General features: G+C 56.8%; 108 protein-coding genes and 1 tRNA gene (1 of these 109 running past the window's edge). 54 read left to right on the top strand and 55 right to left on the bottom strand.

The genetic code is table 11. The features are described from left to right. Both leuC and C0U40_RS00540 read right to left on the bottom strand, forming a co-directional pair. A protein-coding gene (gene leuC / locus C0U40_RS00545; RefSeq protein WP_101653816.1) for a 3-isopropylmalate dehydratase large subunit crosses the window boundary here: on the bottom strand, positions 1–1,332 show its 5' portion. The gene continues 78 nt to the left of window position 1, outside the view; the window shows 1,332 of its 1,410 coding nt (coding positions 1–1,332); it begins with the start codon at positions 1,330–1,332; its stop codon lies beyond the left edge, outside the window. 231 nt (positions 1,333–1,563) lie between these two features. Continuing rightward, positions 1,564–2,706: a DUF1176 domain-containing protein gene (locus tag C0U40_RS00540; protein ID WP_101653815.1), complete on the bottom strand. Its 1,143-nt coding sequence runs from the start codon at positions 2,704–2,706 to the stop codon at positions 1,564–1,566. A 138-nt stretch (positions 2,707–2,844) separates the two neighbouring features. Between C0U40_RS00540 and C0U40_RS00535 the strand changes: the two genes are divergently transcribed. The 3 genes from C0U40_RS00535 (at position 2,845) to C0U40_RS00525 (ending at position 6,505) form a co-directional block, all read left to right on the top strand. Next, positions 2,845–4,215 carry a mechanosensitive ion channel family protein gene (locus C0U40_RS00535; RefSeq protein WP_286134716.1) on the top strand — a complete coding sequence of 457 codons (1,371 nt, stop codon included), beginning with the start codon at positions 2,845–2,847 and terminating at the stop codon, positions 4,213–4,215. An 86-nt stretch (positions 4,216–4,301) separates the two neighbouring features. Continuing rightward, positions 4,302–5,687 (top strand): leucyl aminopeptidase family protein, encoded by a 1,386-nt coding sequence (locus C0U40_RS00530; protein WP_101653814.1) that lies wholly within the window; start codon positions 4,302–4,304, stop codon positions 5,685–5,687. Further along, entirely contained in the window at positions 5,684–6,505 is an 822-nt protein-coding gene (locus C0U40_RS00525) for a C40 family peptidase (protein WP_101653813.1), read from the top strand. The genes C0U40_RS00530 and C0U40_RS00525 overlap by 4 nt, the downstream gene beginning before the upstream one ends. Positions 6,506–6,510: 5 nt before the next feature. Here C0U40_RS00525 and C0U40_RS00520 read toward each other — a convergent pair whose 3' ends face one another. Then, positions 6,511–6,852, bottom strand: coding sequence for a DUF2794 domain-containing protein (locus C0U40_RS00520; protein ID WP_435673782.1), 342 nt, complete (start codon positions 6,850–6,852; stop codon positions 6,511–6,513). A 581-nt stretch (positions 6,853–7,433) separates the two neighbouring features. Between C0U40_RS00520 and C0U40_RS00515 the strand changes: the two genes are divergently transcribed. After that, positions 7,434–9,014 carry a gamma-glutamyltransferase family protein gene (locus C0U40_RS00515; RefSeq protein WP_101653811.1) on the top strand — a complete coding sequence of 527 codons (1,581 nt, stop codon included), beginning with the start codon at positions 7,434–7,436 and terminating at the stop codon, positions 9,012–9,014. A gap of 384 nt (positions 9,015–9,398) precedes the next feature. Here C0U40_RS00515 and hspQ read toward each other — a convergent pair whose 3' ends face one another. Further along, positions 9,399–9,725 (bottom strand): heat shock protein HspQ, encoded by a 327-nt coding sequence (gene hspQ / locus C0U40_RS00510; RefSeq protein ID WP_101653810.1) that lies wholly within the window; start codon positions 9,723–9,725, stop codon positions 9,399–9,401. 107 nt (positions 9,726–9,832) lie between these two features. On the opposite strand from hspQ, the gene C0U40_RS00505 reads away from it, so the two are divergent. Together C0U40_RS00505 and C0U40_RS00500 are read left to right on the top strand one after the other, a co-directional pair. After that, complete coding sequence (locus C0U40_RS00505; protein WP_101654751.1) at positions 9,833–10,714, top strand: AEC family transporter; 882 nt, start codon at positions 9,833–9,835, stop codon at positions 10,712–10,714. A gap of 87 nt (positions 10,715–10,801) precedes the next feature. After that, entirely contained in the window at positions 10,802–11,377 is a 576-nt protein-coding gene (locus C0U40_RS00500; protein WP_101653809.1) for a transglycosylase SLT domain-containing protein, read from the top strand. Positions 11,378–11,428: 51 nt separating this feature from the next. Here the strand turns inward: C0U40_RS00500 and C0U40_RS00495 are convergent, their stop codons facing one another. The 4 genes from C0U40_RS00495 to C0U40_RS00480 all read right to left on the bottom strand — a co-directional run bounded on the left by C0U40_RS00495 (position 11,429) and on the right by C0U40_RS00480 (position 17,667). Beyond that, positions 11,429–12,037 (bottom strand): LolA family protein, encoded by a 609-nt coding sequence (locus C0U40_RS00495; protein WP_101653808.1) that lies wholly within the window; start codon positions 12,035–12,037, stop codon positions 11,429–11,431. A gap of 103 nt (positions 12,038–12,140) precedes the next feature. Next, the gene (locus C0U40_RS00490; protein ID WP_101653807.1) at positions 12,141–14,984 is read right to left on the bottom strand and encodes a DNA translocase FtsK; all 2,844 of its coding nucleotides are present in this window, start codon (positions 14,982–14,984) and stop codon (positions 12,141–12,143) included. 11 nt (positions 14,985–14,995) lie between these two features. Further along, entirely contained in the window at positions 14,996–16,174 is a 1,179-nt protein-coding gene (locus C0U40_RS00485; RefSeq protein ID WP_101653806.1) for an aminotransferase class I/II-fold pyridoxal phosphate-dependent enzyme, read from the bottom strand. Between the two features lie 155 nt (positions 16,175–16,329). Further along, complete coding sequence (locus C0U40_RS00480) at positions 16,330–17,667, bottom strand: amidase (protein WP_101653805.1); 1,338 nt, start codon at positions 17,665–17,667, stop codon at positions 16,330–16,332. An 83-nt stretch (positions 17,668–17,750) separates the two neighbouring features. On the opposite strand from C0U40_RS00480, the gene C0U40_RS00475 reads away from it, so the two are divergent. Next, a complete protein-coding gene (locus C0U40_RS00475; RefSeq protein WP_101653804.1) occupies positions 17,751–18,977 on the top strand; it encodes an FAD-dependent monooxygenase in 1,227 nt (408 codons plus the stop codon). On the opposite strand, the gene C0U40_RS00470 is transcribed toward C0U40_RS00475, so the two are convergent. The 5 genes from C0U40_RS00470 to C0U40_RS00450 form a co-directional block, all read right to left on the bottom strand. After that, on the bottom strand, positions 18,974–19,156 hold the full coding sequence (locus C0U40_RS00470; RefSeq protein ID WP_101653803.1) for a Trm112 family protein: 183 nt from the start codon (positions 19,154–19,156) through the stop codon (positions 18,974–18,976). The genes C0U40_RS00475 and C0U40_RS00470 overlap by 4 nt on opposite strands. Next, positions 19,153–19,800 (bottom strand): LON peptidase substrate-binding domain-containing protein, encoded by a 648-nt coding sequence (locus C0U40_RS00465; RefSeq protein ID WP_101653802.1) that lies wholly within the window; start codon positions 19,798–19,800, stop codon positions 19,153–19,155. Before C0U40_RS00465 ends, C0U40_RS00470 begins: the two co-directional genes overlap by 4 nt. A 26-nt stretch (positions 19,801–19,826) precedes the next feature. Beyond that, a complete protein-coding gene (gene trxA / locus C0U40_RS00460) occupies positions 19,827–20,741 on the bottom strand; it encodes a thioredoxin (RefSeq protein WP_101653801.1) in 915 nt (304 codons plus the stop codon). 83 nt (positions 20,742–20,824) lie between these two features. Continuing rightward, positions 20,825–21,616, bottom strand: coding sequence for an exodeoxyribonuclease III (gene xth, locus C0U40_RS00455; protein ID WP_101653800.1), 792 nt, complete (start codon positions 21,614–21,616; stop codon positions 20,825–20,827). A gap of 120 nt (positions 21,617–21,736) precedes the next feature. Continuing rightward, the gene (locus C0U40_RS00450) at positions 21,737–22,423 is read right to left on the bottom strand and encodes a response regulator transcription factor (protein WP_101653799.1); all 687 of its coding nucleotides are present in this window, start codon (positions 22,421–22,423) and stop codon (positions 21,737–21,739) included. A 153-nt stretch (positions 22,424–22,576) separates the two neighbouring features. Between C0U40_RS00450 and ribA the strand changes: the two genes are divergently transcribed. Both ribA and C0U40_RS00440 read left to right on the top strand, forming a co-directional pair. Beyond that, complete coding sequence (gene ribA / locus C0U40_RS00445) at positions 22,577–23,653, top strand: GTP cyclohydrolase II (protein ID WP_101653798.1); 1,077 nt, start codon at positions 22,577–22,579, stop codon at positions 23,651–23,653. Further along, the gene (locus C0U40_RS00440; protein WP_101653797.1) at positions 23,650–24,159 is read left to right on the top strand and encodes a L,D-transpeptidase family protein; all 510 of its coding nucleotides are present in this window, start codon (positions 23,650–23,652) and stop codon (positions 24,157–24,159) included. The genes ribA and C0U40_RS00440 overlap by 4 nt, the downstream gene beginning before the upstream one ends. A 2-nt stretch (positions 24,160–24,161) precedes the next feature. Here the strand turns inward: C0U40_RS00440 and C0U40_RS00435 are convergent, their stop codons facing one another. The 3 genes from C0U40_RS00435 to C0U40_RS00425 all read right to left on the bottom strand — a co-directional run bounded on the left by C0U40_RS00435 (position 24,162) and on the right by C0U40_RS00425 (position 27,113). After that, entirely contained in the window at positions 24,162–24,818 is a 657-nt protein-coding gene (locus C0U40_RS00435) for a YggS family pyridoxal phosphate-dependent enzyme (RefSeq protein ID WP_101653796.1), read from the bottom strand. A gap of 103 nt (positions 24,819–24,921) precedes the next feature. Then, positions 24,922–25,872 (bottom strand): porin, encoded by a 951-nt coding sequence (locus C0U40_RS00430; RefSeq protein ID WP_101653795.1) that lies wholly within the window; start codon positions 25,870–25,872, stop codon positions 24,922–24,924. A gap of 287 nt (positions 25,873–26,159) precedes the next feature. Further along, positions 26,160–27,113, bottom strand: coding sequence for a porin (locus C0U40_RS00425; RefSeq protein ID WP_101653794.1), 954 nt, complete (start codon positions 27,111–27,113; stop codon positions 26,160–26,162). Between the two features lie 275 nt (positions 27,114–27,388). Between C0U40_RS00425 and C0U40_RS00420 the strand changes: the two genes are divergently transcribed. The 5 genes from C0U40_RS00420 (at position 27,389) to C0U40_RS00400 (ending at position 32,652) form a co-directional block, all read left to right on the top strand. After that, positions 27,389–27,925: a DUF3576 domain-containing protein gene (locus C0U40_RS00420; protein ID WP_286134715.1), complete on the top strand. Its 537-nt coding sequence runs from the start codon at positions 27,389–27,391 to the stop codon at positions 27,923–27,925. A 75-nt stretch (positions 27,926–28,000) separates the two neighbouring features. Beyond that, the gene (gene leuS / locus C0U40_RS00415; protein WP_101653793.1) at positions 28,001–30,538 is read left to right on the top strand and encodes a leucine--tRNA ligase; all 2,538 of its coding nucleotides are present in this window, start codon (positions 28,001–28,003) and stop codon (positions 30,536–30,538) included. Then, complete coding sequence (gene lptE / locus C0U40_RS00410) at positions 30,525–31,022, top strand: LPS assembly lipoprotein LptE (protein WP_101653792.1); 498 nt, start codon at positions 30,525–30,527, stop codon at positions 31,020–31,022. The genes leuS and lptE overlap by 14 nt, the downstream gene beginning before the upstream one ends. Next, the gene (gene holA / locus C0U40_RS00405) at positions 31,019–32,041 is read left to right on the top strand and encodes a DNA polymerase III subunit delta (RefSeq protein ID WP_101653791.1); all 1,023 of its coding nucleotides are present in this window, start codon (positions 31,019–31,021) and stop codon (positions 32,039–32,041) included. The genes lptE and holA overlap by 4 nt, the downstream gene beginning before the upstream one ends. A gap of 11 nt (positions 32,042–32,052) precedes the next feature. Beyond that, a complete protein-coding gene (locus C0U40_RS00400) occupies positions 32,053–32,652 on the top strand; it encodes a glutathione S-transferase family protein (RefSeq protein WP_101653790.1) in 600 nt (199 codons plus the stop codon). 4 nt (positions 32,653–32,656) lie between these two features. On the opposite strand, the gene C0U40_RS00395 is transcribed toward C0U40_RS00400, so the two are convergent. The 5 genes from C0U40_RS00395 to C0U40_RS00375 are packed head-to-tail and all read right to left on the bottom strand — an operon-like array spanning position 32,657 to position 38,550. Further along, entirely contained in the window at positions 32,657–33,853 is a 1,197-nt protein-coding gene (locus C0U40_RS00395; RefSeq protein ID WP_101653789.1) for a TIGR03862 family flavoprotein, read from the bottom strand. An 8-nt stretch (positions 33,854–33,861) separates the two neighbouring features. After that, positions 33,862–34,593, bottom strand: coding sequence for an enoyl-CoA hydratase/isomerase family protein (locus C0U40_RS00390; RefSeq protein WP_101653788.1), 732 nt, complete (start codon positions 34,591–34,593; stop codon positions 33,862–33,864). Beyond that, positions 34,590–35,351, bottom strand: coding sequence for an SDR family oxidoreductase (locus tag C0U40_RS00385; protein ID WP_101653787.1), 762 nt, complete (start codon positions 35,349–35,351; stop codon positions 34,590–34,592). The genes C0U40_RS00390 and C0U40_RS00385 overlap by 4 nt, the downstream gene beginning before the upstream one ends. Before the next feature lie 4 nt (positions 35,352–35,355). Continuing rightward, positions 35,356–36,180 carry an MBL fold metallo-hydrolase gene (locus C0U40_RS00380; protein ID WP_101653786.1) on the bottom strand — a complete coding sequence of 275 codons (825 nt, stop codon included), beginning with the start codon at positions 36,178–36,180 and terminating at the stop codon, positions 35,356–35,358. Positions 36,181–36,210: 30 nt separating this feature from the next. Next, complete coding sequence (locus tag C0U40_RS00375) at positions 36,211–38,550, bottom strand: mechanosensitive ion channel family protein (protein WP_101653785.1); 2,340 nt, start codon at positions 38,548–38,550, stop codon at positions 36,211–36,213. Between the two features lie 366 nt (positions 38,551–38,916). Here C0U40_RS00375 and C0U40_RS00370 point away from each other — a divergent pair, with 366 nt between their 5' ends. Genes C0U40_RS00370 through C0U40_RS00340 form a run of 7 tightly spaced genes read left to right on the top strand, consistent with a single transcriptional unit; the run spans position 38,917 to position 45,419 of the window. Beyond that, entirely contained in the window at positions 38,917–40,140 is a 1,224-nt protein-coding gene (locus tag C0U40_RS00370; RefSeq protein WP_101653784.1) for a glycosyltransferase family protein, read from the top strand. Continuing rightward, entirely contained in the window at positions 40,137–41,369 is a 1,233-nt protein-coding gene (locus C0U40_RS00365; protein ID WP_101653783.1) for a glycosyltransferase family 4 protein, read from the top strand. The genes C0U40_RS00370 and C0U40_RS00365 overlap by 4 nt, the downstream gene beginning before the upstream one ends. Continuing rightward, entirely contained in the window at positions 41,366–42,442 is a 1,077-nt protein-coding gene (locus C0U40_RS00360; protein ID WP_101653782.1) for a glycosyltransferase, read from the top strand. Before C0U40_RS00365 ends, C0U40_RS00360 begins: the two co-directional genes overlap by 4 nt. Next, the gene (locus C0U40_RS00355) at positions 42,439–43,017 is read left to right on the top strand and encodes a histidine phosphatase family protein (protein WP_101653781.1); all 579 of its coding nucleotides are present in this window, start codon (positions 42,439–42,441) and stop codon (positions 43,015–43,017) included. Before C0U40_RS00360 ends, C0U40_RS00355 begins: the two co-directional genes overlap by 4 nt. Positions 43,018–43,019: 2 nt before the next feature. Then, positions 43,020–44,180 (top strand): glycosyltransferase family protein, encoded by a 1,161-nt coding sequence (locus tag C0U40_RS00350; protein WP_101653780.1) that lies wholly within the window; start codon positions 43,020–43,022, stop codon positions 44,178–44,180. Continuing rightward, on the top strand, positions 44,177–44,938 hold the full coding sequence (locus C0U40_RS00345; protein ID WP_101653779.1) for a polysaccharide deacetylase family protein: 762 nt from the start codon (positions 44,177–44,179) through the stop codon (positions 44,936–44,938). Before C0U40_RS00350 ends, C0U40_RS00345 begins: the two co-directional genes overlap by 4 nt. 4 nt (positions 44,939–44,942) lie before the next feature. Beyond that, positions 44,943–45,419 (top strand): class I SAM-dependent methyltransferase, encoded by a 477-nt coding sequence (locus tag C0U40_RS00340; protein ID WP_101653778.1) that lies wholly within the window; start codon positions 44,943–44,945, stop codon positions 45,417–45,419. 5 nt (positions 45,420–45,424) lie between these two features. On the opposite strand, the gene chrA is transcribed toward C0U40_RS00340, so the two are convergent. Continuing rightward, entirely contained in the window at positions 45,425–46,639 is a 1,215-nt protein-coding gene (chrA, locus tag C0U40_RS00335) for a chromate efflux transporter (protein ID WP_101653777.1), read from the bottom strand. An 89-nt stretch (positions 46,640–46,728) separates the two neighbouring features. Further along, complete coding sequence (locus tag C0U40_RS00330) at positions 46,729–48,030, bottom strand: UDP-glucose dehydrogenase family protein (RefSeq protein ID WP_101653776.1); 1,302 nt, start codon at positions 48,028–48,030, stop codon at positions 46,729–46,731. Positions 48,031–48,171: 141 nt separating this feature from the next. On the opposite strand from C0U40_RS00330, the gene C0U40_RS00325 reads away from it, so the two are divergent. The 6 genes from C0U40_RS00325 to C0U40_RS00300 all read left to right on the top strand — a co-directional run bounded on the left by C0U40_RS00325 (position 48,172) and on the right by C0U40_RS00300 (position 56,472). Next, the gene (locus tag C0U40_RS00325) at positions 48,172–49,191 is read left to right on the top strand and encodes an SDR family NAD(P)-dependent oxidoreductase (RefSeq protein ID WP_101653775.1); all 1,020 of its coding nucleotides are present in this window, start codon (positions 48,172–48,174) and stop codon (positions 49,189–49,191) included. 21 nt (positions 49,192–49,212) lie between these two features. Further along, entirely contained in the window at positions 49,213–50,490 is a 1,278-nt protein-coding gene (locus tag C0U40_RS00320; protein WP_435673775.1) for a nucleotide sugar dehydrogenase, read from the top strand. A gap of 87 nt (positions 50,491–50,577) precedes the next feature. Further along, positions 50,578–52,365 carry an ABC transporter ATP-binding protein gene (locus tag C0U40_RS00315; protein WP_101653774.1) on the top strand — a complete coding sequence of 596 codons (1,788 nt, stop codon included), beginning with the start codon at positions 50,578–50,580 and terminating at the stop codon, positions 52,363–52,365. Continuing rightward, positions 52,365–54,290, top strand: a complete 1,926-nt coding sequence (locus C0U40_RS00310) for an ABC transporter substrate-binding protein (protein WP_101654748.1) — start codon at positions 52,365–52,367, stop codon at positions 54,288–54,290. Before C0U40_RS00315 ends, C0U40_RS00310 begins: the two co-directional genes overlap by 1 nt. After that, positions 54,290–55,318 (top strand): ABC transporter permease, encoded by a 1,029-nt coding sequence (locus C0U40_RS00305; RefSeq protein WP_101653773.1) that lies wholly within the window; start codon positions 54,290–54,292, stop codon positions 55,316–55,318. The genes C0U40_RS00310 and C0U40_RS00305 overlap by 1 nt, the downstream gene beginning before the upstream one ends. Then, complete coding sequence (locus C0U40_RS00300; protein ID WP_101653772.1) at positions 55,315–56,472, top strand: ABC transporter permease; 1,158 nt, start codon at positions 55,315–55,317, stop codon at positions 56,470–56,472. Before C0U40_RS00305 ends, C0U40_RS00300 begins: the two co-directional genes overlap by 4 nt. Before the next feature lie 63 nt (positions 56,473–56,535). On the opposite strand, the gene C0U40_RS00295 is transcribed toward C0U40_RS00300, so the two are convergent. Next, positions 56,536–57,681, bottom strand: coding sequence for a HupE/UreJ family protein (locus tag C0U40_RS00295; RefSeq protein ID WP_180957578.1), 1,146 nt, complete (start codon positions 57,679–57,681; stop codon positions 56,536–56,538). A 45-nt stretch (positions 57,682–57,726) separates the two neighbouring features. On the opposite strand from C0U40_RS00295, the gene C0U40_RS00290 reads away from it, so the two are divergent. Beyond that, the gene (locus tag C0U40_RS00290; protein ID WP_219619758.1) at positions 57,727–58,485 is read left to right on the top strand and encodes a DUF4198 domain-containing protein; all 759 of its coding nucleotides are present in this window, start codon (positions 57,727–57,729) and stop codon (positions 58,483–58,485) included. Here C0U40_RS00290 and C0U40_RS00285 read toward each other — a convergent pair whose 3' ends face one another. From C0U40_RS00285 to C0U40_RS00270, 4 genes are all read right to left on the bottom strand, one after another. Beyond that, positions 58,486–58,743, bottom strand: a complete 258-nt coding sequence (locus tag C0U40_RS00285; RefSeq protein ID WP_101653770.1) for a GlsB/YeaQ/YmgE family stress response membrane protein — start codon at positions 58,741–58,743, stop codon at positions 58,486–58,488. It abuts the gene before it with no gap. Between the two features lie 100 nt (positions 58,744–58,843). Continuing rightward, entirely contained in the window at positions 58,844–60,196 is a 1,353-nt protein-coding gene (locus C0U40_RS00280) for a sensor histidine kinase (RefSeq protein ID WP_101653769.1), read from the bottom strand. Then, positions 60,193–60,999 (bottom strand): alpha/beta fold hydrolase, encoded by an 807-nt coding sequence (locus C0U40_RS00275; RefSeq protein ID WP_101653768.1) that lies wholly within the window; start codon positions 60,997–60,999, stop codon positions 60,193–60,195. The genes C0U40_RS00280 and C0U40_RS00275 overlap by 4 nt, the downstream gene beginning before the upstream one ends. Positions 61,000–61,236: 237 nt before the next feature. Continuing rightward, positions 61,237–62,106 (bottom strand): LysR family transcriptional regulator, encoded by an 870-nt coding sequence (locus C0U40_RS00270; protein WP_101653767.1) that lies wholly within the window; start codon positions 62,104–62,106, stop codon positions 61,237–61,239. A gap of 90 nt (positions 62,107–62,196) precedes the next feature. Here C0U40_RS00270 and C0U40_RS00265 point away from each other — a divergent pair, with 90 nt between their 5' ends. From C0U40_RS00265 to C0U40_RS00240, 6 genes are all read left to right on the top strand, one after another. Beyond that, the gene (locus C0U40_RS00265) at positions 62,197–63,648 is read left to right on the top strand and encodes an aldehyde dehydrogenase family protein (protein ID WP_101653766.1); all 1,452 of its coding nucleotides are present in this window, start codon (positions 62,197–62,199) and stop codon (positions 63,646–63,648) included. After that, a complete protein-coding gene (locus C0U40_RS00260) occupies positions 63,645–64,631 on the top strand; it encodes a membrane dipeptidase (RefSeq protein ID WP_101653765.1) in 987 nt (328 codons plus the stop codon). The genes C0U40_RS00265 and C0U40_RS00260 overlap by 4 nt, the downstream gene beginning before the upstream one ends. A gap of 54 nt (positions 64,632–64,685) precedes the next feature. Next, the gene (locus tag C0U40_RS00255; protein WP_101653764.1) at positions 64,686–66,251 is read left to right on the top strand and encodes a BCCT family transporter; all 1,566 of its coding nucleotides are present in this window, start codon (positions 64,686–64,688) and stop codon (positions 66,249–66,251) included. Between the two features lie 66 nt (positions 66,252–66,317). Next, positions 66,318–67,994, top strand: coding sequence for a hypothetical protein (locus C0U40_RS00250; RefSeq protein WP_101653763.1), 1,677 nt, complete (start codon positions 66,318–66,320; stop codon positions 67,992–67,994). Then, entirely contained in the window at positions 67,991–68,716 is a 726-nt protein-coding gene (locus C0U40_RS00245) for a DUF3726 domain-containing protein (protein ID WP_101653762.1), read from the top strand. The genes C0U40_RS00250 and C0U40_RS00245 overlap by 4 nt, the downstream gene beginning before the upstream one ends. Before the next feature lie 13 nt (positions 68,717–68,729). Beyond that, positions 68,730–69,095 (top strand): RidA family protein, encoded by a 366-nt coding sequence (locus C0U40_RS00240; protein WP_101653761.1) that lies wholly within the window; start codon positions 68,730–68,732, stop codon positions 69,093–69,095. 45 nt (positions 69,096–69,140) lie between these two features. Here the strand turns inward: C0U40_RS00240 and C0U40_RS00235 are convergent. Continuing rightward, a tRNA-Arg gene (locus C0U40_RS00235) sits at positions 69,141–69,217 on the bottom strand. Between the two features lie 453 nt (positions 69,218–69,670). Here C0U40_RS00235 and C0U40_RS00230 point away from each other — a divergent pair. The 4 genes from C0U40_RS00230 to C0U40_RS00215 all read left to right on the top strand — a co-directional run bounded on the left by C0U40_RS00230 (position 69,671) and on the right by C0U40_RS00215 (position 73,295). Beyond that, the gene (locus C0U40_RS00230) at positions 69,671–71,332 is read left to right on the top strand and encodes a VWA domain-containing protein (RefSeq protein ID WP_101653760.1); all 1,662 of its coding nucleotides are present in this window, start codon (positions 69,671–69,673) and stop codon (positions 71,330–71,332) included. 24 nt (positions 71,333–71,356) lie between these two features. Then, on the top strand, positions 71,357–71,878 hold the full coding sequence (locus C0U40_RS00225; RefSeq protein ID WP_101653759.1) for a TadE/TadG family type IV pilus assembly protein: 522 nt from the start codon (positions 71,357–71,359) through the stop codon (positions 71,876–71,878). Then, the gene (locus tag C0U40_RS00220; protein ID WP_101653758.1) at positions 71,878–72,438 is read left to right on the top strand and encodes a TadE/TadG family type IV pilus assembly protein; all 561 of its coding nucleotides are present in this window, start codon (positions 71,878–71,880) and stop codon (positions 72,436–72,438) included. The genes C0U40_RS00225 and C0U40_RS00220 overlap by 1 nt, the downstream gene beginning before the upstream one ends. A gap of 245 nt (positions 72,439–72,683) precedes the next feature. Continuing rightward, the gene (locus tag C0U40_RS00215) at positions 72,684–73,295 is read left to right on the top strand and encodes a hypothetical protein (protein WP_101653757.1); all 612 of its coding nucleotides are present in this window, start codon (positions 72,684–72,686) and stop codon (positions 73,293–73,295) included. Between the two features lie 43 nt (positions 73,296–73,338). Here the strand turns inward: C0U40_RS00215 and puuE are convergent, their stop codons facing one another. Next, entirely contained in the window at positions 73,339–74,757 is a 1,419-nt protein-coding gene (gene puuE, locus C0U40_RS00210; RefSeq protein ID WP_101653756.1) for an allantoinase PuuE, read from the bottom strand. 175 nt (positions 74,758–74,932) lie between these two features. Here puuE and uraH point away from each other — a divergent pair, with 175 nt between their 5' ends. Further along, a complete protein-coding gene (gene uraH, locus C0U40_RS00205) occupies positions 74,933–75,289 on the top strand; it encodes a hydroxyisourate hydrolase (RefSeq protein ID WP_101654746.1) in 357 nt (118 codons plus the stop codon). 85 nt (positions 75,290–75,374) lie between these two features. After that, complete coding sequence (locus C0U40_RS00200; protein WP_145991869.1) at positions 75,375–76,421, top strand: oxidoreductase family protein; 1,047 nt, start codon at positions 75,375–75,377, stop codon at positions 76,419–76,421. Positions 76,422–76,606: 185 nt separating this feature from the next. On the opposite strand, the gene C0U40_RS00195 is transcribed toward C0U40_RS00200, so the two are convergent. The 5 genes from C0U40_RS00195 to dctP form a co-directional block, all read right to left on the bottom strand. After that, a complete protein-coding gene (locus C0U40_RS00195) occupies positions 76,607–78,124 on the bottom strand; it encodes a malonate--CoA ligase (RefSeq protein WP_101653754.1) in 1,518 nt (505 codons plus the stop codon). Continuing rightward, positions 78,121–79,377, bottom strand: a complete 1,257-nt coding sequence (locus C0U40_RS00190) for a malonyl-CoA decarboxylase (protein ID WP_101653753.1) — start codon at positions 79,375–79,377, stop codon at positions 78,121–78,123. The genes C0U40_RS00195 and C0U40_RS00190 overlap by 4 nt, the downstream gene beginning before the upstream one ends. Then, positions 79,374–80,690, bottom strand: coding sequence for a TRAP transporter large permease (locus C0U40_RS00185; protein ID WP_101653752.1), 1,317 nt, complete (start codon positions 80,688–80,690; stop codon positions 79,374–79,376). Before C0U40_RS00185 ends, C0U40_RS00190 begins: the two co-directional genes overlap by 4 nt. After that, entirely contained in the window at positions 80,691–81,242 is a 552-nt protein-coding gene (locus C0U40_RS00180; RefSeq protein WP_101653751.1) for a TRAP transporter small permease, read from the bottom strand. A gap of 81 nt (positions 81,243–81,323) precedes the next feature. Continuing rightward, on the bottom strand, positions 81,324–82,310 hold the full coding sequence (dctP, locus tag C0U40_RS00175) for a TRAP transporter substrate-binding protein DctP (protein ID WP_101654745.1): 987 nt from the start codon (positions 82,308–82,310) through the stop codon (positions 81,324–81,326). 161 nt (positions 82,311–82,471) lie between these two features. Between dctP and C0U40_RS00170 the strand changes: the two genes are divergently transcribed. The 3 genes from C0U40_RS00170 (at position 82,472) to C0U40_RS00160 (ending at position 84,285) form a co-directional block, all read left to right on the top strand. Beyond that, positions 82,472–83,125, top strand: a complete 654-nt coding sequence (locus C0U40_RS00170) for a GntR family transcriptional regulator (RefSeq protein ID WP_101653750.1) — start codon at positions 82,472–82,474, stop codon at positions 83,123–83,125. 98 nt (positions 83,126–83,223) lie between these two features. After that, positions 83,224–83,661, top strand: a complete 438-nt coding sequence (locus tag C0U40_RS00165) for a hypothetical protein (protein ID WP_101653749.1) — start codon at positions 83,224–83,226, stop codon at positions 83,659–83,661. A 153-nt stretch (positions 83,662–83,814) separates the two neighbouring features. Further along, positions 83,815–84,285 carry a Dps family protein gene (locus C0U40_RS00160; RefSeq protein ID WP_101653748.1) on the top strand — a complete coding sequence of 157 codons (471 nt, stop codon included), beginning with the start codon at positions 83,815–83,817 and terminating at the stop codon, positions 84,283–84,285. Here the strand turns inward: C0U40_RS00160 and C0U40_RS00155 are convergent. From C0U40_RS00155 to C0U40_RS00070, 18 genes are all read right to left on the bottom strand, one after another. After that, positions 84,271–84,534, bottom strand: a complete 264-nt coding sequence (locus C0U40_RS00155) for a DUF1289 domain-containing protein (RefSeq protein ID WP_101653747.1) — start codon at positions 84,532–84,534, stop codon at positions 84,271–84,273. The genes C0U40_RS00160 and C0U40_RS00155 overlap by 15 nt on opposite strands. Positions 84,535–84,586: 52 nt before the next feature. Further along, complete coding sequence (gene hemP, locus C0U40_RS00150) at positions 84,587–84,763, bottom strand: hemin uptake protein HemP (protein ID WP_101653746.1); 177 nt, start codon at positions 84,761–84,763, stop codon at positions 84,587–84,589. A 97-nt stretch (positions 84,764–84,860) separates the two neighbouring features. Then, entirely contained in the window at positions 84,861–85,646 is a 786-nt protein-coding gene (locus tag C0U40_RS00145) for a heme ABC transporter ATP-binding protein (protein WP_101653745.1), read from the bottom strand. Further along, the gene (locus C0U40_RS00140) at positions 85,643–86,692 is read right to left on the bottom strand and encodes a FecCD family ABC transporter permease (RefSeq protein ID WP_101653744.1); all 1,050 of its coding nucleotides are present in this window, start codon (positions 86,690–86,692) and stop codon (positions 85,643–85,645) included. Before C0U40_RS00140 ends, C0U40_RS00145 begins: the two co-directional genes overlap by 4 nt. 3 nt (positions 86,693–86,695) lie before the next feature. Further along, positions 86,696–87,544 (bottom strand): heme/hemin ABC transporter substrate-binding protein, encoded by an 849-nt coding sequence (locus tag C0U40_RS00135; RefSeq protein WP_101653743.1) that lies wholly within the window; start codon positions 87,542–87,544, stop codon positions 86,696–86,698. A 1-nt stretch (position 87,545) separates the two neighbouring features. Continuing rightward, positions 87,546–88,601 carry a hemin-degrading factor gene (locus tag C0U40_RS00130; RefSeq protein ID WP_180957575.1) on the bottom strand — a complete coding sequence of 352 codons (1,056 nt, stop codon included), beginning with the start codon at positions 88,599–88,601 and terminating at the stop codon, positions 87,546–87,548. Between the two features lie 13 nt (positions 88,602–88,614). Then, on the bottom strand, positions 88,615–90,624 hold the full coding sequence (locus tag C0U40_RS00125; protein ID WP_101653741.1) for a TonB-dependent receptor domain-containing protein: 2,010 nt from the start codon (positions 90,622–90,624) through the stop codon (positions 88,615–88,617). A gap of 107 nt (positions 90,625–90,731) precedes the next feature. Further along, positions 90,732–91,634, bottom strand: a complete 903-nt coding sequence (locus tag C0U40_RS00120; RefSeq protein ID WP_101653740.1) for a TonB family protein — start codon at positions 91,632–91,634, stop codon at positions 90,732–90,734. After that, positions 91,631–92,014: an ExbD/TolR family protein gene (locus C0U40_RS00115; RefSeq protein ID WP_101653739.1), complete on the bottom strand. Its 384-nt coding sequence runs from the start codon at positions 92,012–92,014 to the stop codon at positions 91,631–91,633. Before C0U40_RS00115 ends, C0U40_RS00120 begins: the two co-directional genes overlap by 4 nt. Before the next feature lie 4 nt (positions 92,015–92,018). Continuing rightward, positions 92,019–92,405, bottom strand: a complete 387-nt coding sequence (locus C0U40_RS00110; RefSeq protein WP_101653738.1) for an ExbD/TolR family protein — start codon at positions 92,403–92,405, stop codon at positions 92,019–92,021. Next, complete coding sequence (locus tag C0U40_RS00105) at positions 92,405–93,106, bottom strand: MotA/TolQ/ExbB proton channel family protein (protein WP_101653737.1); 702 nt, start codon at positions 93,104–93,106, stop codon at positions 92,405–92,407. The genes C0U40_RS00110 and C0U40_RS00105 overlap by 1 nt, the downstream gene beginning before the upstream one ends. A 163-nt stretch (positions 93,107–93,269) precedes the next feature. Further along, a complete protein-coding gene (locus C0U40_RS00100) occupies positions 93,270–94,823 on the bottom strand; it encodes an alanine/glycine:cation symporter family protein (RefSeq protein WP_101653736.1) in 1,554 nt (517 codons plus the stop codon). Positions 94,824–94,832: 9 nt separating this feature from the next. Further along, a complete protein-coding gene (locus C0U40_RS00095) occupies positions 94,833–95,270 on the bottom strand; it encodes a universal stress protein (protein WP_101653735.1) in 438 nt (145 codons plus the stop codon). 328 nt (positions 95,271–95,598) lie between these two features. Next, entirely contained in the window at positions 95,599–95,988 is a 390-nt protein-coding gene (locus C0U40_RS00090) for a rhodanese-like domain-containing protein (protein WP_219619757.1), read from the bottom strand. Positions 95,989–96,000: 12 nt separating this feature from the next. Next, a complete protein-coding gene (locus C0U40_RS00085) occupies positions 96,001–96,921 on the bottom strand; it encodes an MBL fold metallo-hydrolase (RefSeq protein WP_101653734.1) in 921 nt (306 codons plus the stop codon). A 90-nt stretch (positions 96,922–97,011) separates the two neighbouring features. Continuing rightward, entirely contained in the window at positions 97,012–97,944 is a 933-nt protein-coding gene (locus tag C0U40_RS00080; RefSeq protein ID WP_101653733.1) for a phosphate acyltransferase, read from the bottom strand. Continuing rightward, entirely contained in the window at positions 97,941–99,053 is a 1,113-nt protein-coding gene (gene buk / locus C0U40_RS00075) for a butyrate kinase (RefSeq protein WP_101653732.1), read from the bottom strand. The genes C0U40_RS00080 and buk overlap by 4 nt, the downstream gene beginning before the upstream one ends. 66 nt (positions 99,054–99,119) lie before the next feature. Continuing rightward, entirely contained in the window at positions 99,120–100,328 is a 1,209-nt protein-coding gene (locus C0U40_RS00070; RefSeq protein WP_101653731.1) for an acyl-CoA dehydrogenase, read from the bottom strand. A 92-nt stretch (positions 100,329–100,420) separates the two neighbouring features. On the opposite strand from C0U40_RS00070, the gene C0U40_RS00065 reads away from it, so the two are divergent. Next, positions 100,421–101,320, top strand: coding sequence for a LysR family transcriptional regulator (locus C0U40_RS00065; RefSeq protein WP_101654743.1), 900 nt, complete (start codon positions 100,421–100,423; stop codon positions 101,318–101,320). Here the strand turns inward: C0U40_RS00065 and C0U40_RS00060 are convergent. Next, entirely contained in the window at positions 101,317–102,822 is a 1,506-nt protein-coding gene (locus C0U40_RS00060; protein WP_101653730.1) for an aldehyde dehydrogenase, read from the bottom strand. The genes C0U40_RS00065 and C0U40_RS00060 overlap by 4 nt on opposite strands. Positions 102,823–102,968: 146 nt before the next feature. After that, positions 102,969–103,661, bottom strand: coding sequence for a GntR family transcriptional regulator (locus C0U40_RS00055; protein WP_101653729.1), 693 nt, complete (start codon positions 103,659–103,661; stop codon positions 102,969–102,971). 128 nt (positions 103,662–103,789) lie between these two features. Between C0U40_RS00055 and C0U40_RS00050 the strand changes: the two genes are divergently transcribed. The 10 genes from C0U40_RS00050 to C0U40_RS00005 all read left to right on the top strand — a co-directional run bounded on the left by C0U40_RS00050 (position 103,790) and on the right by C0U40_RS00005 (position 115,026). After that, a complete protein-coding gene (locus C0U40_RS00050; protein ID WP_101653728.1) occupies positions 103,790–105,139 on the top strand; it encodes a glutamine synthetase family protein in 1,350 nt (449 codons plus the stop codon). Then, a complete protein-coding gene (locus C0U40_RS00045; RefSeq protein ID WP_101653727.1) occupies positions 105,139–106,449 on the top strand; it encodes an NAD(P)/FAD-dependent oxidoreductase in 1,311 nt (436 codons plus the stop codon). The genes C0U40_RS00050 and C0U40_RS00045 overlap by 1 nt, the downstream gene beginning before the upstream one ends. A gap of 32 nt (positions 106,450–106,481) precedes the next feature. Further along, on the top strand, positions 106,482–107,564 hold the full coding sequence (locus C0U40_RS00040) for a polyamine ABC transporter substrate-binding protein (RefSeq protein ID WP_101653726.1): 1,083 nt from the start codon (positions 106,482–106,484) through the stop codon (positions 107,562–107,564). A 63-nt stretch (positions 107,565–107,627) separates the two neighbouring features. After that, complete coding sequence (locus tag C0U40_RS00035) at positions 107,628–108,767, top strand: ABC transporter ATP-binding protein (protein WP_101653725.1); 1,140 nt, start codon at positions 107,628–107,630, stop codon at positions 108,765–108,767. Positions 108,768–108,838: 71 nt separating this feature from the next. Then, positions 108,839–109,714, top strand: a complete 876-nt coding sequence (locus C0U40_RS00030) for an ABC transporter permease subunit (protein ID WP_435673781.1) — start codon at positions 108,839–108,841, stop codon at positions 109,712–109,714. Beyond that, positions 109,714–110,526: an ABC transporter permease subunit gene (locus tag C0U40_RS00025; RefSeq protein ID WP_101653723.1), complete on the top strand. Its 813-nt coding sequence runs from the start codon at positions 109,714–109,716 to the stop codon at positions 110,524–110,526. The genes C0U40_RS00030 and C0U40_RS00025 overlap by 1 nt, the downstream gene beginning before the upstream one ends. Further along, on the top strand, positions 110,510–111,481 hold the full coding sequence (speB, locus tag C0U40_RS00020; protein ID WP_101653722.1) for an agmatinase: 972 nt from the start codon (positions 110,510–110,512) through the stop codon (positions 111,479–111,481). The genes C0U40_RS00025 and speB overlap by 17 nt, the downstream gene beginning before the upstream one ends. Before the next feature lie 10 nt (positions 111,482–111,491). Further along, positions 111,492–112,178, top strand: coding sequence for a type 1 glutamine amidotransferase (locus C0U40_RS00015; RefSeq protein ID WP_101653721.1), 687 nt, complete (start codon positions 111,492–111,494; stop codon positions 112,176–112,178). Positions 112,179–112,290: 112 nt separating this feature from the next. Further along, a complete protein-coding gene (locus C0U40_RS00010) occupies positions 112,291–113,568 on the top strand; it encodes a 4-aminobutyrate--2-oxoglutarate transaminase (protein WP_101653720.1) in 1,278 nt (425 codons plus the stop codon). A 3-nt stretch (positions 113,569–113,571) separates the two neighbouring features. Then, positions 113,572–115,026, top strand: a complete 1,455-nt coding sequence (locus C0U40_RS00005; protein WP_101653719.1) for an NAD-dependent succinate-semialdehyde dehydrogenase — start codon at positions 113,572–113,574, stop codon at positions 115,024–115,026. Positions 115,027–115,343: the final 317 nt, after the last annotated feature.

The raw sequence follows: 115,343 nt of genomic DNA, 5'->3' as shown, positions 1-115,343 counted from the left end.
GCGGCCTTTGTAGCCCTGACGGCCTTCAAAGTTGCGGTTGGAGGTAGACGCACAGCGTTCGCCTTCTGACAACTGGTCAGGGTTCATCGCCAGACACATGGAACAACCGGCCATACGCCATTCAAAGCCCGCGTCGATAAAGATTTGTGCGAGACCTTCTTCTTCGGCTTGCGCGCGCACCAGACCGGAGCCGGGCACAACCATCGCCCGCATCCCGTCTTTGATCTTCTTGCCTTTCAGAACCTCTGCTGCAGCGCGCAGATCCTCGATCCGCCCGTTGGTGCAAGACCCGATGAAGACGGTGTCAATTTCCACATCCGACAGTTTCATGCCGGGTTTCAGACCCATGTAGTCCAGCGAGCGGCGAACCGCTTCTACCTTGCCACCCTGAAAATCTTCGGGGTTTGGAACAGTGGCCGTGATCGGCAGGACATCTTCGGGGGATGTGCCCCAAGTGACGGAGGGCGCAATATCTTCACCTTTGATGGTGATGATCTTGTCGAAATGTGCGCCTTCATCTGTGTAGAGCTCTTTCCAGGACTCCACAGCCATTTCCCATTGCGCGCCTTTCGGGGCGTGGGGGCGGCCTTTGCAGTATTCGAATGTGGTTTCATCCGGTGCGATCAGACCGGCGCGTGCGCCGCCTTCAATGGCCATGTTACAGACGGTCATCCGTCCTTCCATGGACAGTTCGCGGATCGCCTGACCACAATATTCGATCACATAACCGGTGCCACCAGCGGTGCCGGTTTCCCCGATCACGCACATGGTGATGTCTTTGGCTGTGACGCCCGGGCGAAGGGAGCCGGTGATTTCCACCTTCATATTCTTGGATTTCTTCTGGATCAGCGTTTGTGTTGCCAGAACGTGTTCAACTTCCGAGGTGCCGATGCCGTGGGCCAGCGCACCGAAGGCGCCATGCGTGGCTGTGTGGCTGTCGCCGCAAACCACGGTCATGCCGGGCAGGGTCCAGCCCTGTTCCGGTCCGACGATATGCACGATACCCTGACGAACATCAGACACAGGGTAATAGTGCAGACCAAATTCCTTGGCGTTGGTGTCCAGCGCTTCAACCTGAATGCGGCTGTCCTCGGTCATGGTTTCCGCATTGGCGCGGTCCAGCGTGGTTGGCACGTTGTGATCGGGCACGGCGATGGTTTTCTCCGGTGCGCGAACGGTACGGCCCGCCATGCGCAGGCCTTCAAACGCTTGAGGGGACGTCACTTCGTGGACAAGGTGACGGTCGATATACAGCAAGCAAGTGCCGTCTTCGGCTTCATGGGCGACGTGGGCATCCCAGATTTTATCGTAGAGTGTTTTAGGTGCGGACATTTGATCCTCCCGCTATGTAGATTGGCTATTGGAGTTGGCGAGCGTAGAAATTTACGCGGATAGCCCCTGGATACGCAGAACAACCTGTCCGTGGAAACGCCACGGCAGGCGGGAGCGGTCATCCATTGTGAATCTGTGTGTCATACTGCGTTGGAATAGACCGAAGCGCGTAGTCTCGCAAGTGCTGAGTCGTTTGTGGGCGGGTCATGTGAGGTGCACCTGCATGTCCTGTCAGTCGCCCATCTCGGCAAGTGTCCATTCCAGCGGGAACCTCTGGGGTTCAACATGGGGGCCGGTGCAATCTTCTTTTGCCCTGTAAACCGACAGTTCAAACCGTTGTTGTTCAGCAATCCAGTTATGAATTTCATAGGCCCCGCAATTCAGGTTCATATTGGCATAGCGGGTTGAGACAAGCTGGTTTTGACCGGCCAGCCATTGCGGGTTCATAATTGTTGCGCGGTCCGGTGCGTTGTGTGCAGGAGGCAGTTCGAAACGTTGCATCGCATATTCGATCCCGTTGGCCGGATCATGCACGACGATGTAATAGCTGACGTTGGCCTGTCCGATCCGGCAGGGGACCAGATAGGTGGTCCGGCCGGAGGCATCCTTGTTCACAATGGCCCCCATTTCATTCAGGGGGCCGGTTAGATCACCGCAAGCGGCGTCATTCAGTGCAAAATCCACCACGGCAGCGGGCAGTTCAGCCGGAGTGTACAGGACTTCAACGTAAGATCCGTCCGGATCTTCCAGTGCAGGGGCGTCACCTGAATCTTCTGTCCATTGCCCTGCATCCTCGTCCCCGGTTTCCCTGCTCTGGCGCGGGAAAACATCCGAAGGGCTGTCCGCAGGGGCGGCGCCACGGGCCACGATGGCATCCCTGCGGCCCAAACGCCGCTGGGTGATGTCCATGACAGTCAGGGAATCGATTGCTCCGGCCAGTGGAACTTCAAAGACCTGTGCGCCACGTTCGCTTTGGAAATCAATCGTCACAAACAGGGTCTCTCCTGTCATGATCGCCTGTAGCAGCGGGCTGTCGTATGGCTCTGACAAGGTAAAGCTGTTGTCTGAAACAGTATCTACCTTACGGGTGATGCCTTCTTCTGCCCCCGGAATGTCAAACCGGACTGCAGCACCCTCACCAAGCAGGGTTTCCGGTGTAAGTTCCAGCAGGATCGGACTGTTCGCTGCCTCACTGCGCTCTATGCGCAGGGTGAGCGTTTCGTAATCTCCGGTAAGCCCTTCGATATCTGCGGTGCAATACCCCCGCCTGTCACATTCAACCCACCACTGCCGCATGGACTGGCCCATATCCTGCGCAAGGGACATTTGGCCAAGCACAACAAGTAGGACCATTAGGCGTAGGATATTGATCATGAAGGTTCCTTTTTGATGGGTCTCGGGGACGCACAGAGCCCGTCGTGGTCAGTGCTAACAGATCGACAATCATTTCCCTTATAAAATTTCGCAATATGTATATTCTGAAAGCAGAAGGATCAAAGCGGGGGAAATTGTTTGGCAGAAGAAGCAGGGACCGAGCCGGGCGAAGTTGTAAGCGAAGCGATCAAGGCTTTGCCAACGGTGGCAGAACAATCTGCCCTGTTTCTGGATATGGCCGAGCGGTTAACCAACCGGTTGACCCAGCCGTGGAGCGGGTATCAACTTGCGATCATACTGGTGTTGGCGGCCCTCTCCTACGGACTTTACCGCTTCTATCGTCCCCGTGTGCGGGAGTTTTTAGGCGAATCCCACGGTCTGCCAAAGTGGTTCCTGCGGATATGCGCTGTCCTGAACCAGCGGCTGTGGCTTCTGCTGTTTGTGGTGATGTCATGGGCCACTGTCTTTGTGATGCGCGAAGTGACTTGGCCGAGCCGGTCCTATTTCATCGGACTTGCAGCAACACTGGCGCTCTGGTGGCTCATTCTGGTCGTGACAACGCGGCTGATCCGCTCGCGTACTGTCCGCAAGCTGGTGCGCTGGGCGGCGGGCATCTTTGTTGTTCTTACCATATTCGGCCTGCGTGAAAATGCGGCCAACGCGCTGGATACTGTCGCACTTGATCTGGGGGGCACGCGGGTGTCCCTGCTAACGGTGCTGATCGCGGTCGTGTCGCTGGCAACGCTGTTTGTTGTGGCCAGTTTCCTGTCCAAGGCCGGTTCGCAACGGATCAACAAGGTCGAGGATATGTCCCCTTCGATCCGTGTGCTTTTGAACAAGGCGCTGCAACTGACCCTTTACACCATCGCCTTTATGATCGGGCTGCGGGTGGTCGGATTTGACATCGGCAACCTTGCGCTTCTCTCCGGTGCGATTGGTCTGGGCATCGGGTTCGGCCTGCAAAAGATCGTTTCCAACCTTGTGTCCGGTGTGATCATCCTGTTGGACAAATCCATCAAACCGGGGGATGTGATCTCGCTCGACGGGACATTCGGCTGGATCACCCAGCTGGGTGCCCGCTATGCCAGCGTGCTGACACGGGACGGGCGCGAATATCTGATCCCGAATGAGGACTTCATCACCAGTCAGGTGATCAACTGGTCCCATTCCTCTGATCTGGTGCGGCTGGAGATCAATTTCGGTGTGTCCTATGACAGCAACCCCCATGAGGTGAAAAAGCTCGCCTCCGAAGCCCCCCTGTCGGTATCCCGTGTGGTGCCGATCCCCAAACCGGTCTGTCATATCGTGAACTTCGGGGACAGTTCGATTGATTTCACGCTGCGTTTCTGGATCAGGGACAGTACGGCCGGTCTGACCAATGTACGCGGGGATGTGTTTCTGGCCCTTTGGGATGTGCTGGATGAAAACAACATCGAAATTCCCTTCCCGCGCCGCGATGTCAGTATTCTATCGGGGGCCGCGCCGGCCAATCCGTTGCCAAACGACTAAAGCTTTCTCAGGTGACGCCCCCGATTATCCCATTTCAAAGCGCTTCGTTTTGGGTGTAGGCTGCGCGGGAATCTGAAGGAGTTCCCATGTCACCCAAATTCGCCGAAGCCTCTGAAACCGCAATTCCGGTTGATGTGATTTCAACAGACGGGCTCGCCCATTTCTTCGAACACGCACCAGCGGAGACAGTCACATGGGCCAAAGCAAACGGATTTGCAGGGAAGCTCGGGCAGGTTTTGACAGTTGCCGGACCAAAGGGACTCGGCCGTGTTCTGGTGGGCTGGGGGACAGAGGCTCAACGCAAGCGGGACCGCCTGCACATTGGTGCCGTTGCAGCACAGCTGCCCGAAGGGATCTATAAATTTGCATCCGGGCTGAGCGGAGCAGAAAAAACCCAAGCTGCGCTGGCATGGTTGCTGGGCGGATATGTGTTTGACCGCTACAAGGCGAAACCCGCCCCGAAGGCCGCGCTGGTTGCCCCCGAAGGCGTGGATGCGGTGCGGCTGGAAGCCATTGCCGCCGGAGACTTCCTGACACGGGACCTGATCAATACACCCGCGTCGGACATGGGACCGGACGGTTTGGAAGCTGCATTTCTTGAACTGGCGCAAGCCTACAAAGCGAAAACCGCAGTCATTCGCGGCGATGACCTGCTGGCGCAGAATTTCCCCATGATCCATACGGTAGGGCGCGCTTCGGATCAGGCGCCCCGCCTGCTGGATATGATCTGGGGCGATGAAAATGCGCCGAAAATTACGCTGGTGGGAAAAGGGGTCTGTTTTGATACGGGCGGTCTGAACATCAAACCGGCTGGATCAATGGGGTTGATGAAAAAGGATATGGGCGGCGCGGCGACGGTTCTGGGGCTTGCCAAAATGATCATGGCGCTGAACCTGCCTGTGCGCCTTCGGGTGCTGGTGCCAGCAGTGGAAAACTCCATCTCGGCAGAGGCGTATCGCCCGCAGGATATTCTGATGTCGCGCAAGGGGCTGAGTGTCGAAATCAACAACACCGATGCCGAAGGTCGTCTGGTACTGGCGGATGCCCTGACCCTTGCCGATGAGGAAGAACCCGATCTGCTGGTGTGTAAGGCAACCCTGACAGGGGCTGCGCGCGTGGCTCTCGGGCCGGATCTGATGCCGTTTTATACCGAGGACGATACGCTGGCCGCCCAAATGTCCGATTGCGGAGCCAAAGTCGAAGACCCGCTGTGGCGGATGCCGTTTTGGGATGCTTACGAACCGATGATCGAACCGGATGTGGCGGACCTAGATAATGCACCCAAAGGCGGATTCGGTGGGTCGATCACCGCGGCCCTGTTCCTGCGCCGGTTCGTGGAGCACACCGACCGTTTCGTTCATCTGGACATTTACGGCTGGACCCCTGCGCCCAAAGCGGGGCGCACGCTTGGCGGGGCGTGCCAGTCTGCCCGCGCCATGCTGGAAGTCATCGAGCAGCGGATCACGAAATGAACGATCGACGCCTCTGGCGCAGCAACGGGCGGGTGGCCCATAGCAGTCTCTCCGGTCAGGTAGGGGAAATTCCCCTGACTGACGGTGAACTGTTGACCGTTCAGGTGCCAGTGGCCGATCTGTTGGCTGCCCCGCAAGGGGCGCTGGACCGGCAGCTCGTTTTCGGAGAACGTTTCTGCGTGCTGGAGATTCGAGACGGCTACGCTTTCGGATTCGCGGAACCGTCGGGCTATACGGGGTATATAAACGCCGCCCATTTGCGTGCTTTGGATGCACCGACCCACCGTGTCCGGACCTTCGGTGCGCATCTTTATCCGACACGGTCGATAAAGACGGTTCCGGCGCTGACGCTGCCGTTTGACAGTTTCCTGACTTGCTCGGACCAGCAAGAGGGTTTCTGGAAGACGCCGCACGGTTTTGTGCCGGAACAGCAGGTTAGCGCGATCGGGACTGTAACCACCGACGCGGCCGAAACCGCGCTGCGCTTTCTGGGCGTGCCCTACTTATGGGGCGGTGACAGCAGCCTCGGGATTGATTGTTCCGGTCTGGTCCATGCCGCGCTGCGTGCTGCCGGTCGGGACTGTCCCCGCGACAGTGACCAGCAGGAGGCATTTTTTGATGCTGTTCCTGCAGGGGCGGATTTGCAGCGGGGAGATCTTGTTTTCTGGAAAGGGCACGTCGGGATGATGCTGGATCGTGACCGGATTATCCACGCGAACGGGCATCACATGTGTACCACGGCAGAACCGCTTGCACGGGTGGCCGAACGGATCAGGGACGTGGAAGGCCGGGAGATCAGTGCCTATCGCCGGCCCTGAGCAGCTTATTCAACACTCCGGATCAATTTGCGTTCCAGCACGCGCAGCACAGCTTTCAGATCGTGCCCACGTTTTAAAACGCGGCCATCCATCCCTATAATCGCATACATACCCTGTTTTCCTGCCAACTTGGGCCGTTTTTCAATCCGGTAGAGCGCATGTTCCGCACTGCGGCGGAAAACGCAAAAGACGGCAACATCCTTCAGCGCCGAAATCCCGTAGTCCCGCCATTCGCCTGCGGCGACCATTCGTCCGTAAAGAGACATGATCGGGCCCAGTTCGGTCCGGTGGAAATGGGTCTTTTCCCCGTCGGGCCTGCGGGAGGAGAGCGGTGTTACAGTGTGCATGTTCATGTATTTATTTTGGTTCGCACAACCATGAATGGCAAGGGTTAACCTTGTCGAAAATGCGGCTCGAAATCACCGCTAAATCGCCCCAATCTGAGCACAGAATCGTCGGGTTGGAGCATCATAAAAGCCCTACGCGTATAGTGAGTAACGAGTAACAACCCCGACGAGACCGCCGTGTACTGGCGCCTCGGTCGGGGTTTTTCATTTCGGCAGTGCGGGCTGCATTCCTGCCCGCGAGCCTGGCACGCTGCTTGAGAAGCGTTTTTTTTAAAAACCTTATTCTTGCCGCAATCCCTCCCTTTCTTCGCCCAGATCACAGGTGAAACTTTCCTCATAGCTGAAACAATGCTTGCCTCTGACGCGGCACTCAAAACAGCCCCCACCCTTGGGTGCTGCGTCGGGGCTCTATCTCATTTCCCCACTCCTGACAGACAGACGCGCAAGATCGTAATTTTACGTTTGCCCTTTCAGCGTGGCTGTAGTTCTTTGGGCGCGGACCATCCTCTGTAATTTGCGGGGGACAGATTTATTTGCGCCTTGCTCTCGCAAAAGGAGCGGCGCCAGAGGGGGAATACACCATGCGCGACTTTCATCTGCCCGGACGCTCTCCGGTATTTGCGGCAAACGGTATGTGTGCCACCTCGTCGCCTCTGGCGGCGAAGGTTGCAGTTCAAATGCTGGAGGCGGGCGGCAATGCGGTAGATGCGGCCATCGCCGCAGGTGTTTTGTTGGGATTGTGTGAACCCCAAATGACAGGCATCGGCGGGGACTGTTTTGTGCTGGTGAAGCCTGCGGGTAGCGAAGACGTTGTGGCGCTGAACGGATCGGGGCGTGCACCGGCGGCGCTTGATGCGGAAAAGCTGCGGGCAGCGGGACATAAAACCATGCCGCTGCATGATGCGGCTGCGGTGACTGTGCCCGGTGCGATTGATGCGTTTTGCCGCCTGTCCAAGGATTACGGCAAGCTGGGACTGAAAGCAGCGCTGGCCCCTGCGATCCATTACGCCCGTGCGGGGGTGCCTGTGGCGCCGCGCACCTGTTTTGACTGGGAGCGTGCGGCAGAGTCGCTGCAAGGCGCTGCACGGGATTTCTACCTTCTGGATGGAAAAGTTCCCGCACCGGGCCAGATTTTCCGCGCGCCCAATCAGGCCGAGGTGCTGGAACGTGTCGCCATGGAAGGGCGCGCCGGTTTTTATGAAGGTGAAGTGGCCGAGGATATGGTCAATTCGCTGAACGCGCTTGGCGGAGTCCATACACTTGATGATTTTGCGGCGACGGCTTGTGAATATACGGATCCGATCACGGGCAGTTATAAAGACGTGGAACTGGTCGAGCATCGTCCGAACGGGCAGGGGGCCACGGCGATCCTGCTGGCGAATATTCTTTCCCACTTTGACATGGCTGCCTATGGTGCGCTTAGCACGCAGCGTGTGCATATCGAAGCGGAGGCCACAAAACTGGCTTATGACACGCGCAACCGGTTCCTTGCCGATCCGGACTATATGAGCCGACTGGACTATATGACCTCTGCGGAAACGGCGGTGAAGCTTGCGGGGCTGATTGATCCCCACAAGGCCATGGCCTCTGCGACCACGATCAGTGAAAGTGTGCACAAGGAAACGGTCTATCTGACCGTGGTGGATCGGGACCGGATGGCGGTTTCGCTGATCTATTCTGTGTTCCATTCCTTTGGGGCAGGGCTGGCTTCGGATAAATTCGGGATCAATTTCCAAAACCGCGGTGCGGGGTTCTCGCTTGAGGCGGGACATCCCAATGAAGCAGGCGGTGGCAAGCGGCCGATGCACACAATCATTCCGGCGATGCTGCGCAAGGGTGGCAAGGTCATCATGCCGTTCGGTGTGATGGGCGGACAGTACCAGTCTACGGGTCACGCGCGTCTTGTGTCGAATGTGGTAGATTACGATATGCCGGTGCAGGAAGCAATTGACGCACCGCGCAGCTTTGCGGCGGACGGGAAGCTACAATTGGAACGGGGCTACAGCGCAAATGTGCGCAATGACCTGATGACGATGGGGCATGACATTACTATCCCCGATGTCGCCATCGGTGGTGCGCAAGCGATTGTGATAAATCACGAAACCGGCGTTCTGGAAGGCGGGTCCGATCCCCGCAAGGACGGTTGTGCTCTCGGTTACTAAGATCACCGGATCCGGTAGGAAACAGGCCCGTCAGTATGCTGGCGGGCCTTTCTGCATTTCGGGCGTATAACGGCCGCGTGTGCCGGTGTTTCAAGACCCTGCATTTATGAAGCTTCATATAAGACGCTTCATATTTGCAGGGTCTTGATTGGATTTTGTAAGTTTATCAGAAGGTTGAAGCCAAGCGGGGCACAGGCACCGTGGACACAACGGCAAAAGCCGCCTGACCTGCCATGAAACTGGAAGGCGCGGCGGTTTTGCAGCATGTGGAATTTGACATTTATACCGCGCTGGCACGATGCCCTGCGGTTTCCGGCATCCAGAGAGAGAGGAAGGTGATGATGTGTCAGCCTGAACAAGCTGCCAGTCCTTCCGGCAGGTGCCTTAGTTCATCTGAACTTCGAGCCGGTACTGGCCGTCATTCAACTCGCCAAACATGGCAATCACTTCAGGATGGTCTACCGGCGCACCGGTCGGATCCGTTTCGAGATTTTGTTCGGACACGTAAGCCACGTAATAGGAAGAGTCATTTTCCGCCAGCAAGTGGTAGAAAGGCTGTTCCTTTTTCGGACGTGTTTCCTCTGGAATACTCTCCCACCATTCCTCGGTATTGGAGAATGTGGGATCGACGTCAAAAATGACACCCCGGAAGGGATGTTTACGATGGCGGACGACTTGTCCGATGGTGAATTTAGCTTCCGCTTCAAACATGGTTACTCCTGATTCCCCACAACCCGTGTAACAAGAATCTTACGATTCCATTGACATTCTGTCCGATATTGGGGGATTGAATGCAAGGAATTTCAGGGAAACAGTTCGTGGCGCTATTCATAACAGTATTGCAAGTTGTCGCACCTGTGTTCCTTCTGGCGCTCATCGGCGTTGTCTGGGTCCGGCTCGGATACGAGTACCGAGTACAGTTCGTCACAAGGCTCTCTATGACGCTTGGTGTACCCGCCCTGATTTTCACTTCGCTTATGAAAACAGACATAGACCGGGCAACACTTTTCGATACGATCTGGGCCGCCTGTTCTGCCTATCTTGCTGTCACTGTTGTGTTTTTTGTAATTGTTCGGGTTTTCAAGCTGGACATGCAAACCTATCTTGCGCCGCTGATCTTCGGGAATACCGGAAACCTTGGCCTGCCGCTGGCGCTCTTTGCCTTCGGAGAGGCGGGAATGGGCTATGCCGTGGTGGTGTTTGCCTTAATGGGGATTTACTCGTTCACCTTCGGGATCTGGCTGGTTTCGGGTGGCGGATCGCCGCTTAAGGTACTGAAAGAGCCGATGGTCTGGGCCACGCTTCTCGGTGGTCTCTTTCTGTTACAAGGCTGGAGCACGCCGGTCTGGATGACCAACACCCTAAGTCTGATCGGGCAGATGGCCATTCCATTGATGCTGATTACTCTGGGTGTGGCGCTGGCTCGCTTGACCCCGCAAAACATCTTGCGGGCGGTGGCTCTGTCGCTGGTAAAGATCGTTGTGTGCGGTCTGGTGGCTTATGGCGTGGGGCGGTTTTTCCAGCTTGAACCAGTCGCGCTTGCGGTGCTGGTCTTGCAGGTCTCGACGCCCGTAGCGGTTACATCCTATCTGCTGGCAGAAAAATATGGTGCCGCAGCCGGAGAAGTTGCGGGCCTTGTGGTCGTTTCAACACTGCTTTCGGTGATGGCAATTCCGCTCACATTGGCGTTATTCCTGTAACGCTGCGCAGCCGCCTCTTTTTTCCAACAGCATTTTAGTGTAAGATCGGTCAAAATCCGGCGTTCAGAGACCGGCATCGAGGCAGATATGAAATACAGCACGATCCTTATCGCGATCCTGATCCTGACCGCTTGTTCGGGTGGTCGCTCCGATCCCCCCCGAAATCTGGACAACGCCTGCTCCATCCTTGACGAAAAACGTGGGTGGTCCCGTGACCTGAAAAAGGTTGAACGGAAATATGGCGTTCCCGGCGAAGTGATCCTCGCCACGATTTATCACGAAAGCCATTTCAAATCCCACGCGCGCACACCGCGGAAATTCACTTTGGGTGTTATTCCGATGGGGCGTCAGTCTTCGGCTTACGGTTTTGCCCAAGCGATTGACGGAACATGGGACTGGTACAAACGGGCTACCGGAAACCGTGGTGCCAAACGTCACAACTTTGACGATGCGGTTGATTTTATGGGTTGGTATATGAACGAAAGTACCAAGCGTAACGGTATCGCCAAAACAGATGCCTATAATCAGTATCTCGCCTATCATCAGGGTCACACCGGATATAAACGGGGCAGCTATCGCAATCAGCAATGGCTTCTGAATGTGGCGGCCAAGGTGCAGGCCCGCGCGATCCTCTATGGTGCACAGCTTAACACCTGCCGTTAATGCAGATAATAAAGTCAGGCGGTACCGGATCGGCCCCGCCTGTTCCAAAAGCTAGCGGATATCGCCTTCCTTGGCGATGCGGTCTACGTTGAACAGCCGCGCTTGCAGACGCTTGTTTCTTTCCAACTTGCCTAAAACCACTGTGGTTTTCTGACCGCTTTCATCCGTGACGATCCATTGGCGCAGCTCTGTCGGGTTGTCCGTAAACACCAGCTTCACATTGCCATAGTTCGGATGTTCCGGGTCTTGTGCGGTTACAGTGGTGGCTGTTCCATCATGCTGGTGCGCAACGACCATGCCGCTGGCGTTCAGGTTTACCTTGTCTTTGAGTATGATGTGCAAGGGCGTGCGGTGCAGAGGATATTGTTGCCCGCCGCTGTTAGATCTTTTGTCAAAGATCGCCAATTTGCCCTGCCCTGCCACAACAAGCGCGTCGTTGGGAGGTTCGTATTCAAACCGCATCCGGCCCGGACGTTTCAGATAGAAAGTCCCTTTTGACAGGGTGCCGTCAGGATTCACCTGCGTAAACGCACCCTGTGCACTGGTCAGCGTATTTAGATAAGCGGAAAGCTCGTTCAGCGACAGCGGCTCGGATTGGGCCAGAGCCGGTGCGGCAATGCTAAGGGCGGACAAAGCGCCGAGGAAAAATCTACGTTTCATAAATCTAATATAGGGCTCCTGCGGGAATGGCAAAAGCCACATAGCTACACAGGGCTGTGAAAAGAACAGTCAAAGGCGGAAAACCGCCTTTGACAAGATTGGATCAGTGCTGTTCGGGTACCAGAATTTCCCGTTTACCAACATGGTTGGCCTGACTGACGACGCCTTGGTCTTCCATCTGCTCTACCAGTTTGGCGGCTTTGTTGTAGCCGATGGACAGTTTGCGCTGGATGTAGCTGGTGGAACATTTGCGATCCTTGATCACAATCGCCACTGCCTGATCGTAAAGCGCATCCTCGCCGTTGGTATTGCCGCCAAGACCAAGAACCGCGTCAATGTCACTTTCCTTGTCGTCCGCCGGACCTTCAACAACACCGGATACATATTCCGGCGCGCCAAGCGCCTTGAGGTGGTTTACAACCTCTTCGACTTCCTCGTCGCTTGCAAAAGGGGCGTGGACCCGCGTGACCTTACCGCCACCGGCCATATAGAGCATGTCGCCCATGCCAAGCAGCTGCTCTGCGCCCATTTCCCCGAGGATCGTGCGGCTGTCGATTTTCGACGTCACCTGAAACGAAATCCGTGTCGGGAAGTTTGCCTTGATGGTGCCGGTGATCACGTCAACAGACGGGCGCTGCGTGGCCATGATCAGGTGGATACCAGATGCACGGGCCATTTGTGCCAGACGTTGGATGCAGGCTTCGATTTCTTTACCGGCCACCATCATAAGGTCGGCCATCTCGTCCACGATCACCACGATGTAAGGCATTTTCTCGGGTGTGAAGGTCTCGGTTTCAAACACCGGTTCGCCGGTATCATCATCAAAGCCGGTCTGGACAGTGCGGGTGAAATCCTCACCTTTTTTCAGGGCGGCTTCGACACGGGCGTTATAGCCGCCGATGTTGCGCACACCCATCTTGGACATCTTGCGATAACGCTCTTCCATTTCACCCACGACCCATTTCAGCGCCACGACCGCTTTCTTCGGGTCGGTCACAACAGGGGAGAGCAGGTGCGGAATGCCGTCATAGACCGACAGTTCGAGCATCTTCGGGTCAATCATGATCATCCGGCATTCATCCGGTGACAGCTTGTACAACAGGCTGAGGATCATGGTGTTGATCGCCACGGATTTACCGGAACCTGTGGTCCCTGCGATCAACAGGTGAGGCATTTTCGCAAGGTTGGCGATCATAGATTTGCCGCCGATGTCCTTGCCAAGCGCAAGTGGCAGGCTTTGTTCGCCATCACCGTAATCCTGCGAGGCCAAAAGCTCGCGCAGCAGAACGGTTTCCCGTTTCTCGTTTGGCAGTTCGATCCCGATCACGGATTTGCCCGGAACAGTGGACACACGGGCAGAGAGGGCAGACATGGAACGGGCGATGTCATCGGCCAGACCGATCACGCGGCTGGCTTTCAAACCGGGGGCCGGTTCCAGTTCGTACATGGTGACAACCGGACCGGGACGCACGGAAACGATTTCGCCTTTAACGCCGTAATCATCCAGAACGTTTTCCAGCATACGGGCATTTTCTTCCAGCGCCTCATCGGACAGGTGATGCCGCACAATGCTTGACGGGTGGGCCAGCAGGTCCAGCGGTGGTGTCTCGTATTCTTCTTCGGCGCCTTTGAACAGGCTTGGCTGTGCCTCTTGTTGTGCCCGTTTGCTTTGCTTTTCCGCAGTGCGCGGGGCGCGGGGCTGAACAACCTGTTTTACTTCAGGCTGAGGCGGTCGCGGGCGGGCCGGAGCGATTGGTTCTGCTACCTGTGCCGGTGCAACGGGGGCCGCAACCTCGGCACGGGCACGCACCGATTGGAAGCTGACGGGCGGTTCGGCCACGTCGTCGGCATATCCGCGGGATGCTCCGCCAAGGGCTGGCATCACGGCGTAACCGTCATCTGCTGCATCGCGGAAGATGTTTTCGGTCACAACAGGCTCTGGCGGTGTGTTCTGGACACGCAGGGTGCGGGCGCGCAGCACTTTGGTCTTGATCGCATCATTGATCCGGTTGCGCACACGGTCCTCGTCGTGGACGTGTTCTTCCGGTGCTACAGGGGTGATCGGTTCAATAAGTTCTTCATCATCCTCAACCACGGCCTCTGCCTTGCGCAGGGTCGGCAGTTTCAGTTTGGGCAGGGTGATCCCGCGCAAAGGCTTGATTTTCTCAACGGCAGCAGGTTCTGCTTCGGTTTTTGCCTTTTCCACAACAGGCGCTTTTTGCGCGGCGGATTCCTTGCGGCTGGCGCGGCGGGTTTCGATGCCGGCCTTTGCTGCGACGGCACCTTTGGCACCGCCTTGCACCACAAGATTCAGGAAGGATACGATAGAGGCATAGGTCAGGATCACGGCAACCAGCGCGTATTGGCTGATGTAGGACAGTTCCTGTTTGGAAAAGCCGAGCGCGAAAAGCGATGTTACAACGAACAGAAATGCCAGCGCGAGCGTGATGACGATCAGCCGCAGGGTCAGTTGCAACGGCACCAGATCCATGAGGATTCCGACAGCAGCGTCGCCGGACAGACCACCAAGACCAAACCCGTGCTGCCAGCTTTCCAGCGGCACATGGGTCGCAAGAAACACGGCTGTAAAGGCAACAAATACCGGGATGCTGACGGCGCGGCTGAGCAGCCGGTTGTCACCGAGGTGCAGGACAAAGCGCGATCCCCAGACAAAAAACAATACGGGCAGACACCAGGAGGCCCAGCCGATTGTCAGCATCAGACGAGAGGAAATCGATGCGCCAAAAGTCCCCAGAATATTCTGGGCCGGCGCAGAGGTGGCGGACAGCCAGCTCGGATCTTCGGGGGAATAGGTCCACAGCATCGCACCCATCAGAATGGCAAAGCCGACCATCGCAAGACCGATCAGTTCGGTGCCGCGTTTTCGGATCGCCTCTTGCATATGGGTTTCCAAAAGTGGATCGCGCGTGCGCGTCTGATACGCCATGTCCCTACCTCTCAGTACAAATGGCGGCGGATGTCATGCAATCCGCGCGTCATTTCATCTATCGGAGCAACCAGAGCGACACGGATATATCCGTGGCCCGGGTTCGTCCCGTCTACGTCTCTTCCCAAAAATGCACCCGGCAGCACCCGTACTCCGGACGCCTGCCACAGCTTCAATGCAGCCGCTGCGCCATCTTCCACAGGCAGCCACAGGAAAAATCCGGCTTGTGGTGCAACATAGCCGTTGATGCCGTGGAAAATTTCATCGGCCAGCTCAAATTTCGCGCGGTACAGGGCGCGGTTTTCGATCACGTGCTCCTCATCCGCCCAGACTCTTGTCGCCGCCCGCTGGATCGGCAGGGGCAGCGGTGCTCCGGCGTAATTACGCAGCTGTTTCAGCTGCGCCATCGTTGCCGGTCCACCGGCAGCAAAACCGGACCGCAATCCGGGCAGGTTGGAACGTTTGGACAGCGAATGGAAAATTACGACCCGTTCAGGATCAGCGCCCAGCTTGTGCGCTGCCTCCAGCGCCCCCGTGGGCGGCGTGTCGCGGTAGATTTCAGAATAGCATTCATCCGCAAAAATGCGGAAATCGTATTTCTCGGCCAGAGCCAGCAGATCACGCCAGTAGTCAAAATCTGCCACGGCCCCTTGCGGGTTGGACGGCGAACAGACGTAGACAACGGCTGTATCGTTCAGGATGTCTTCGGATACGCTTGCATAATCCGGCAGAAAGCCGGTTTCGGCAGTGGCATTCACAAAAACAGGTGTCGCACCCACAGCGGCTGTGGCCACGGCGTACACCTGATAGAACGGGTTCGGCATCAAAACATAGGGCGTTTTGCCGGACTTCTTTTCGGGGCAGGTGGCAACGCAGGCGTTGAACAGCCCTTCGCGGGTCCCATTCAAAGAAAGCACCTGTGTGGCTGGATCAACCGCGACATCAAAACGCCGCTTTATCCAGTCCGCAATTGCGCCCAGCAACTCGGGGGCGCCGTCATTGGGCGGGTATTTCGCGAACTCGTGCGCGTGTTTCGTGATCTCTTCTTCCACGAATCGCGGGAAGGCGTGCTTCGGTTCGCCAATGGACATATGCAACACGTCGCCGCCTGCGGGATGGTGATCCAACAGGGCACGGAGACGCGGAAACGCGTATTCTGGCAGGTTCGAGAACCGCTCTGGAAATTTCATGTCTGCCTCAGGGTATGGGGTCTAAGCGCCCCGTTTCCCCCACATTAGACAAAAATTCCGAGCGGGCCAAACCTCTTTTGGTCAAGGCGGGGCGATTGTGGCTTTTTTGCCCTGCGCCCCGCTCTGCTGATCCTAGGGTTGATAGATTAACAGTTTCAGGCGTTTAGGGCTGCTTCCAGTGCAGCGCCTACCCGCAAGAGTTTCCGTTCGCCAAAGGGTGTGCCCATCGCCATCAGCCCGACGCTTGGTGCGCCTGTTGGAAGGGTCAGGCTGCTAAGCCCCAGAAGGTTGGCCACCCGTGTGTTGCGCAGGGCCATCAGGTTGGCGTGCTGGTAATAGGCGCTTTCGGTTTTCAGACGTTCCAGATCGGGGGGCAGAATCGGGGAAGCGGGCAGCAGCACGGCATCAAAGCCTGCAACATGGGCAAGGTATTCCTGCCGCAGTTGCATCATCCGCTTTTGTGCAGCGACATATTCGATACCACTGAAGTTCAGCCCGCCGCGGAACCGTTCCAGAATTTGCGGGAACATCGCATCGGGATTCGCTTCGAGTTCGGATTGCCACTGTGCATAAGCCTCTACCGTGAAGACGACAGGGGACAGGGACAACAGTTCGGGCAACAGCGGAATGTCGATCTCGGTGATTTTCGCGCCCTGTTTAGCCAGACGGTCGATGGCATCCTGAAACCCTGTAGCGATGCCTTCGTCCAGATCGTCTAGAACCGAAGTTTTGCACAGGGCAAAGTGACGGCCTGACAGGCTCGCCCCGGTCAGATCGGGTACTTTGGCCGTTCCGGTCAGGGCTGCAAGCAGATGGGCGCTGTCCTCTACCGAACGGCATAGCGGGCCGATGGTGTCAAAACTGGCAGCAAGGGGAACAACCCCTTTCAGCGAAACCAGATCGGAGGTGGTTTTCAACCCGACGAGATCATTCCACGCAGCAGGAATCCGCACCGAACCCCCTGTATCCGAACCGATCGCCGCTGCGGACAGGTTGAAGGCAACCGAGGCTGCCGCTCCCGAGGATGATCCCCCCGGAACGGCGGCGTGATTGTTCACACAGGGCGGTGTCTGGGTAATGGGATTGTACCCCAAACCGGAAAACGCCAGTTCCGACATATGGGTTTTGCCCATACAAACCAGTCCGGCACGGGTGGCATGTTGCAGGCATTCGCCGTCCTGTGCGGGAACGCGCCCCTTAAGCAGATCACTGCCCGATACAGTTTCAATTCCGGCGGTGTCCACAAGATCCTTCCAGGACACCGGAACCCCGTCCAGCAGGCTGTTGCGCAATCCGGCATCCGCACGGGATTTGGCGGCCTTCGCTTCGGACAGGGCGCGATCACGGGTGACATGGGTGAAGATCCGCTGGCTGAAGTCGTGGGACTCAGCGGCGTCCAGATAGGTTTCGGTCAAGTCCACAGGGTCGATCTTGCCTGCGGCAATGCCCCGTCCCAGATCGGATGCGGTTGCGCTTAGCCAGGGGTGTGCCATCACGGGTCTCCTTCGTATTTGGACCGAACCCTAGCGGCGGAATGACCGATGGACAATCCCGCAGAAGCGCCCATATTCAGCCTATGACTATGGATACGGATATTCTGATTGCAGGGGGCGGGCTGAACGGTTCTGCCCTTGCACTGGCGCTGGCACAGGCCGGTTTTCGCTGCACCATCATTGATGCGCTGCCTGTGGATGCCCGCAAGGAAGCGGATTTTGACGGGCGGGGCTATGCGCTGGCGCTGACTTCGCAGCGGATGCTCGCGGCTTTGGGGGTGTGGGACGGTTTGCGCGAACACGCCCAACCAATTCTGGATATCAAAGTGTCTGACGGGCGCCCCGGCGAGGGCGCATCACCCTATTTCCTGCATTTCGATCATAACGAGATCGAAGAAGGCCCGATGGGGCAGATGATCGAGGACCGTTACCTGCGACGTGCGCTGCTGGATCATGTGGCGCAAAGCGATAGTATCACCCATCTGGCAGAGCGTTCGGTGACCGGACAGGCGGTGGATGCGGCTGGTGTGACCATCACGCTCGATAGCGGTGATACCTTGCGCGGTCGCGTGCTGGTGGGCAGTGACGGACGCCAGAGCGGCGTTGCCCTGCGCAGTGGCATCCGGCGCACCGGCTGGCAGTACGAACAGGCCTCTCTGGTATGTGCCGTTGAGCATGAGCAGCCGCATCAGGGCTGTGCACACCAGTTGTTCCTCCCATCCGGCCCCTTGGCGATCCTGCCTCTGCCGGGCAATCGCAGTTCCATTGTCTGGACAGAATCCACAGTTCGCGCCGAGGCGATACAGGCGATGGATGATGCGGATTATCTGGCTTGTCTGCGTCCTGCTTTTGGCGAGTTTCTGGGTGACATTAAACTGGCTGGAACACGGTTCATGTATCCACTTGGTCTGTCGCTGGCACAATCTTTCGTAGCGGACCGTGTGGCGCTGGTGGGCGATGCGGCCCACGGCATTCATCCGCTTGCAGGGCAGGGGTTGAACCTCGGCCTTCGGGATGTGGCAGCACTGGCGCAGGTTCTTGCAGATGCGGCACGGCGCGGGCAGGACATCGGCAGCCCCGTTGCATTGCAACCCTACCAGCAGTGGCGGCGTTTCGATGCGGCCAGCCTTGCGGTGGCAACGGATGGTCTGAACCGGCTTTTCTCCAACGACAACCCTGTGCTACGTGGGGTGCGGGATCTTGGTCTCGGGGCGGTGAATGCAGTGCCTTCGGCGCGGCGGAACCTGATCCGGCAGGCCGCCGGTCTGACCGGCGAGTTACCCCGCCTGATGCAGGGCCGCGCGGTTTAGTCCAGCGGACGCGCCTCATCGATCAGCATCACAGGAATGCCATTGCGGATCGGGAAGGCCAGACGGGCTTTTTTAGACACCAGTTCCTGCGCGTCTGCATCGTATCGCAATTGCGTATGCGTCACCGGACAGATCAGTGCTTCGAGCATTTTGGGATCGGTTTTGGGTGTGTCGCTCATTGGATAGAGTCCTCTCCGGGATCACCAGCCAGTGCAAACTCCATCAGCGTCACCAGCGTTTCGCGGCGGTTCGCCAGATTGGGGGCTTCCAGCAGGGCTTGTTTTTCTGCCGGATCAAACGGGCAGAGCATCGACAACGAATTGATCAACAGTTCCTCATCCGCTTCTTTCAGGCTGTCCCAATCTGTAGAGAGAGAGGTCGCGGTGAAATAGCGGGACAGGATTTTAAGGAATTTCGGGCGGTCAAACCCGTGATCTACATCCTGCGCGCCCTTGTCAGCCGTAAAGCTGGTCCAGTCCACAGCGGCGTTAATATAGGGGGAAAACCCGTTTTCAACCGCGCGCAGCCTGAAACGGCTGATGCCAGACAGGGTGATCAGATACCGCCCGTCTTCGGTTTCGGAAAAGGACGTGACCCGCCCGGCACAGCCGATTTGCTGCAAGGTTGTTTCGTCCTTGTTGCCGGGGATCTCACGGGGCTGAACCATACCGATCATCCGGTGATCGGTTTTCAGCGCATCATCCAGCATGGCCAGATAGCGGGGTTCAAACACATTTAACGGCAAGCGGGTGCGTGGCAGAAGCAAAACACCTGACAAGGGGAAAATGGGAATTTTCGGGGGCAGGTCGATGACGTTTATCATGTATCAAACATAGCCCCCGAAGCGCTTTAGGCAAAGATCATTGATGACAATTTGCGACGTCCGTTTTGCGCGACAGGGTCGGTCGGGCCGAGACTGTCGAAAACCTTGAACAATTGCGCCTTGGCCGCGCCGTCATTCCACTCCCGGTCGCGCCGGAAAATATCCAGCAGTTCGGCGACCGCTTCTTCGGTTTTGCCTTCTCCCAACAGCGCCATCGCCAGATCGAGACGCGCCTGATGATCGTTTTCATCCGCATCAAGCTTGGCCCGCAGTTCGGCAGTTTCCCCTGCATCCGCGGCGGTGGCGGCCAGTTCAGCTTGTGCCTTTACGGCAAGGATCGCTGTATCCTGTGCAATTGCTGCAGGCACATTTTCCAGCAACTCGTTTGCCTGATCGGCCGCACCGAGCGCGAGATAGGATTTGACCAGTCCGGCATAGGCGGCAGCGTGGCTCGGGTCTTCTTCAACGATGGCGGCAAAGGTCTGCGCGGCATCTTCAAATTCGCCCAGTTCAAACATTTCTTCGGCAGCGGCCACCGCATCGTCAAGCCCGTTGTCCGGCTCACCTGCCAGCGAAGCGATTTTTTCGACGAAGGTTTTCACTTCGCTCGGGGGCAACGCGCCCTGAAACGCATCAACGGGTTTACCTTCGTGAAAGGCAAACACTGTCGGGATGGATTGCACCCGCAACTGACCCGCAAGCATCTGGTTTTCGTCGACGTTGATCTTGACCATCTTCACGCGACCGCCTGCCGCTGATACGGCATCTTCCAAGGCAGGGCCTAGCGTTTTGCACGGTCCGCACCATGGCGCCCAGAAATCAACGATCACGGGGGTGGTTTGCGAAGTTTCGATCACGTCCTGCATAAAGGTCGCTTCAGAGCCGTCTGTGATCAGATCACCGGCAGGGGCGGTGGCGTCAGCGCCATTCAATTCCAACATATGTCTCTCTTGCAATTAGACTTGGGTTGTTTGTGATGTAGGCGAACAGGGCCGCTGGAACAAGGTCTGCGGCCTGTTGCGGATCAGTCCAGGTCGAAGGTAGCAAATAGCGGAGCGTGGTCGCTCGGCTTTTCCCAGCCGCGGGCATCGCGCAAAACACGGCTGGAATGGCCGCTTGAGGAAATATCGGGCGTGGCCCAGATGTGATCCAGACGGCGACCCTTATCCGCTGCATCCCAGTCCCGCGCGCGGTAGGACCACCACGTATAAAGCAGACCTTCGGGAATATCCTGACGGGTGATGTCTACCCATTTACCGGCGTCTTGTGTTTCGGCAAGGGCCTCTACCTCGACCGGTGTATGGGACACCACTTTCAACAGTTTCTTGTGATCCCAGACATCATCTTCACGAGGGGCAATGTTCAGATCGCCTACCATAACGGATTTCTGAGGCGCTTCGCCGTGGAACCAGTCCCGCATTTCTGACAGGAAATCCATCTTGTGGCCGAATTTTTCGTTCACTTCACGGTCGGCCACATCGCCACCGGCCGGCACATAGAAATTGTGCACGATCATCCCGTTGTCTAATTGGGCAGCTACATGGCGGGCATCGCCTTTTTCGCAGAAATCGCGATGACCTGCGTCTACGATGGGACGTTTTGACAGGATCGCGACGCCATTGTAGCCCTTCTGACCGCGGGCAACCATGTGGGAATATCCAAGGGCGGCGAAGTTTTCGGTCGGGATTTTTTCGACAGGGCTTTTACATTCCTGAAGACACAACACGTCCGGTTGCTCTTCTGCCAGAAGTTTCATGACGATGGGTTCGCGCAGGCGCACGGAATTGATGTTCCATGTGCAGATTTTAATGGGCATTGGGCAGACCTTTGTTAATTTCGCCGCACCTTAGTGCAATGTCACAGGCAAAAAAAGACCCGCCGGTCCGGCGGGTCAGTGCAGGGAAAAACTATGAAAAGCCCTGCGATTTTTTATTTACTACGCGTTCAGACGATAGCCGCCTGATTCCGTCACCAGTAGCCGCGCGTTGCTGGGATCGGGTTCGATCTTTTGACGCAGCCGGTAGATGTGGGTTTCCAACGTATGAGTCGTCACACCCGCATTATAGCCCCAAACCTCGTGCAAAAGAACCTCTCTCGGCACGACACCATCCTGCGAGCGGTAGAGGAACTTGAGAATATTGGTTTCTTTTTCCGTAAGGCGGACCTTCTTGTCCGCTTCGTCCACCAGCAGTTTCGATGACGGTTTGAAGGTATAAGGCCCCAGATTGAACACCGCATCTTCGGATTGCTCGTGCTGGCGCAACTGGGCACGGATACGGGCCAGAAGCACAGGGAATTTGAAGGGTTTTGAAACGTAATCATTCGCGCCTGCATCCAGACCCAGAATCGTATCTGCGTCGGTGTCATGGCCCGTCAGCATCACAATGGGGCATTTCACCCCCTGTTTGCGCATCAGGCGGCACAACTCGCGCCCGTCCATGTCCGGCAGGCCGACATCCAGCAGCACCAGATCGTATAGTGCCTGTTTGGCCTTCTCCAGACCATTGGCACCGTTTTCAGCTTCAAAAACATCGAATTCTTCGGTGAGGACCAGTTGATCGGCCAGCGCTTCGCGCAGGTCGTCATCATCATCCACCATCAGAATTTTCTTAACATTATTCATGGATTATCTCCTCGTCTCGGGATGAAGTTGCGCGTCTCGGGAGCATTTATCAATCCGCCTCACAGGGACGTGTTTAATTTCGTTATAATGTTTCACTTTTACGTCATGGGAGATATAGAAGGCAGGCAAATTGTTTCAAGCAACAGGATCGTAATGCCGTTTTCTGTAACACTGGATGAGAAAATCGCACGGGCCCGTGCCGATCTGCGCATGGGTGTACCGGTTGTGCTGCGCGAAGGTGCGGCGCGTGTCGTTGTGGCCGCGATCGAGACCCTCAGTTCCGAAAGACTTGCCCAGATGCGCGATGTGGGTGATGCGCTTCATATTGCAGTTACGAACCGGCGGGCGGAAACCCTGTCGGCTCCGGCCTATGATGGCGATCTTGTGCGAATCGCGGTCCCTTTTGATGCGCCGGCGACTTGGGTTCATGCGATGGCCGATCCCTCGCTGGATCTGGTGATGCCCATGAAGGGGCCGTTCCTGTATTTGCGGGACGGTTCTGCGCTGGTGGATCGCACGATCATCCGGCTGTGTAAGACAGCCGGCCTGCTTCCCGGTGCGATCCTTGCCCCTGTCGCAGAAGAGCCTGAGGGCTTGCTGGTGCTTGAAGTGGCCGAGATAGAGGCCGGCGCCGCACTGCGAATGCCACTGGATCAAATTGCCCACGCGCGGGTGCCGTTGCATGTTTCCCAGAAATCACGGGTCCACGTCTATCGCAAGCGGGACGGCGGAGAAGAACACTACGCGATTGAGGTCGGACGTCCAGCGCGGGACAAGCCCGTGTTGTCACGCCTCCATTCTGCCTGTTTTACCGGCGATGTTATCGGCTCTCTCAAATGCGATTGCGGGCCGCAGTTGCAAGCCGCACTGGCGCAAATCGGGATAGAGGGAGAGGGCGTGCTGCTCTACCTCAATCAGGAAGGGCGCGGCATCGGACTTGCGAATAAGATGCGGGCGTATTCGTTGCAGGATCAGGGATTTGATACTGTTGAAGCGAACCATAGATTGGGATTTGAGGATGACGAACGGGATTTCAGACTCGGCGCTGAAATCCTGCAAAGCCTCGGCTTTAAATCCACGCGCCTGATGACAAACAATCCCGCCAAGGTGGCCCGTATGGAAGAAGCCGGAATTGCCGTGTCAGAGCGCGTGCCTTTGCACGTGGGACGCACAGCACAGAATACCGGATACCTTGATACCAAAGCGAAAAAGAGCGGGCATTTGCTATGATAGCGGGTTTTGATGATCTGGTTGTCACCAAATGGGGCGCACGGTTTCAGGGGCGGCGGTTTTGCTGTGCTGTGGGACGTGGCGGGATTGGTGTGAAACAGGGCGAAGGCGACGGGATCACGCCGCTCGGCACCTATCGTCTTGGCGGGGTTGGCTATCGCAGCGATAGGGTTAGCTTTGATGCACCGGCACTTGATTGCTGGCCGATTAATCTGGTGGATGTCTGGTCAGACGATCCCCGCGATCCGCAGTACAATCAGGAAATCCGCGCGCGCAGTCACCGGTTCAGCCACGAAAAACTGCGCCGTGCTGATCCGCTTTACGATATTTTTGCAATCGTTGATTACAACTGGCCGGATGCTGAAGCCGGTGCTGGCAGCGCAATCTTCCTACACAAATGGCGCAAACCGCGTCACCCGACCGAAGGCTGTATCGCTTTTGACGAGTTGGATCTGGTCGAAATCCTGTCCGGTTGGACCGAACGCTCGCGGCTGATTATCCGCTAGGGTCAGACCTCGTAAGCCCGTTCACCGAAAATGGCCGAGCCAACGCGGACATGGGTCGCACCAAGGGCCACGGCGCGTTCGAAATCACTGCTCATACCCATCGACAAACCGGACAGCCCGTTGCGTTCGGCAATTTTGCGCAACAAAGAGAAATGCAGGGCCGGTTCTTCGTCGACCGGGGGAATCAACATCAGTCCGTTGATGGTCAGATCCATCCCGCGGCATTCTGCAATGAACGCATCCGCATCGGCGGGAAGGACACCTGCCTTTTGCGGTTCCTCGCCGGTATTGACCTGAATGAACAGTTCGGGCGATTTACCTTGTGTTTGTATTTCACTGGCAATCTTGCGGGCCAGTTTGCTGCGGTCCAGCGTATGGATCGCGTCAAATAGTTCTACCGCCGGTTTGACCTTATTGCTTTGCAGCGGGCCGATCAAATGAACCTCTACAGGTCCGAATTCCTCGCGGAAGCGTGGCCATTTGCCTTGTGCTTCCTGCACCTTGTTTTCCCCGAACAGCCGATGGCCGGATTCAAGTACGGCACGCACCCGTTCATCGGGTTGGACCTTGGATACGGCGATCAGACGGGTGCTGCCCGCGGGGCGGTTGGCCTCGGATTCGGCAGCGGTGATGCGGGATGTGATATCGGTAAGGGACATGGCGAATGAATGCCTGTCTGTCGGGCTTTGGGCAAGCCCAAAAAAAGAGAAAGAGTAGACCCTGCGGGTCTACCCTTCCTGTGCACCTAATATTCAGCCTAACTTAGAAGGCAAAGCGAACGCCGAGGTCCGCCATTGTTTCTTCTGTGTAGTTGCGGGAAACACCGCCTGCCAGAACTGCACCACCGAGATCGTGGGTGAAGCCGATGCCGTATTCTGTTTCGTCACCTGCAGCGCCGATACCTGCGGAACCGAGAGTGTCTTCATCAGTGTGTGCAACGAATGCAGTCACAGTTGTCGCGTCAAAGGCGTAAGAACCGGACAGAACCGCTTTGGAACCTACGGATTCCAGATCGGAGTAGCCCAGGTTCACACCAAAGTCAGAGATCTGACCTGCAACAGAAACAGACCACAGGTCTTGCTCACCAGCTGCGGTGGCAGAGTTGTTCGCGTTTTTCGCGTAACCACCGGCAACAGTCCAGTCACCGAAGTTGTAGGATGCCGCAATGGAATCCTCGGAACCGTTGGACAGGTGATCGCCTGTGGAGTCTGTGGACAGGGATACGCCAAAGCCACCAACGTTGAAGTCCAGACGAACAACATCACCTGCGTTACCGCGGGAAGAATATGTGTTCAGCAGGAACTGGGAAGAACCGATGTTGAAGGAGTTGTCAGCGTCGTGCAGACCGGTCAGACCAACAGAACCGTCGAAGTAGGCGATACGGTTAACCAGAGCGCCGTCTGTGTTACCAACAGTGATGCGGAACATGTCGTTGCCCATCCAGATGTTGGCGGAACCGGCAGCACCGGAAGTGTCGCCCTCATCGGAGCGCAGACGGATGCGACCACCGAATTCCAGACCTGTGTCTGTGGAACCTGTGCCATCAACGTTGATGGTCATACGACGTTCGATTTTTGTTTTGGACTGGCCGGCAGCGTCTTGGGAGCTGTCGTATACGATACCGAAGCGGCCGGAACCGGACAGTGTTACGTCAGCGGCTGCGGCAGAAGCCGAAGCGATAATCGCTGTCGAAGCAAGGAGAACTTTTTTCATTTTGTTTCTCTTTTGATAGTGGGAGGGATGGCGCAAGCGCCAATAGGAGAAAAGGCCACAATATGTCGCCAGCCTTATAAATATCCAAAGTTGTAGGGGGGCAAAAGTCGCTTTTCGACAAATTCCGTCAAGTAATTATCACAAGGTCGTGAAAGACCCGAAATCGCGTAATTTCAAGGGGATAGGCGTATGGCGATTCAGGGTGACGACTGAAAAAGTTTGGTAATACGCACAAAAAAAGAGCAGACCCGAAGGCCTGCTCTTCTCGAAACGACTTCTAAGAAAACTTAGAAGTTGAAGCGGACACCCAGGTCAGCCATTGTTTCGTCTTGCCAGTTGCGGGAGATACCGCCGGCCAGAACTGCGCCACCCAGGGAGTGGGTGAAGCCGATGCCGTATTCGGTTTCTTCGCCAGCAGCGCCGATACCTGCGGAACCAACAGTGTCTTCGTCTGTGTGAGCAACGAATGCAGCTACGGTTGTTTCACCGAAGTCGTATTCACCGTTCAGAACAACTTTAGAAGCTACGTCTTCCAGATCGGAGTACTGAATGCCAACACCGAAGTCACCGATGTTACCAGCAGCGGACAGGGAGAACATGTCACGCTCGGTTGCGCTTACAGCAGAGTTGTTTGCGTTTTTAGCAAAACCAGCTGCAACGTTCCAGTCACCGAAGTTGTAGGAAACAGCGATCGCATCTTCGGAACCGTTGGACAGGTGGTCACCTGTGGAGTCGGAAGACAGGGATACGCCGAAGCCGCCTACGTTGAAGTCCAGACGTACAACATCGCCAGCGTTACCGCGGGAGCTGTATGTGTTCAGGATGAAGCGGGAAACGCTACCCATGTTGAAGGAAACGTTGGCCCAGTGCAGACCTGTCAGGCCGATGGAACCTTGGAAGTAACCAAGACGGTTAACCATAGCGCCTTCAGTGTTGCCCACTGTGATGCGGAACATGTCGTTGCCCATCCACACGTTTGCGGAAGCAGCAGCGGCAGCAGCGTCGTTCTCGTCGGAACGCAGACGGATGCGACCACCGAAGTCCAGACCTGTGTCTGTGGAGCCGGAGCCATCAACGTTGATGGTCATACGCTTTTCGATTTTTGTTTTGGACTGGCCAGCGCCGTCCATTGCGGAGTTGTATACAATGCCGAAGCGGCCGGAACCGGACAGTGTTACGTCAGCAGCAGCCATACCGGCAGTTGCGACGAGTGCTGTGGTTGCAAAGAGAACTTTTTTCATAGTTTTCCCTCGTTAGGTTAAAAGGTGCACCTCTATCCGAGGTATCCGGAAAGAGTGTGTATGCTTTTCACTCTCTGGCCCCCGAATATCAAGCGTCTGTGCTGTGCTTCCGATGATAAGCCTTAAGTTGGTGCAATGATGCCACAGTCATTTTCGGGTGCTTTGCACTTCTTTATATATAACAGCCCGTTCCCCCGCCTGAAGAATAAGAACTTGTCCGTATTCCCAACTAACGGTACATGAAAGAAACAGCTGTAAAGCTTGAGGCGTAGAGCATGATGAATAATGGTTTTAAAGCAGGTCTGATCGCACTTCTTTGCGGTGCGCTTGTTGGATGTGGCAGTTTCGGCAATTCGGGACGCAGCAGTGGCGGCTTTCTGAACCGGCCTGTTACAGTACGGCCGGACCCGTCCCGAGAGGATCCGTCCTCCGGTGCGATGGAACGGGCCCTGGGTGAGGCAGGTGGTGATACGGTCTCTATCTTTGATGCCCTGCGCTCTCCTGACGAAAATACAAACGTACGTGTAAACAAATACCTTTGGAGTGCGGCTCTCGAAACGCTGAACTTCCTGCCGGTAGAATCGGCTGATCCATTTACGGGTGTGCTTGTGATGGGGTGGGGGCGTGCGCCTGGCAGTGCCCGTCAGTACCGCGCCACTGTACTGGTGCAGGATCCTGCCCTTGATGCACGTTCGCTGAAGCTGTCAATCCAGACCCGCAGCGGCCCCGCAAGTGCAGAGACCGTGCGCCGTGTGGAAGATGCGATCCTGACCCGCGCCCGTCAGTTGCGTGTGCGCGATAAAAACCTATAACGCGGGTGATACCGCCCGTTGAAGATAATGACGCCGGGCATATTGTCCGGCGTTTTGCTGTGTAAGGAAGAAAACATGTCTCGTTATAATGCCCGTGTGGTGGAACCGAAGTGGCAACAAGCCTGGGACGACGCATCCGTGTTCAAAGCAGAGCGGGATGAGTCCCGCGAGAAATATTACGTGCTGGAAATGTTCCCCTATCCTTCGGGCCGCATCCACATGGGGCACGTACGCAACTATACCATGGGCGATGTGGTCGCGCGGTATAAGGCAGTGAACGGCTTTAATGTCCTGCACCCGATGGGCTGGGATGCTTTTGGTCTGCCTGCAGAAAATGCCGCTATGGAAAAAGGTGTTCATCCCGGTGAATGGACCTATCAGAATATCGCGGACATGCGCGAGCAGATGAAGCCGATGGGCCTGTCGATCGACTGGTCGCGAGAGCTCGCCACTTGTGATCCCGAATACTACGGCCAGCAGCAGGCCATGTTCATCGACATGATGGATAAGGGGCTGGTCTATCGTAAAAAGGCCGTGGTGAACTGGGATCCGGTGGATATGACCGTTCTGGCCAACGAACAGGTGGAAGCCGGTCGCGGCTGGCGCTCCGGCGCATTGGTCGAACGCAAGGAACTGACTCAATGGTTCTTCAAGATCAGCGCCTTTTCTGAAGACCTGCTAAGCGCGATTGATAAACTTGACGGCTGGCCGGATAAAGTGCGCCTGATGCAGCAGAACTGGATCGGCAAGTCCCGCGGGCTGGAGTTTTCGTTCGAACGTGTAGATGGCGGCGACCGGATCGAGGTTTATACCACGCGGCCCGATACGCTGAACGGGGCGTCTTTTGTGGGGATTTCGCCGGATCACCCGATTGCCAAACAGTTGGAAGCCGACAACCCCGAATTTGCTGATTTCATTGCAGAATGTCGCAAGGGCGGCACCACGGAAGAAGCGATAGAAACTGCGCCCAAGCTGGGCATGGACACTGGCATCCGCGTCAAACATCCGATCTACGAAGACCGTGAACTGCCAGTCTGGATCGCCAATTTCATCCTGATGGACTATGGCACCGGTGCGATTTTCGGTTGTCCGGCCCACGACCAGCGCGATCTGGATTTCTGCCGCAAGTATGATCTGCCGGTCATCGACACTTTCTTTGCACTGGATAACGAAACCCCTGTAGCAAACGAGGCCTTCGTGCCGCCAAAGACCGAGACAGTGAAATGGGTCGACCATTTCGCTGGTCTGGACGAGGCCACAGGTCAGGAGGCTATCGATGCCACCATCGCCTATGCTGAAAAGGCAGGCTGGGGCAAAGGCACTACGAACTATCGCCTGCGGGACTGGGGCGCATCGCGCCAGCGGTTCTGGGGCTGTCCAATCCCTGTAGTGCACTGTGAAAAATGCGGTGTCGTGCCCGAGAAGAAAGAAAACCTGCCGGTGGAACTGCCCAAGGACGCCACGTTTGATCGTCCAGGCAATCCGCTGAACTGGCACCCGACGTGGCGCGATGTGCCTTGCCCGGAATGTGGCGCACCCGCACAGCGCGAAACCGACACGATGGATACTTTCGTGGATTCCAGCTGGTATTTCGCCCGCTTCACAGCCCCCCGTGCCGATACGCCGACCGTGGATGCCGATCTGTCCTACTGGATGAATGTGGACCAGTATATCGGCGGCGTGGAACACGCGATCCTGCATCTGCTTTATGCGCGTTTCTTTGCGCGGGCGATGAACCTGACCGGACATATGCCCGACAGCGCGACAGAACCGTTTAATGCTTTGTTCACACAAGGCATGGTATGCCATGAAACCTACAAAGATCCTGACGGCAAATGGTTGAATCCGGATGAGATCAAACCGGTCAAGGGCGGGTACGAGACATTGGACGGGCGTCCTGTGACGGTTGGTCCGTCGATCAAAATGTCCAAATCCAAAAAGAACGTGGTCGATCCCGAAGATATTATCGACCAATACGGCGCAGATACAGCCCGTTGGTTCGTCATGTCCGACAGCCCGCCCGAACGGGATGTTGAATGGACAGCCTCCGGCGCAGAGGCTGCCTGGAAACACTTGCAACGGGTCTGGCGTCTTGCCGACGAACTGGATTCTGCAAGTGGCGAAGGTTCCGATGCTGATAACCTCGCACTGGAAAAAGCCTGCCACCGTGCCATCGAGGAAGTGACCAAGGGGATTGAAGGTTTTGCCTTCAACAAATCCGTGGCCAAGCTCTATGAACTCACCAATGCGCTCGCAAAGTCCAAAGCGGACAAGGCGACTCGCACCCGTGTTCTGAAAGTCATGGCGCAGCTGATGCAGCCTATGACGCCCCATCTGGCCGAGGAACTCTGGGCGCATCTGGGTGGCGAAGGTCTGGTGGCTCAGGCGGATTGGCCCAAGGCAGATCCTGCAATGCTTGTGGATGACGAAGTTACACTTCCGATCCAGATCAACGGCAAACGGCGCGATGAAATCACTGTGCCGAAATCCATGCCCAAAGAAGAGGTTGAAAAACTGGTTCTGGCCAACGAGACTGTGATTAAGATGCTGGACGGCGCTACGCCGAAAAAGCTGATCGTGGTTCCGGGGCGGATTGTGAATGTTGTTGTATAACAGACGAAACTTTCTGGCGCTCGCCCTGTCGGGCGGCGTCGCGGCCTGCGGGTTCGAGCCTGTTTACAAACAGGGCACAACTGCAGCCAACCTGCGCGGCCAGATTGCGATTGATCTGGTTAAAGGGCGCAACGGGTTTGAATTGCGCCAGCAACTGGAAGACCGTTTGGGCTATGCTGGAGACAGTGCGCCTTATGTTCTGAATTTTTCCCTGAAGCTGAGCGAGAGCGCCCTTGCCGTGACCGAAGACGAAGGCACGACCCGTACCAGTTTGACCGGTACCGCGAAGTTCACAGTAAGGGACCGTGCCACGCAGCGGGTGGTGTTTGAGGATAGCGTGAAGAACGTGACCTCTTACGGCTCCACCTCGGAAACCTATCCATCCAGTGTAGCAGAACGGGATGCAAATACCCGCCTTGCCAAAGCGCTCGCCAACCAGATCGCGCAGCGCATCGCTATTACGTCAAACGGCTGGGCGGGATGAAACTTTCCGGTGCGCAGGCGTCAGCCTTCATCGCCAAACCCGAAGGCGCCCGTGCCGGTATCTTGCTTTATGGCATGGATGCAATGCGGGTGTCCCTGAAGCGGCAGCAGTTGATCAAGGCGCTGGTCGGGCCGAAGGCAGAAGAGGAAATGCGGCTGGAGCGGATCAATGGCGCTGATCTGCGAAAGGAACCGTCCCGTGTTCTGGACAGCCTGAAGGCACAGGGCTTTTTTCCCGGTCCGCGTGTGGTTTTTGTCGAAGGCGCGACCGACGGGTTGGCGGATGTGCTGGCCATAGCCTTGAAAGAATGGACCAAGGAAGACGCAACTCTTGTGGCGACGGCCGGCAGCCTGAACGCCCGTTCCAAACTGCGCAAGGCTTTCGAGGGTGACCAGAGATCGCTTGCGATCGGGATTTACGATGATCCGCCCGGGCGTGCGGATATTGAGAGGATGGCGAAAGAGGCCAATCTTTCGCAACTCTCCCAGTCTTCAATGGATGATCTGCTGACTTTGGCCCGAACGCTTGATCCGGGTGAAATGGCGCAGACGATTGAAAAGCTGGGACTTTACAAATTCGGTGATGACACCCCAATAACTGGTGATGATATTGACGCCTGTATGCCTGCGACGGCGGATGCAAATCTTGACGATGCGGTGCATGCCGCTGCCGAAGGGCGCAGTGCGGATGTCGTCCCAACGCTTAAACGGCTGGCAGGGCAGGGCGTTAACCCGACAGCCCTATGTATTGCAGCCACCCGCCATTTCCGCACGCTTCACGCCGCAGCGACCCATCCCCAAGGCCCCGATACCGCCCTGTCGCGCGCCCGTCCGCCTGTGTTCGGGCCGCGCAAGGACCGTTTGGTACGACAGGCCCAGCGGCTTGGCGCAGCACGGTTGGAAAAGGCGCTCGACGATCTGATGAACACGGATCTGACGCTACGTTCCGCACGAAAGCCGCCTGAAATGGCGCTGGTCGAAAGGGCTTTTATTCGCATATCAATGTTAAGACGGTCTTAGGGAGAGAGCAGATGTACACATTGGTCGGTTCACCGAAAACGCGGGCCTTCCGCGTGCTTTGGGCTTTGGAGGAACTGGGGCTGGAATATGATCTGGTGCCGGATAACCCGCGCGGGGAAACAGCCTCGACACTGAATCCGACGGGCAAGATTCCCAGCCTGAAAGTGGGCGAGGCCACGATTATCGATTCCGTGGCGATCCTCCAGTATCTTGCGGACAAACATGGCGCGCTAACCTATGAAGCAGGCACGCTGGAACGGGCTGCGCAGGACAGTTTTACACAGTTCATCTGTGACGAAATCGACGGTGCGCTCTGGACGGCGGCACGCAACAAGTTCGTCAACCCCGAAGAAAAGCGCGTGCCAGCGATCAAGGATATCCTGATCTGGGAGATGGAACGTTCTTTGAAGGCGCTGGAGCAGCGTCTGGGCGATAACGAGTTCCTTATGGGTGACAAGTTCACAGTGCCCGATATCCTGCTGACCCATTGTGCGGGCTGGATGCGCGGCACGGGGTTCCCGCTGGAAAGTGACACGCTGCGGGCCTATGTGAGGCGCAATATCAATCGGGATGCCTACAAAAAGGCCGATGCGATCCGCAATCCTGCCTAGAACACTACGGCTCTTGTGATCTGGCAGCGTGGGCCGCTGCCAGACCTGCGGCCCGTCCCGTGGCAAGGCAGGCGGTGATCAGATAGCCGCCTGTCGGCGCTTCCCAGTCGAGCATTTCACCGGCGCAAAAGACGCCTTTGGCACAGGTAAGTTCAAAACCTTCAGAGAGCGACTCCCAGCAAAGCCCACCGGCCACCGAGATTGCCTGATCCAGAGGCGCGGTGCCAGTGTAGGGAATTGTTAAGGCTTTCAGTGCAGACCCGAGCGTATCGCGGGGTGTCTGGCGGGCAAACTCCAGAAACAACGCGGCCTTGGCTTGGTCCATGCGCAGGGTCTTGCGCAGGATGTTGGTCAGGGATGTTTTTGCCCCCGCCTTGTCAATCCGTTCCTGAAGTTGCGTTTCTGTTCGGTCCGGGAAGAGGTCAATCTGCAATTCTGCGCCTGCGCGCAAGGCGGCGGAGAACTGGTAGATCAGCGATCCTTCCAGCCCTGCGCGGGATATTACGGCCTCTCCCACGGCGGTTTTGCCACCGCTGCTCAGGGCGATTGATTTCAGCGGGCTGCCGAAAGCAGGCGCCATATGGGTCGACCATTCAACGGTTATCCCCATGTTGGACGGGGCAAATGCGCTGAGTTTTGCGCCTTTTTCTGCCAGCAGTGTGGTCCACGCCCCGTCAGAGCCGAGCCGCGCCCAACTTGCCCCGCCAAGCGCAAGAACAGTAACCTTCGGGCGAACGGTTTGAACCCCGTCAGGTGTGTCGAACTGAAAGCCCTGCTTGTCCCATCCTGTCCAGCGCCAGCGGGTTTTAAGGGTGACGCCCTTCCGATCCAATCGCGCAAGCCAGTTGCGCAGCAGGGGAGAGGCTTTCATGACTTTCGGGAACACCCGACCGGACGATCCGGTAAAGATGGTTTGTCCCAAATCTTCGGCCCAGCGTTTTACCTGTTCCGGACCGAACTCCGACAGTGCCGTGTCCAAAGGTCCAGCCATTGAACCGAACGCCGTCAGGAACGGGGCTTCGGGTTCGTCTTTGGTCAGGTTCAGACCGGATTTCCCCGCCATCAGAAACTTGCGCCCGACAGAGGGTTTCGCCTCGGCCAGCAGGACTGCTAGCCCCGAATCCGCAAGCATTTCTGCTGCCATCAGTCCCGTAGGACCAGCGCCAATCACCAGCGCATCGGGTGTTTGATCTGCCGTCATTGCCAGCCTTAAACCGTTTCCGCGTCCTGCGAACGGCCTGTGATCCGCGCAATGGCTGCGGGATCATTTTCGTAGGCGGCCTTGTAACAATCCTGTAGTTGCGCGGCGTCCAGATCATCAAACAGCCGGTTTATAGCAGCGATGCTTTGGGGCTTCGCCGCGGCAGCATCGCTTGTCAGGGCCGTCAGAAGACTGTCAAACTCTGCCAGTGGCAGCACCCGTTCAACCAGCCCGATTTGCAAGGCCTCGGCCGCGTCGAGCTTTTGTCCGCCCATCAGGATCAGCTTTGCACGGGCTGAGCCAATCAATGCGGCCAGTCGTTTTACGTCATCGGGCTGGGGCAGAAAGCCACGTTTGAGGACCGGATAAAAGAACTTTGCTTCCGGCGTGGCAATCCGCAGATCGCAAGCCAAGGCCAGCGCGAAACCACCCCCCGCCAGCGTACCATTCAGGGCTGCGATGGTCAGGCAGGGCAGGGCGGCAATCGCGCCCGAGGCGTCCGACCACAGGGGGCTCTGGGTGAAGGCATACATATCTTCACCGCCGCCCACATCGGCACCGGCGCAAAACACACGTTCGCCTGCGCCAGTGATGATAAAGCTGTGCAGTTCGGGGTCTGCATGGGCCTGTCGGGCCACAGCAGCCACGTCCCGCAGCATATCGGGGGACAGGGCGTTGGCTTTGTCCGGCCGGTTCAACGTGACACGCCACAGCCCGTTCTGAGTGTCTACGTCGATCAAATCAGGCCCACCCGTTTACGGATATTTTCATCACGCAGAGAGACAACGGCGCCGCGGTAATCATCGCTGTCACCCGTGGCCATCCAGACCAGCGTATCGGCCACCCATTCCGGCGGAATGTGATCTTCCCAGTCAAGCTGGCTGACAGGGTTAACACCGGATTTCTTGATCACCCGCTGCATTTCCGTCGCCACGGTTCCGGGCGACAGGACCAGTGCGCGGATGTTGTTTGCGTTTTCCTCTTCGTGAAGGCAGGCGTTCAGATGGTGTACTGCCGCTTTGGAACTGCAATAGTGGGACCAGCCTTCAAGCGCGCCGGTAGCAGCGCCGGAGCCGATGGTGATAATGCTGCCGCCACCTGCCGGTTTTATCACCGGAAGGGCTGCGCGGATGCCGTAGAATACACCTTTGACGTTCACGTCGATGATGTTGTCCCACGCAGCAACAGTTGCATTTTCCAGCCGTTCCACAGGGTCCAGTGCACCGGCATTGTTGATCAGGATATCGAGCCCGCCGAACTCTGAACTGGCGCGCTCTACGGCAGCCTGCACCTGATCAAAATCCGCAACGTCGGTTTTCTGTGCAATTGCCGTTCCGCCGTTCCTGGTGATTTCGCTGGCGATTTCTTCGATTTCTCCGCCGGAGCGGGCACAAAGCATCACCTTCGCCCCGAGTTCTGCAAACTTGCGCGCCGCAGCTGCACCGATGCCACGACTTGCCCCTGTGATAATCACAGATTTATTCTTCACATCCGTCACTGTCTTAATCCTCTTTAAAAATATAGCCTGTGCCAGCCCGTTCGAGCCTGCCGATATTCGGGCGCAACATATGCCCGCCCGACAATTTCATCCCGTCTGTTGTCACCATATCCAGCGTGCGCTTTCTTGTGGCGCGGGCCTGATCCATATCGATGTCAAAGGCAATGCCGATTTCGGGATCGGCAAACTGCAATACCTGCGCATGGGCAATGTCCCCCACATGGGCGAAACTGTCAGATCCGCTGTCCACGCGAAACCCCATATGACCGGGTGTATGGCCGGGCAGGTTCAGCGCCGTTACGTCACGAACCAGCGTATCGCCGTCTTTGATCTGTTCCGTGCGAGGGGCATATGCACCAAGGGTCGCTTGGGCCAGTTGTTGCCATTGCGCCAGTGTTTCGTCCGTAAAGACCTGTGACGACCAGAACTTGTGATCCGCTTCGGACACCAGCATTTTTGCTTTTTCAAACACCGGCTGGCCTTCTTTGGTCAATGCACCTGCGATATGATCGGGGTGCAGGTGGGTGAAATACAGGTGGGTGATTTCATCCGGCCCTATTCCGGCTTCTTCCAGAGCATCTCCCAGATAGCCACACGTCGGCCCGAAGAGATCGCGCGGTCCGGCATCTACCAACATGGTGTCGCCGCCTGATTTCACGATGAAGGCGTTAAAGTTGGTGTCGATGGCTTCCGCCTTTGCCGCTTCCAGCAGGGCGTCGATCTTTGCTTCCTCGGTTCCGGGAAACAGTTCTGCGCCGAATTGTGTTTCGCCGTCTGTCAGGGCGATGATTTCCACATCGCCTACGGTGGTTCTGTTGATACGAGACATGGTTTCCTCCTCTTGCGTGTTTCGTTCGGCCTAGCGGTCGTCGTCAGTGTTGCCTTCGGGCTGGCCTTGCATTTCGTCTTCCTCGATCGCCGCCAGTGCAGCGGCGCCCACGGCCTCTTTCTGTTTCTTTGTCAGATCATCCGGATCTACATCGGCCAGTCGTACAGTTACTTCTTTGTGCGCAAAGCGGATACCCTCGCGCTCGAACAGGTCGCGGATTTCCTGATAGACACGTTTGCGCAGAATCCACTGGTCGCCGGGTTTGGTCATGAACTTCACGCGGATGATCATGGCACTGTCCTGCATTTCGATCACGCCTTGGGACTTCAGCGGTTGCAGGAACTGGTGCCCGACCACTTCGTCTTCCAGAAGTTCCTGCCCCAGTTTCTTGACCAATTTGCGGACCTTTTCAACGTCCGTATCGTAAGTCACACGCAGTTTCAGCTTCATCATCACCCAGTCGCGGGAGAAGTTCGTCAGGTGCTGGATTTCCCCGAACGGGACTGTGTGAAGCGGGCCGAGGTGGTGTCGCAACTGGAAAGAACGGACAGAGATTTTTTCAACCGTACCTTTGACAGAACCGATGTCGATGTATTCGCCCTTGCGAAACGCATCATCAAACAGAAAGAACGCTCCCGAAAAAATATCCCGCACCAGCGCCTGCGCACCAAAGCCGATGGCCAGACCCACCACACCGGCACCGGCAAACAGGGCCGAGACATTGATCCCGATGTTCGTCAGGGCAATCAGGGCGAAGGCGACAAAGATGATCGCCAGCAGGAAGTTGCGAAAGAGCGGTAGAAGGGTGGCAAGCCGCGATGCCCCGCCGGCACCGCCTTCATCGCCGGGCGCTACTTCAACGGCATCACCGCCTTCTTCGGCAATTTTCTGGTCAATCCAGATGCGCACGAAATGGTAGATGACATAACCGATAAACAGGATCGTTACGATGTCGTAAATCCGGTCGAATTGCGTGGTGGCAATCATGTCGATGTCGATCTGCCAGATTTCCGAGATCGCCCAGAACGCCGCGACAACTGCCAGTATATTGGCGATGCGGCGGGAGAGATCCTCATACGTGTGCATTTTGTGGTTGGTCAGGAAGGGGGCAAGCTCTTCTTCGGCTTCCTCATCGTCTTTGGTTATGTCCGAGCTGGCATCCGGGCCGTGGCTATCCTCTGCGGCTTTGGCACGCCATTGTTCCAGCAGGCGCTGACGGTGGAAGAAGCGTTCGATCAGATAGCCTACGATCCCGTAAACCACGGTCACCGTCAGCAACACCAGATAAAAGCCGGTGATCAGTGGCAGGCCGAGAGGCTGGGCCTCGATCAGGCGATAGGTCATTTCCGCCCATGCGATAAAGAAATAGGCGATCACCAGCGGTGCCCAGGCCTGCGATGCGATCCGCGTCGGTAGGGAGGCTTCCTCGTAACGCTCCCCGTTCAGGATTGCTTCGGACACGGCCCTGCGATTGACCAGCACCATCGCCACGTTCAGAAACACCACGAACAGCGTCAGCGTAGAGGTTAACAGCGCGTGGATGTCATAACTCAGTCCAAGCTCTTTCATCCAGGCGCAAAAGTTGACCACGATGGCCGAGATCGTCGCCACAGTCCAAAGCCAGTAAAACAGTTTATGCGCGTCTTTGTCCGAAAAATGCGGAATGCGGTATTTTTCAAGATAGGGGGACAGGATCATCCGCCATAAAAACACGACACTGCGGGTCACAATATAGGTGAGGTAGATGTAAGCCACAGTCAGACGCACGGTTCCGTCTTCGGATTCTCCGAATATGGCGATGCCCACCCCGTATGAGAGCATTACCACCAGCGCGAGCCCGATCATGGCAAGCACGGTGCGCAACAGAAGGATTGGCAGCTTGTCGGTATAGCCGATCGGGTCCGGTTTCTGCAAACTTATGAACCACGGTCCTACCAGACGTTTCCCGTAGGTTTCCCGCACGATTAATTCGGCGAGGATCAGGCTGGCAAGTGTGGTCATCACAATAAAGAAATAGATGGAATAATGCCCTGTCGGGCTTTGCCCGTTCAGGATGAAAATGATCTCTTCCAGCGCTTCGGGGGCACGGGCCACGCGATTGCGCAGGGTCGTGCGAAAGGTATAGGCCCGTTCCTGCGTCTTCATCAGCAAGGAACCGTGGTATTGTTCTTCCTCTGTCTGCTCTGCGGATTCGGACGGACCATCAGGATTGATCACAATGACCTGCATTCCGGAATCTGTCGCGGATTTAATGATGTCGTCCATAGGGTTGGATGACGAACTTCCGGTGGATTGGGCCAGCGCAAATCCGGCGATCAAGGCAAAGAGCGCGGTAATCAGGCACAAACGGAGAGAGCGGATGATGGTCATATGTGACCCTTTGTTGATAGCGTAACTGACCTTAGTGCGGTTTAACGCAACGGGAAAGGGCGGAACAGGTTTCGTCGGGGACGTTCCCTATTTTCCGCAGGACGAACAGGGCAACTGTAGCAGCGGAGGTTGTAACAGTGTCTCAAGTCACTGTGAGTCTCTGGGTTTGTGACTGTTTTTTGCCGCAGCGGTTGTTATGTGCGCTTGTGTGCCGCGGGGATCGGGGTGCATTGGGCCTCTTGCCCTGTGTGCACAGGGCCTTTTACATGAAAAACGTGGCGGAAGCCGGAAAAGGCGCGTAAATGTGTTTTTGCAGGCTGAATTCGGGAGCCACATGCAACAGTTAGACGCAAAGGTCGGGTTAATATGAGTTCTGATGGATCGCGGCCTGCGGAGTTGGGTCGGCGTGCGCCGCGCGTATTGTTGTATAGTCATGACACCTTTGGTCTTGGCCATTTACGTCGCTCGCGCACCATTGCGGGTGCTTTGACCGGACTTGATCCCAATCTTTCTGCGCTGATCCTAACCGGATCGCCGGTAGCAGGCCGGTTTACCTTTCCCGACAGGGTAGACCACATCCGCCTGCCCGGTGTGACAAAGCTGACCGACGGGTCTTATGCCTCCGAAGCGCTTGGTCTTGATATTGACGAAACCACTGCTTTGCGTGCCGGCCTGATCCGCGCGGCGGCAGAAAATTTCGAACCCGATCTGGTGATTGTCGACAAGGAACCCAACGGCTTTCGCGGCGAGCTGATGGAGACGCTGGCGTGGTTGCGGGCCAATACCAACGCGAAACTCGTGCTTGGGCTGCGGGACGTGCTGGACGAGGGAGAGACCCTTGCAGCAGAATGGGAACGCAAAGGCGCTGTTGCCGCAATGCGGGATTTTTACCACGACATCTGGGTTTACGGGCTCGAGTCAATCTATAACCCGCTGCAAGGTGTGTCTTACCCCGAAGAAGTTAACCACCGGATGCATTACACCGGATACCTGCGCCGCGAGACATGGGATCACGGTCCGGATGTAGATGTAGACCCTTATATCCTCGTCACGCCGGGGGGGGGTGGTGATGGTGCAAGACTGGTGGATCAGGTGCTGCGCGCCTATGAGGCCGATCCGACCCTTTCCCCAAAAGCCCACATAATCTACGGGCCTTTCCTTTCAGGTGATACCCGCACGCAGTTCGAGGATCGGGTCGCCAAACTGGACGGGCGGGTGATTTCGCTCGGGTTTGACAGCAAGATGGAAAACCTGATCGATAATGCGGTGGGCGTCATCGCTATGGGCGGGTATAACACCTTCTGTGAGATTCTTTCCTTTGACAAACGGGCGATCATCATGCCGCGCAAGGTTCCCCGTCTGGAACAGTACATCCGTGCTGCGCGGGCGGAACAATTGGGTTTGGTACGTATGCTTGACCCGGACCGCGACGGGCCGGGGACGGATGTGATGATAAACGCCATTCGCGCCCTGCCGGACCAGCCGCTGCCCTCAACAGGGGAGTATCCGGACCTTCTGGAAGGCTTGGATCATATCGTTGCGCGGGTCCGTGACCTGCTGGATACTCCGGATGTAAAGGCCGCAGAATGAGCGCTGAAGACCCGAAACTGGCGGTGGTCGTCAAAGGCTGGCCGCGCCTGTCCGAAACATTTATTGCACAGGAACTCGTTGCACTGGAACGGGCAGGACACAGCTTTGACATCTGGTCGCTGCGCTTTCCAACTGACAAGAAAACCCACCCGCTGCATGAAGAAACCCGTGCAAGGGTGCGGTATCTTCCGGAATACCTGCATCACGAAAAAGCCCGCGTTGTGCGGGGGTGGTCAAAGGCGCGCAAGATGCCGGGGTTCAAGAAGGCCCATCAGGTCTGGATGCAGGACCTGCGCCGCGATCTGACCCGCAACAGGGTGCGCCGGTTCGGTCAGGCTTGTGTGCTGGCAGCGGAACTGCCTGCGGGGACCAAGGGTCTTTACGCCCATTTCCTGCATACGCCATCGTCCGTGGCCCGTTATGCGGCGTTGATCCGTGGCATCGACTGGTCCTTTTCTGCCCACGCCAAGGACATCTGGACCTCTCCGGATTGGGAAATCCGCGAAAAACTGGCGGATGACGGCACAGGTGCCGCCTTTGGAGTAACCTGTACAGGCTTTGGCGCGGCGCATCTGCAACAGATGGCCGAACCGGCAGAGCGTGTCAGCCTGCTGTATCACGGGCTCGATCTCGACCGTTTCCCGCTGCCTCCACCGCCGCGCCCCGACGACGGGGTGTTCCGCATGTTGTCTGTCGGACGTCTGGTCGAAAAGAAAGGGTTTGACCGACTCGTCAAAGCGCTGTCGCTATTGCCCGATGATCTGAAATGGCACTGGACCCACATTGGCGGCGGTGATCTGAAAGACGATCTTGTCGCGATGGCTAAGGCCGAAGAGATTAACGACCGCATCACGTGGCGCGGGGCCTGCGACCAGCCTGAAGTGATTGAGGCAATGCGCAGCAACGACCTGTTTGTACTGCCTTCCCGCATTGCCGAGGATGGGGACCGGGACGGCCTGCCAAATGTGCTGATGGAGGCCGCGTCACAAAAGCTGGCGATTCTGTCCACCCCTGTCAGCGCCATTCCCGAATTCATCAGTTCCGGTGTGCACGGGCTGCTGGTTGAAGACGCTCCGGAAACCCTGACATTTGCGATCATGGAACTGGCCCGCAATCCGGAACAGCGAATGCAATATGCCGAAGCCGCTTATGATCGGCTGATGGCGGATTTCGGGGTGGATGCCGGCATAACGCAACTCTCTGCGCGCCTGAATACGCTGATCTCATGAAACAGGGGCGCACCCCGCGCATCGCTTTCTACGCGCCGTTGAAACCGCCGACCCACGACACCCCGAGCGGCGACCGCACGATTGCGCGGGCGTTGATGCGCGCGCTGGAGGGACTGGGCACAGTGGAACTGGTCAATACTTTTCGCAGCCGTGAAGCTGTCGGGGATGCAGCGGCGCAGGCCGCGCTTGTGGCCGAAGCGGATCGGATCGCGCAGGGACTGATCGCCAGAGGACCGGTTTGGGATGCATGGGTCACCTATCATAATTACTACAAGGCACCGGACCTGATCGGCCCGCAGGTCTGTGCGGCGCTGGGCATACCCTATCATCTGGTCGAAGCCAGCCGCGCGCCAAAGCGCCTGCAGGGACCTTGGGCCGGTTTCGCCCGCCGTGCCGATGCAGCCAGCGACGCGGCAGCGGTGATTTTCTACTTCACGGGGCGGGATTTGCCGGAATTGGAAAAGGCCCGTCCAGAGACACAAAAGCTGGTGCATCTGCGCCCTTTTCTGGACCGCGACACCTTGCCGGAAGACTCTTTAAAGCCGGCAGGAAAGACTCTTCTGGCGGTCGGTATGCTGCGCTTTGGTGACAAGCTGGCCTCTTACAAGAACCTCGCAGCCGCGCTTCATTTTGTGGAAACAGAGGGCTGGAACATGCGCATCGTCGGGAGTGGACCTGCCGAGCCTGAAGTGCGGGAGCTGTTTGCTCCTTTTGGCAAGCGCATTACATTTGTCGGATCGCTGGACGATGGAGGGGTCGCCAGAGAAATGGGTGCGGCGGATCTTTTCGTCTGGCCCGGCGTGAATGAGGCATTCGGAATGGTTTACATCGAAGCACAGGCCGCCGGACGGGTGGTGGTTGCCGAAGATCGCGCAGGCGTGCGCGACGTGGTCGGCCCCTCCGGTTTTCTGACACCACCGGATGACGCCAGAGCCTTTGGCGCGGCGATAGATCAGGCTTTCAATCGGGGGCCTCAAGACTCTGTCGTGAGCCAGTACGCGCAGCAGCATTTGCGTGGTGCCGCGATAAAGACACTCGCCGGAGCAGTGCAATTCAAAGGGGCCATACAATGATCAAATTGGCGATTATCCGGCACGGCCACACGCCGTGGAACCGCGCAGGGCAGATACAGGGGCGCACCGATATTGCCTTGGAAGAACAGGCAGCCGCCGACCTTGCGGCCCTGAAACTGCCCCAAGGTTGGCAGAATGCCGATCTGGTGGCGAGCCCGTTGCAGAGAGCGACACAAACCGCCCGTCTGATCGCTGATCGTGACGCGCGTGAAGAACCTGCACTCATCGAAATGGACTGGGGCGATTGGGAAGGCAAGAAGGGCCTGGAGCTGAAAGCCGATCCCGCCTCCGGTTTCAAGGATTTGGAACATTGGGGATGGGATTATCGACCGCCAAAAGGGGAAAGCCCGCGCGATGTTGCAGAGCGGTTGGCGCCTTGGCTGGATAGCCTGACACAAGACACGATCGCAGTCTGTCATATCGGAATTATGCGTGTGCTTCTGGCACGGGCAACGGGTTGGAATTTTGACGGCCCCGCGCCATTCCGGATCAAACGTAACCGCCTGTTTGTGATGGATTGGGACGGGAACGCCCTGTCTGTTTCCGGTGATCCGATCCGGCTGGAGGCCCGTTGACCATGCGTGTGATGATCCTTGTGACCCATCTGCTTGGCACCGGCCATCTCAGCCGTGCCCTGACCCTTGGCCGCGCTTTCGGCAATGCCGGACATGACGCCCATGTGGTTTCCGGCGGGGTGCCTGTCGGGAACCTCCCGACAGAGGGGATTACCTTGCACCAGCTTCCGCCGGTAAAATCCGACGGGGTAAATTTTACCACGCTGCTTACGCAACAGGGCGGGGTGGCGGATGCGGATTACCTTGCCAGTCGCAAGGCGGCTTTGCTGTCCTGTCTGGAACGGATTGAACCGGATGTGATCATAACCGAACTCTACCCTTTCGGGCGGCGTGTTCTGAAGGGAGAGTTTCAGGCCGTGCTGAACCGCGCGCAGGAGTCTCCTTACCCACCGCTGGTGTTCAGTTCCATTCGCGACATTCTTGCGCCGCCGTCCAAACCGGAAAAAGCGCTGGAAACAGAGGCTGTTACCGCCGTGTATTACGATGGTGTTCTGGTGCATTCCGACGCCGGACTGACCCCGCTGGAGGCAAGCTGGCCGGTGGGAGCGATGCTTGCGGACAAGCTGCAATATACCGGATATGTCGCGCCGCCTGCTGCAGGCGCCCATCCCGATGGCACAGGCACAGGAGAGATATTGGTCACAGCTGGCGGAGGATCTGTTGGCCGGAGCCTGTTCGAGACAGCAGTGACAGCGGCTTCACTGGATACTGAAAATCATTGGAGACTGCTTGTCGGTGGCAGCGATCAAATGCAGATCATCAATAACTTACAGTCACAAGTGACAAGCAACAACGTGACCATTGAGACCACGCGACCCGATTTTCGCCAGATGCTTACCGGTGCCAAAATCGCAGTTTGCATGTGTGGCTACAACACTGCCATGGACCTGCTGCAATCCCGTACCCCTGCGGTTTTTGTACCCTTTGATGCGGGGGGCGAGGTGGAACAAACCCTGCGGGCAGAAAGCCTAGCAAAACAGACCGGATTTACCGTCGTCCGCGCAGCAGATGCCACGCCCGAGGCGCTGGTGGCAGCGGTGCAAGGCCTGTCGGGGGCCGAAGTCCAGCCGCTGGACCCCAAGCAGTTTCAGGGCGCAGCACAAGCCGTTGAAATCGTAGAGCAGTTTTACGAGAAACATATAGGTGAGGAGCAAAGCGCATGAACAATCTCTGGGCCCCTTTAGACACTGAGTTCGACGCATGGCGTGCTGCGGACCTGCGCCTGCCGTTCTGGTGGCGGGATGATGATGCCTATCATGTGACGCCGGAACTGGAGCAGTTAAACGCCTTGTCGGAAAAGACAGGTGTAGATGTTTTTCTGGCTGTGATCCCGAGCAAGCTGCAGCCTGACTTGCCGCGTTATGTTGCCAACCATCGAAACCTTATTCCTGTTACGCACGGATATGCCCATCAGGACCATACGCCCGCAGGAGTTAAAAAGTGCGAGTTTGCCTCTGATCGGGATGCTGGTGCGGTCTTGCAGGAACTGGAAGAGGGAAAGCACCTTATGGAGGACGGGTTCGGAGAAAATTTCGTTCCGATGTTTGTCCCCCCGTGGAACCGCTTTGGCAATGATCACAAGTTCAAACTGAAAACTCTCGGCTACAAAGGCTTTTCCACATACGGACCGCGCCGGAACCGCTGGTCAAAGCGCGGGATGGAGCAGATCAACACCCATGTGGACCCGATAAAATGGCGCGGCAGCCGCTCGCTTGACGATCCGGAAAAAATCATCGCGCGCATGGTAGATCAACTGGCGGAGCGGCGATCGGGGCAGGCCGACAATACAGAGCCTTACGGTTATCTGACACACCACAAAGCCCATGATGCGGATATCTGGGCTTTTTCCGAAGAACTCCTGATGAAATTCAAAGGCGGGCCGGTTGAACTCTGGTCCGCGCAAGACATGGCGAAGAGGTAAAAAAATGAGCAGACTAGACAGCATGCTACGACGGTTCACAGCCCAGAGGGACGGATTGAACTGGGCCGCAAAACTGGTGGAAAGCCACGCAGGGGACGGGCTGGACATGGGGCTCGGCAACGGGCGGACCTACGACCATATGCGCGAAACCATGCCGGATCGCCGCATTTGGGTGATGGACCGCGTGTTGCAATGCCATCCGTCTTGCGTGCCGCCGGAACTGGACTTCCTGCAAGGCGAAGCTGAGGAAGGGCTCGCACGGCTTGCAGAAATGGACGCGAAAATCGTGCTTGCCCATTATGACTTCGGTTATGGCGTGAAAGAGGAGGACGTGGCCGAGGCCGCGCGGCTCAGCCCGCTGATTGCCAAGATTATGGTGCGCGGCGGCATGATCGTATCAGGTCAGCCACTGGAGGGGTTCGATCAGGTGCAAGGGCCGGAGCATATTGCACCGGACCGGTATTATTTCTACCGGACCTGAAGGGCTTAGCCCGCAAGGTTAAGAAGTACACCGCCAAAGGCTGCAAGCATTACCACAGCCCAGGGCGGTGTCTTCCAAACCATCAGCAAAACGAAACAGCCCACCGCCAGTGCCAGATCCGGCATGCCGTGAATCGCGCTGGTAAAGACAGGTGAATAGAGCGCGGCCCCCAGTATGCCGACCACGGCGGCATTGGCGCCTTGCATCAGGCTCTGCACGCTTGTGGTGTTCCGGAGGCTCTGCCAGAACGGGAGCACCCCTGTCAGAAGCAAAAAACCGGGCAAAAACAGTGCTGTTTGCGCAAGAGCTGCGCCGGTTATCCCGTTTGGTTCGCCGCCAAGCACAGCGCCGAGATAGGCCGCAAAGGTAAACAAAGGGCCGGGCACAGCCTGCGCTGCGCCATAGCCCGCTAGAAACGCATCTGCCGACACCCGTCCGCTTTGCACCACTTCGGCTTCCAGCAGGGGCAGTACCACATGGCCGCCGCCGAACACCAGTGCTCCGGCACGGTAGAAACTGTCAAAGACACTCAGGCTTGGGGAAAGCGGGGCGAGTATGGGGAGCAGTGCCAGCAATCCGACGGCAAGGAAAAGGCAAAACATTGCCGCTGTGCGCGAAACCGGCAGGCGCGGCGCGGGCGCATAACGTGCCGTGCTGTGGCAAAACAGGCGCCCTGCTATCGCGCCAAACAGGATGGCGGCGACCATGCCCGCCGCGCCGGAAAACAGGGCGAGGATGCCGATTGCACCGGTAGCAATGGTTGCACGGGTGCGATCAGGACACAGCGTGCAGGCCATCCCCCAGACTGCCTGCGCGACGATGGCCACGGCGACGATTTTCAAACCGTGCAATGCGCCACTTCCGATCGGTCCGGAAACGGCGGTAGCGCCCAGCGCGAAGGCGAAAAGGATAAAAACCGATGGAAAGGTAAAGCCGGCGAAGGCCGCAAAAGCTCCGGCCCATCCAGCCCGCATAAGACCCAAGGCAAAGCCGACCTGACTGGAGGCAGGGCCGGGCAGGAACTGGCAAAGCGCAACCAGATCCGCGTAATCCGCGTCCTTCAGCCACTGCCGCCGTGTGACCAACTCGTCCCGGAAATATCCCAGATGTGCAACCGGCCCGCCAAAAGAGGTCAGGCCAAGTTTTAGAAACACCGCAAACACTTCACCTGCATTACCCTTAACAGGGGTGGGAAAAGGGCGTGTCTGTGTGGCTGTCATATTGTTACCTTGAAATGCGAACAGGGGCAGGCCGAACAGCCTGACCCCCGATAGCATGACGTCGTAACGGTTTCATCAAGGTGGGCTGTTCAGCGCCCGACGCTTACATAGGTCAGGCCGGCTTTTGCAGCCTCGGCCGGATCATAAACATTGCGCAGATCTGCCATTTTCGGCGTCTTCATGATACTTACCATACGGTCAAGATCCAGCGCGCGGAATTCGTTCCACTCTGTCATCAGGATCACCGCTTCCGCATTCTCTATGGCACCGTAAGCATCGTCTTCCCATGTTACGCCCGGCAGAAGGTCCTTGCCTTCCTTGTACCCCTGAGGATCAACCACATGCACGTTTGCACCGGCCCCGACCAGCGCAGGAACAATCGTCAGGGAAGGGCTGTCGCGCATGTCGTCGGTGTTGGGTTTGAAGGTTACACCCAGAACGGTGATCTTCTTGCCGTTTACGGAATCGTCGCAAAGCTCCATAATCTTGTCGATCATCCGCCGTTTGGTGGCTTCGTTGATGTCGATCACGGATTCGACGATTTCCATCGGGCTTGCATATTCCTGACCGATCCGCGCCAGCGCCTTTGTGTCTTTGGGGAAGCAGGAACCGCCATACCCCGGGCCCGCGTTCAGGAACTTCGATCCGATCCGGTTATCCATTCCCATCCCTTTGGAAACGGATTTCACATCCGCACCAACTTTTTCGCACAGAGCGGCGATTTCATTGATGAACGTAATCTTTGTCGCGAGAAAGGCATTGGCAGCGTATTTGATCATCTCGGCGGATTCCAGATCGGTATAGACAATCGGGGCTTCTCGCAGGGCAAGAGGACGGTAAATTTTGGCCATCACGTCGCGGGCCTTGTCGGATTCAACACCAACCACTACGCGGTCAGGCCGCATGAAATCTTCGATTGCGGCACCTTCACGCAGAAACTCTGGGTTGGAGGCCACATCGAAATCTGCCTCTGGGTTTTCTTCGCGGATGATTTCCTCAATCCTGCGGTTTGTCCCAACTGGCACGGTGGATTTTGTCACAACTACAGTGTAGCCGTCCATCGCACGGGCAATCTCGCGGGCGGCTTCGTAGACATAGGTCAGGTCCGCATGACCGTCACCGCGACGGGTGGGTGTGCCAACACCGATAAAGACTGCATCTGCCTTTGCCACGGCATCGGCGAAATCCAGTGTGAACCCCAGTCGCCCGGCCGCCACATTGCGCGCCATCAAATCTTCCAGCCCCGGTTCGAAAATCGGAACAATGCCATTTTCGAGGGCTTCGATTTTCCCTGGCAGTTTGTCGACACAAATTACATCGTGGCCGAAATCGGAAAAACAAACCCCTGAAACGAGCCCGACATAACCGGTACCAATCATAGTTAACTGCATATTAAAGCCTTTTGCTGGAAGAAAACGTTCCTGATAAACTGTGGTTCTACCTAAATCAGGCCTTGGTTCAAGCGAATTAGCCTGATTGCAGAGCCTGCTTGTGGCAGGTAAGGGTTGGGTGTTTCTGCAAAAAGGCACGTCATGGCGAAAATACTGATTACAGGCAGCGCAGGGTTTATCGGATTTCACCTCGCGCAGGTGATGCTTGACAACGGGTGGCAGGTGCTCGGCGTTGACGCGATGACGGATTACTATGACGTGAACCTCAAACGCCGCCGTCACGCCATGTTGTCCCAGAATGAAGGGTTTAGCGCCCTTGAAGTGGACATTCGCGATTTTGAGGAATTACAAGCTCCGGTGATGGATTTTGCACCGGATGTGATTGTCCATCTCGCAGCGCAAGCGGGCGTGCGCTATTCCATCGAAAACCCCCGCGCCTATATTGAAACCAATCTCGTTGGCACCTTTAACATAATGGAACTGGCCCGCGAACTGGCGGTGGACCATTTGCTGATGGCCTCTACCTCCAGCGTTTATGGTGCAAATGAGGTGATGCCTTTCACCGAGGTGGAAAAGACCGACACGCAGATGACGCTTTATGCGGCGACGAAAAAAGCCAATGAAAACATGGGGCATTCTTATGCCCATCTGTGGAAACTGCCGACAACCATGTTCCGTTTCTTCACGGTTTACGGCCCTTGGGGGCGTCCGGATATGGCGCTGTTCAAATTTGTGAAGGCCGGTCTGAACGGTGATCCCATTGATGTTTACAATCACGGCGATATGGAGCGGGACTTTACCTATGTTGTGGATCTGGTACGCGCGATCAGTTTGCTGGTCGATGCGCCGCCCCCGCTGGTCGAAAACCGCGCAGAATGGACGCCGCTGGAAAATGACAGCCTTTCACCTGCGGCGCCGTTTCGTGTGGTTAATATTGGCAATTCCGACAAGGTGCGCCTGCTGGATTTCGTGGACGAGATAGAACAGGCCATCGGCCGCAAGATTAAGCGGAACTACATGGATATGCAGCCGGGCGATGTGCCGGCCACCTGGGCGGATTGCGAGTTGCTCAAACAGCTGGTCGGATATGCGCCCGAAACAGATGTTCACGATGGCGTGCGAGCCTTTGTCGATTGGTATCGGGACTATTATTCTGTGTGATGCACAGAAGGAAGCATTGCTATGTTGGATATGAAATCAGCCCGAATCGCCGTGATCGGTCTTGGCTATGTCGGATTGCCGCTCGCCGTGGAATTCGGACGCCTGTTTCCGACGGTCGGGTTTGACCTGAACGCCGGACGGATCGCCAGTCTGCGCAAGGGCGAGGATTTCACCCGCGAGGTTACGCCTGATGAACTGGCGCAGGCGCAGCATCTGCAATTTGTAGATACTGTAGAGAAAATCCGCGATTGCAACGTGTATGTGGTGACGGTGCCAACCCCTGTGGATGCGCACAAACGTCCCGATCTCGGCCCGCTGCTTGCCGCCAGCCAGTCGGTCGGTGGGGTGCTGTCCAAAGGCGATGTAGTGATCTTTGAAAGCACGGTTTACCCCGGCGCCACTGAAGAAGACTGCGTTCCGGTGATCGAAGCGGCCTCTGGGCTGGTGTTCAACCGTGATTTCTTTGTCGGCTACAGCCCGGAGCGGATCAATCCCGGTGACATGCAGCGTCGCTTGCCGAGCATTGTGAAAGTCACCTCCGGAAGTACATCTGAAGCTGCGGATTTTGTAGACAGCCTTTATTCCGCGATCGTTCCTGCCGGTACCCACAAAGCCCCGTCCATCGCCGTTGCCGAAGCGGCCAAAGTAATCGAAAACACCCAACGTGATCTGAACATTGCACTGGTGAACGAACTGGCAATGATTTTTCACCGGCTGGGCATAGATACCGCCGATGTGCTGGCGGCCGCTGGCACCAAATGGAACTTCCTGCCCTTCAAGCCCGGACTGGTGGGCGGTCATTGCATCGGGGTCGATCCCTATTACCTGACCCATAAGGCCCAGGCGGTCGGGTATAACCCCGAAGTCATTCTTGCGGGGCGGCGGATCAATGACGCGATGGGCAAGGTTGTGGCATCGGAACTGATCAAGGCAATGATCCGCAAGGGTGTTGCAATTGAAGGAGCCGAGATTCTTGTGATGGGGCTGACGTTTAAGGAAAACTGCCCCGATCTGCGCAACACCCGCGTGGTGGATGTGATTGCAGAACTTCAGGACTACGGGGTGACGGTGCATGTGCACGATCCCTGGGCCGATCCTGATCAGGCCCGCGCAATTTATGGCATCGATCTGGTAGAGTCACCGGAACAGGGCCGCTATGACGCGGTGGTGCTGGCTGTGGCACATGACGAATTTGCCAAGGATGATCCGGCAAAAATCAGCGCGCTGTGTGCTTCACCTAGCGTCATCTACGATCTTAAGCATATTTTGCCGAAATCAGTGGCAGATTTGCGTTTGTAACCTGCGGCAGTCCTTGTTTTTTTCCTGCACCGCGCGTTAACTGGTGCTGCGGCCTTGAAAGAGGCCCTGTTTGAACGGGACATCAGAATGAACGCCGAGACCACGCCGCTGTTGCAGGTTAACGACCTGTCGATCGGGTTTGGAGACCAGCCACCGATTATTACGGATGTGAATTTTTCGATTGATCGGGGCGAGACACTTGCCTTGGTGGGCGAAAGCGGTTCCGGTAAAACGATAACCTGCCGGTCCTTGCTGCGGGTGCTGCCTCGATCCGCGGTGATCCATTCCGGTACAGCAGTGTTTAATCCGAAGGCTTCCGCGCCGGTTGATCTGTTTTCCCTGTCCGAAAAAGAGCTCCGCGATGTGCGGGGCGATCGCATTTCGATGATCTTTCAGGAACCCATGCACAGCCTGTCACCGCTGCACCGCATCGGTCATCAGGTGGCCGAGGTTCTGACCCTGCATCGTGGCCATTCCCGGGCCAGTGCAAAGGTCAAAGTGATCGAAAAATTCCGCCGTGTGGGTTTTGTCGATCCGGAACGGGCCTTCGCGGCCTACCCTTTCGAACTGTCGGGCGGTATGCGGCAGCGGGCGATGATTGCTATGGCGATGATTGCACGGCCCGAACTGCTGATTGCCGATGAACCTACAACGGCGCTGGATGTGACCACGCAGGCGCAGGTGCTGGAACTGATCAAGGGGTTGCAGGAAGAAACCGGAATGGCAGTAATTTTTGTGACCCATGATCTTGGCGTGGTCGCAAATATCGCCGATGAGGTTTGCGTTCTGCGCAAGGGGCGCGTTATGGAAAGCGGGCCAACCGATATCGTAATCGGCGCACCGGCCCACGGATACACGAAAAAGCTGCTGGCTGCAGCGCCTGCCATTCCCCACAGCGCGGAACCCTCTGCAGCGCGGCCTGTCGTGGATCCGATCCTTCAGCTTGAAGGGATTAACAAAACCTTTGTTTCCCGCGCTGGCACCTTCTTCGGTAAAAACCGCGAAGTTCAGGCTGTGAAAAATGTCAGCCTGACGGTGGAGCGGGGCAAGACCTTTGCCATTGTGGGCGAAAGCGGCTCTGGCAAGTCCACCGTTGCGAATATTGCGCTGGGCGCGACACAGGCAGATGCCGGCGGGGCAATTCGCTACTGGGCAACGAAAGGCGCTTTGCCGGTCGATGTGGCCCATCTGGACACGTCAGAGCGGCGGGCCTTCCAACGTGAAGCGCAGATGGTCTTTCAAGACCCTTTCAGTTCCCTTTCGCCACGCATGCAGATCATCGATATTCTGACTGAACCGCTGCGTATTCACGGGATCGGAACCCGAAAGGAACAAAAGGAACGGGCAGCAGAGCTGCTGGAGAAAGTCGGGCTCGACAAGAATATGCTGCGCCGCTTCCCCCATGCGTTTTCCGGTGGCCAGCGCCAGCGTTTGTCCATAGCCCGCGCGCTCGCCTTGAATCCCAGCCTGTTGGTCTGTGATGAACCCACCAGCGCGCTTGATCTTTCGGTGCAGATGCAGGTGCTGGAACTTTTGGAAGAAATCCGCGACGATTTCGGGCTTAGCTACCTGTTCATCAGTCACGATCTGGCCGTGGTCGCACGGATCGCGGATGAGGTAGCGGTGATGCGACAGGGTCAAATTGTTGAACAAGCGGCGCCGGATGTGTTGTTCACAGCCCCCCGCCATCCCTATACCAAGGCGCTGATCGCTGCCTGTCTTGAGGCCGACGTCAGCCAGAAAATCAACCTTCAGACCGTGGCGCTGGGCGCGGGCGATCCGCATACCTGGCCCGAAGCCTATGCCATGCAAGGCAGTTCCCTGCCGCCTCTGGTCGAAACGGAGCCGGGCCATTTGGTCCGGGTAAACCCATGATGTTGAAGCCTGTCATTCGTTCCCTTTGCCTTGTCGCCTTTCTGGCTTCAGCACCTTTTGCCGCTTTGGCAGAAGATGTCGTGATGCAGGAAACCGGTTTTTGGGAGACAGAAGTCAAATCGGGCGCGCTCGACCCTATTGAAAAACGGATGCCGCGCAATCCGTTTGTGGTCGATCTTGCTGAGAAGGGGCGCCAGTTTGGCCAGCACGGCGGCAATCTGCGCACGATGGTCACGCGTTCCAAAGACGTGCGGCAGATGGTTGTGTACGGTTACGGACGGCTGGTGGGGTATGACGCAAAATACAACCTTGTGCCGGATATTCTGGCGGATGTGAAAGTTGCGGATGAACGGATTTTCGTACTTAAACTGCGCGAAGGACACCGCTGGTCCGATGGTGCGCCGTTCACCTCCGAGGATTTCCGTTACTGGTGGTATGATGTGGTCAATAACGCCGAACTTTCCCCCAGTGGACCGCCATCCTTTTTGCGGGTGGACGGTGAATACCCGCGCGTGTTGTTCCCGAATGAAACCACTGTTGTTTTCCGGTGGTCCAAGCCCAATCCGGGTTTCCTGCCTCATCTGGCACAGGCAAGACCGCCGTTTATCTATCGCCCTTCGACATATCTGAAGCAGTTCCACACAAAATACGCCGATCCGGAAACACTGGCCAAGGCGGTGACAAAGGCCAAGGTTCGCGGCTGGGCCGCGCTGCATAACAAGCGCGATAACATGTATAAATTCGACAACCCCAGCCTGCCGACCTTGCAGCCGTGGATACCCGCGGATACCGGCATGGACAGCCGTCGCCTGTTTGTGCGCAACCCCTATTATCACCGGATCGACAGTCGCGGTTTGCAACTGCCCTATATCGATACAGTAGAGATGAGCATCGTTGGCTCCGGTCTGGTGGCAGCGAAAACCAACGCCGGAGAGGTAGACCTTCAGGCGCGCGGTCTGGATTTCAATGACGTAGCGGTGCTGAAGAAGGGCGAATCCGAAGGTCAGGGCTACACGGTGCACCTCTGGCCGAACGGAACTGCGAGCCAGATTGCCATTTACCTGAACCTGAACCACGCCGATCCGGTCTGGCGTGAGATTCTGCGGGACGTGCAATTCCGGCGGGCGCTTTCTCTTGCGATTGACCGGCGGATGATCAACCGTGCGCTTTATTTCGGGCTGGCCTCCGAAGGGAATATGACAGCGCTTCCCGCCAGTCCGTTCTTCAGTGAATCAAACCTTCACAGCTATGCCCAATACGATCCGGAACGGGCGAACCGTATGCTCGACGATCTGGGATATACCAAACGCAGAGGCGACGGCATTCGTGTTCTGGAAGACGGACGCCCGATGCGTATTCTGGTAGAAACCGCAGGCGAACGTCAGGAAGTTGAAAACGCCTTACAAATCATCGCGGATACTTGGCGCGACATTGGAGTGGAACTGGTAATGCGTCCGCTCGACCGAGATATCCTGCGCCAGCACGTTTATTCCGGCCAGTCGATGGCGGCGGTCTGGTTCGGGTGGGACAACGGTATTCCGACCCCCAATACCTCGCCGGGCTATCTTGCGCCCCGCGCACAGGATTTTTTCGCATGGCCGAAATGGGGGCAGTATTACCAGACCAACTCCGAGGCAGGCGAACCGGTGGATATGCCCAAAGCCGCCCGTCTGATGGATCTGGCCGCTGAATGGGAACGGACCGACAGTCGCGCACGGCGGGTGGCGATCTGGCAGGAGATGTTGAAAATTCACGCTGAAGAAAAATACGCTATCGGCATTCTGGCAGAAGCGCCGCAGCCGGTTGTCGTGTCTAACAAATTGAAGAACGTGCCCAAGGCAGGGTTGTGGGCCTGGGATCCGGGCGCGCATTTCGGGATACACCGGATGGATGAATTCTTCTTCGCGCCCGAGGTCACGAACTGATGTTAATCCTGCGTTATTCGATTTACCGCTTCATCACGATGCTCGCGACCCTTGTCGTAGTGTCGGCGCTGGTGTTCTTCATCATGAACCTGCCGCCGGGGGATTACCTGTCCAACCTGATAGCCGAACTGCGAGCCACGGGGCAGGCAGACGGCATTTCCAAAGTGGAGTTTCTGCGGGTGGAATACTCGCTCGATCAGCCGCTGTGGAAACAGTACCTGATCTGGATGGGCTTCTGGCCCGGCCCGCACGGGTTTTCCGGTATTATTCAGGGGGATTTCGGCTGGTCGTTCGAATTTGACCGCCCCGTTGCGGAAATTGTCGGCGGGGCCTTGTGGCTGACGGTTCTGGTGAACGTGGCAGCGGTGCTGTTCGTTTATCTGGTAGCCCTGCCGTTGGGGGTACTGGCCGCAGCGAAATCCAAAACATGGGTGGATTACACTTCTGCTTTTGTAGGGTATCTGGGGCTGGCGACGCCGAACTTTCTGCTGGCGCTGATCCTGTTCTACTATGGTCACAAATATCTGAACCTGCCAATTGGCGGCTTGATGGCTCCGGAATTTGAGGGCCAGCCCATGTCCCCCGAGAAGATCAAATCGGTCCTGCTGCATCTGATCATCCCGACCTTTGTGATCGGCACATCAGGGGCTGCCGCCATGATGCAGCGGTTGCGGGCGAACCTTCTGGACGAGCTTTCAAAACCCTATGTGGATACGGCGCGGGCCAAAGGAGTGCCGCCGGTGAAGGCTATCCTGAAATATCCGTTCCGTGTGTCTCTGAACCCGTTTGTGGCGGATATCGGCAACCTGCTGCCATCCCTTGTGTCAGGATCGGTGCTGGTGTCGGTCGTGCTCGGCTTGCAGACGATTGGTCCGGCGCTGTTGACAGCACTGAAATCGCAGGACCAGTTCCTCGCCGGTTTCATCCTGCTGTTCGTGGCTGCGTTAACCCTTGTCGGTACGATGATTTCCGATGTCCTTCTGGTGCTGCTTGATCCGCGAATCCGGTTCGGAGGGCGCGGGAAATGACTGTCTTACCGAACAACCACTACGTCGATGACGCGCCTTATGATCCGGATGAGGACATCAAGTCGCTGGACCGCCCCGATCTGGACGCCCCAAGCTGGCTGCTGATCTGGCGCAAGTTCAAACGGCACAAACTCGGGCTGTGGTCGGGTATCTTCCTGCTGGTGGCCTATCTCAGCCTGCCCTTTGTCGGGTTTCTGGTGCCCTACACCCCGAACGAGCGCAACGCGGATCACCTTTACGCAGCCCCCCAAATGGTGCGGCTGTTCCACGAAGGGTCTTTCATCGGGCCATACGTCTATCCGATCACCGCCGAAGCTGATCTGGAAAATTTCCGCTGGAACTATGTACAGGATCGCGAGAATCCGGCGCGGCTTGAGTATTTCTGCGAAGGGGACGACTATAACTTCCTCGGGGTGTTCCGTGCAGACACCCATCTGTTCTGCGCGCCGGAAGGGGCAACTGTGTTCCTTTGGGGCGCGGACCGGCTGGGGCGGGATATATTCTCACGCATCTTTTATGGTGCGCAACTGTCCCTGACGGTGGGTCTGATCGGGATCACCGTGTCTTTTATTCTGGGGATCACGATCGGGGGGCTTGCAGGGTATTTCGGCGGACGTACCGACTGGGGTGTGCAGCGGGTGATCGAAGTTCTGCGCTCCTTGCCGGAACTTCCCTTGTGGCTGGCCCTGTCTGCCGCCGTGCCGAGCCATTGGGGTCCGGTGGCGGTATTCTTCGTGATCTCGATCATTCTGGGGCTGCTGGACTGGCCCGGCCTTGCGCGGGCGGTGCGTTCCAAATTTCTGGCGCTGCGGGAAGAGGAATTCGTGCGTGCGGCTGAAATGATGGGGGCCAAGCCGAACCGGATCATCCGCAAGCACCTGCTGCCCAATTTCGCCAGCCACCTGATTGCCAGCGCGATGTTGTCGATCCCTGCCATGATCCTAGGCGAAACGGCCCTGTCGTTTCTGGGTCTGGGGCTGCGGGCGCCGGCGGTCAGCTGGGGGGTGATGCTGAACGATGCGCAGAACCTTGCGTCGATCGAGATTTACCCCTGGACCGCGATCCCCATGCTGCCAGTGATTGTCGTTGTGCTGGCGTTCAATTTCTTAGGGGACGGTTTGCGGGATTCTCTTGATCCCTATTCGGATCATTAAGGCGAAAAGATAGCCGGGGGCGCTGCCCCCGGACCCCCGGGATATTTACAGCCAGAAGAAGGTTCAGGCGATAAAACCGGTGCGCTCCAGTACCCAATAGGCGGCCATGATTGCGATGGCGGCCGAGGCGGGAACAACGATGCTGCTGTGATACCACGGTTTGTTGCGGAACCAGATGCCAACCGAAAGGAAACAGACGGCGATTACGGCAAGCTGGCCGATTTCCACACCGATGTTAAAGGCGATCAGCGCGGGGATGAATTGTGCCGTTGGCAGGCCGAAATCGCCCAGTACAGATGCAAAGCCGAGCCCGTGCAGCAGACCGAAACCGAAGATGAGGAATGGTCGCCATGCGGTGAGTTTTTCGGTGAAGATGTTTTCTACCGCGACAAAGACGATAGAGGCGGCGATCAGCGGTTCAACGATGTTGCCGGGCACATTCACATATCCGAGCGCGCCGAGCGCCAGTGTGATCGTATGGGCCAGCGTGAACATCGTAACCTGCATCAAAAGCGGGCGCAGGTGGGCCGAGAGCAGGAACAGCCCGATCACGAACAGGATATGGTCGAGCCCTTTGGGGATGATGTGGTCAAAACCCGCCACGATATAATCCCATACGACCTCTCCGGTAGTTTGCGGGGCGATGTTGTCGAGATCCACGGAGGCTGTCGCACCGCTTGCCACGTAATCCGCGATCACAGGGTCAACAGTATCAGGCAGGAAGACCCGCAGCACACTGTCCCCGTAGTCTGACGGGAAGTCCCATGTCAGCGTGCCGGATGCAGCGGGAAGGGTTGCACTGTAGGTCAGGGTCGATATCCGCGCTATATCGGGATCCCCGACCGGTGGAATGGAGTGGTCCAGATAGCGGAGCTCTACAGGCGTTCCGTCAAGGGAAAGTCCGAGTGTCGGGTCGAACGTCGGACGCATTTCGGCATAGTCCTGAGAGAGTTCGGAAGGCGCGGTTTCCCGCAGGCGGAGATATTCTTTCTCTCCTTCTGCATCGTTTTCGGTATTGGTTTCGTCTGCCACACCCGCAACCAGTGCTTCGAGGTTCGTGTCGATTGATAGTGTCACCTCGGTGCCGTTCAAAGCCATATTGATGATTGAAGGCGTGGCTTCATGGGCGCGCGAAGGCGAGTGCGAGATAATAAATGCGGCAAGCGTGGCTAAGAGAAGCATCGCGCTATATGATTTATGAAAGGTCATGAGGGGATTTCTGTTATGAATTGGTTGAAGGCGTGTTTCGTATCTATGGCATTTGGATTGTCGGGTCCATTGCTGGCGCATGAATACTGGATCGAGCCGCTGGATTTTACCGTGGCACCGGACGGACGAATGATGGCCTTTCTCAAGGTGGGGTCCGAATTAAAAGGGTCCACATTTCCTTACATTCCTGCGCAATTCCAGTCCTTTACTATTACGAACAGTCAGGGGACTTTGGATCACAAAGGAATTGTCGGGGACAGCCCGGCCTTGCAAGTGGCAGAGCCTGTGGCGGGTTTGAACATCCTTGCCTATCATTCCAACGCGAACCGTTTGACCTATCGTGATCCCGAACTTCTGGAGAAATACCTAAAGGCCGAGGGTCTTGATTTTGTGCTTGAGGCGCACCGCGAAAACGGTTGGCCAGAGATCGACATTACCGAAACATACACCCGCAATGCAAAGGCTCTGGTGCAGGTTGGACCGTATGACGGGGGTGAAGATCAGGCGCTTGGCCTGCCGTTCGAATTGGTCGTTGAAGGCTCGCCCTATGCGCCGGATACAGAGAGGGTTCGGGTGCAACTGCTCTGGCAGGGGGAGCCGGTGGCGGACTATCCGATTAATGTGTTTATCAAAGAAGCCGAAGTGACCACCGCACGGGTACACACGGATAAGGCCGGATTTGCCGAGGTGGACGTGCCCGAAAGCGGCTTTGTCTTGCTCAACGCGGTTCATATCGCGCGACCCGAAGCCAAAGATACGCCGTTTTACGAGAGTTTCTGGGCCTCTATGACGTTTGGGCGCTGATTAGCCGCCCCGTTTAAGAAGTTGCAGCAGGAACAGCAGGATCACAGCGCCAATTGTGGCGCTGATGATAGAGCCGAGCATTCCGCCCCCGACCGGCAGTCCGATGGCGGGCAAGAGCAAAGTCGCGATGAAAGCGCCAAGGATACCGATCACAATATTCCCGATCAGGCCAAAGCCGGATCCTTTGACAATTTTACCGGCCAGCCAACCTGCAACCGCGCCGACGATCAAAAGGACAAAGACGCTTGTGATACCCATGGAGCTTTCCTTTACTGTTAAAACCACCGTGACGGGGTTTGTGCCCCGAGACAAGAGATATGGCGCAGATTGCGCCGCTGGCAATCTGGCTTTCCGCCGGTCAGGTCATCTGGTCCATTGGTGCGCTGAAGCTCCATCGCAATCCCTCTGCTGCGAAATCGTGATGTGTTTCTCCGGAAGTGGTGCTTTCCAGCAAGAGCCCCGTTACCTGTGAGCCAAAGCCTGTGCGCGTCGGCGGCGAAACAGCGGGGCCGCCGGATTCAAGCCAGCAGATTTTCAGGGTAGGGGTGTCATCTCCGGTGATTTCCCATGTCAGATCGACTTTGCCACTTTCCTGTGAAAGGGCGCCATATTTCGCAGCGTTTGTAACCAGTTCGAAGATTGCCATACCCACAGCTTGTGAGACGGATTCATTAAGGTGCACTGTCGGCCCTGCGATATTTACCTGCGCATCGGACACGTCGACGAGATGGGTTAACTGGGCCCGTGCCAATGCATCAAGATCAACATGGATGCTGCCGCTGTTCAGCAGAATATCCTGATTGGAGGCCAGACTGCGTAGCCGGTTGGAGAAGGTGGCAAGAAAAGCATCCCCCTGATAGCGCCTTGCGGTCTGGCGTGCGATCACCTCTACGATGGTCAGCAGGTTCTTTGAGCGGTGGTTGATCTCGTGCAGAAGGGTCTTGATGCGATCTTCGGATTCCTTGCGTTGGGCAATGTCACTGTACATGGTGACAAAGCCGGTGTGGGACTGGTTTTCGTCCCTGATGGCCGCAAAGCTCCGCTCTACATGAAGTGCACGGCCGTCTCTATGAAGCCGGACGGATTCGCTGCGCAAAACCTCGCCGGCAATCACATCGGGCACTTTGGTCTTGAGTTCGTCCAGTTCTTCTGGCGGCACAAGAAGGTGATCAAACCTCCGGCCCAAGACTTCTTCCTTGGAATAGCCGAAAAGCTGTTCCGCGGCAGGGTTCCATGCGTGGATCTTGAACGACTTGTCTGATGAGACGATTGCGTGGGGTGAGGATTCCACGAGTATCCGGAACTCGTCGCTTTCACGTCTCCGTTGTACCAACTCCCGTTCAAACGACTGGCGTTGTTCGTTTTTGAAAATGCAGAAATACGCCTCGGTCATCTGTCCGTCGGGCCGGACCGCACGGCCGTTTACGTAAACGCCGAACCGGCTGCCGTCGCGTCGGACGAGTTCCAGAGAGACTTCCGAAAATTCTCCTTCAAAGACAAGGATCGGGCGGAGATGTGTTTCAAAAAAAATCCGGCTTGCGGGTGTCAGAATATCGACCAGACGGGTCGAAGTGTCAGGATTGTTGTCATCCTGCTTCAACCAGTCCCGGAGGGTTGCATTTGTTTTGGTGATCAAGCCTCCGCTGTCAATCACCAGAAGGCCTCCGGGCCAGAGATCAAGATCGGACAAAGACCGGATTTCCGAGTTCATCGCAGGGGAGCCGGTTTCAGGAAAGCAGAGATCGCAGCGATGGTTTGTTCAGGAAAGCTCATGTGCGGACAGTGTCCCGTGGCATCCAGCAGAACCTGCTCGCCCCGCTGAAGGTTCGCGTCAAACCACGCGCGCACTGTGTCAGGCACGAGAATGTCGTCGCGGCACTGAAGAACGAGGGTCGGCTGGGCAATCTTTTTTACATCTTCACGATGATCGCTCAGAAACGTCACTCTTGCAAAGTGTTTCGCGATGTCGGGATCCGTCTGGCAGAAGCTTTCGGTCAGTTTATCCCCGAGACCGGGACGGTCGGGCGCGCCCATGATTGCAGGGGCCATATCGGCGGCCCAGCCGAGGTAATTGACTTCGAGAATGTCGAGCAGGCCAAGCAGGTCACTTTCCTCAAATCCGCCTGTGTAAGCTTCGTCGTTCATATAGCTCGGGGACGGGCAGATCATGACGGTTTTTGCGATCAGGTCGGGGCGTCGGTTCGCGGCCAGAGCAACGGTCATAGCGCTGACAGAGTGGCCCACAGCAATTACATCGCTCAGATCCAGTTCGTCGAGGATATCGATCAGATCCTCGGCATGTCCGTCGAGCGTGGAATAGCGGGCGCGGTCGTAATGTTCGATTGCGGACTGGCCATAGCCCATCAGATCGTAAGTGATGACTTTGAAGCGCGATTCAAAGGCGGGGGCAACCTTGCGCCACATGCTGCTGTCACATCCGTAGCCGTGGAGAAAAACGAGAGCAGTCTCGCCCGTACCGGTGACTTTCACAGCACAGCGTTCGATTTTGGACATTTCCATTCCCCCATACTCAAGCCCCAAGGCTTTGGCTGCACATAGTTCCGTCGGGATAGCGATAGCTGACGGTACAGGTTAACGTCTGTTGATCGTTTCCGGATTGCTCCTGATCCTGAAAAGGCCAAAGCTTTTTGCGACCCGGTTCACAATCAGATTAGGAATAAACCGCCGCAGATTTCAAGATTGAACCTTCAGGCTTTGCTTCATGCACAGGGGAAGTGCTGATTTATGCCGTTATCGATTAAGAAGGGTCCAGAATTCCAGTGCCGGACCGCGTAAACTGTCCGGTTCCTGTTTGATCTTTCGCAGTTCGCGCTGGCTCAGGGAACCGGAGGGTACAAAGAACTCCACGCCGTCAGGCTGGTTGCGCACAGCATCAAACGGCAGGATGCTTGCACCAAAACCGCGCCTGACGAAAGAGAGGATGGCTGTGGTGTTGCGGGCCTCCAGCACGCTGGCCACGCCGAGGGCGTCGACGGTTTCATCTTCCACCAATTCACACAGGGGGTTCAAGATCAGCGGCTCAAGGCGCAGCAGCCCCCAGTCCGAAGGCCCTTCGGAGTCGAGATGGGCCTGATGGATCGCACCCCCTGCGGCACAGACGATTCCAAGGTCGTCAGACAGGATGCGCACGCCCTCTAGCGGGTCGCCGGGCCTTGCAGAGACAATACCAATGTCGGCCTCGTCCCGATGAAGGCGGGCGCGCACCGCTGCGCTGTCTACATCACTGATTTCAATACGCACGTTCGGGCGCGCCTTGCGAAAGGCATCGATCACATCAGGCAGCAGCGCCACGGTGGCAGAAGGAACGGCGGCAATCCTTACAATTCCTGCAGTAGAGAGCGCATGGCGGCGGATCGCATCGACGCTTTTGTCAAAAGTGTCGATAGCGCGATGTGATTCTTCCAGCACCAGTTGTCCAAGCGGTGTAAGGCGACTCTTGCGGTCGGTTTCAAACAGGGGCGCGCCGACCTCCTGTTCGAACTGGGCCAGCGTCATGGAAATAGCCGATGGCGTGCGCCCCAGTACTGTTGCGGCACCCGACAAAGTGCCCTGGGCGGCCACGGTCGCAAAAGTGCGGAGCATTTCCAATTTCACAGACATTCAATTTTCCTGAACATATCTTCAATTCATTCATAGTGACTGAACTCTTTGGGCTGGTCTACACCTTAGCCAAGCAAAGAGGAGATTGATTTGACCAATCGCACGCAACTTTACATTGACGGCTTGTGGACTGATGGGGCCAGCCAGATTGAAAATCGGAACCCGTCTGACACTTCGGATCTCATCGGCATGTACGCACAGGCGGATGCGGGGCAGCTTGACACTGCGCTTGCTGCGGCCCGTCGCGCCCAGCCCGCATGGTGGGCTGCGGGTATCCAGAAGCGTCATGATGTGCTGATGGCAATCGGAACCGAGTTGATGGCCCGCGCCGAAGAAATCGGTCGGATGCTCTCCCGCGAGGAAGGCAAGCCGCTGGCCGAGGGCAAGGGAGAGGTTTACCGCGCCGGACAGTTCTTTACCTACTACGCCGCCGAATGTCTGCGTCAGCATGGTGATCTGGCCGAAAGCGTGCGTCCAGGGATCGAAATTGACGTGCGCCGCGAAGCTGTGGGCGTGGTGGCGATCATTTCGCCTTGGAACTTTCCTGTGGCGACACCTGCGTGGAAAATCGCCCCTGCGCTGGCCTTCGGCAACGCGATTGTGTGGAAACCGGCGAATGTGACACCTGCAAGTGCCATCGCCCTGACCGAAATCATTGCCCGTCAGGACATTCCAAAGGGTCTGTTCAACCTTGTGGCCGGACCGGGGCGTGATGTGGGGCAGCGTCTGGTCGAAGGCGGGCAGGTGGATGCGATCAGCTTTACCGGTTCGGTTCCTGTAGGCCGAGGCATCGCCGCTGCTGCCGTGCAGAACATGACCAAGGTGCAGATGGAAATGGGATCGAAGAACCCGTTGATCGTGATGGATGATGCGGACCTTGATCTGGCCGTGGCCCATGCTGCGGGTTCGGCCTTTGGCGGGACGGGGCAGAAATGCACCGCGGCCAGCCGTTTGATTGTACACAGCAGCCTGCACGATGCGTTTGTTGAGAAACTGGTCGCAGCAGCCAAGGCGCTTAAGGTCGGCCACGCGCTGGAAGAAGGCACGCAAATCGGCCCAGTCGTCAGCGAGAGCCAGTTGAGCCAGAACCTCGACTATATCGAAACCGGCAAGGGCGAAGGCGCAGAGCTGCTTTGTGGTGGAGAGCGTCTGGAAATGGCGACCGAAGGTTTCTATCAGGCGCCTGCGGTCTTTGTGAACACGCACAACGACATGCGGATCAACCGCGAAGAGATGTTCGGGCCGATCACCGCCGTGCAAAGGGTGGACAGCTACGAAGAGGCGCTGTCGGTTGCCAATGACAGCCAGTTCGGTCTGACCGCCGGTATCATGACGACCTCACTGGCCCGTGCCAGCCATTTCCGCGCCAACATGCGGGCGGGAACCGTAATGGTGAACCTGCCAACAGCGGGCACCGACTATCACGTACCCTTCGGCGGTCGTGGCGCTTCAAGCTTTGGTCCGCGTGAACAAGGGACTTATGCGGCCGAATTCTACACCACGGTAAAAACAGCTTACGTATCAGCGGGAGAACCGGCATGACCTATCTGATCGACGGATTGCAATATGCCAACTGGTCGGAAAAAATCTTTCGCCAGATGCGTGCGGGGGGCGTGGATGCTGTCCACGTCACCATCACCTATCACGAGACCTTTCGCGAAACGGTTCTGGTGATCGAGCAATGGAACCGGTGGTTCGAACAGTTTCCCGACCTGATCTTTCAGGGCCGCACCGCTGACGATGTGCGCCGCGCCCGGGAAATCGGCCGCACAGCGATCTTTTTCGGGTCGCAAAACCCGTCCTGTATCGAAGATGACATCGGGTTGGTCGAGGTGCTGCACACGCTAGGACTGCGGTTTATGCAACTGACGTATAACAACCAGTCGCTGCTGGCCTCGGGCTGTTACGAGGATGATGACACCGGCCTGACCCGTATGGGCCGTCAGGTGGTGGCCGAGATGAACCGTGTCGGAATGGTGGTAGACATGAGCCATTCTGGCGAGCGTTCTACTTTTGACGCGATTGAACATTCCACCCGTCCCATCACCATCAGCCATGCCAATCCATCCAGCTGGCACCCTGCGCTGCGTAACAAATCCGATGATCTGCTGCGCGCGCTGGGCGAAAGCGGCGGGTTTCTGGGGCTGTCGATCTATCCCCACCACCTGAAAGACGCCAGCCAGTGCTCGCTTCAGTCGTGGTGCGATATGGCAGCTCTGGCGGTTGATCTTGTGGGGCCGGAACTGGTCGGGATCGGTACGGATCTGTGTCAGGACCAGCCCGACAGTATCGTTGAATGGATGCGCGTCGGGCGCTGGACCAAAGCTATCGATTACGGCGAGGGAAGTGCCGATAACGCCGGTTTCCCGCCTATGCCCGACTGGTTCCACGACAACCGCGATCTGGCGGGAATTCGCGCCGGTCTGCGGGCCGCTGGTCTGGATGAGGCCACGACAGAGGGTGTCATGGGCGACAACTGGTTCGCATTTTTTGATCAGAGCTTCGAGGCACGATCCGTCCCATAGGACAATTATCTCGCGGCCAACAGGCCATGCGCAATCGCTTTGTGGAGGACTAAGATGAGCGATACCAACAGGATAACAGGCCAGACGGGCGGCCGCACAGACAAGGCACTTTTTGCCGTAACCGGGGGCTTTATCGCGCTGTTCTGCGCCTATGCTTTCTTTGACATCGAAGGTTTGTCCGCGCTGGTGGACGGTGCATTTGCCTTCTCGGCCAAGTATTTTGGTCTATACTGGCAGATCCTTCTGCTGGCGACTTTTCTGATCGGTCTGGTGCTCTGCGTGTTGCCCGGATCGAAGACAGTAATGGGTGGGCTCTCGCTGCCGGAGTTCAGCAGCTTCAGCTGGGGCTCCATGATCATGTGTACCCTGCTTGCGGGGGGCGGTGTTTTCTGGGCCGCGGGCGAGCCGATTGCACATTTTCTGTCTACGCCGCCACTGTTTGGCGATCTGAGTGGTGACACCGAGGCGCGGGCAAATGCAGCGCTGGCGCAGAGTTTCCTGCACTGGGGCTTTCTGGCCTGGGCGATCCTCGGGTCGCTGACCACTGTGATGCTGATGCACTACCATTATGACAAAGGTCTGCCACTGGCACCGCGCACCCTGCTTTATCCGGTGTTTAAAGAGCGTGCCCTGCACGGGCCGATTGGCCTGATTGCAGATGCGTCCTGTGTAATTGCTGTAGTTGCAGGTACTGTTGGGCCAATCGGATTTCTGGGGCTACAACTGTCCTACGGTCTGAACGAGCTGACCGGCATTCCGGATACCTTTGCAACCCAATCCGTTGCCATTCTGTCGCTGGTCGCGATCTATACCGTGTCTGCGATCACCGGCCTTGCCAAAGGCATCAAACTGCTGTCGCAGATTAATGTTGTGCTTGCTGTGATCCTTCTGGTGTTCATGCTGGTTGCCGGTCCGACTACGGAAATTTTCGCCGGCTTCTTTGGCGGTATGCGGGTCTATCTGACCCATTTCTTCGATCTGACCCTTTATCGCGGGGATGCGGGGCTGTTTGGCGATGCTGGCTGGCTCGGCTGGTGGACCGTGTTTTTCTGGGGCTGGTTCATGGGCTACGGCCCGCTAATGGCAATCTTTATCGCTCGTATCAGCCGTGGTCGTTCGATCCGCCAGATCATCCTGACCCTGTCTGTGATGGCACCGCTGATCACAAACTTCTGGTTCACGATTATCGGCGGCTCGGGCATCTTCTTTGAAATCGCGGAACCCGGTGTGATCTCCGGCCCGTTTGAAGGGTTTAACCTGCCTGCCGGTCTGCTGGCGATCACACAAGCGATGCCGCTGGGGATGATCCTGTCAGTTCTGTTTCTGGTGCTGACCATGTGCTTTGTCGCCACCACCAGCGATTCCATGAGCTATGTGATCTCGACCACCATGTCCGACGGCGAACCCTCTAGCGCCATGCGCGCCTTTTGGGGGCTGGCGATGGGGGTGATGGCGCTGATCCTGATCTCTACCGGCGCGGGGGGAATCGGCAAGCTGCAAAGCTTCATCGTTGTGACGGCTGTGCCTGTGTCGCTTCTGCTGTTACCTTCCCTGTGGGACGCGCTGCGGATCACATGGATGCTGGGGCGCGCACCACAAGGGGCCGTAACAGCGGCGTGATCTAAAACAGTATGGCGCTTTGTGCGCCATACTTTGACCGAATGTTTTGCGAAGGAGCGAACCGCGATGTCTGTCACTACTCCGATCTCTGCGCCGGATGTTGCGCTTTACATGCGCCCCGCCGCTGAAGTGATGCGTCTGGCGCGGATGGGGTGTGGACATCCGACACGGTTGTCGTTCCTGCGCGTGATGTTACGCCGGTTGGAGTGTGCCGACTGGGAGATCGACCGCCCGGTCTGGAAAGTGGATGCAAATGGTGTCGGCCACGGAGTCTATCGTGTCCGCAGTGCAGAGCGCAGTTACAGCCTCGTGGCCTTTGCCCATGATCTGCCGCCCGAGATGCGGTCCGACAGGGTGATTGCAACAGCATGGGACGCGACCTTCACCCTGTTTGACGGCGAGCCGACAGACGCGGACATTGAAAGACTGGCGCAAAACGTCCCCTATCAGGAGACCGGTCGCGTCACATCCAAAGAACTGACGCTGGCCCGTGCCAACCGGTCCGTGCGCCTGTTCAACCATGTGGTCGAAGCCCTGTCCGAAGGACGCCAGCCCGACGCGGAAGAAATCCGCGCGGTAGGTTACCTGATGCGCACCACAGCGGTTTACGGCTCTGGAAAATTTGGCGCGTCGGATCGGATCTACATTGCCGACCGTCCCGAACTTGCGGCTCCCTTTCAGGTGGAAATGCTGACCGTTTGGCTGATCCGCGCCTTCACGGTTGATATCGTCGAACATATCGCCGCTGCAAGGGGCGGGGTGAATGCGGTCAAACTGGACCGCGCCACCCGCCGCAGTCTTGGTGTCGGCAATTCCACCGGACTGGGCATGGCCCCGTTTATCGTGCGCCACCCTGTTCTGCTGAACAACTGGATCATGTCCCGCGAAGAAGCACTGGCGCGGGTGCGGGCACAACGGATTGCTGATCCGCAGGCTGTTGAAGGGCTGGAAACGGCCCTGTCCGAGGCGGTCGCGAATGCCGCGATCTGGCACTCCGAGCATCCGGTGCAGCGGGACAAGTTGCACGGGTTGCGCCGGGACCTTGATCAACTGGCAGAGGCACTGGTCGGCTGGAACTGGGATGGGGACCTTCCTTGGAATGCGCTCTGGCTTTGGGGAGAGGAAAATCTTGGGCTTGAAGGACAAGAGGCGCTGTTGTCGCTGATGCTGGAGCCCCATGGCGGGCTGGTGGATGATCTGGCCGATCACATGGGCGCGGACGAAGCGGCCAGCTTCAGGATCAATGGCGCGATGCCTGTAGAGGCACTGCGCCACGTTCTGGAAACAGCTTATGACTGGGCGCTTGAGATAGACTTTAGCACCCCCGAAAACAATGCCCGCTTCTGGTATGTCTCCGAGGAGAAGCTGGAACCCCGATTGGGAGAGCGGGCCACCGAAGACGGTGCTTCGCTGGAACAACCCCTGTGCATCGCGCGTCTGATCGCAGAGCTTTACGAAACCGTCCGCACATTTGATGGCTCAGCCCCCGTGGCAGCGCTTCTGCTGTCCCATCCCGAGCACCGCTACGCTGTCCGGCGGGCCCAAATCGCGCAGTCCCATCCCTACGCCGAAGTGCGGGACAACCTGATCGCGGCTGACATGCTGCCGATTGACCTGTTGCGCTGCAAGCTGGCGTTTTTCGGAGCGAGCCAGTTTGATCCCCGCTCTGACAGATGGGTGCGGATCAACCTGTTTGCCGGCGCCCCTTTCCCTGACGAAATCAAGCAGGAGGCCAGCGCATGAGCGCCGATCCCCACGACCAGACCAGAGGTGAAACCGCCCCGCAGTTTGCCGGAAACGAACACGCGCCTTTGTCCTGCAACGAAGCGGCAGCGCTTTGCATCAAGGCGGCGCGCGGTGTGGGCATGAGCTGGGGCATGGCCGAAGAAGCGGGGTTTGCCGCTGCTTGGCTGGTGTCCCAGGGCATCGACGGCCCAACCCGGTTGTGCAGCCATTTGGAACAGGCCGACGGATTGGACTGGGAAGATCTCTGCCCCGCTGTGACCCCGGGCGCGTGGCAGAACACGAAAGGGCAGGCGGCCTGTCCGATCATCCTTGGCGCGACACTGTGCGACTATGCTGAACTACCGGAAGGACCGGTGCCAAACTCTGAAATCTCGCTTGGAACGGTCAATTCTCCCATACTGCTTGTGCCGTTCCTTTGCGAACTCGGGCGCAGGAATGAGTTGTCATTCGCGCTGCGCTGGAATGGGGGGAAGCTGAGGATTGACGGGACGAAAGAATGGCTCAACTTGGCGGCGGAGGCCTTAAGCGTTTCACAGCTTTCGCTGACACTTGGTGTCGAAAACGCCCCCTGCCATCAGCCTTGCGCAACCACAAGCCCCAACGCCCAAACCACCGCTGCGACCGTTGCAGCCCTAAACAGTTTCGCCATGCGCACCACTGTGCCTGCCACAGAAGCCTCCCGCGCTGGTGCCGGATCAACCCTCAGTGACAATGATTAATAAAGGACCTGTCATGACACTCTCCCGCCTCAACCCCGGTGCTCGTATGAGCCAGGCCGTCACCATCGGAAACATCGCGTTTCTGGCAGGGCAGGTACCCGACGACCTGACTGCCGACATCACCACCCAAACCCGTCAGGTGCTGGCTAATCTGGACAGGGTTGTTGCCGATCTGGGCGCGCAAAAAGCCGATATTGCCTCCGTACAGGTCTGGCTGGCTGATATGGAAGATTTTCAGGGCATGAACGCTGTCTGGGATGAATGGGTCTGCGCAAAGGCACCACCCGCACGGGCCACAGGCGGTACATCCCTCGCCCGTCCGGGCATGCGCGTCGAAATGATCGCAGTAGTTGCCCTGCCAGGGGTTCTGGCCGCCTGATCTGAAAAGTTAACCGGAGATGCAGGAAACTGCATCTCCGGATTATGGTGACCCCGGCAGGATTCGAACCTGCAACCTGCCCCTTAGGAGGGGGCTGCTCTATCCAGTTGAGCCACGGGGCCGCTGTTGGCTTGAAGCCATAATTGCGCGGCGGAGGCAAGTCTCACGCGATTATTCGGGAAAATTCTGTTGTCGTTATGGCCGGAATCACCCTGACATCTGGGATCCCGTAGCGTTTTGAAATACGACCAGAATGTGGCGCGGACCCTGTCTAATGTTTCCAAAAATACTGACAAGTTTGCTACATTCTTGTTCGGGTGGAGATATTTAAAAATTTTCCGAGTTCGTATTTAGGTAATAGAATCCGAGCATTGCAACCCGTTTAACGGGAAAAACAGTCTCTGTTTTAAGGGAAGAATTGTTTGCGTTCCTGTATCCATTGTTTCTGAAACGGCGTTTATCCGCCGTAATTTCGCCCTGCATCTCAGGCATATTGATCACGCTTAATTAGTTTTCAGGGCTCGGGGTGATTCTCTTGGCCCGTTCTGAGCGAGTATCAGAGAAAGGGGTGTCACATGTTGGCGTCATTGAAAAAGAAATTGGTTGGTTACGGTTATAAAAGCGATGAAACGGGTTCCGTCATCGTCTTCGTTCTTGTTGTCTTTTCGGCAATGTTTCTCGTAGGCGGCACAGCGGTTGATCTCGCCCGTCACGAAAACCTGCGTTCGTCCATCCAGTATAATCTGGACCGTGCGGTTCTTGCAGCGGCTTCGCTGAAACAGACGCAGGATCCCGACACGGTCGTGCAGGACTACATGTCCAAAGTCGTCACCATCGATGCCTTTACGGTGAATGTGGAATCGATCGTTGCGACCAACGCACGGACGGTATCTGCCACGGCTACGGCAAACCTTGATACATGGTTCCTTTCAATGGCGGGCATTGACGAGATGCCGATCACCGCCAAAAGTGCCGCGTCCGAACGCATTCCGAACCTTGAAATCTCACTGGTTCTCGACGTTTCGGGTTCGATGGCTGGCAGCAAGCTGAGCAACCTGAAAACGGCTGCGAAAGAATTTGTTACAACGATGCTGACCGGTGTGGACCCTGATACTGTCTCGATCTCGGTTGTTCCGTTCAACCACAATGTTACGCCGCCGGATTCGATCTTCAGCCGCCTGAACGTTGCGGTGACGCATACTTTGTCAAACTGTCTGGATTTTTCCGATGCCAGCTTCGGCGAAGTGGCGATTGATCCGGCTTCCAGCCTGAAACAGGGTGTGTTTACCGCTTTGTATGGCGATTTCCAGGATTTCAACAGCAGCTATGAAACCTGCATGGGGGAATCGAAATACGAAATCCTGCCATATGAAAGTAATGAATCCGACCTGCATACAAAGATTGACAGTCTCGGCACCAGTGGCTGGACGGCCGCGCATTTGGGAATGAAATGGGGACTTGCCCTTCTTGATCCCTCCTTCCGCACGATTGCCGATGGCCTGATTGCTGACGGTGAAATTAATCCGGGTCTGGCCGGAATTCCGGCGGATTACACCGATCATGAAACCCTGAAGGTGATCATTCTGATGGGGGATGGTGCCAATACCTACGAGTTCCGCTTCAAGGATGAATATCGCACCGGACTGTCCGATCTCTGGGAAGTTGTAGAAGAAGAGCCGGGTGCCTTCACACACCTGACGTACTATGGGCGGACCTACACTGGCGCCGCCTATGAAAGATACTGCGGTCAATACGGGATCACCTGCTATTATGGCGATCCGGTTGAAGTGACAAACTTCTATCTGCGCAAGCCGTCCTCTGGCAGCCTGTTTGATATTTCGGATAATTCCTGGATCTCATCCACGGTGTTCAATCTTATCAAAACCGCGCTTGGCACTGTTTCCTACCGTCAGCTGCCATGGGATGAAGCTTGGGGCAAAATGCCCGCCGAATATTACGACGACATCACCAATGAAAACTCTTTCAACGATCTGGTGAATGTGTCGAGCCGTAATATGAGCGAAGCCGACACAGTCATGTCCTCTGCCTGTACCGCTGCTGAAAACTCGGGGATTGTTGTCTACACGATCGGTTACGAAACAAACGAAACCACGTCCCGGAAGCTGAAGGATTGCGCCAGCACCGAGAGCCATTTCTATCCGGCTGCAGGGACTGACATTACCACCGTGTTCGCGTCTATCGCGGCATCCATCCAGAAACTGAAACTGACACAATAATAAAAAGCGAAAAGCGAGCAGGTCATGTTTACGTTCACTAACAAACTCAGGAGGTTCCGCGACGACGAGCGTGGATCCTCCACCGTTGAATTCGTCATAGTTGCTGTCACGTTTCTGACCGGATTTTTCTGGGTTTTTGAAACCGGCCTGATCATGACAAAGCAAATGATGCTGGAACGGGCACTGGACATAACAGTACGGGAGCTGCGGCTTTACGCCAGCCCGTTGTATACACACGATTACATCAAAGAAGAAATCTGCGACAAGGCACTGGTATTTAACGATTGTGCCGACACGCTTTTCCTTGAAATGGATGAATTCGATCCGTCCGTCGGGTACGCCAAAAATTACAAATGCTACGACAAGGAAGACGACATTGCGCCAGTGACCACTTGGTCTCCTGGGGCCCGCAACGAGATCGTTTATATCCGTGCGTGCATTATTATCGATCCCTTGATGCCAAACGGTATCGCCCTGTTTCCGGGCACCTCTGCAACCGGTGTTCCCCTTGTTGCGGACACTGCCTTTGTGAACGAGCCTGACTGATGCGTATGATGAAATGGATAACAAACCGCCTGAACGCCCTGAAACGGGACGAATCCGGTGCAACGCTGGTCGAATTCATGTTCGTCGTGCCGCTGATCGCCTTCTGGTTTGCAGGTACATTCACCTTCTTTGATGCCTATAGCACATGGACCCGTTCGGTGAAGGCGACTTACACCGTGGCTGATATTCTATCCCGCCAGACGGAAGTTGATGACAACTATATCACCGATATGAACACGCTCTTCGCTTCTATCATGGGGGTGGAGAACACCGACACCTATATGCGGATCTCCAATATAGAGCAGACCGAGGACGGGCTGAACATCGACTGGAGCGTCGGGACCGGTACTTATCCGGCGCTCACACGGAACAGGGATATTCCAGAAGAAATTTTCCCGACCCTGCAAGTGGGCGAAAGTACCATCCTGATTGAAAGCCACATCCCGTTTGTTCCGTTTCAGGAATATATCGGAATCGAAGCGCGCCTGCTGGTGAAGAAACTGGTGATGAATCCGCGGTTCACGTCGAAACTGGCAAATTCCGACCACCCTTCGGGCTGATCGCAACCGGATAAACGGATTTGAGCTAAACGAATAGCGCCGGTGCAAATCGGCGCCATTTCTTGTTTCTAATCCAGAGACTTGAAGGCAGTTTTGCCCCTGATCCTTATGCCTGTGTGCCGGCTGGCAATTTTATCCATTTCAAAAAGCGTGATCTGCATCACCTCTTTTCCCCTTATTTTTATTGCTTTCACAGGGTTTCGTGGAATGTTGAGGCCATTCAATTCATTTCGGAGATATTTAATATGGAAATAACGATTAACCTGAAAGAGAAGAAACTGCCGCTCTACGGTCCTGAGGTCAGTAATAACCTCCCGAAAGGGTTTGGCGTGAACTACGGCGTCAATCTGCTGGACGAGATCAAATCGGCACTGGTGGCGTCAACCAAGGCGAAGGCGATTGCTAATGCTTTGCAATCGGCAGAATGGAAGTCTGGAACGTCCTCTATCAAGAACGGATTGAAGAGCGAACCGGCGAATGGCGTTGTCGGGAAGCATACAATTAAATTTATAGTGGACGGAACAGCCCTGTCTTCGAAACCCCGCTGTCTGATTGCGGCGCCGACCTCTGCCAAACTGGAACCGCCGACCAAGGCGAACAGTGCCGCTGTGACCAAAGCACTGAAAGAGCTCAAGGCACTGAAGGCAAAATACGGAGATATCATCACGACCAAAAGCGGTGATGGTAACCACAAGACCAGTACGATCTATTCCATGCAGCTTGGCGAGACGAAAATTACCCATTCCATCCCAAGTCCGACGGATACTCACATCAAAGAGGGAAGCAAGAAGGCGGCGCTGGTGGATTGGGCGAAGGCGAAAAAGCAGCTGGCTGCCTATTTGAAAACCCAAGGCTGAGCGGTATTCCGGCGGCGGTGATGCCGCCGGTGCTCTGGTCGTGTTAGGGTAGGATATCGGTCAACCGCAGCAGGGCGATCCGTTCGACCTGTTTGCAAGCGGTTGCCAGTTCCGTGTCGCGGTCGTTGTGGATGCGGGTTTTGAAGGCTGCAAGAATTTCGTCTTTTGAAAGGCCCTTCACAGCGATGATGAAGGGGAAGCCGAACTTGCCGGTGTATTCGCTGTTGAGCGACTGGAAGGTTTCCCGTTCCGCATCTGTCAGCGCGTTCAACCCGGCCGATGCCTGCTCTGACGTGCTCTCGGCTGTCAGCTTTTTGGCAGCGGCCAGCTTGCCTGCCAGATCGGGGTGGGCCTGTAACACGCCAAGCCGCTGTTCCGCACTGGCGCTGCGGAAAACGCGACACAGGGCTGAATGCAATCCGATGGCGGTATTATGGGCAGGGCCAAGTTCCAGATTATGCGCGCCTTCGGCAATCCACGGGGAATGTTCAAAGATGCCGCCGTAGTGGGACACGAATGTGTCCTTGTCCATTTCGGTTGGCACATTCTTCTGATGCGCAGGGGGATGATGTTCCTGCCAGTGACGCGCGATGTCGATACGGCGTGCGAACCAGACATCCTGCTGCGCTTTGACATAATCCACAAAGCGTTTGAGGGACTGGATACGACCGGGGCGTCCAATCAGGCGGCAGTGCAGACCGATGGTCATCATCTTGGGTGCGCCTGCTTCGCCTTCGGCATAAAGTGCGTCAAAATTATCCTTCAGGTAGGTAAAGAACTGGTCGCCCGAATTGAACCCTTGCGCTGATGCAAACCGCATGTCGTTGGCATCCAGTGTATAAGGAATGATCAACTGGTCACGGCCCTGATGTTCGCGCCAGTAGGGCAGATCGTCATCATAGGTATCGGAACAATAGTCAAAGCCGCCCTCTTCGGAGACGATATCAACCGTATTGGCGGAACAGCGCCCTGTGTACCAGCCGCGCGGGCGTTCTCCGGTGACTTCGGTGTGCAGGCGGATGGCTTCTTCCAGATCGGCCCGTTCGGTTTCCTTGTCGAAATCCTTGTATTCGATCCATTTCAGCCCGTGGGAGGCGATTTCCCAATCGGCAGATTGCATCGCAGCCACCTGATGGGGGGAGCGGGCGAGTGCTGTGGCCACACCGTAGACCGTGACCGGTATGTCCGCCTCGGTGAACAGGCGGTGAAGACGCCAGAAACCGGCCCGCGCGCCGTATTCGTACATGCTTTCCATGTTCCAGTGCCGCTGCCCCGGCCAGGGTTGCGCTCCGACCACTTCGGACAGGAAAGCCTCGGACGCAGCATCCCCGTGAAGCAGGCAGTTCTCGCCGCCTTCTTCGTAGTTCATCACGAATTGCACGGCGATCTTTGCGTTGTTCGGCCAGTTCGCGGCGGGCGGATTAGGGCCATAGCCCTGCATATTGCGTGGATATCGGTTCATGATCAGACTTCTTATTGATGTTCATTTCCCAAGCTATACGAAAGCGCTGTCTTGTTTTATCAAAAAAAGATTGAAACTGCTGTTCAGTTTGCTGGCAGAAATGCCTTTGCGCCACGACCGGCGAGGTGGTTGAATAGGGATAAGGATCTCAGGTTTTTTAATGGAAGGAACCGGCATGGCTGGATGGCTATCGACACATGTGTTGGACACTGCACGCGGCGTTCCCGCCGAGGGTATCAAAATCGCTCTTTACCGGTTGTCAGGGGAGGCACGCGAGCTGGTCGTCGAGATGGCAACCAATGACGATGGCCGCACGGATGCGCCAATCCTGCCTGCCGAAAGCTTTCAAACCGGCACTTATGAACTGGTGTTTTACGCGGGTGACTACCTACGGGATTGCGGTGTGGCAGCGGGTGACATCCTGTTTCTGGACGAAATTCCGATCCGCTTCGGCATGGATGACGCAGAGGCCCACTATCACGTGCCGCTGTTGTTAAGCCCGTTCGGCTATTCCACATATCGCGGCAGCTAGGGGCGCGGGGCAAGGGAATGCTGGTCAAGGCAGGAAAATCTGCGTAAGCCTGCGCGGAAATGTTCTGTTGCCCGACGGTTATCCGATGCCCCTGCCTATCCCCCGAAACGCGGAAGAGATCACGCCGGACTGGTTGTCCGCCGCGCTAGGCTGGACCGTTAGCGACTGCACCGCCCAAAGGATCGGGCACAATGAAAGCTTCACCGGCGGCAGTCTGATCCGCTTGGAACTGGTCAGTTCCGCCTTGGACAGCCCCGCAACAATCATCGCTAAACTCTCTGCCAGACGTCCGGCCTTTCGCAAGGCGCTGGCAGAAGCAAACCGGCGGGAAGTCGGGTTTTACACCTCCTGCGTGACAGGGCGGGATCTTCCCTTACCGCGATGTTATTACGCGGACTTTGAAAAAACATCAGGGCAGAGCATTGCCCTTCTGGAGGATTTTCCAAAGGCGCGAACGGCGGATTTTGTTGAGGGGTGTTCGCTGGAAGACGCAAAGACGGTGATCACCGCAATGGCGCGAATTCACGCCGGATATTGGGGGGCAACCGCAACTGAAAACAGCTGGCTGCCGGAGTTTGATTTTGCGCAGTGCTGGGCGGCTTATCCCGCGCAATTGGCGCGGATTTTGCCGCAAAAGGCCCTGCCGGACTGGTTCTGCAGGCTCGGGGATCATCTTGCTGTGCAGCCGGAGCTTTTTGCGCGACTTCAAGGGGCAGGGCCGCAGACCTGTATCCATCGGGATTTGCAGTTGGATAACGTGCTGTTCACCCCGCAAGGTGCGGTGGTGCTGGACTGGCAGTTCACAGGACACGGAAACGGCGGGAGCGATCTGGGATACTTCCTGATCAGTTCTTTGACGCCAGCGCAGCGGCGGGCGGGCGAGAGAGATTTGATCCGGCACTATCATCAGGAACTGTTGGGGCAGGGCGTGCGCAGTTATAGCCTGCAGGAGTGTCAAAAGAGTTACGTCATTTCAGTGTTGGGGAAAATGTTTCTGACGGTCATTGCAACGGTGCTGTTTGATAATTCGAGTGAACAGAAAAGAGCATGGCGTCGCGCGGATCTGGAAAGATTGCTCGCGTTTTGCGTTGATTATGATGTGACGCCAGAACTGTTAAAAACGCATGGCTGATAACCCTGCAATAATGAAGCTTCAAATATGAAGCTTCATTATTGACGCGTCTTGTATGACGCTTCATATTTGCAGGGTCTTAAATCTTTTTTCTCAGTAAAATCAGGCATCTGAATTCAGCAATCAGGCGCACCTCAAAAAAAGGGCGCCTTTTCCGACGCCCTCTCATGTCACTGTCGCTGCGGCTACTTACCTGAAAACAGGTCCGCGTAATCCTCGCGCAGTGTTTTCTTCTGCACCTTACCCATGGTGTTGCGTGGCAATTCCGGCAGGACGATCAGTTTTTGCGGCTGTTTGAACCGCGCCAGCGAAGCACCTACACTGGCCTTTATCGCTTCAAGGTCCAGGTCCAGCCCCGACTGGGGCACCAGAACGGCCACAACCGTTTCGCCAAAATCCGGATGGGGCACGCCGATCACAGCGCTTTCCAGCACACCTTCCTCTTCATCCAGCAGCAGTTCGATCTCTTTGGGGTAAATGTTATACCCGCCGGAAATGATCAGATCCTTGTTGCGCCCGACAATCTGCAAATAACCGTCTTCGTCGAACTGGCCCAGATCGCCGGTGATGAAAAATCCGTCCTCCCGCAGTTCTTCGGCAGTTTTTTCCGGCATTTGCCAGTAGCCCTTGAACACATTCGGTCCGCGCACTTCGATCTGGCCGATCTCGCCCTGAGGCAGGGTCTCGCCGGTGTCTGCGTTCGTGATTTTCACCTCCACACCGGGCAGGGCGAAGCCGACAGTACCGGCGCGGCGTTCCCGGTCGTAAGGGTTCGACGTGTTCATGTTGGTTTCTGTCATGCCATAGCGTTCCAGAATCCGGTGGCCGGTACGGTTTTCGAAAGACACGTGCGTTTCCGCCAGCAGCGGCGCAGAGCCTGATACGAACAAGCGCATATGTTGGGCCAGTTCCTTGGTAAACCGCGCATCGTCCAGCAGGCGGGTGTAAAAGGTCGGAACGCCCATCATCGTCGTCGCATCCGGCATATTGTCCAAAATCTGGTCGAGATCGAACTTTGGCATAAAGATCATCTGCCCGCCGGCAAACAGGGTGATGTTGGTTGCCACAAACAGACCGTGGGTGTGAAAGATCGGCAAGGCGTGCAGCAGCACATCCTGATCGGTAAAACGCCATTCCTCGGCCAGCGTTTTTGCGTTGGACAGAAGGTTTGCTTGCGTCAGCATCGCGCCTTTGGACCGGCCGGTTGTACCGGAAGTATAAAGGAAGGCCGCCAGATCATCGCCATCTCGCACGACAGTGTCAAACGTCACCGGATGGTTTACGGCTTTGGTTGTGAAAGACCCGCTTCCGTCGCCGTTCAGGGTTTCCAGCATTGCATTGGCACGTTTGGCAACAGGGGCAAGATCCGTGGCGCGGCTTTCATCGCACAACAAAATACGCGCACCACTGTTTTCAACGAAATAAGACACTTCGTCGGCGGTATAGGCGGTGTTGAGGGGCAGAAAGATGATGCCCGCCTGCACACAGGCGCAGTAAACAGCAAGAGATTGCGGTGATTTGGCGATTTGCACCGCGATACGGTCCCCCGCTTTCACGCCAAGTGCGGTGAACAGATGGGCGTATTGCGCTGCCGTTTGCAGGAAACCTTCATGGGTAATTACCGTGCCATCAACGAGACGCAGAAACGGCGTGGTCTTGCCCTGATGCTTGCCGAAAAGCGTGTCATAAAGCGGATTTGTCATGATGGGTCTCCTGTCCTGATCGCGGCTCCGGCGGTGGCCAGCTGGCGCACTTCGCCAGAGGCGACAACGGTTTTCTGTCCTACGAATTGTTCGTGGTTCTGCGAGATTTTGCGGACATCGTAAAGGTAATTTACCATTGTTCCTCCCGATTGTTTCAGCCCGTTGGCAGAGGTATCGGCCCCCGCGTGCACCTTATGGACCATCGCGCCGTTACCCAGATGGAAGCGGGCTACAGGATCAAAGGGCATCCCGTCCGCCCGTTTGGCATCAAGCAGGTAATGGGCAGCAGTGGCCGCCGGATTTTCTTTTGCGAAGGCCTGATCTGCGTTTTCTTTTTCAAGCCAGTTGTTCAGCGCCGGAATGGGTGACAGGGTTACGAAGTTCGTCAACCCGGGCAGTTCCTGAGACAGGTCAGAGACCACCTGTTTGATCAGGGAGTTGCCAAAGGAGATCCCTGCAAGCCCGCTCTGGCAGTTGGAGATTGAATAGAATACGGCGGTATCCGCATCTTCTGCGTCGATCGTCTCGCGGCCGTCGGCCAACAGGTCCTGAATGGAATCGGGAATGCCGCGTGTCAGGGCGACCTCGACAAAAATCAGCGGCTCCTCCGCCATCGCAGGGTGAAAAAAGCCGAAACAGCGCCGGTCCGTGGGCTTCAGGCGGCGGCGCAGGTCGTCCCAGCTGTCAATCGCATGGACCGCTTCATAAGCGATGATCTTTTCCAGAATATCGGCAGGGCTGCTCCAGCTGATTGGGCGCAGCACCAGAAAGCCGCGGTTGAACCACGAGGAAAACAGATGTTTGAAATCCACGTCCACCGGTTCCAGCGCAGGGTGTTTGCGCATCAGTTTCAGCAGATCATTGCGCATGGCCACCAGTTGCGCCGTCGCACCGGGCACCTGATTCATCCGCCGTGCGAGCTCTTGCCTGCGGGGTTCACAGGCAGCGGCAAAATCGCGGTAGCTTTGCTTGGAGGGCGCAGCCTTATAGGCTTCGAGTGTGGAGACAACGGCATCGGCCTCTATCTCCAGACCTTCGGCCATGAAGGTGAAGAAATCGTGTTTTTCTTCCGGTGTCAGGCGGGCGTAGCGGTCCAGAATGCTGCGCGCCAGTGTTGCGCCCGAGACTTCCCCCTGACTGCTGAGCAGGGCCTCGGACAGGTCCTGCAAGGACCGGCCGTCTGCCTCTTTCAAAAGCCCGCGTTTGTAGCGTCTTTCGAAAACAGTAGAGACCATTTCAGAGAAAAAGCTCATCTTGCAACCCCCATCACAGCATCGGGCAGCCAAGTGGCAAGGCCCGGAAACAGACACAGCAGGATAATCGCCAGAACCATACAGCCCACATAAGGCAGAGAGCCCATAAGGATGGTCTTGAGCGAAATTTCAGGTGCGATCCCGTTGATCACATAAAGGTTCAGACCTACCGGCGGTGAAATCAGGCCGATTTCCATATTGATGGTCAGCACCACTGCAAACCAGATCGGATCAAAACCGGCAGCTGTGATGATCGGCAGCAGGATCGGCGCAGCCATCAGGATCACAGCAACCGGCGGCAGGAAGAAACCGGCGATCAGCAGGAAGATATTGACCGCGAACATCAATACCCAGCGGTTCACCTCCAGTGTGCCGATCCATTCGGCAATGGACTGGGTGATGAACAGGCTAGACAGCATGTAGGAAAACACACCCGCTGCTGCGATGATGAAGAGGATCATCACGCTTTCCCGTGTGCTGTCGCGCAGCACCACCCACAGGTCTTTGGGGTTCCACAATTTGTAGATCACCATGGCAATGACCAGACACAACAGGGCCCCGACCGCAGCGGTTTCGGATGGCGTCGCAACACCACCGTACATGGCGTAAAGCACCCCCAGAATGATCAGCAGAAACGGCAGCACGCGGGGCAGGATTTCAAAGCGTTCCTTCCACGAATAGCTGCGGGTGCTGAGCAGGGATTTATTGCCCGACGCCCAAGTGGAATAGAGCGACCAGATCATGAACAGCAGCACAAGCATCAGCCCCGGAATGACACCGGCCAGAAACAGCCGCCCGATAGAAGATTCCGTGGCGATTCCGTAGACGATCATGGTGACAGACGGCGGGATCAGGATGCCCAGCGTCCCACCTGCCGCGATGGAACCGGCGGCAACCCCGTCCGGATAGCCCCGTTTGCGCATTTCAGGGATGCCCATCTTGCCAATGGCCGCACAGGTGGCCGGGCTGGAACCGGACATGGCAGCAAACAGCGCACACGCCCCGAGGTTGGAGATCACGAGACCGCCCGGCAATCGGGTCAGCCAGCGTTCCAATGCTTCGTACAGGTCTGCACCCGCGCGGGTGGAGGCAATAGAGGAGCCCATGATGATAAACATCGGGATGGACAGCAGCGCAAAGTTATCAAGTTTTCCGAAGAGGATTTCCGGCAGCAGTTCAAGCGAGCGGACACCATCAAAGATGAGCAGGAAAAGGGTTGAAACCATCAACAGGCCGATGGCAACCGACACGCCCGAGAACAGGATGAGAATGGTGGAAATGGCGACAATAGCGCCGAGGATCAACGGGTCCATTTAGCTGTCCTCCAGTCCGAAAGGTTGATCGATTTTAAGGATGACAGCCACAAGATCGGCGATCAGTTGTAACAGGAACAGGGCAAAGCCCACAGGAAGGGCCAGATAGGGAATCCACAGCCGCACGCCCCAGATCGTGTCGGATTTCCAGTTCCGTTCAAACGCCAGATGCCAGAACTCGAACCCGTACCACAGCATGACGCAGACCATCGCAATGGTCAGGCTGAGGGTGCAGATGCACAAAACAAACCGTGCTTTTTTCGGGAGCGCCAGAGGGACCAGATCGACATTTACATGGCCCCGCAACCGCTGGACATAGGGCAGGCCTATCAGGGTTGCCGAAATGGCCAGATAGATCACCGCTTCGGTCTGCCAGACGGTGGAACCGTTCAGCACGAAACGCACGACAATCATCTGGCAGGTGATCGCGACAGCCGCAACAATCATCGCAGCAGAGATCCAGCCGGACAGGGTTGAAAGGGCGGCAACGGCGCGCAGGAAGGCATTATTGCCCACATGGGATGTTGCAGCAGAAGGGGTATGGCCAGCCATAAAATAGCGTCCTCGGGTTGATTGGGGCATTGCGTGGGGAAGTTCAGGCAGCAGCAGTGCCGCTGCCTGAAATGCTTTGGGTCACTCTACAGCCAGAGCCATATCCAGTAGAGCCTGCCCGTCAGGCACTTCGTCTATGAAAGCTTTATAGGACGTTTCCTGCGCAATCGCGCGCCATGCTTCGAAATCCTCGGGTGACATATGCGCAATTTCCACGCCTGCATCTTCAAAGACTTTTACCGAAGCTGCGTCCTGTTTCTTCGCCTCTTCCAGATAGTAGGCTTCCGCTTTGGCAGATGCGTCGAGCAGGGCCTTTTGCTGGGCTTCATTCAGGTCTTCAAATGCGGATTTGTTCATCAACAGCGGCTGGTACATGAACCAAAGCGCCACATCACCCGCAGGGGTGTAGCACTTCGCCTGTTCGTAAATCCGGTAGGACACGAAGGACGAAGACGATGTGTTGGCCGCGTTCAGCACGCCGGTTTGCATGGCGTTGTAGATCTCGGATGACGCCATGGAAGCGATGGATGCTCCGGCTCCGGCCAGCATTTGTTCAAAGGCCTTGCCCGCCGCGCGGGTTTGCAAACCTTCTACGTCCGACGGTTTGGTGATGCACTTGTCCTTGCCAACAAAGCCGCCAGCCAGATACCCGTGGACCAATACCATTACATCGTCGTCAGCCATCTTCTCTTCAAGCGCCTCCATAAACGGAGAGTTGGAAAGACGGGCGGCGTGATCGTGGTTTTTCACCAGACCGGGCATCAGGGTCAGGTTAAAAGCCGGTTGTTGTCCCCCTGCATAGCTGAGCGGAAGCACCGTCATATCCAGCTGGCCACGGCTGAGCGGGCGATATTGCTCTCGCGGTTTGAACAGGGATTTGGATCCGAAAATCTTGATGTCCAGATCCACGTCAGCGGCAGCAACTTCATTTGCAACAATTTCGGCGACCTTGTGGCGCACGTCTTTGTTGGACCATTGATGAGACAGCCGCAGTTCCTTGGCCTGAGCTGCGCCGCCAAGACATAGTGCTGCCAGTGCAGCGGCGGTCGTTAAAAAATTCGCTTTCATGATTTCCTCCCGTTTCATGTGCAGCTTTCCAGCAGTCATCGGAAAGCCTTTGCAAACGGTTGCCCGTTGCTGGGGGTATTAGTCACACTATTGCATTCAGGGTCAAGATTTTTGTATACAAGAATTGATGACTGGCACTCAATCTCAAGGATGGCGCTGAATTGGAAACCGAACTGACCCGTGGCGAGAAGATCGCTGAAACACTGGAACAACTTGTTTTTAGTGGAGATTACAAAGACGGGGACCGTTTGGATGAGATAAAACTGGCCGAGAGTTTTGCTGTATCTCGCACCCCGATCAGAGAGGCTTTGCAGCGTTTGGTCCTATCCGGCTTTGCCGAGCAAATCCCCCGGAGGGGCGTTTTTGTACGTCTGCCCGGTCCGGTTGACCTGATGGAAATGTTTGAAACCATGGCAGAAATCGAAGCGGCTTGCGGGCGGCTCGCCGCGTCCAGAATCAGTGACGAGGGATTGGCGTTGTTGGAAGCCACCAACGAGCGGTGTCAGGACGCCATAGCCCGACAGGACCTTGAAACCTACTACGCGGAGAACGAGATTTTTCACCAGACGATCTATCGCGGGACGGCGAACAGCTTTCTGGAAAAAGAAGCGCGGCGTTTGCAGAACCGTCTGAAACCCTACCGTCGGACCCAGCTACGGTTTCGGGGGCGGATGCCCCAATCCATGGCAGAACATGAATTGATCGTCGCAGCCCTGCAAAAAGGAGACGGAGAGGCCGCTGCCCGTGCATTGCGGGATCACGTTGCTGTGCAAGGGGAGAAATTCCAGCAACTCATTGCCAGTTTGAACTCCTGAATCACCCTGTAAAGGGGATGCGGCACTTCTGTCTGTTGCAGTTTTTATAATTCTGATTATTTTACTCGGAGATTTAACGAGCAAGACGTGACCTCAAGATGATTCCTCTCAAAACCCGAGTTGACCTTTCTGCTGTAGAACAGCCGCAGCCTCTTCGCAGCCGAGACCAGACCGGCCGGCTAAACCGGTTGCGCCTGTCTGCCATGCGCTGTCGTGCCCGCGCCCGTGTGGATGTTTCCGAAGCCTGCAACCTGTTATGCGTGGACGAGGCCCAAAGCGAACTGCGTTTTGAAGAAGCCTTGCTGCGCAGCCTGCATCAGGGATTGGGCCGTAAACCACGATTTTACGCGGTTGGCGCAGCCGAAGAAAGTTTTGATGAACGCTGGCTGTTGCAGGTTTTGGACGCGGCAGAGCGGGGGGATATGACTTCTGTAGAGTTTCTGGTCCGCAGCCGGATCGACAAAACCATGCAACGTTCCATCCGGTTTCTGATCCGCGGGGCGGTGGGCCGCTTTGGCGGGCGCTTCACACTATAGTGTAGGCCTGCAGTCTTTTAGAACGATTCTAAACTATTGCAGCCGGTCGGGAACTATGCTTTATATTCCATCAGGGAAGCCAGCCTGATGCCAGCCACCCGTCTGCTTTTCCCCGTATGCCCCGCTTGTGCGCGCTTGAAGAAGGATATTTTCATGACACAGACTGCTACAGACCTGACCCCCTCCGCCAGAGAAGCCATCGCCGATGCGCTGAACCAGAGCGTTGCGGAAACCGCCGTGACAACCATGCTGGCGCAAAATTTCCACTGGAATGTAACCGGAATGGCCTTTGGTCCGCTGCACGATCTGTTCCAGAAAATTTACGAAGACCACTTCGTCGCACAGGATGATCTGGCAGAGCGGATCAAAGCCCTGAATGCCCACGCCGAGGGGACGCTGGCCGGTATGATCAAACGCTCTAAAGTATCCGAGTATGAAGGCAATGCCACTGACAAGGAAATGATCGCGGCCATGCTGGAAGCACAGGAAACGCTGGCTGCCACACTGGCGGGATGTGGCGCGCTGGCAGCTGATGCCGGTGATACGCTGACGGAAGATCTGTGCATTGCGCGCGGTCAAACCCACGAAAAATTTGCGTGGTTCCTGCGCTCACACCTCGCCTGAGACTAGGGCGTCCAGAATGTTGGGCGCGCCCTTCTTGCGGCACTTTGCGCGATAGGCTTCGGACCAATGTCCGAACTTGCCAAGTTGCGCCTGTTGGGACACCAGCATGTCGATAAAGGCGTGCTGGTGTTTTTCTTTTTTCAGCGATTTGAACATGGATTTCTGCTCTTTGGTCATCGAACATCCGATGCAATGACCACCACGTTTGAACTTGCAAACATCTATGCAGGGGGAAGGGGTCTTGGGCATGTGAGTCACTCTGGCTAGGGCTGGACGCCTGCGTCTTGCGCTGCGGTCTGGCTTACTTGGTGAGGATGAGTTTTCCCTGACGGGTCAATCGCAGGATGTAGGTCTGGTCGTCCAAGCGAATGCGAGCGGTTGCGTTGCCCGCCAGCATTTCGCGGGCATCAAAGACCGGCAGGCCGTCGTCCGGCAGGCTATTGGATGCCGGTTCGTGCGGAGTTGATGGCGTGGTCATGTAAGAGTGCGTCCGAATTTATTGTTTTATTAAGGCTGTACTCATTACTTACTAAAAAACTCAACTTTGTCAATTCCGAGTTAAATAGTTGGTTTATTCAGGCCGCAGTGTGATAATCCGGCAGGATCATCAAGGGGCCACCGTTTGTTTTTTGTACTGAAATCGGAGTGGCATAGACCTCGGACAGGTTCTTTGCAGTAAACACCTCCCCGACTGTGCCGGAACATGCCACTTCGCCGTCGCGCATCAGGCAGATCGAATCAGCAAAAGCCGCCGCAAGGTTCAGGTCATGCAACACCACCAGCACGCCCGCCCCGCTGCGCGCCATTCTACGTGCGGTTCTCATAACCTCGATCTGGTGTAGGACATCAAGGCTTGCCGTTGGCTCGTCCAGAAACAGGTATCCGGGGCCAAACAGGCTGCGGTTCGCTGTCAGCTGCGCCAAGACGCGGGCGAGATGGGCGCGATGCCTTTGACCGCCGGAAAGGTCGGGAACAGGCGTGTCGGTAAAGCGGGTCAATCCCAGTTGCGCGATGATCTTAGCAACCAGAGCCTCTGTTTCTGCGGGCGCATATTCGATGGGTACCGACAGGCGGACGACTTCGGCAACGCTGAAAGCCGCCGAAAGGGTCGGGGTTTGTTCCAGCACAGCGCGGCGGCGGGACAGTTCCGCTGCATCCATCCGGCGCAAATCAATGCCTCCGTATCGGATGTCTCCGCCCGCTGTGGGAACGTCTCCGACCAGCGCTGAAAGCAGCGTGGATTTACCTGCCCCGTTCGGGCCACATAGCGCGACCAGTTTGCCAAATGGAACGTCGACATCCACGCCGCGCAGAATGGCTTTTCGCCCGAAGGCCACATCAATATTGCGTCCGGTGATCATAGTTTTCGTGTCCGCAGCAAAAGGTACAGGAAGAACGGGCCGCCAATAAGCGAGGTCGCCAACCCGATAGGCAATTCCTGCGGCGGCGCCACATTGCGCACAATCAGGTCTGCGCCCAGCAGCAGAACCGCACCTGTCAACGCGGAGGCCGGCAGCAGAACGCGGTGCGCTCCGCCAACCAGCATCCGCGCGATATGGGGCGCAACCAGCCCGATAAAGCCGATTGGTCCGGCAATCGATACTCCGGCCCCGACCGCCAGCGCACAAATTCCGCAGGCGGTAAACTTGATCCGCATCACATCCAGCCCTGAATGGAAAGCAGCCCTTTCGCCAAGCTGGAACAGGTCCAGCGCACGGGTAAAGCGCAACAGGGCAAGGCTGCTCACCCCCATGATTGCAACGGCAACCAGCACGGCGAGCCAGCCGGACTTGGCAAGGCTGCCCATCGACCAGAACGTCAAGTCACGCAATTGCGTGTCCGTAGAAATATAGGTCAGAAACCCGATCCCCGCCCCAGCGATCGAATTGATTGCAACACCCACAAGGATCAGCCGCCCGACAGACATTTCACCGTCCTTTTTGGACAGGCCGAGGATCAGGGCCGTCACCAGAAGGGCGCCGAAAAAGGCGGCAATTGGCAACAGGTAGGGGCGGAACGCGGCTGGAATTTCTCCGATAAACAGATCGCCTAGCACAATGACAACGACCACAGCAGCAGAGGCACCGCCGGAGATACCGATCAAACCCGGATCGGCCAGCGGATTGCGCAGAAGCCCTTGCAGAACGGCCCCGCAGATCGCGAGAGACAAACCGATCCCAAGGCCGAGCACCATCCGGGGCGCGCGGATTTGGGTGACAATAGCCGTTGGCATCGGGTCGGCCTTGCCGGAAACCGCTTCAAGGATCTGGGGTAGGGATAAGGGCACCGGCCCGATTGCGATTTCAGCAAGTGCAATGACGAGAACCGCACATATCAAACCGGCAAAAACAGTTTGCTGACGGCCTAAGACCCATTGCCTGCGATGGGGCGATTCGGCGAGGGCCACAGCTTAATCCCCGTGTCCGTGCAGGTGGTTCATCAGTTCCGCAACCGCCTCGGCGGTGCGCGGCCCGAAGCCGAGCAGTTTCAGCCCGTCCATCTTGATCAGGTTGCCCGCTTGGCCCGCTGCAGTTTGCTGGACGTCAGGACGGCCCATAATCTTGTCATCCCCGCCGATGTTGTCTGCATGCACGCCGGACATCAGAATGAAATCCGGATTGGCAGCGATGAGCGCTTCGGAGTTCATCGGTTTCCATCCCGAAAAGGCGCCTGCGGCGTTCGTGCCGCCTGCCAGTTCGATAATGTCATTTGCGGAAGTTTCCTGCCCGCCAACGACCGGCGCGCCATCCCGAACCGACAGGATAAACAGAACTTTGGGTCGGCTCTCCAGTGCATCAACGCGGGTCTTTATGAACGCCATATCTTCTGTGTATCTGGCGATCAGTGCATCGGCCTGATCCCCCAGTCCGAGTGTCTCTCCCACAAAGCGGATTTTGGCGGACACTTGTTGGGCACCCTGTCCGGGTGGTGCGAGCGCGACAGTCAGGCCCGCCGATTTCAGCGTGTCGATCACATGGGCAGGTCCGGCATCATCCGCGCCGATCAGAAGGTCCGGCGACAGAGAAAGGACACCTTCGGCAGACAGGGCACGGACGTAGCCGATCTGCGCTTTGGTTTGTGTACCGTCCGGATAGCCGGAGGTGCTGTCTACAGCGACGATGCGTTCACCCGCGCCAAGGGCATAGATGATTTCGGTGATGTCGCCACCGGCGACAGCGATCCGTTCATAGGTTTGGGACAGGGCCGCCGTTGTGGCCGTCAGGCATAAAGCAGCGGCAAGGGACAGGGACTTCAGCATGTTACGCACGCCCCAATCCGTCAAGAATGGCACGCCATCCTTCAAGTTCTGCGTTGCCTTCGCCACGTTCCCCGAACATCAGGAAGAAGCTTTGGCCGTTCTCGTCAAACGCTTCCAGTGAAGTGACGATGCCGTCCTTGGACGGTTTTCGCACGATCCAGGCATGGGCCACGTGGTCCTGACGTAGATGCATATGAAACTTTTGGTCCAGCACATTGATCCAAGGCCCCATTGCCTTGATGTTCTCGATTTCTCCGGTGTGAATCTGGATGCAGCCCGGGTTGCCGATAAACACCATCACCGGCAGTTTCGCCTCTGCTGCCCGCTCCAAAGCCCATGTCACGGCTTCGTTTGGCACGCGGTAGGCCATATCCTCGCCAACCAGACGCAACGCCTGCATCCGTCCAACCTTGTGTTTTTTCAGCATCCCGAAGAACTGGTGCACATCGGTCATGGCGTCCCAGTCTGACCGAAGGGCAGCGGTATCCACTTCACTGTCCGGCCCGTCGACAGGGATGGGATCAGCCGGTTGCGTTTCGATTTTAGCGGGCGTTTCATCAATCCAGCCCTCCACCAAAGCGTCGAACTTTGCGCGGTCGGTGTGTTCGGTCGGGTAGATTTTGTGAACGGCCACGCCGGATTTATCAAAGAATTGTAGCGATACCCGCAAGCCGGAGCTGACTTCTTCTTCGATCACATAGCCAAAGGCCCAGCGGTTCATGAAAATCCGCAGGTCGATGGTCCGGTTCAGCACCAGACCCATAACCTTGCCGATATTGACGTTGTCAAATTCTCCGTAGCGTTCGTGGACGGCGTGTTGGTTGCGGGTCAGGCACATGACTTCGCCAAGGCCGACCATACCTTCGAGCAGCGCGGCAAACCCGCGGGTGTCGTCGCGGCGCAGGCGTTTTGCTGCGCCGCCGACCTGCTTGGCCTCTACCAGTTCCGCTTCGCTGATCCCCAGCTCCCGCGCAGCATCTACAGCGCGCATCGCACCTTTTTCCTGCGTGAGGTTCTGAAAGTTCTGGAATGTTTCAGTTACAGTTTGGTCCAGCATAGCGGTCTCCGGTTCAGAAGGTTTTGGCGAGGGAAAGTTTGAAGTTCCGCCCTTTGGCGGATTGCGACAGATAGGTCGCAGGCTGGTAGGTTTCATCCGTGATGTTATCGACACCGAACCGGACTTCGAGCCCTTCCAAAGCGCCCTGATCAGGGCGGTAGGTGGCATAGATGTTGTGCACGGTATACCCGTCGAATTCGCCACGGGACTGGCTGCGATCGGCGGCAAAGACGCTGTTAATGCCGAGTTTCAGTTCCGGTAGCACCTGATAGCCGAACCCGAGTGTCAGCGTGTTATTGGCAATCGTATCGAGCTTGGCCCCGTCCGGACCTTCACCATCCAGCACCGACAGACCGGCAGAGGCCGAGAAACGACCCGCAACATAGCGGCCCTCGGCTTCTATCCCCTTGATGATCGCGGCATCAATGTTGTCAAAGCCAATCACTCCAGCTCCGCCGCCGGTCCGGATGATCTTGTCTTCGATATCGTTGTAAAACGCGGTCAGTTTAAAATCGACCGCATCGTCGGCGCGGAACAGGCCCTGTCCGCTGTAGGATACACCGACTTCGTAGTTCATGCCTTTCTCGGCTTTCAGGTCCAGATTTGGCAAGCCGCCGCTGAAGGCATCGTAGATTTCATCGTCTGTAGGCAGGCGGTTCACACGGGACAGGGAGCCAAAGACGTTCCAGTTGTCATTCAACCGGTAGATCGCAGCGATTTGTGGCTCCACAGCGGTTGCAGAGGTAGTCTCTGTTGCGGCTGTGAAGCTGGATTTCGGGGAAATCTTCTGGTGGTCGATCCGCAGGCCGGTGTTGATGGTCAGACGGTCGTTCAGCGTCAGTTCGCTTTGGGCGTAGATTTCATAGGTGTTGGTAATTGCCTCTGCATGGGACGAAGACGCCGGATCAGCAGAGCGGTCCTTGCGGGAGGCAGCCACACCGAAGGTCAGGTAATGGTCAAACCGTTCGGTGGACAGATCGGCCATGTTTTCGACCTTCAGTTTCCACAACTCGTATGAACGTTCTCCAAGCAGTGTAGCGCTGATCGGTTCTGCTGCGACGCTGCCTTGTTCTACCAGTTTGGAGGAATTGGTGTAGGACAGGGTCGCTTTCAAATCCCAGAACGGGTTGTCCTCGGGTGCAAAGCCGTATTCCAGCCGTGCCACTTGGGATTCTGTTGTGATGTCCCCGACACCCCAACCCGAAAAACCGGGGAAGAGCCCTGCTTGCGGGCCGTCCAACTGGTTGAAATCCTGATCTTCACCGTCACTGTACAGATGCTGGTAGGAGGCGCCGAAGCTGTGTGCGCCTTCGGTGTAATTGGCTTTGCCAAGGAAGTTGGTGATCTTCGCATTGGTGCGGATCAGTGTGTTGCCGTCGCCGTCTTCGCTCTGGCCGATATCGGAATAGGACAGGGCCAGCAAAGCGTCGAACTTGTTGTCCGGCGCAAAGGACATGATCGTGGTGGACTGGAATTTATCCTCGTTGGATTCAAAGGTCAGCTTCTGGCGGACGGAGAATTTGTCATCTCCTTCCAGAAAATCGCTGGCGTCCTTTGTTTCCATCAGGATCACGCCGCCCATCGCGCCGGAGCCGTACAGCGTAGAGGACCCCGGACCGCGCAAAACCTCGACCCGTTTCAGCAGTTCCGGTTCAACGAACAGCGATCCCTGCCGGTAGCTTTCATAGTAAAGTTCCTCGCCGTCGACGAGCGTCAGTATAGAGGACTCCGCCGCGTTAAGACCGGCGCCGACGCCCCGAATATTAAAGGACTGGCCAAGCGGGCTGCTGGAGCCAACACCGGACACACCAGGTACTTGTGACAGAATATCGCCGATGGTTGCGGCTTGTGTTTCGTCGAGCCGTTCCTGATTAACCACCGTCACGGATTGCGGCACGTCGGACGCTACTTTGTCCTGTCCGGCATTAATGACAATCGGATCCACTTCGGTGGACTGTTGGGCATGTGCGCCCTGAGCTGTGATCGCGGCAACGACCGCCAACATAAATCTGTTGGATTTCATAATCCATTCCCTCTCGCGTTGTTGTTTTTCACTTCCTAACGCGAGTCGGGTGGCTACTTTGGCTTGTGTATTAGGTTTCTTAGTGTTTTTGTCAACTATAGAATTTTCTACGGGTTGAAGATCATCGGGATGCGGAAACTGTGCTGCGAAACGGTGACGCCCTGCACCGCGCGGGGCGTGCGCACGCCATTCACCGCCCGCAGCGCAGCTTTGTCAGCCTTGCCGTTTCCAGAGGATTTCGCGATCCGGTAGCTAATCACCTGTCCGTTTGCCGCAACCGTTACCTCCATCACCAGCGCGGCACGGCGTTTCAGTCCGCGCACGGGCCGTTTGCGTCGCTCTATCGCACGCCGGACCTGCGCGCCCCAAACATCCAGCGCCCGCGCTGCGGATGCGGCATTGCCGGATTTAACCTTCGCCTTGCCGCCAGTCCCTGCGGTATGGGTTTTGCCTGCTCCGGCTGCTTTCTGTTGCTGTTGTGCGTCCTGTGCTTTTTGCGATTTCGGGGCCGTTTTGCGTGCCTGCTTCGGAGCAGCTTTGGAGGTGGTTTCCTTCGGCTTGGGCTTAACTTTTTCCACCTTCTTTCGTTCCGGCCGTGGTTTGGGCCGGACCTTTGGCGGCGGGTCCGCTTTGGGCAAGAGCGGAGCGCTGTGTGTATTGATGGAAGGCGTGTCGCGTGCCGGATCATCAGCCTGCACAGCCTCGGGCGCTTGCAGTTGCACAGGTGCGAACTCTGACAACTCAAGCGCAGGTGCCGGGGCGGTTTCCACCGTCTGTGCCGTTTGCAAGGGGCCGGTTGCTGGCGCCGGCAGATCAGCCTTCACTTCCGGCGGGCGGGTCCATTCTTCGACCATTGCTTCCATTTGCGCGCTGACGCCATGCAGCGACATCATCATGTCCCCCTGTTGGCCGCCGCCATCTTCGCCGGTATCCGGTGCAGCCAGAAATCCTGCCGCATGGACGGACACTGCAATGGCCCCGAAGACCAGTATTTCCGCATAGGCCTTCACTGTGGCACCGCAACAATCTCAACCGAACCTGCGCCAACAGGGGCGAGTCGCCGCAACACTTTGGCAAGTTCCGGTGCAGGCAGATCTGCATCAATTCGCAGTTTGACCGTGGCCGCGGGTTCCATCCGCCCGCCCAGCCGCGCCCAAGCGGTTTCGCCTTCAAAATCTTCGAACCTGACGAGTGCATCTTTGGAAATGTGAAGGGTCAGTTCGGAGTCCGGCACGCCTAGCCTGTCGGCGGAGGGCAGGGTCACTTCGAACGGTTCCGGCGGTTTGATTTCTGACGTCATCAGAAAGAAGATCAGCAAAAGAAAGACGACATTGATCATCGGCACAATAGATTCGCCGGTTCTGCGTTTCGGGGGAGGCGCGAAATCCATCGGGTCACTCCACCAGCACAACGGCTGTAAAACCGGTGTCTTGCAAATGGCCAAGCACATCAAGTACCCGCTGCGAAGTTGCAGCCTCTTGCCCGCGCAGAATAACCGGATCATTCAGGGTTTCGGTCAGGCTTTGCAACGCATCGGGTAATTCCGCCAGCGGAGTTTCGATCCCGTTCAGCAGAACCCCCGCGGGTGTGATCGAAACCAGCCTTGGCGGGCCGGAATAGGCTTGCGCCGTGTTTCCCGCAGCGGCCAGTGGCAGGCGGACGACCTGATCCAGACCGAATTGGGAGGCAAGCATAAAGAAAACCAACAGCAGAAACACCACGTCTATCATTGGTGTGAGGCTCGGCTTGCGTCTAGGGGAGGGGGCGTCGGCGAAATGCATCACTCTGCTGCCAGTCGTGTGCTGTCTGTACGGGGTTGGGTCACAGGCGCGAAACCCTGCTGCATAACAAAAACCTGCGTTGCAATATCTTCGAGATCGCGGCGCAGACAATCCACAACGCTTTCAAACCATGTCAGCGCGAAAGAGGCGGGGATGGCAACGGCCATACCTGCGGCTGTGGTCAGTAGTGCCTCCCAGATACCGCCGGCCAGAATAGCCGGATCGGCGCGGCTGCCGCTTTCCTGAAGGGCCTGAAAGGCGGCAATCATGCCCAGCACCGTGCCAAGCAAACCCAGCAGCGGCGCAATCGTTGAAACCAGTTCCAGCAAGCGCAAACCCGAGGCCGCGCTGGCAAGATGGCGTTTGGCGATCCGTGTGGTTTCGTCTTTTGCGTCCTGTTCGGGAAGGGCCAGACGGGACTCTATAGCGTCAAACAGAAAGCGACCCCGCACGCTGCGCAATCGTCCTGTAACCGAAAGAGCAGCCTTGGTATTGCCGTTCCGCAATTCTTCAAGTGCAGCAGAGATACCCCGCTGGCTCCACGCACCGGCCAAGGCCAGTCGCCAAGCCTTCCAGAGGGCAAGTGTCAGTCCCAGCACCGAAAGCGCAAAGATTGCCCAGATCGACGGCCCTCCGTCCAGCAGGAACTGCGCGGCAGAAGAGAACGTTTGTGTGTAGGTGGCCTGTAGGGTCGCCAGCATCGCAATCACCAAGGTTTGTGCAAAGGCTCGCTGGCAGGGCGCTGGCTGTCCGGTTTCGTATAATATTACCCGACTTAATAAGTCAACAAATCAATAAGAGCCGGGCCCGAACAGTCCACAGGCGCGGAAGAAACCCCGCGCCTGTGTTATGGTTCGCCGCTAATCAGTCAGAAAACTTGCTGATCTCACCCGATTGCAACCTGCTTGCGTAGGAGTGCAGTTCGGCTTTGACCAGTTTCATCAGGAAGTAGAGCGCGAAGATATTCACCACCGCCATTGCAAAGATCGCTGCATCTGAGAAGTCGATGACCGGACCCAGAGAGGCCGCAGCACCGATTACGATGAAGACGCAGAAGATGACCTTGAAAACCAGTTCCGTTGTCTGGCCTTCGCCAAACAGGTAGGTCCATGCTTTCAGCCCGTAGTAGGACCATGAAATCATGGTGGAAAAGGCAAACAGGATCACTGCAATCGCAAGAATGTAGGGAAACCAGCTTAGCCCTGTTGCAAAGGCTGCAGAGGTCAGGGCAACGCCGGAAACATCGTTGACGGTTGCCACGCCTGTGCCTGCTTCGTTCAGAACATAGTTTCCGGTTGCCGGATCAATGATCATCTGTTGCGAAATGGTGATGACAAGCGCCGTCATCGTGCAGATTACTACCGTATCGATCAGCGGTTCCAGCAGGGACACGAAGCCTTCGGTGATCGGCTCGTTCGTGCGCACAGCAGAGTGGGCAATCGCAGCAGAGCCAACACCGGCCTCGTTTGAAAACGCCGCCCGTTTGAACCCTTGGATCAGCGCGCCGACCATGCCGCCAGCAACACCGAGTCCGGTAAAGGCACCTGCAAAGATCTGGCCGAAGGCCCAGCCGATCTTGTCATAGTTTATCAGCAGGATAACCAGCGCCGCGCCCACATAGAGAATACCCATGAAAGGCACCACTTTTTCGGTCACATTGGCAATGGATTTGATCCCGCCGACGATCACCGCAAAAACCACACCGGCAAAAATAATGCCCGTGATCCAGCCCGGATAGTCTCCGACAATGCCACTGATCTGGGCATGGGCCTGATTGGCCTGAAACATATTCCCGCCGCCAAGCGCACCGAGAATACAAAAGACCGAAAACAGCACCGCAAGGAACTTGCCACCGGGCAGGCCTAATTCGCCGAAGCCTTTGGAGATGTAGTACATTGGTCCGCCAGATACGGTGCCATCCGGATATTCGTTCCGGTATTTCACCCCGAGCGTACACTCCGTGAATTTGGACGCCATGCCCAACAAGCCCGCAAGGATCATCCAGAAGGTCGCCCCGGGACCGCCGATACCAACAGCTACCGCGACACCGGCAATATTTCCAAGGCCCACAGTGCCCGACAAGGCGGTTGCAAGTGCCTGAAAGTGGCTAACCTCACCTGCGTCATCGGGATCAGAGTAATCTCCCTTCACCAGTTGAATCGCGTGTCTGAAGAACCGGAACTGCACGAAACCGAAATAGAGCGTGAAGACAGTCGCCGCAACGACCAGCCACATTACGATCCACGGAAACGAGGTTCCGGGGAAGGGGGCGAAGATCAGGCTGACAAAGGGGCCGGTGAAGGCTGCGAAGGTCTGGTTTACCTTTTCGTCAAGGCTCATCGCTTCCTGTGCGAATACCGGATTTGCCGCGACCGCTGCCAGCGCAGCGCCGAGCCAGAGTTTTGATGGATGTTTCATAATGCCCCCTTATCCGACAACAGTGACTGGCATGCTGGCGTGCATGACAAGATTACCGGTTGAACTGCCGAACAGCCGCTGGGTGAAGCCGCCTTCGGAACTGCGCCCGACGACGATCTGCTCTGCACCGCATTTGACTGCAATCTTGTTGAGCGTTTCAGCCACATCGCCGTGTTTCACCACTCCGCTGGCCACATAGCCTTCGTCAATCAACTGTTTGACAGCGGGATCGACAACGCGGGTTCTGGCAAGGTTGAGTTCCTCTTCGCGCCGCTGGTGCCGTTTGGCATTCTCTTCGGCTGTCTGGAAAGTGAAGGGAGACCATTCAATCACATAGGCCACCACGATCTCGCAATCGCCGATCAGCCCTGCCAGTCGTTTGGCGTGGTTCAGCGCCCGCTCGCCGGAGCTTTCCCCGTCCAACCCAATCAATAATTTTGTCGGCATTTCGTTCTCCTGTTGTCCCGAAGTACTTGCCTGAAATAGAGGCATCCGGAAAAACGAAGGGCGATTTGGGTACTTCAGGTTGATTTTTGAGCCCCTCACAGCCGAGTGTAGGACCAGTTTTAATCAAAATGCTAACAATTTCGTAAGTAAATCACTTTAGGTAGCTGCAATTTCAAGTGGAATATGTGCCGGTAACCGCCTCTTTCGTACCAAAAAGACACGGGGCCAGGAACGTTTGAAGCCCATTTTTTAGGCAGTATCGACCGGACTCACACAAAACTCCGGTGTGACAGTTTTGCCCGCCGGAGCCTTAATGCGAAGAACCGGATCAGGACTGAACCGGTAGATCTTCTTTCTTCCAGTTTGCCAGTCCCCCTTCGATCACGGTGGCGTTGTATCCCATCTGTCCCAGACAGTCCGCCGCCAGTATGGCCCGCGCGCCGGAAGCGCAGAGCACGTGAACCCTGCTGTCCGCACCGCGCTGGTTTAGCAGACGATCATTACCTTTTCCTGTATCAGGATCAGCGTTCGCTTCAAGCAGACCGCGCGGGATATGCACCGCACCTTCGATCCGGCCGTCGCTTTCCAGTTCCGATGCTTCCCGCACATCAAGGATCAGGTCGCCGCTGTCCTTGCTGGCCTGTAGGGCCGTTCCCGGGCTAACGGTGTCCACGCGGCCCTTGGCGTCCGCGACGAAGTCTTTCATGGATTTAGGCATAACGGGTCTCCTTTAGAATTTGTTTACAGGGAGTTTGAGATAGTGATGACCGTCGGATTCCGCCTCAGGCAGTTTTCCGGCCCGCAGGTTCAGTTGCAATGCGGCCAGCATTCTGTCGGGCAGGTCCAGTGTTTTGTCCTTCTTATCGCGAAGGCGGATATATTCCTCTTTCGTGGTGCCGTCCTTGAGATGGATATTTTCGGCTTTATGGGTGGCGACTGTTGCTTCCCATTCCGGTGTGTCCCGCTCGTCGGTGCCGTAGTCGTGGCCGATGAACAGGCGGGTGTCTTCCGGCAGATCAAGGATTGCCTGTAGGGAGTTCCAAAGTTCTTCGGTGCTGCCACCGGGAAAATCGGCCCGCGCGGTGCCACTGTCGGGCTGCATGAAGGTATCGTGCACAAAGGCAGCATCGCCGCAAATATAGGTGACAGACCCCATCGTATGACCGGTGGTCAGCAGTACACGCATATCCAGATTGCCGATTTTGAACCTGTCCCCGTCCTTGAAAAGATCGTCAAAATCCCGTTCGGGGTTAAAGGCTTCAGGCATGTTGTAATACCCCCGCCAGAGCTCTGCGATGTCCTTAACCTTCTCGCCAATGCCATTGCGTGCACCAGTCAACTCTTTCAGACGAGCCGAGGCCATAACGTGATCCGCGTGGGGGTGGGTATCCAGAACGCGATCAACGGTCAGACCTTGCTCTTTTGCAAAATCCAGCAGGTGATCCATACTCTCTGTCGATAGCTTGTAACTCTTGGGATCAAAGTCCTGTACGACATCAATAACTGCCGCTTTTTTCGTCTCCGGATCCGCGCAGAGATACTGGATGGATCCTGTGTCCGGTTCGTAAATACCCCAGACGTCGGGGCTGCCAGAACCGTTTGAGCCGGAATGCCGTGTAATACGCTTCTCAAAATCTGATGTGTCGGTCATCTCAAAGTCCTTTCTCCCGTTGAAATTTTCCGTTCTCTGACGGGTCAACGTTCTGAAAGGTGTTTCGGTTCAAAATGATTTCGGACGCGTCTATTCCGGTTGCGATACAATACCTGCCCCGGCCCCGGCCAGGGCAGCCTGCGCCAATACCAGCCCGAGGCGGCGTTGCTCCACCCCGTCAGAGCGGGAGTTCAGCAGCACCGGCACGGATGCGCCCAGTACGATGCTGGCGGTTCGGGCGGCTGCGTGCAGTTTCCATGCTTTCACTGTTGCATTGCCAGCCTCAATTGTTGGGAAGAGGATCAGGTCTGCTCGTCCTGCGACCAAAGAGTCCTGTAATCCCTTTCGGTGCGCTGCATCGGGTGACAGGGCGACATCGTAGCCGAAAGGACCGTCAACGCAGATGTTGCCAAGCTCCCCCGCTCGGGAGGCAGCTGCAAGCTGCGCGGCATCTGTTGTTGCAGGCTGGCGGGAAGTCACTTTTTCCGAAGCAGCAATGGCAGCCACGCGGGGACAGCGGATGCCAAGCCCTGCGAACAGGGGCAGGGCGTTTTGCAGTATTGCCCGTTTCTGTGCCAGTGTCGGGGCGGGGATTATGCCGTTATCGGTCGCGCCGATCAGACGTTCGAGCGAAGGCATCTCTGCCAGTGTCAGGTTCGACAGAACCTCCGAGCAGCGTAGCCCGCTGGTCTTGTCAACAACGGCACGCAAATAATCGGCACTGTTAACACTCCCCTTTACCAGCACATCGCCTGCGCCGCTTCGAATGGCTGCAACGGCTTTTTCGGCGCAAGTGTTTGCCTGTGGTGCATCAATGATCTGTGCTATCGCGCCAAGGGCCGATGGAAGCTGGCGGCCTATGTCACCCGCCGCGCCCACCAGTATGGCAGCGCTGATCTGGCCTTTTTCCGCGGCATCATTCATCGCCTGAAGCACTGTCCCGTCATCTGCTCCGGCGACGACCACCCGCAGGGGCGGACGGCAGGACATTTTTGACTCTAACGCATCAAAACTGCGGATCATGCCGCACACCCACGCGTGTCCGGTTCTATGGGCCAGTGCATGGCTGCTTCCTGTCCCGCCAGAACCCGTGCTGCACCTGCGGCCAGCGCTTCGCTTTCGTAGCTGCCTGCATAAATGCGCACGGGTGCGATGGTGCCGCACCCCTGAGTCAGGCTACCTGTGATCCGGTCGGAATGGGCCATGCCGCCAGTCAGGATAATTCCGTCCGGTGCGAAATCCAGAACGGCCGCCATTGCGCCTATGGCTTTGCGGATCTGGTAGAGCATTGCCTCGAACACCAGCGCGGCCTGACTGTCACCGCTTTCGATCATGGCTTCGACCTGACGCATGTCCTTGGTGCCGAGATAGGCAAAAACGCCGCCGTTCCCGTAGAGTTTGCGTTTCAGTTCGCTCTGACTGTATTTACCGGAATAGCACAGGTCTATCAGCGGCATCACCGGCAGGCCGCCTGCCCGCTCTGGCGAAAAGGGGGCGTTTTCCATCCTGTTCGTGCTTTCAACAATCCGCCCCTGCTTCAGGGCGGCAACGGAAATGCCCGCCCCCAAATGGACCACAACGGCATTCAGACGTTCAAATGGTTTGTCCAGTTCTGCCGCGAACCTGCGCCCGCAGGCGCGAATATTCAGCGCGTGTAGAAAAGAAAAGCGCGGGATTTCCGGAAAGCCGGAAATGCGAGCCACTTCGGGCAGTTCATCTACGGATACCGGATCGACGATAAAGGCGCGCACCCCGTGTTGGGCCGCGATTGCGCGGGCCAGTGGCGCCCCGAGATTGGAGGCGTGGGCGTAAAGCGGGCGATGCAGCGCGAAATTTACCAGCGCCTCATTCACTTCGATAACGCCGGCAGGCACCGGGCTGAGCATCCCCCCGCGCCCTGCAACGGCTGCAAGGCGCAGACCATCAGGTTGGTCCCGCAGGAAACCGGCGATTGCGCGGGCGCGGAATTCCAGTTGGTCCGATACCGTAGCAAATCCGGCCATGCGGGTTTCGTCATGTTCGATGGTGACGTCCTGCACAGGAAAAACCTTCCCGTCGTCAGGGCGGTAAAGCCCCAGCCGCGTGGTTGTTGTACCCGGATTTATGGTGAGGATCAGATGATTGTTTAACATGAAACATTCCCGACACAGGAAGGCGGGATGCGCGCCGGACGTGGGGCGCGCACCGATTAAATGTATTTAGTAGAAAGCTTGCAGGCCGGTGATCGCCCGCCCGAGGATCAGCGCGTGCACGTCATGGGTGCCTTCGTAAGTATTCACAGTTTCAAGGTTCACCATATGGCGCATGATCTGGAATTCCTCTGAAATCCCGTTGCCGCCGTGCATGTCCCGTGCCACCCGTGCAATATCCAGCGCCTTGCCGCAGTTGTTGCGTTTGATGACAGAGATCATTTCAGGGGCCGCTTCGGCAGAGTCGAGCAACCGGCCGACCCGCAGGCTGGCTTGCAGACCAAGGCTGATATCGGTCAGCATATTGGCCAGTTTCAACTGGTGAAGCTGGGTCTGGGCAAGCGGTTTGCCAAACTGCTTGCGGTCAAGCCCGTACTGGCGGGCCGCTTCCATGCAGAATTCAGCCGCGCCAAGTGCGCCCCAACTGATGCCGTAACGGGCGCGGTTGAGACAGCCGAACGGGCCTTTCAAACCCTCCACATTCGGCAGCAGGGCGTCTTCACCGACCTCTACATTGTCCATCACAATTTCGCCGGTGATGCTGGCCCGCAGGGACAGTTTGCCGCCGATTTTCGGGGCAGACAGACCCTGCATACCTTTTTCAAGAACAAAGCCGCGTATCTTGCCGCCGTGGGCTTCGGATTTGGCCCAGACAACAAAAACATCCGCAATCGGGCTGTTGGAAATCCACATCTTGCTGCCTGAAATGACATAGCCGTCGGCGGTCTTTTTCGCCGTGGTTTTCATGCCGCCCGGATCGGAACCCGCATCCGGTTCCGTCAGCCCGAAACACCCGATAAATTCACCGCTGGCGAGTTTTGGAAGGTATTTCTTGCGCTGTTCTTCTGAGCCGTAGGCATAGATCGGGTACATGACCAGCGACGACTGCACCGACATCATCGAACGATAACCAGAATCCACCCGCTCTACTTCGCGCGCGACAAGACCGTAGGCCACATAGGACGCGCCAAGCCCTCCGTATTCCTCTGGAATAGTTACGCCCAGAAGCCCCATTTCACCCATTTCGCGGAATATGGAAGGGTCAGTCTCCTCGTCGCGGAAGGCGGCGATCACACGAGGTTGCAGTTTGTCTTGCGCATAGGCTTTGGCCGCATCGCGCAGCATCCGTTCTTCCTCGGTAAGCTGGGTTTCCAGTGCGAAAGGATCTTCCCAGTTGAAACGGTTCAAATCGGGGGCGTCTTTGGCTTTCAGGGTCATGAAGGTGTTCCTTTTGTTTGCGTCTGACTAGCAAAACCGGCAGAATTTTAATAACGATAGAAATTCCACAGTTGATGAGTTTTTGTAATATTATGGTCCTGCGTCCTAACTATACCCCCAGCATACCGGAGCTGCGTGCCTTGGTGTTTTGTGGCGATCTCGGGTCTGTTTCTCGCGCGGCGGAGGCGCTGAACCTGACGCAAAGTGCAGTCAGCCGGTCGATCCGCTCGCTGGAGGAACGCCTTGGCGTGCAACTGTTCCACAGGGTGCGCAAACGCTTGCAGCTGTCTGATGCCGGGCGGGCAATGGTGCATGAATCCCGCGAAATACTGGCGGCGCTGGACCGTTCGGCCCGTATGACAATGGCCTTTGGCAAGGGTGGCGACGTGTTGCGGCTGGCGGTGTTGCCGACGCTCGCTTCTACATGGCTTATCCCGCGGCTGCCGGAATTTCTGAAAGCCTGTCCCGATGTATCCATCGACCTGACATCTGCCCTGCATCCGGTGGATTTCGACGAAAGCCCTTTTGACGCCGCGATTCAAAGAGCGGTTATGGCGCGCAAGGGCACGGATGTGCGGCACCTTCTGGATGAAACACTGATTACGGTGGCCGCGCCGGAGTTGCTGAACGGGGCGGAGCTGCTGTCGCCCGAACAACTGGCTGCCTTCCCGCTGATCCAGCTTGCCACACGTCCGGAGCTTTGGAACGACTGGTTTTTTCAACTTGGTGTGCGGCCGCAGGAACGGCTTCAGGGGCCGCGCGTGCAACATTTCGAGATGGTGATCTCTGCAGCACAGGCCGGGCTGGGGATTGCACTTTTGCCGGATATTTTCGTGCAATCCGCGCTGGCGGCGGGGTCCCTGCGGCAGGTCCATCCGCAGGGGATGGACGGGTCAACACCTTATGCGCTGATCCGGCCCGCCGCTAGCATTGACAGTCCGACGATGGACAGTTTCGCAGACTGGCTGCACCGCACCGCCGCAGCCGGTTAGGACCTGCCAGAGATGTTGATCCACGTGGTCTTCAGTTCGACGTATTTGTCCAGCGCGTGCAACGACTTGTCCCGCCCGATTCCGGATTCCTTAAAGCCGCCGAAAGGTGTCGTCATGTCATCGCAATCATAGCAGTTCACATAGACCAGACCGGCGCGGATGCTTTTGGAAACTTTATGGGCCGTTGCCAGATCATCGGTCCAGACGGCTGATGCCAGACCGTAACAACTGTCATTTGCCACTGTGATCGCTTCATCCAGACTGTCCACGGGTATCACGGTTAACATCGGGCCGAAAATTTCTTCCTGCGCGATCCGCATGTCATTTGTAGCGTTGTTGAAGATTGTCGGCTCAATATAGCTGCCACCGGTTTCCTCCAGCGCCCGCTTTCCGCCTGTGATGACCTCTGCGCCATCGGCTCTGGCGTGGTCTGCGAACTCCAGAACACGGGTTGCGTGGCGTGCGTCCACGATCGCTCCCATGCGGGTCGCCGGATCCAGCGGATCTGCGGGCAAATATTCGCGGCTGACATTCAACAGGGTTTCAACAACTTCGTCCTGAATGGAGCGTTCAACGATCAGGCGGCTGGGACAGGTGCACATTTCACCTTGGTTGAAGAAAGCCGAATGGGCCGAGGTGCTGGCCGCATGTTCTGTATCGGGATAGCTTGACAGGATGATGTTGGGACTTTTCCCGCCCAGTTCCAGCCCGAGCCGTTTCAGATTGGATTGTGCAGAATACTCCATAAAATACTTTCCAACCTGCGTGGAACCGGTGAAGAACAGACCGTCTACATCCATATGCAACCCAAGGGCGCGGCCAACCTCCGGCCCGCTGCCGGTGACGACATTAAAGACACCTTCTGGGATGCCAGCTTCCAGTGCCAGTTCGGCCAGACGGATCGCGGACAGAGGCGATTGTTCGGCAGGTTTCAAAATGACGGAGTTTCCAGTGGCAAGCGCGGGCGCGACCTTCCATGCGGCCATCAGCATCGGGAAATTCCATGGCACGACAGCAGCCACCACGCCCAGCGGTTCTTTTGTTACCATAGCGACGGCACTGGCCGCCGTGGGGGCGATTTCATCATAGATTTTGTCGATAGCCTCGCCGTACCAGTCAAAACAGTTAGAAACCGCACGCACATCAATTGAGGTGCTGTCCGAGATGGGCTTACCCATGTCGAGAGTTTCCAGAAGCGCGAGTTCGTCTCTGTGGGCGCGAATAAGATCGGCAAACCTGCGCAGCACCAGTTTACGTTCTGCCGGAGGGCGGGCAGCCCAGCGGCCGTCTTCGAATGCGCGGCGCGCGGCCGACGCTGCGCGGTTCACGTCCTCCAAACCGCCGCAGGCAACCTGCGCCAGCATGCGGCCGTCAATCGGGCTGATCGAGGCGAAGGTTTCGCCGGATGCGGCATCCACTGAATTCCCGCCAATCACCATCCTGTGGCTGATTCGAAGAGACTCTGCTTTGGCGTGCCAGTCCTGTTTTGAATGTACGGTCATTTTGCGCTGCCTTATTTGTGATGTCGTTTTTCCAAAAGGTATCACAAAATTTCGAATATGGGCAAGTGAAGTCGGGTTGATTCGTTGCTTAGGGGGCTGATCCGCGTACCGGAGTCTTAAACTGCGTAAGGGCTGAAGGCTTACTGTCAGCCTATACCGTCGGTTAACACCCGCCTGCCGCTGCGACTGATGCCTTCGCGGATGTCGCTTTCGGTGGCGATCATCAGGGCAGCCACATCACGGGCTTGAAGGGCGCTCAGGATTTCTTTGTGGCGATCGATCTTGTAGAATTCCTTAACCCGTTTGACCACCTGCCGCTGAAACGGGCCAAGCTGCAGCCAGACGCTTTCAATTGCGGGAATGGAAACCTGATTCGGATTTACGCAATAAAGCATCCGGTGGAATCTCTGGTTCAGTACCGTAAGCTTATCAAGGTTTTCGTCGCGCAGGGCTTCATCCATGCGGTCATCCAGCATTTGAAGTTTTTCGATAACAATATCAGATATATAGGGTAAAGCCCGCTCGGCAGCGTGAACTTCCAGAGTGACCCTCAGCGCCACAAGTTCCTCAAACCGGCCTAATGTCATTTCCGGAATTGCCATGCGGCGGTTGGGTAGGATTTCGATGGCGTTTTCCGAATTGAGCCGTCTGACAGCTTCGCGCACGGGAGTCGGGCTCAGCCCCATCGCATCCGCAAGACCGCGCATTGTCAGATTGGTTCCCGGTTCAATCGTGCCGATCATGATGGCATGGCGCAGCCGTGCATAAACCGATTCCTGGCCTGTCGTATCTTCGTCAGCGGGGAGTTCTGGGATGTTCACTATCGTACTTCCGGTCATTTCGGCACGGCCCTTACAGGGCAGTCTCTGCGCCTACACTACGGAAATCCCAAGCCCAAGTAAAAAAGAAAATAGCAAGTTCACAAATGGTATCACATATGTTAGATCGCTATCACAAAGGAGGAGCTATGCTTGCTCAAGACGTAAAGAACTGGTTTGAAAACCACCCCGAAGTTGAAACGGTTTTCGCCTGTGTGTGTGACCTGAACGGGACGCTGCGTGGAAAGCGCATTCCTGTAGAACAGGCTGAAAAAGCCATTGTCGGCGGAATCAGGATGCCACTGTCGGTGGTGAGCGTGGATATCTGGGGTGAAGATATCGAGAATAGCGCCCTTGTCTTTGAAACCGGTGATTCCGACGGTGTTTGTGAATTTACCGGACGCGATCTTCTGCCAATCAACTGGACAGCGCGCCCGTCCGCAATGGCAATGTTGTGGATGCACAAGGAAGACGGGACACCCTTCGTGGCAGATCCGCGCCGTGCGCTGGACGCTGTCGTGCAGCGCTACGCCGCAATGGGTCTGACCCCTGTCGTGGCGACCGAACTGGAATTCTATCTTGTTGATCCTTCCGGCGACCAGCCCCGCGCGCCCCATTCGCCCGTATCCGGCAAGAGGCTCGATTCCGACGGGGTTCTTTCGCTGGATGAATTGCAACACTTTGATGCTTTTCTGAATGACGTTTACGAAGCCTGCGCCGAGCAGGATATTCCGGCGGATGCTGCGATTTCCGAAAACGGGGCAGGGCAGTTTGAAATCAACCTTCTGCATGTCAATGATCCGCTGAAAGCGGCAGACGATGCGGTGTTGTTCAAGCGGCTGGTGCGCGGTGTGGCCCGTAAACACGGCTTTGCGGCAACCTTTATGGCAAAACCGTTTGGTGCGCGGGCCGGAAGCGGTTTCCATGTGCATTTCTCTTTGCTGGACGAAAACGGCGACAATGTTTTTGACAACGGCGGCGAAGAAGGATCGGACATCATGCTGAGCGCGGTGGCGGGCTTGCTGGCGACCATGCAACAGAACAGCCTGACCTTTGCACCCCACGAAAATTCCTACCGCCGCCTGATGCCCGGTGCTCATGCGCCGACAGGTGTGGCGTGGGGCTATGAAAACCGCACCGCGGCAATCCGTATTCCGGGCGGCAACCACAAGGCGCGGCGCATCGAACACCGTGTCGCCGGTGCGGACGCCAATCCCTATCTGGTGCTGACCAGCATTCTTGGGGGTGCCCTGCATGGCATTGAAAACAAGATGCAACCGCCCGCGCCTATCACGGGGGATGCCTACCGCCAGAAGCTGACGCATCTGCCGCTCGACTGGGCCAGCGCGATTGAGGCTTTCGCTGTGGGTTCGCACGTACCCGAGATTTTTTCGGAACAACTGCAAACCCTGCTGGTGGAATGTAAAGCGCAGGAACTCAAGCGGTTCTCGCGCTATGTTACTGATTTTGAATATCATTCCTATCTGGAGATCGTTTGATGGGGACCAAGCCGAAACACTATGCCGGTGATGGCAGCCACACAAAGAGCTATTATGCTGCTTCCGCCAATCCGGCGCCGGAGCGCCCGCCACTGGTTGGGGCGCAAGAGGTGGATGTCTGTATCGTCGGTGCCGGTTATTCCGGTCTGTCCACTGGCCTGCATCTTGTCGAAAAAGGCTATAACGTTGCTATCGTAGAGGGCGCGCGGGTTGGCTGGGGTGCTTCGGGGCGCAATGGCGGGCAGATTGTGAACGGTCTGAATGCCAGCCTTCAGACAATCAAGAAACGCTACGGACAGGACACGGCAACCTTTGTGGCCGGTCTGGTGCAGGAAGGCGGCGAGATCATCCGCGAGCGGATCAAGACCTACAACATCCAGTGCGATCTGAAGGATAAGAATATTTTCACAGGCCTAACCAAGGCCCATATGAAAGAGCTGGAAGAGCGCAAGGCACTTTGGGAAAGCTACGGCATCAACAACCAAGAGATGTTGGACAAGGTGCAACTGCGTGAACATATCAATTCCGACCTTTATGAAGGTGGACTGATCGATCATTCCGGCGGCCATATGCACCCGCTCAACCTCGCGCTTGGGGAAGCGGCCGCGTTCGAGATGCTGGGTGGTACGATCTACGAAATGTCGATGGTGACAGCGGTGGACACCGATGCGGTCCGTCCTGTTGTGACCACCACGCAGGGCACGCTGACCTGTAAAGCTCTGGTGCTGTGCGGCAATGCCTATCTGGGGCATGTGGTGCCGACACTGACGTCCCGCGTGATGCCCGTGTCCACGCAGGTCATGGCGACAGAGCCGCTGGGCGAGGAACTGGCCCATTCGCTGCTGCCCCAAGACGCCTGCGTTGAAGATATTCGCTACATTCTGGATTATTACCGACTGTCCGGTGACAAGCGCATGCTGTTTGGCGGCGGCACGGTTTATGGCGGGGCTGATCCGCGCGACATCGAGGCAAAGCTGCGGGGCAATATGGAAAAAGTGTTCCCGCAACTGAAGAACGTAAAGGTGGATTACGCGTGGAGCGGTAATTTCGCCCTGTCCTTCAGCCGTGTGCCCCAGATGGGGCGGATCGGGAAAAACACCTATTTTGCCCACGGCTACTCCGGCCACGGTGTAACCGGATCGCACACCTTCGGGCGCATTCTGTCGGAAGCAATTGATGGCGATATCTCACGCTTTGACGTGTTCGAGAATGTGCCTTGGTACCCGTTCCCGGGCGGGCGGATGTTCCGCGTGCCTTACTCGGTCGCCGGATCGTGGTGGTACGGAGTGCGGGACCGGCTCGGAATATAAACAAAACCTTCAATCAATTTAGGGAGAATGAAATGAAGACTATCTTAACAACTTGCGCTGTTCTGGCATTGGGTGCGGGGAACGCGTTGGCCGAGGGTGAACTGAACGTTTACAACTGGTCGGATTACATTGCCGAAGACACCATCGCGAATTTTGAGGCCGAAACAGGCATCAAGGTGAATTACGATGTGTTTGACAGTAACGAGGTTCTGGAAGCCAAGATGCTGACAGGTTCCAGCGGGTACGATGTTGTGGTTCCATCTATCGAGTTCATGGCCCGTCAGGCACAGGCCGGTGTATTCGCAAAGATCGATAAGGAAGCCCTGTCGAACTATGGCAACCTTGATCCGCAAATTCTTGAAATTCTGGCGGTGAACGACCCCGACAATACCCACGGTGTTCCTTATATGATGTTCACCACCGGATTGGGCTATAACGTCAAAGCCGTATCCGAGCGGATCGACGCGGAAAAGATCGGCAGCTGGGATATGGTTTTCGACCCTGAAACCGCCGCGAAACTGGCGGATTGCGGGATTGCAGTGCTCGACAGCCCGTCAGAAATCATGGCGCCTGCGCTGAATTACCTCGGGATTGATCCGAACTCCGAAGATAAGGCCGACCTTGAGAAAGCCACCGACCTGCTGCTGTCCGTGCGCCCGCATATCCGTTACTTCCATTCTTCCCAGTACATCAACGATCTGGCCAATGGGGATATTTGCGTCTCTGTCGGCTATTCCGGTGATGTCTTGCAGGCCCGTGACCGTGCAGCCGAGGCCAATCAGGGTGTCGAAGTCGCCTATGCCATTCCCAAAGAAGGCGGACAGGTCGGATTTGACATGCTTGCCATCCCTGACGATGCGCCAAACGCTGCAAATGCGCTGAAGTTCATCGACTATATCCTTCGGCCGGAAGTCGCGGCAGCGGTGACCAATTACGTCTATTATGCCAACCCGAACACAGCTGCGACAGAGTTCGTAGATGACGAGGTGCGCAATGATCCGGGTATCTATCCGTCCAAAGAGGTTCAGGCGAACCTGTTTTCCCTGCGGCCCCATACCCCCCGCTATGACCGGTCCCTGACCCGTGCATGGACCACGATCAAGACAGGCCAATGAAATATCGGTCGGGCGTGCTCCTGTCAGAGCGACGCCCGGCCTGACCATTTGAGGGACAGTTCAATGACCACCAGTCAAACATCGACCACTGCAAAACCTTGGGACGCGCCGGATGCCGTTCCTTTCATGCAGATCAAGAATATCACCAAGAAATTCGGTTCTGTTGTGGCGGTCGAGAATGTCTCGCTCGATGTGTACAAAGGTGAGATCTTCTGCCTGCTCGGTGGATCGGGTTGTGGCAAATCCACCCTGTTGCGGATGCTTTCGGGGTTTGAGGTTCCCACCTCGGGCCAGATCATCATCGACGGAGAGGATCAGGCGGGCGTTGCGCCCTATGACCGCCAGACCAATATGATGTTCCAGTCCTATGCGCTGTTCCCGCATATGACTGTGGAAAAGAATATTGCCTACGGGCTCAAGCGGGACGGTCTGCCGAAAAAGGAAATCGCAACCCGTGTGACTGACATCCTGTCGCTGGTGCAGATGGACGGTTTTGCCACGCGCAAACCCCACCAGCTTTCGGGCGGGCAACGCCAGCGGGTCGCGCTGGCCCGTTCGCTGGTGAAAAAGCCCAAACTTCTAATGCTGGATGAACCTCTGGGCGCGCTCGACAAGAAGCTGCGCGAGGAAACCCAGTTCGAGTTGATAAAAATTCAGGAAAGCCTTGGCGTGACTTTTGTTGTGGTGACGCACGATCAGGAAGAGGCGATGACCCTGTCCAGCCGGATCGGGGTGATGAACAAGGGCGAGATTGTACAGGTCGGCACCCCCCATGAAATCTACGAATTTCCGCGCAACCGGTTTGTGGCGGATTTCATCGGCTCGGTGAACCTGTTTGAAGGACGCATTAAAGAGGACGGCGAAAACCATGTGGTGATTGCTTCGCCGGAAGCGGGCACTGACATCTATGTGCCCTATGCGGTCAGCGGCGTTGAAGGCCAGCAGATCGCCATCGCCGTGCGCCCTGAAAAGATGGAGATCAGCAAGGCCGATCTGGGGGACATGCGCAACAGGACGACCGGCACAGTGGATGAAATCGCCTATATGGGGAATGTGTCCGTTTATCACGTACTGCTGGACAGCGGCAAACGTGTCCGCGTCAGCCAGTCGAACCGGACCCGTTCCAACGAGGATGCGCCGACCTATGGCGACAGGGTCAACCTTGGCTGGGCGGGCCGCGCCGGTGTTGTGGTGACAGCATGAGCCAGCGGGAAACCCTGAACGGAAAACTGCCCGGTGGCGCCTTTCTGGGCCGTGCGCTGCACCGGATCGGGCTGCGTGGCCGCGGGCTGGTGATTGCCATTCCGGTCCTGTGGCTGTTTTTGTTCTTTCTCCTGCCGTTTCTTGTGGTCGCGAAAATCTCCCTGTCCGAAGCCGCCATTGCCCGTCCACCCTATTTGCCGTTGTGGAACTGGGATGACGGTTTTCTCAACATCACGCTGAACTTTGGCAACTACCTGTTCCTGTTCGACGATCCGCTGTATCTGTCCGCCTATATAGAGTCGGTGAAGATTGCGGCCGTGTCGACGGTGATCACCCTGCTTGTCGGCTACCCGATGGCCTATCTGATTGCCCGCTCTGCGCCGGACACCAGAAACATCCTTCTGATGCTGGTGATCCTGCCGTTCTGGACCTCTTTCCTGCTGCGTGTGTATGCGTGGATCGGCTTTCTGAAGGGCAACGGGATTATCAACAACATTCTGATGAAGATCGGTCTGATCAACGAGCCTCTGGTCATGCTGCAAACCGATTTTGCGGTCTATATCGGTATCGTTTACACCTACCTGCCGTTCATGATCCTGCCGCTGTTTGCCAATCTGGTGAAGCTGGACCAATCCTATCTGGAGGCGTCTGCCGATCTGGGGGCGCGTCCGATCACGACATTCTTCACCGTGACCCTGCCCCTGTCTGCAAGCGGGATTATCGCGGGATGTATGCTGGTCTTTATTCCCGCTGTTGGAGAGTTCGTCATTCCGGCCCTTCTGGGCGGGCCGGATACGCTGATGATCGGTCGGGTCTTGTGGAACGAGTTCTTTTCCAACCGCGACTGGCCGATTGCCTCGGCTGTGGCGATTGTCATGCTGGTTGTGCTGGTCATCCCGATCATGCTGTTGCGCAAGGCGCAGGCCGCCGAAGCGGAGGTGCAGTGATGGGCCAGCAATCCAGGTTTCTGAAGATAGTCGCGCTGCTCGGCTTTGTCTTTCTTTATGCACCGATCGTGTCGCTGGTAATCTTCAGCTTCAACGAAAGCAAACTGGTGACAGTTTGGGGCGGGTTTTCAACCAAATGGTATGCAGAACTGTTCCGCGACCCCCAAATACTTGAGGCGGCATGGGTCAGCATCAAGATTGCCCTTATCAGCGCGACTCTGGCCATTGTGATCGGGACGGTGGGTTCCTTTGTGCTGATCCGGTTCAAGAAGTTTCGCACCAAAGGCTTGCTGAGCATGATGATTACTGCTCCGCTGGTAATGCCCGAAGTGATCATTGGTCTGTCACTGCTGCTGCTGTTCGTGGCGATGCAGGGGTTGATCGGCTGGCCGGGCGGGCGCGGGATGTTGACGATCATCATTGCCCACTCCACTTTTGGCGCGGCCTATGCTGCCGTGGTGATCCAGTCCCGTTTGGTGGATATGGACCTGTCGATTGAAGAGGCGGCGCAGGATCTGGGTGCGCGTCCGGTACGGGTATTTTTCGGTGTAACGCTGCCTGTGATGGCACCTGCCTTGCTGTCTGGTTGGTTGCTGGTGTTCACGTTGAGCCTCGACGATTTGGTCATTGCCAGCTTTGTATCCGGTCCGGGGGCTTCGACCCTGCCCATGGTCGTCTTTTCCAAAGTGCGCTTGGGGGTCAGCCCCGACGTGAACGCACTGGCCACTATTATAATCGGCATCGTGTCCTTGGGGATCATCGCTGCCGCCCTTGAAATCAGCAGGAGTAAGAAACATGGCGCAGAACGGTGATCAGGCATTTTTGCGGAGCGACACCACAAAAGGGCGTTGGGAAGAAATGACCTACGGCGGCGCGCTTAGCTTTCTGCGCCGCAATTATTCCCGCAATCTTGAAGGTGTGGATGTGGCCGTCACCGGCGTTCCGTTTGACAATGCGGTGACGTTTCGTCCGGGCTGTCGGCTTGGCCCGCAGGCGATCCGTGCAGCCTCGGTCCAACTGGCAGAGTTGAAAGCCTTTCCCTTCGGGTTCGACCCTTTTGAAACCCTGTCGGTGGTCGATTATGGCGATGTGCATCTGGACCCGCATCACCCCGAAACCGTGCGCCCCGCGATTGAGGCACATGCCGCGCGGATTATTGAAAGCGGTGCAAAGCTGCTGACGCTGGGCGGGGATCACTCTATCGCCTATCCGCTGCTGAAAGCGCATGCGGAAAAGCACGGGCCGGTGGCACTGATCCAGTTTGATGCCCATTGTGATACTTGGGACGATGACGGCGCACGGATGGATCACGGCACAATGTTCCTGCGGGCGGCGCGCGAGGGGATCATTGATGTGGTAAAATCCACCCAAGTCGGACTGCGTACCTATAATGACGATGATTTCGGGTTTGAAATCATGACCAGCCCGTGGATTCACCGCAACGGCATTGCCGCTGCGATTGAAGTGGCGCGGGAACGGGCAGGGGAGGCGCCCGTCTATATCTCCTTTGATGTGGATGGGATGGACCCTGCCTTTGCGCCGGGAACCGGCACGCCGGTTGCAGGAGGGCTTGCATCCTGGCAAGCGTTGGAGTTCATTCGCGGGATGGAAGGGCTGAACCTGATCGGACTGGATGTGGTAGAGGTTTCGCCCCCTTACGATGTGTCCGAAATCACCGCAATTGCGGCGGCAACTGTAGCCCATGACTGGCTGTGCCTTCTGGCCAAGGCCAAAGGGGCACAGGGCGTTGAGGTCGGCAGGATTTAAAGGTGTTTCTATGAAGATCGGAATTCTACAGACCGGCCACACTCCCCAAGAGATGCGGGAGAAACACGGCGATTATAACGACCTGTTCATTCGGCTTCTGGCAGGGCGAGGGTTCAGCTTTGACACCTATCCGGTTCTGGATGGGGTGTTTCCTGACACCGTAATGGATGCGGATGGCTGGTTGATCACCGGATCGAAGTTCGGCGCCTATGAGGATCACGACTGGATACCGCCGCTGGAAGATTTCCTGCGGCGGGCTTATGCCGCTGCCATCCCGATTGTGGGGGTCTGTTTCGGCCATCAGATTCTGGCACAGGCGCTGGGCGGCAAGGTGGAAAAATTCACCGGAGGCTGGCAGGTCGGGCCGGTGACCTACAATCGCACGGACGGCCGTACCGACCGGATCATGGCATGGCATCAGGACCAGATCACCCGAGTGCCGGAAGACGCCGAGATCATCGGCACTACTGATTTCTGCGCCAACGCAATGCTGGCCTATGGCAACCGCGCCTTGACAGTGCAGCCCCATCCCGAATTCACGCCGGAATTTATGGGCGATCTGTTGACAGCCCGTGGTGATATATTGCCCGACGCTATTCTGGAAAAAGCGCGCGCCGGTTTGCAGACGCGACTTGATTCACCTGACTACGCACAGATGTTCGACGATTTCTTCCGACAGAACGCAAAGCCTGCGTAATCGGGGGGCGACATCGCCAACAGGCCTGATAAATGCACGCTCAATACCCAGACATATACCGCCCGTTTGAGGGCCATCACAGCTTACAACCAGTTACAGAAGGTTAACACGAATGAAAAACGCAGAAGTTAACACCCGACGCGAAGCCGCAATATCGCGTGGCGTTGGCATGATGACGCAAGTCTATGCCGAACGCGCCCTCAATGCCGAGATCTGGGATATTGAAGGCAACCGCTACATCGATTTCGCCGCCGGGATTGCTGTGGTGAACACCGGCCACTGCCACCCCAAAGTGATTGCGGCGGCTGAAAAGCAGCTTCACGCGTTCACCCATACCTGCCATCAGGTTGTCCCATACGAAAACTATGTCCGTCTGGCTGAACGTCTGAACGAAAAGGTTCCCGGCGACTTTGACAAGAAAACCGTCTTTGTCACCACCGGCGCCGAAGCGGTGGAGAATGCGATCAAGGTGGCACGGATTGCCACCAACCGTCCGGCAGTCATTGCCTTTGGGGGCGGCTTTCACGGCCGGACCTTCATGGGTATGAGCCTGACTGGAAAGGTCGAGCCGTATAAAAAAGGCTTTGGCGCGATGATGCCCGATGTCTATCACGTGCCGTTCCCGATCGACCTGCACGATGTGCCAGTCGAACAGTCGCTCGGCGCGATTACCAAACTGTTCAAGGCGGATCTCGATCCGGCCCGTGTTGCAGCGATCATCATCGAACCGGTACAGGGCGAGGGCGGATTCTACGAAGCACCGGCAGACCTGATGCGTGGCTTGCGCAAGCTGTGCGACGAGCACGGTATCGTCATGATCGCGGATGAGGTGCAGACCGGCTTTGCACGCACCGGCAACCTGTTCGCAATGGACGGTTATGATGTCAGTGCGGATATCACGACTATGGCCAAAGGTCTCGCTGGTGGCTTCCCGCTGGCCGCTGTCACCGGTCGCGCCGATCTGATGGATGCGGCCAATCCGGGCGGTCTGGGTGGCACTTATGGCGGCAGCCCGATGGGTGTTGCTGCCGCTCATGCGGTTCTTGACGTGATCGAGGAAGAAGATCTGTGCAACCGCGCCAACGAGCTTGGCTCCCGTTTGAAACAGCGGCTGGAGCAGATCCGCCAGTCCACACCCCAGATGGTCGACGTGCGCGGGCCGGGCTTCATGGTTGCAGCAGAATTCAACACAGCGGACGGCAGCGCGCCGGATGCGGATTTCGCCAACCGCGTGCGCGCGGAAGGCATGAAACGAAACCTGATCCTTCTGACCTGCGGCACCTACGGCAATGTTGTGCGTTTCCTTGCGCCGATCACCATTCCGGATGATGTTTTTGCCGAAGGGCTCGACCTGCTGGAACAATCCATCGAAGCCGCGAAGAAAGGCTGAGGCATGCTCGATCTGAAAGACCCGAGCCTGCTGGAGCCGCGGGCCTATATCAACGGGGAATGGGTCAGCAACGGCGAAACCTTCACCGTGACCAATCCGGCCACCGGCGCGAAAATCGCAGATGTGACAGATATAAGTGTCGCTGAAACCGCCGCTGCGATCGACCACGCCTATAAAGCCCAGAAAGACTGGGCCGCATGGACAGGTAAGGAACGCGCGGCTGTTCTGCGGCGCTGGTTCGACCTGATCGTTGAGAACGCCGACGATCTGGCCGCGATCCTGACCGCCGAAATGGGCAAGCCCCTACCCGAAGCCAAAGGGGAGATCCTTTACGGGGCCTCCTTTATCGAATGGTTCGCGGAAGAAGCCAAACGCATCTACGGCGATGTGATTCCGGGGCACCAGCGGGACAAGCGCATCGTCGTGATCAAACAGCCCGTTGGTGTTGTCGGCTCTATCACGCCGTGGAACTTTCCAAACGCGATGATTGCCCGCAAGGTCGCGCCCGCGCTGGCCGTAGGGTGCAGCTTTGTGGCCCGCCCCGCCGAACTCACCCCGCTGTCTGCGACGGCTATGGCGGTTCTGGGGGAACGGGCCGGTATTCCGGCGGGTGTGCTCAACATCATCCCAAGCTCGCGCTCTGCGGAAATCGGACAGGAGCTCTGCGCCAATCCCAAAGTGGCAAAGATCACCTTCACCGGCTCGACCCGTGTGGGCAAAATCCTGATGCAGCAATGTGCCGACACCATCAAGAAGATGTCGCTGGAACTGGGCGGCAACGCGCCTTTCATCGTCTTCGACGATGCGGATCTGGATGCAGCGGTCGAGGGGGCGATGATCTCCAAGTTCCGCAACAACGGCCAGACCTGCGTTTGCGCCAACCGCATCTATGTGCAGGCGGGCGTCTATGACGCGTTCGCAGAAAAACTTCAGGCGGCGATTGGCAAGCTGTCTCTGGGGGATGGGATGAAGGACGGCGTCACCACAGGTCCGCTAATTAACGATGCGGCGGTGCGCAAGGTGGAAGAGCATATCGCGGATGCCAAAACCAAAGGCGCGACAGTCGCGCTTGGCGGGCAGCGCAGTGCATTGGGTGGCACGTTCTTTGAGCCGACCGTCCTGACAGATGTGACCCCCGACATGGCGGTCGCCCGCGAGGAAACCTTCGGCCCGCTGGCCCCCCTGTTCCGCTTTGAAACCGAAGAGGATGTGATCGCTATGGCCAACGACACAGAATTCGGACTGGCGGGGTATTTCTACTCTACCACCATGAACCGCATCTGGCGTGTGGCCGAAGCGCTTGAAACTGGCATCGTCGGGATCAACACCGGGCTGATCTCTACCGAGGTGGCTCCGTTCGGCGGGGTGAAGCAATCCGGTCTTGGTCGGGAAGGTTCCAAATACGGCGTCGAAGATTTTCTGGAGATGAAATACATGTGCTTTGGCGAAGTGTCCTGATCGAAGGCTCGCTAAACCCCCCGACCGGATCGCTGATCTGATAAATAGGCCCGCTACAGATATTCTGTGGCGGGTCTTTTCCATTTGCCACCTGAGTCGCCCGTGATTCCCGATTCTGGTTGGTTTGAGTCGTGGCGAGTCGTGTTCGATAGATGTGATTCCGGCGGATTTCCGGGGGTTATCAGGGTGAATTGGTTGTTTGGGGCGGTTCGGGTTGTTTTTGAGGGATTGGATTTGTGGTGTGTGAGGTGATTAACGCCCATAAAATAAGGGGGTTCCAAAAAGATTGTGATTTTTCTGTAAAAAGGGGTTGCGGG

This window comes from Neptunicoccus cionae (assembly GCF_002860325.1).
In the GTDB taxonomy this organism is placed as follows: domain Bacteria; phylum Pseudomonadota; class Alphaproteobacteria; order Rhodobacterales; family Rhodobacteraceae; genus Amylibacter; species Amylibacter lutimaris.
This window is presented reverse-complemented; position numbering and strand designations above follow the sequence as displayed.

Bases quoted from the DNA above. Each gene is read 5' to 3' on its own strand.
- C0U40_RS00145 (WP_101653745.1), bottom strand. From the start codon at position 85,646: ATGATCACCGGACGCAATATTGATGTGGCCTTCGGGCGAAAAGCCATT.
- C0U40_RS00345 (WP_101653779.1), top strand. From the start codon at position 44,177: ATGAACAATCTCTGGGCCCCTTTAGACACTGAGTTCGACGCATGGCGT.
- C0U40_RS00350 (WP_101653780.1), top strand. From the start codon at position 43,020: ATGCGTGTGATGATCCTTGTGACCCATCTGCTTGGCACCGGCCATCTC.
- C0U40_RS00330 (WP_101653776.1), bottom strand. From the start codon at position 48,030: ATGCAGTTAACTATGATTGGTACCGGTTATGTCGGGCTCGTTTCAGGG.
- C0U40_RS00355 (WP_101653781.1), top strand. From the start codon at position 42,439: ATGATCAAATTGGCGATTATCCGGCACGGCCACACGCCGTGGAACCGC.
- C0U40_RS00360 (WP_101653782.1), top strand. From the start codon at position 41,366: ATGAAACAGGGGCGCACCCCGCGCATCGCTTTCTACGCGCCGTTGAAA.
- C0U40_RS00105 (WP_101653737.1), bottom strand. From the start codon at position 93,106: ATGCTGGCGACCCTACAGGCCACCTACACACAAACGTTCTCTTCTGCC.
- C0U40_RS00045 (WP_101653727.1), top strand. From the start codon at position 105,139: ATGGGGACCAAGCCGAAACACTATGCCGGTGATGGCAGCCACACAAAG.
- C0U40_RS00155 (WP_101653747.1), bottom strand. From the start codon at position 84,534: ATGCCCAAGACCCCTTCCCCCTGCATAGATGTTTGCAAGTTCAAACGT.
- C0U40_RS00420 (WP_286134715.1), top strand. From the start codon at position 27,389: ATGATGAATAATGGTTTTAAAGCAGGTCTGATCGCACTTCTTTGCGGT.
- speB (WP_101653722.1), top strand. From the start codon at position 110,510: ATGGCGCAGAACGGTGATCAGGCATTTTTGCGGAGCGACACCACAAAA.
- C0U40_RS00365 (WP_101653783.1), top strand. From the start codon at position 40,137: ATGAGCGCTGAAGACCCGAAACTGGCGGTGGTCGTCAAAGGCTGGCCG.
- C0U40_RS00530 (WP_101653814.1), top strand. From the start codon at position 4,302: ATGTCACCCAAATTCGCCGAAGCCTCTGAAACCGCAATTCCGGTTGAT.
- C0U40_RS00490 (WP_101653807.1), bottom strand. From the start codon at position 14,984: ATGGCGTATCAGACGCGCACGCGCGATCCACTTTTGGAAACCCATATG.
- C0U40_RS00435 (WP_101653796.1), bottom strand. From the start codon at position 24,818: ATGTCCCTTACCGATATCACATCCCGCATCACCGCTGCCGAATCCGAG.
- C0U40_RS00520 (WP_435673782.1), bottom strand. From the start codon at position 6,852: ATGCACACTGTAACACCGCTCTCCTCCCGCAGGCCCGACGGGGAAAAG.
- C0U40_RS00440 (WP_101653797.1), top strand. From the start codon at position 23,650: ATGATAGCGGGTTTTGATGATCTGGTTGTCACCAAATGGGGCGCACGG.
- C0U40_RS00525 (WP_101653813.1), top strand. From the start codon at position 5,684: ATGAACGATCGACGCCTCTGGCGCAGCAACGGGCGGGTGGCCCATAGC.
- C0U40_RS00135 (WP_101653743.1), bottom strand. From the start codon at position 87,544: ATGCTGAAGTCCCTGTCCCTTGCCGCTGCTTTATGCCTGACGGCCACA.
- C0U40_RS00270 (WP_101653767.1), bottom strand. From the start codon at position 62,106: ATGTCTGTGAAATTGGAAATGCTCCGCACTTTTGCGACCGTGGCCGCC.
- C0U40_RS00085 (WP_101653734.1), bottom strand. From the start codon at position 96,921: ATGACCGACACATCAGATTTTGAGAAGCGTATTACACGGCATTCCGGC.
- dctP (WP_101654745.1), bottom strand. From the start codon at position 82,310: ATGAAAGCGAATTTTTTAACGACCGCCGCTGCACTGGCAGCACTATGT.
- C0U40_RS00195 (WP_101653754.1), bottom strand. From the start codon at position 78,124: ATGACAAATCCGCTTTATGACACGCTTTTCGGCAAGCATCAGGGCAAG.
- C0U40_RS00080 (WP_101653733.1), bottom strand. From the start codon at position 97,944: ATGATCCGCAGTTTTGATGCGTTAGAGTCAAAAATGTCCTGCCGTCCG.
- C0U40_RS00430 (WP_101653795.1), bottom strand. From the start codon at position 25,872: ATGAAAAAAGTTCTCCTTGCTTCGACAGCGATTATCGCTTCGGCTTCT.
- C0U40_RS00470 (WP_101653803.1), bottom strand. From the start codon at position 19,156: ATGAGCGACACACCCAAAACCGATCCCAAAATGCTCGAAGCACTGATC.
- C0U40_RS00325 (WP_101653775.1), top strand. From the start codon at position 48,172: ATGGCGAAAATACTGATTACAGGCAGCGCAGGGTTTATCGGATTTCAC.
- C0U40_RS00200 (WP_145991869.1), top strand. From the start codon at position 75,375: ATGCCCCTGCCTATCCCCCGAAACGCGGAAGAGATCACGCCGGACTGG.
- C0U40_RS00425 (WP_101653794.1), bottom strand. From the start codon at position 27,113: ATGAAAAAAGTTCTCTTTGCAACCACAGCACTCGTCGCAACTGCCGGT.
- xth (WP_101653800.1), bottom strand. From the start codon at position 21,616: ATGCCCATTAAAATCTGCACATGGAACATCAATTCCGTGCGCCTGCGC.
- C0U40_RS00290 (WP_219619758.1), top strand. From the start codon at position 57,727: ATGGCATTTGGATTGTCGGGTCCATTGCTGGCGCATGAATACTGGATC.
- C0U40_RS00340 (WP_101653778.1), top strand. From the start codon at position 44,943: ATGAGCAGACTAGACAGCATGCTACGACGGTTCACAGCCCAGAGGGAC.
- C0U40_RS00185 (WP_101653752.1), bottom strand. From the start codon at position 80,690: ATGGACCCGTTGATCCTCGGCGCTATTGTCGCCATTTCCACCATTCTC.
- C0U40_RS00315 (WP_101653774.1), top strand. From the start codon at position 50,578: ATGAACGCCGAGACCACGCCGCTGTTGCAGGTTAACGACCTGTCGATC.
- C0U40_RS00540 (WP_101653815.1), bottom strand. From the start codon at position 2,706: ATGATCAATATCCTACGCCTAATGGTCCTACTTGTTGTGCTTGGCCAA.
- C0U40_RS00125 (WP_101653741.1), bottom strand. From the start codon at position 90,624: ATGAAATCCAACAGATTTATGTTGGCGGTCGTTGCCGCGATCACAGCT.
- C0U40_RS00250 (WP_101653763.1), top strand. From the start codon at position 66,318: ATGTCTGTCACTACTCCGATCTCTGCGCCGGATGTTGCGCTTTACATG.
- C0U40_RS00190 (WP_101653753.1), bottom strand. From the start codon at position 79,377: ATGAGCTTTTTCTCTGAAATGGTCTCTACTGTTTTCGAAAGACGCTAC.
- C0U40_RS00370 (WP_101653784.1), top strand. From the start codon at position 38,917: ATGAGTTCTGATGGATCGCGGCCTGCGGAGTTGGGTCGGCGTGCGCCG.
- buk (WP_101653732.1), bottom strand. From the start codon at position 99,053: ATGTTAAACAATCATCTGATCCTCACCATAAATCCGGGTACAACAACC.
- C0U40_RS00260 (WP_101653765.1), top strand. From the start codon at position 63,645: ATGACCTATCTGATCGACGGATTGCAATATGCCAACTGGTCGGAAAAA.
- C0U40_RS00240 (WP_101653761.1), top strand. From the start codon at position 68,730: ATGACACTCTCCCGCCTCAACCCCGGTGCTCGTATGAGCCAGGCCGTC.
- hspQ (WP_101653810.1), bottom strand. From the start codon at position 9,725: ATGTTTGAAGCGGAAGCTAAATTCACCATCGGACAAGTCGTCCGCCAT.
- C0U40_RS00395 (WP_101653789.1), bottom strand. From the start codon at position 33,853: ATGACGGCAGATCAAACACCCGATGCGCTGGTGATTGGCGCTGGTCCT.
- C0U40_RS00050 (WP_101653728.1), top strand. From the start codon at position 103,790: ATGCTTGCTCAAGACGTAAAGAACTGGTTTGAAAACCACCCCGAAGTT.
- C0U40_RS00485 (WP_101653806.1), bottom strand. From the start codon at position 16,174: ATGAAATTTCCAGAGCGGTTCTCGAACCTGCCAGAATACGCGTTTCCG.
- C0U40_RS00275 (WP_101653768.1), bottom strand. From the start codon at position 60,999: ATGTCCAAAATCGAACGCTGTGCTGTGAAAGTCACCGGTACGGGCGAG.
- C0U40_RS00245 (WP_101653762.1), top strand. From the start codon at position 67,991: ATGAGCGCCGATCCCCACGACCAGACCAGAGGTGAAACCGCCCCGCAG.
- C0U40_RS00375 (WP_101653785.1), bottom strand. From the start codon at position 38,550: ATGACCATCATCCGCTCTCTCCGTTTGTGCCTGATTACCGCGCTCTTT.
- uraH (WP_101654746.1), top strand. From the start codon at position 74,933: ATGGCTGGATGGCTATCGACACATGTGTTGGACACTGCACGCGGCGTT.
- C0U40_RS00495 (WP_101653808.1), bottom strand. From the start codon at position 12,037: ATGAAACGTAGATTTTTCCTCGGCGCTTTGTCCGCCCTTAGCATTGCC.
- ribA (WP_101653798.1), top strand. From the start codon at position 22,577: ATGCCGTTTTCTGTAACACTGGATGAGAAAATCGCACGGGCCCGTGCC.
- C0U40_RS00220 (WP_101653758.1), top strand. From the start codon at position 71,878: ATGCGTATGATGAAATGGATAACAAACCGCCTGAACGCCCTGAAACGG.
- C0U40_RS00380 (WP_101653786.1), bottom strand. From the start codon at position 36,180: ATGTCTCGTATCAACAGAACCACCGTAGGCGATGTGGAAATCATCGCC.
- C0U40_RS00115 (WP_101653739.1), bottom strand. From the start codon at position 92,014: ATGGATTTCGCGCCTCCCCCGAAACGCAGAACCGGCGAATCTATTGTG.
- C0U40_RS00165 (WP_101653749.1), top strand. From the start codon at position 83,224: ATGATTCCTCTCAAAACCCGAGTTGACCTTTCTGCTGTAGAACAGCCG.
- C0U40_RS00090 (WP_219619757.1), bottom strand. From the start codon at position 95,988: ATGCCTAAATCCATGAAAGACTTCGTCGCGGACGCCAAGGGCCGCGTG.
- C0U40_RS00005 (WP_101653719.1), top strand. From the start codon at position 113,572: ATGCTCGATCTGAAAGACCCGAGCCTGCTGGAGCCGCGGGCCTATATC.
- C0U40_RS00230 (WP_101653760.1), top strand. From the start codon at position 69,671: ATGTTGGCGTCATTGAAAAAGAAATTGGTTGGTTACGGTTATAAAAGC.
- C0U40_RS00310 (WP_101654748.1), top strand. From the start codon at position 52,365: ATGTTGAAGCCTGTCATTCGTTCCCTTTGCCTTGTCGCCTTTCTGGCT.
- C0U40_RS00280 (WP_101653769.1), bottom strand. From the start codon at position 60,196: ATGAACTCGGAAATCCGGTCTTTGTCCGATCTTGATCTCTGGCCCGGA.
- C0U40_RS00060 (WP_101653730.1), bottom strand. From the start codon at position 102,822: ATGACCGTACATTCAAAACAGGACTGGCACGCCAAAGCAGAGTCTCTT.
- C0U40_RS00055 (WP_101653729.1), bottom strand. From the start codon at position 103,661: ATGACCGGAAGTACGATAGTGAACATCCCAGAACTCCCCGCTGACGAA.
- C0U40_RS00500 (WP_101653809.1), top strand. From the start codon at position 10,802: ATGAAATACAGCACGATCCTTATCGCGATCCTGATCCTGACCGCTTGT.
- C0U40_RS00160 (WP_101653748.1), top strand. From the start codon at position 83,815: ATGACACAGACTGCTACAGACCTGACCCCCTCCGCCAGAGAAGCCATC.
- puuE (WP_101653756.1), bottom strand. From the start codon at position 74,757: ATGAACCGATATCCACGCAATATGCAGGGCTATGGCCCTAATCCGCCC.
- C0U40_RS00400 (WP_101653790.1), top strand. From the start codon at position 32,053: ATGTACACATTGGTCGGTTCACCGAAAACGCGGGCCTTCCGCGTGCTT.
- lptE (WP_101653792.1), top strand. From the start codon at position 30,525: ATGTTGTTGTATAACAGACGAAACTTTCTGGCGCTCGCCCTGTCGGGC.
- C0U40_RS00475 (WP_101653804.1), top strand. From the start codon at position 17,751: ATGACTATGGATACGGATATTCTGATTGCAGGGGGCGGGCTGAACGGT.
- C0U40_RS00180 (WP_101653751.1), bottom strand. From the start codon at position 81,242: ATGGCTGGCCATACCCCTTCTGCTGCAACATCCCATGTGGGCAATAAT.
- C0U40_RS00065 (WP_101654743.1), top strand. From the start codon at position 100,421: ATGGTCCTGCGTCCTAACTATACCCCCAGCATACCGGAGCTGCGTGCC.
- C0U40_RS00070 (WP_101653731.1), bottom strand. From the start codon at position 100,328: ATGACCCTGAAAGCCAAAGACGCCCCCGATTTGAACCGTTTCAACTGG.
- chrA (WP_101653777.1), bottom strand. From the start codon at position 46,639: ATGACAGCCACACAGACACGCCCTTTTCCCACCCCTGTTAAGGGTAAT.
- C0U40_RS00015 (WP_101653721.1), top strand. From the start codon at position 111,492: ATGAAGATCGGAATTCTACAGACCGGCCACACTCCCCAAGAGATGCGG.
- C0U40_RS00095 (WP_101653735.1), bottom strand. From the start codon at position 95,270: ATGCCGACAAAATTATTGATTGGGTTGGACGGGGAAAGCTCCGGCGAG.
- C0U40_RS00320 (WP_435673775.1), top strand. From the start codon at position 49,213: ATGTTGGATATGAAATCAGCCCGAATCGCCGTGATCGGTCTTGGCTAT.
- C0U40_RS00255 (WP_101653764.1), top strand. From the start codon at position 64,686: ATGAGCGATACCAACAGGATAACAGGCCAGACGGGCGGCCGCACAGAC.
- C0U40_RS00040 (WP_101653726.1), top strand. From the start codon at position 106,482: ATGAAGACTATCTTAACAACTTGCGCTGTTCTGGCATTGGGTGCGGGG.
- C0U40_RS00130 (WP_180957575.1), bottom strand. From the start codon at position 88,601: ATGCTGGACCAAACTGTAACTGAAACATTCCAGAACTTTCAGAACCTC.
- C0U40_RS00010 (WP_101653720.1), top strand. From the start codon at position 112,291: ATGAAAAACGCAGAAGTTAACACCCGACGCGAAGCCGCAATATCGCGT.
- C0U40_RS00110 (WP_101653738.1), bottom strand. From the start codon at position 92,405: ATGCATTTCGCCGACGCCCCCTCCCCTAGACGCAAGCCGAGCCTCACA.
- trxA (WP_101653801.1), bottom strand. From the start codon at position 20,741: ATGTTGGAATTGAATGGCGCTGACGCCACCGCCCCTGCCGGTGATCTG.
- C0U40_RS00515 (WP_101653811.1), top strand. From the start codon at position 7,434: ATGCGCGACTTTCATCTGCCCGGACGCTCTCCGGTATTTGCGGCAAAC.
- C0U40_RS00305 (WP_101653773.1), top strand. From the start codon at position 54,290: ATGTTAATCCTGCGTTATTCGATTTACCGCTTCATCACGATGCTCGCG.
- C0U40_RS00465 (WP_101653802.1), bottom strand. From the start codon at position 19,800: ATGATAAACGTCATCGACCTGCCCCCGAAAATTCCCATTTTCCCCTTG.
- C0U40_RS00300 (WP_101653772.1), top strand. From the start codon at position 55,315: ATGACTGTCTTACCGAACAACCACTACGTCGATGACGCGCCTTATGAT.
- holA (WP_101653791.1), top strand. From the start codon at position 31,019: ATGAAACTTTCCGGTGCGCAGGCGTCAGCCTTCATCGCCAAACCCGAA.
- C0U40_RS00480 (WP_101653805.1), bottom strand. From the start codon at position 17,667: ATGGCACACCCCTGGCTAAGCGCAACCGCATCCGATCTGGGACGGGGC.
- C0U40_RS00215 (WP_101653757.1), top strand. From the start codon at position 72,684: ATGGAAATAACGATTAACCTGAAAGAGAAGAAACTGCCGCTCTACGGT.
- C0U40_RS00295 (WP_180957578.1), bottom strand. From the start codon at position 57,681: ATGACCTTTCATAAATCATATAGCGCGATGCTTCTCTTAGCCACGCTT.
- leuS (WP_101653793.1), top strand. From the start codon at position 28,001: ATGTCTCGTTATAATGCCCGTGTGGTGGAACCGAAGTGGCAACAAGCC.
- C0U40_RS00450 (WP_101653799.1), bottom strand. From the start codon at position 22,423: ATGAATAATGTTAAGAAAATTCTGATGGTGGATGATGATGACGACCTG.
- C0U40_RS00285 (WP_101653770.1), bottom strand. From the start codon at position 58,743: ATGGGTATCACAAGCGTCTTTGTCCTTTTGATCGTCGGCGCGGTTGCA.
- C0U40_RS00225 (WP_101653759.1), top strand. From the start codon at position 71,357: ATGTTTACGTTCACTAACAAACTCAGGAGGTTCCGCGACGACGAGCGT.
- hemP (WP_101653746.1), bottom strand. From the start codon at position 84,763: ATGACCACGCCATCAACTCCGCACGAACCGGCATCCAATAGCCTGCCG.
- C0U40_RS00025 (WP_101653723.1), top strand. From the start codon at position 109,714: ATGGGCCAGCAATCCAGGTTTCTGAAGATAGTCGCGCTGCTCGGCTTT.
- C0U40_RS00035 (WP_101653725.1), top strand. From the start codon at position 107,628: ATGACCACCAGTCAAACATCGACCACTGCAAAACCTTGGGACGCGCCG.
- C0U40_RS00100 (WP_101653736.1), bottom strand. From the start codon at position 94,823: ATGAAACATCCATCAAAACTCTGGCTCGGCGCTGCGCTGGCAGCGGTC.